Raw genomic sequence first — 115343 nt, 5'->3', positions numbered from 1 at the left:
TGACTCGCTGGCGGAAAGTAGCGAAGATGAAGACGACATGCTGGATAAAGCCTGGGGGCTGGAACCTGACAGCCGTCTGAGCTGCCAGGCGCGCGTCACCGACGAAGATCTGGTCGTTGAGATCCCGCGTTACACCATCAACCACGCACGCGAGCACTAATATGGCACTGAAATGGACCGACAGTCGCGAAATCGGCGAAGCCTTGTATGACGCTTACCCGGATCTCGACCCGAAAACCGTTCGCTTCACCGATATGCATCAGTGGATTTGCGACCTGGAAGAGTTCGATGACGACCCAAACGCATCCAATGAAAAAATTCTGGAGGCGATTCTGCTAGTCTGGTTAGACGAAGCCGAATAATTTTCGCCTCAAGCGGAAAAATTTTAACGGGCTGCCATAGGGTGGCCCGTTTGCTAATAAGGATAAAGATAATGACCGAAGCTATGAAGATTACGCTTTCTACTCTGCCTGCCGATGCGCGCTGGGGAGAAAAAGCGACCTGGAGTATCAATAACGACGGTATCGCCTTACATCTCAACGGTAAAGACGACCTGGGGTTAATCCAGCGCGCGGCGCGCAAAATTGACGGTATGGGTATCAAGCACGTCGCCCTGAGCGGCGAAGGCTGGAACACCGATCGCGCCTGGGCTTTTTGGGCCGGCTATAAAGGGCCGAAAGGTCAGCGCCAGGTCGAATGGCCAACCCTGGATGACGCGCAGCGCAGCGAGCTGGATAACCGCCTGACGATTATCGATTGGGTTCGCGACACCATCAACGCACCGGCAGAAGAGCTGGGACCAGAACAGCTGGCGCAGCGCGCCGTCGATCTGCTGTGCGGCGTGGCGGGCGAAAAGGTCAGCTATCGCATCACCAAAGGCGAAGATCTGCGTGAGCAGAACTATCTTGGCCTGCATACCGTTGGCCGCGGCTCCGAGCGCCCGCCGGTCCTGCTGGCGCTGGACTACAACCCGACCGGCGATAAAGACGCGCCGGTATACGCCTGTCTGGTCGGCAAAGGCATCACCTTCGACTCCGGCGGCTACAGCATCAAGCAAAGCGCCTTTATGGATTCGATGAAATCCGACATGGGCGGCGCGGCCACCGTGACCGGCGCGCTGGCTTTCGCCATTACCCGCGGTCTGAACAAACGTGTGAAGCTGTTCCTGTGCTGCGCGGATAACCTGATTAGCGGCAACGCCTTCAAGCTTGGCGATATCATTCATTACCGCAACGGTAAAACCGTTGAAATCATGAATACCGACGCCGAAGGTCGCCTGGTGCTGGCGGATGGCCTGATCGACGCCTCGGCGCAGAAGCCGCAGCTGATCATCGATGCCGCCACCCTGACCGGCGCGGCGAAAACCGCATTGGGTAACGATTACCACGCGCTGTTTAGCTTTGACGACGCGCTGGCGAATCGTCTGCTGGCGAGCGCGCAGGCGGAAAATGAAGCCTTCTGGCGTCTGCCGCTGGCCGAATTCCACCGCAACCAGCTACCGTCTAACTTCGCTGAGCTGAACAACACCGGTAGCGCGGCGTATCCGGCCGGTGCCAGCACCGCAGCGGGCTTCCTGTCCCACTTCGTGGAAAACTACCACCAGGGCTGGCTGCATATCGACTGCTCTGCGACTTACCGTAAAGCTGCGGTTGAACAGTGGTCGGCGGGTGCGACTGGCCTTGGCGTGCGCACTATCGCTAATCTGCTGACGGCTGAGTAATGGCCTTGCCGGGTGGCGCTACGCTTACCCGGCCTGGAAAACCGTAGGCCCGCGCGGACGGGCGATTTTTGAAGTAGCGAATCTATGTCTGATACTAAAAATGAATTAGAAACCCTGCTGGAGAAGGCAGCGACCGAGCCTGCCCATCGTCCGGCATTTTTCACCGCGCTGCTTGAGGCCACCGTCTGGGTGCCGGGTAGCGCGGCGGACGGCGAGCAGATTGTCGAAGATAGCCCCCTCGATCTACAGCATTGGGAAAAAGAAGATGGCACGTCGGTTATTCCGTTCTTCTCCTCGCTGGAGGCGCTGCAGCAGGCGGTAGAAGACGAACAGGCTTTCGTGATGATGCCCGCCCGCACGCTGATGGCGATGACGCTGGGCGAATCGCTGTTTCTCAACCCGAAGCTGCCGAGCGGCAAAGAATTCACCCCGCGGGAAATCAGCCATCTGCTGGGTGAAGAGGGCAGCCCGCTCAGTACCCAGACGGTACTGGAAGGCGGCGAAGCGCTGCTGCTGTCTGAAGTCGCCGAACCGCCGGCGCAGATGGTGGATTCGCTGACCACGCTGTTCAAAACGCTGAAGACCGTCAAGCGGGCGTTTCTGTGTTCGATTAAAGAGAGCGCCGACGCGCCGGCTAACTTGTTGATCGGGATTGAAGCGGAAGGGGATATTGAATCTATTATCCAGACCACCGGCAGCGTGGCCACCGATACCTTGCCGGGCGATGAACCTATCGATATTTGCCAGGTGGTAGAAGGCGAGAATGGCATCAGCCACTTTATGATTGCCCATATCACGCCGTTCTATGAAAAGCGCTGGGGCAGCTTCCTGCGCGATTTCAAGCAGAACCGGATTATCTGAATCGTACGGGGGGCAACCCCCGTCCTTATATTCAAAAATAATGGTTAATACAGCTTCGGCATGGCTGGACGCCCGGTGTATATTTTTTATTACATAAACCGTGATACCAAATGAAAAAAATATTTTCCCGCCACACAGAAGATGATTATTCCGTTGAATAATGCAAACTGCCCACGCCAGGCCCGGAGGTTTTTCTCGCCTATTACAAGGCGCGTTAACCAGGCCAGACCAGCAGTGGTTAAGTAAGCCAGCAGAACGCCAATCATTATTGCAACTGGGAACATCAAGCGTAATCCGATGTTGTCATATAAATCGGCAAATATTAGTGTTGCTTTAACCGGCCAGATAGACTGAAGAGCAATAATAGCAATAACGGCGGGGCGCAACTGATTTAAGGGGTAGGAAAGCGCCTGGGACTGGCGCCAGGCATCGGTTACAAGCATTCTAACTATGGTCAGTAAGGCCAGTATATATAGTATTGATTTTAGTAAGGTACTTTGTGGGAATGATATAAGGATACCCTGTATAATAAGGCTGAGCATCCAGGCGAGCAATATATAAATGATGATGTTTTTAGCTGAGGGTTTATTATGTAATATCCAAGATACAATCGGTGCTTGTGGATAGCCAGGTTGAAAAAGAACAAGTAGGAAAGTCGAGAAAAGAAGATCGACATATACCGTAATAGGCAGTAAGCTATTTCTTTCAAGGTCATTTTGATAGGCATAAGTTGCCATTTTCTCAAATGTGATTCCCGGAAGCCATGATGCCCACTCCTTCCAGAAATAGAGTATTAAAGCTCCTACTATCAGACCAGCGATACCGCCTAACCACGGGAGTTTTTGCAGGTTATTGCCATTGCCATCATCTACCATTATCATTCCTTGTTATGACGTTTACATGAAGTATTTAATATGAGATAAGTAGTTCTGAGACTTATCAGGTAAAAACTATTCAGCGGGCGACTAAATTAATGAGATATCATATTAAACAGATAACTTCCCGCTACGCATAAAATAATTATTCCATTGAATAACGCAAACTGCGGGCGCCAGGCACGTAGGTTTTTCTTACCCAGCAACAAACGTACTAAGCAGGTCAGACCTGCCGTGGCTAAAAATGCCAGCAGAGCGCCTAACATTAACGCGGTTGCGATACTCAAGCCCATGGTCATATTGTCATATGTTTGGGCGGAAAAAATTAATAAATTTACAGGCCAGATAGCTTGAAGCGCTATTGTCATTAATACTGCGAGACGCAATTGGTTTAACGTAGTGTCATTAAGTTGTGACTGTCGCCAGGCGTCGTACAGTAGCATTCCACCTGTCGCCAGCAAAGTCATTATATATAGAATATGCTTAATTGTATGGATGGCAGATAACGTTACATAGCATGAAAGGATGTACTGCAGGATACAGTTGAGTATCAGGGCACATACTATATATCGAAAACAATTTTTAGCTGAAGGTTCGTTGTGCAATATCCATCCGGCGATGGATGCTTTGGCATAGCCGGGATGTAATAACACAATAAGAAAGCTGGAAAAGATTAAGCCGATGTATATCTTCAGCTCAGGGTAAGTTCTTTGTTCCATTGCTTCGCGAGATAAGCATATTAAAATGTTCTTAAATGTTATATCAGGAAGCCAGGATCCCCATTCGTTCAAGAAATAGAGTATAAACCCCCCTACGATCAGCCCCGCAATACCGCCCGACCAAAGATGATTTCGTGTGCTATCACGATTATTTTTGTCTATCAATGACATTATCTTTCCTTGTTCTTATTTATGCCTGAAAAATTAATAAACCATGAGTTATTCTGAAAATTACAGTTGATAGGCCGGATAAACGTAGCGCAACTCGGTAAAAATACGCATGCATTAGCTTAATTGTTATACGGGTTGGAGGAGACGACGTTAACGATGACACGTCCCAATACATACGCCGTTATCATCCCTGTGAATAGCGCGAACTGGCCGCGCTATTCGGGGTGAGACCGCGAGTTAGTCAGAGCAGCCTTCGATTTTCGCGTAAAGGTCCTCGTGGATATATTCCAGCTCCAGCAAGGCGCCATCGCGTGCCTGGTTGAGGTCCTGCTGGCGTTGCCATTCGTCGTGGCTCTCCTCCTCATCGGTAAAGACCCCTTGCAGATATTCAATCAGCGACGATTCCGCCAGCCAGAGGTCATTCTCTTTACCTTCGAAGCGGACGACAGGATATTCACCCTGTTCATCACGTTCAGTGACATAAATAAATACCTGCTGATCGCCGGCATGGCTGATGCGAATCAGGGCTGGAAGACGCGGATCGTCGTTCCAGATTGGCGTCAGCTCTTCAAAGTCCAGTCCGGCCATATCAAGACCATTCATGTAATAAGCATCTTCATCCAGCGAGTCGGAAAGCAGGATGCCATGTTCATCAATAGAGTCTACAACCCATTCTAGTACCAGCTGGCCGGAGGGGCCTTTCAGCTGGCAATCGTAGGCCAACAGCGCTTTCAGACTGTCCGGAAGCGCCATGGTTTCGCTATTTTGCGGATCGCGATATTTCCGGACCCGCAGGCGCTCCACCTCATCTTCCGGCATAGGTTTCGGTGTGGGATTGCGGTTGTACTTTTTTACGACATCCATGAGGTTCTGTAATGAAACGGTCATTATTTAATTTCCTTATAAATTGGGTGGAAGTAGAGCAAATACGGCAGCTACAAGCCCTGCGGCAGGATAGAGTAACCGGTTTGGCGAGAAGCAGAATAAAAGGGCGGGGAAAATCAGAAATTATTTAGTGACCGCGGGACGGGAGGCCCGCAGTCACGCCGCGTTTACTCAGCGGCAGGAGCCGGCTCGATCGGCAAATCCGTTCTCGCGCCCCATTCGCTCCACGAACCATCGTACAGGCACACGCCGTTGACGCCGAGGGTGGTCAACGCCAGTACCACCACTGCCGCCGTTACCCCGGAGCCGCAGCTGGCGATAATCGGTCGTGAAAAATCAACGCCCTGACGCTTAAAGATATCGTTCATCTCATCGACTGTCTTCAGTTCGCCATTAATCACCAGCTCGGTCCACGGGACGTTAAGCGCGCCGGGGATATGCCCGCGGCGTAAGCCCGGACGCGGTTCATCCGCCAGTCCGTTAAAACGCGCCGCCGGACGGGCATCGACGATCTGCGCCGATCCTTCATGGCTGACCAGCAGCACATCGGTTAAGCGTTTGATCACCTCAGGATCGAAGTTCACCTCAAATTCGCCTTCTGGCAGGTCCGGTTCGCCTTTCTCCAGCGGCAATTCATCGCGGCGCCAGCCTTCGAGGCCACCGGCGACAATCGACACTCTTTCGACGCCGAAGGTACGTAACATCCACCAGGCGCGCGGCGCTGAGAACAGATTGCCTTCATCATAAACCACCAGGTGCTTATCGCTGCTGACGCCAAGCTCGCGCATCGCCACGGCGAAGGTTTCCGCCCGCGGCATCATATGCGGCAGCGGGCTGGTGTGGTCAGACAGCGCTTCGATATCAAAAAAAACCGCGCCGGGGATATGCCCGTCGCGGTATTCCGCCGCCATATCGCGCAGCGCTTCCTGACCCGCCGGCGCCATCCGCGCGTCCAGAATTTGAATCTGCGGGTCATCAATATGTTCCGCCAGCCAGTCGGCCGCAACAAAGAATGAGGTGGACATGAGTGCCTCCGTTTTATTATCGATCGATGAATTGTCGGCGTTTTATAAAGGGCTGACAAGTTAAGGTCTCGGGATTGGGGAGGTGGTCACGTAGTTTTCTGATTCATCGGTGGTTTCTATGCTGGTAGCTGTTGAGAATCGCCGTGATGGCGCATAATAGAACGTTATTGATTGCATCAGGCTCTGGGCCGAGGGGTTAGAAGGATGAAACCATTTCGTTTAGCGGCGCTTTCGTTGGCGCTCCTTACCGCACTATCATTAAGCGGCTGCGATAACAGCGGTGAGCCGCAGGCCGTGTCGGCGGCCGATAAAGGCGCTACCGATAGCGCGAAAAAGCCGGATAGCGCGCAGCTGGCGACGTTAAAAGAAAAAAGCCAGGGCAAGGCTTTGACGTTGCTCGACGCTTCTGAAGTGCAGCTAGATGGCGCAGCGACGCTGGTGCTGACCTTCTCCATTCCGCTCAAACCGGATCAGGATTTTTCCCGCAGCGTCCATCTGGTCGATAAGAAAAGCGGCAAGGTTGACGGCGCGTGGGAGCTGGCGCCGAATCTCAAAGAGCTGCGTCTGCGCCACCTCGAGCCAAAGCGTGAATTGATCGTTACCGTTGATCCAACGCTCATTGCCCTCAATGACGCCACCCTCGGCAGCCCTTTTGAAAAAACCATCGCCACTCGCGATATCGCGCCGAGCGTCGGTTTCGCCAGCCGCGGTTCGCTGCTGCCGGGGAAAGTGGTCGCCGGGCTGCCGGTGATGGCGCTGAACGTCGACAATGTCGATGTCAATTTCTTCCGTATTAAGCCGGAATCACTCTCGGCCTTCGTCAGTCAGTGGGAATACCGTAATTCGTTAAGCAATTGGGAATCTGACGAACTGCTTAAGATGGCCGATCTGGTTTATAGCGGCCGCTTCGATCTCAACCCGGCGCGGAATACCCGTGAAAAGCTGCTGCTGCCGCTTAACGACATCAAGCCGCTCCAGCAGCCAGGCGTCTATGTGGCGGTGATGAACCCGGCGGGTCATTATAGCTACAGTAATGCGGCAACGCTGTTCACCCTCAGCGATATCGGCGTCTCCGCGCATCGCTACCATAACCGGCTCGATGTCTTTACCCAGAGCCTCGAAAACGGCGCCGCGCAGTCGGGTATTGAAGTGCAGTTGCTAAACGCCAAAGGGCAGACGCTGGCGCAGGCGAAAAGCGATAGCCAGGGCCATGTTACTCTGCAAACCGATAAAGAAGCGGCGCTGCTGCTGGCGCGAAAAGACGGGCAGACTACGTTGCTTGACCTTAAACTGCCGGCGCTGGATCTGGCGGAGTTCTCAATCGCTGGCGCCCCTGGCTTCAGCAAACAGTTCTTTATGTTTGGCCCGCGCGATGTCTATCGCCCGGGGGAAACGGTTATCCTTAACGCGCTGTTGCGTGACGGCGATGGAAAACCGCTGGCGGAGCAGCCGGTGAAGCTGGAAGTGGTGCAGCCGGATGGCCAGGTGATTCGCTCTGTGATGAGCAAACCGGTCAATGGCCTGTATCAGTTTACTTATCCGCTCGACAGCGGCGCGGCCACCGGTATGTGGCACATTCGCGCCAGCACCGGCGATAATCAACCCCGCGAGTGGGATTTCCACGTCGAAGACTTTATGCCCGAGCGCATGGCGCTGAATCTGACGCCGCAGGCCGCGCCTATCGCCCCGGATGCCGACGTCGCCTTTAGCGTCAGCGGCGCTTATCTCTACGGCGCGCCGGCCAGCGGCAATCAGCTGCAGGGCAAACTATTCCTGCGCCCGCTGCGCGATGCCGTCGCTGCGCTGCCGGGCTTCCAGTTCGGCGATATCGCGGAAGAAAACCTCTCCCGTAGCCTCGATGAAGTTCAGCTGACGCTGGATGAAAAAGGCCATGGAGAAGTGACGACTTCGAGCCAGTGGCAGGATAGCCACTCGCCGCTGCAGGTGGTGTTGCAGGCCAGCCTGCTGGAGTCAGGCGGCCGTCCGGTGACCCGCACCGTACAGCAGCCGATCTGGCCTGCCGAGGCGCTGCCGGGGATCCGCCCGCAATTTACGCTGAAGGACGTTTACGACTACCGCACTGATACCACGGTGAAACAGCCGGTGGTCGATGAAAACAGTAACGCCGCGTTTGACATCGTCTATGCCGATGCCAAGGGCGAGAAAAAAGCGGTCTCCAGTCTGCAGGTGCGGCTGATCCGCGAGCGGCGCGACTACTACTGGAACTGGTCCGATAGCGAAGGCTGGCAGTCGCAGTTTGATCAAAAAGATCTGCAGGAGGGCGAAACGTCGCTGGATCTGCAGGCCGGGCAGACTGGTAAAGTGAGTTTCCCGGTGGAGTGGGGCTCGTATCGCCTGGAGGTGAAAGGGCCGGACGACGTTGTCAGCAGCGTGCGCTTTTGGGCGGGCTATAGCTGGCAGGATAACAGCGAAGGCGCCGGCGCGGCGCGTCCTGACCGCGTAACGATGAAGCTCGATAAACCAGGCTATAAACCGGGTGACACCATCAAGCTGCATATTGCCGCCCCGGCGGCGGGTAAAGGCTACGCGATGGTGGAATCCAGCGAAGGGCCGCTGTGGTGGCAGGAAATTGACGTCCCGGCGGAGGGGATGGATCTGTCTATTCCGGTTGATAAAGCCTGGAATCGCCACGATCTCTACCTCAGCACGCTGGTGGTTCGCCCCGGCGATAAATCGCGCTCGGCGACGCCGAAACGCGCGGTCGGCTTGCTGCATCTGCCGCTGGGCGATGAAAACCGCCGTCTGTCTCTGGCGCTGGAGGCTCCGGATAAAATGCGCCCGAACCAGCCGCTGACGGTGAAAGTGAAGGCCAGCGTGAAAGAGGGCGAGGTACCGAAACAGGTTAACGTTCTGCTCTCGGCGGTGGATAGCGGGGTGCTGAATATTACCGATTACGCTACGCCGGATCCATGGAACGCCTTCTTTGGCCAGAAGCGTTACGGCGCGGATATTTATGACATCTACGGCCAGGTGATCGAAGGGCAGGGACGCTTAGCTAGTCTGCGCTTCGGCGGCGATGGCGACGAGTTAAAACGTGGCGGCAAACCGCCGGTTAATCACGTGACGATCGTCGCCCAGCAGGCGCAGCCGGTAGTGTTGAATGACCAGGGCGAAGGCACGGTGACGTTGCCCATCGGCGATTTTAACGGCGAGCTGCGGGTGATGGCCCTGGCGTGGACGGCAGATGACTTCGGCAGCAGCGAAGATAAAGTGGTGGTTGCCGCCCCGGTTATCGCGGAACTGAATACCCCGCGTTTCCTTGCCAGCGGCGACGCCACGCGTCTGGCGCTGGATCTCAGCAATCTGACCGACAAACCGCAAACCCTGCAGGTGCATCTTACCGCCAGCGGGTTGGTCACGTTGACCGATGGCCAACTGCCGCCGGTACAGCTGGCCCCGGGCGCGCGCAGCACGCTGTTTATACCGGTGACCGCGTTAGCGGGATTCGGCGATGGTCAGGTCAATGCCACCATCAGCGGCCTGAACCTGCCGGGCGAAACCTTCGCACCGTTGCAAAAACAGTGGAAAATCGGCGTGCGTCCGGCGTTCCCGGCGCAGACCGTCAATAGTGGCGCGGTGCTACAACCAGGCGAAAGCTGGCTGGCGCCGGCGGCGCAGAGTCAGGGGTTCGCCCCGCAAACGCTGCAGGGCCAACTGCTGCTCAGCGGTAAACCGCCGTTGAATCTCGCCCGCTATATTCGCGAGCTGAAAGCCTATCCTTACGGCTGCCTTGAGCAGACCGCCAGCGGCCTGTTCCCTTCTTTATACACCAGCGCGGCGCAGCTAAAAGCGCTGGGCATCAGCGGCGATAGCGATGAAAAACGCCGCGCGGCGGTCGATGTAGGTATCTCGCGCCTGCTGCAGATGCAGCTGGAAAACGGCGGCTTTGCGCTATGGGATAAAGAGGGCCCGGAAGAGTACTGGTTGACCGCCTACGCCATGGACTTCCTCGTCCGTGCGGGTGAGCAGGGTTATAGCGTTCCGGTCAACGCCCTTAATAAAGGCAACGAGCGCCTGCTGCGCTATCTGCAGGAACCGGGGTTGATGACCGTGCGCTACAGCGACGATGCCCAGGCCAGCCGCTTTGCCGCTCAGGCATACGCCGCGCTGGTGCTGGCGCGTCAGCAAAAAGCGCCGCTCGGCGCCTTGCGTGAAATCTGGAGCCGTCACGAACAGGCGCGCTCCGGATTGCCGCTACTGCAACTCGGTATTGCGCTGAAAACCATGGGCGATGCGCCGCGCGGCGCTGAGGCTATGAAGCTGGCGGTTGCCACGCCGCGCCAGGATGAGAATCGTTGGCTGGGCGATTACGGCAGCCAACTTCGCGATGATGCGCTGAAGCTGGCGCTGCTGGAAGAGAACAAGCTGCTGCCGGAGGTGCAAAACCAGCTGTTGGGCAGCTTGTCGGAAGAGGCCTATGGCCAGCGCTGGCTGTCGACGCAGGAAACCAACGCGCTGTTCCTTGCCGGGCGTACGCTTGCCGACCTGCCGGGAAACTGGCAGGCGCAAACCTCGCTGCAGGCGGAGCCGCTTGCCAGCGACAAAGCGCAAACCCGCAATCTCGACGGCGATCGGCTGGCGTCGCTGCAGGTGACGAATACCGGCAATCAGCCGCTGTGGCTGCGCCTCGATAGCAGCGGTTATCCGCAAAGCGCGCCGCAGCCGGGAGGCAACGTGTTGGGGATTGAACGCGCTATTTTCGATACCCACGGACAGCAGAAATCGCTGACCTCGCTGCGCAGCGGCGAACTGGTGCTGGTCAAGCTGGAGGTGACCGCCAAACGTAACGTTCCTGACGCGCTGGTGGTCGATCTGCTGCCGGCTGGACTTGAGCTGGAAAACCAGAACCTGGCCAATAGCAGCGCCAGCCTGCAGGAGAATGGCGAAGCGGTACAAAATCTGCTTAACCAGATGCAGCAGGCGGATATTCAGCATATCGAGTTCCGCGACGACCGCTTTGTCGCCGCAGTCGCCATCAATGAAGGTCAGCCGGTGACGCTGGTCTATCTGGCGCGGGCGGTGACGCCGGGCACCTATCAGGTTCCGCAGCCGCAGGTGGAATCGATGTATGTACCGCAGTGGCGGGCAACAGGGGCGGCCAGCGGCCCGCTTACCGTTACGCCGTAAATGCGTGCATTACCTCGCATAAAACGCCGCTGGCGCTGGCTGGCGGCGTTTATTTTTCTGTCGTGGCTGGCGCTATTGGCCGCCGACCGTCTGTGGCCGCTGCCGCTGCATGAAGTCACACCCGCCCGTGTGGTGGTGGCGGAAGACGGCACGCCGCTGTGGCGCTTTGCCGATGCGCAGGGCGTCTGGCGTTACCCGGTGGCTATCGCTGACGTTTCGCCGCGCTATCTGCAGGCGCTCATTCAGTATGAAGACCGTTGGTTCTGGAAACATCCGGGGGTCAATCCCTTCGCGGTGCTGCGCGCCGCCTGGCAGGATCTCACTTCCGGGCGGGTGATATCTGGCGGCAGCACCCTCACCATGCAGGTGGCGCGTCTGCTCGACCCTCATCCACGCACCTTCGGCGGCAAGCTACGCCAGCTATGGCGGGCGCTGCAGCTGGAGTGGCATCTGTCAAAAAGCGAAATTCTTACCCTGTATCTGAACCGCGCGCCGTTTGGCGGCACCCTGCAGGGGATCGGCGCGGCTAGCTGGGCTTATCTTGGTAAACCGCCCGCTCAGCTTAGCTACGGCGAGGCGGCGCTACTGGCCGTGCTGCCGCAGGCGCCGAGCCGTTTACGCCCGGACCGCTGGCCGCAGCGGGCCCAGGCCGCTCGCGATAAGGTACTGGGGCGGATGCTCAGCCAGGGCGTCTGGCCGCAGCGAGCGGTACAGGAAGCGATGGAAGAACCTGTATGGCTATTCCCACGGCAGATGCCTCAGCTGGCGCCGCTGTTTGCGCGCCGGGCGCTGGCGACAAGCGGTGATGAAAAGGTGACGACAACGCTCGATGTCGGGCTCCAGCGGCAGCTTGAAGATCTGGCGATGAACTGGAAATCACGTCTGCCGCCGCGCAGCTCTCTGGCGATTGTTGTCGTCGATCATACTGATATGAAAGTCCGCGGCTGGGTGGGATCGGCGGATATCCGCGATGATAGCCGCTTTGGCCACATTGATATGGTCTCGGCGGTGCGCTCGCCGGGTTCGGTGCTGAAACCCTTTATCTACGCGATGGCGATGGATGACGGGCTGATTCACCCGGCATCGCTATTACAGGATGTGCCACGGCGCTTTAGCGATTATCGCCCCGGTAATTTCGACAGCGGGTTTCATGGCCCGGTGAGCGCCAGCGAGGCTCTGGTGCGTTCGTTGAATCTCCCGGCGGTGCAGGTGCTCGAAGCCTATGGACCAAAACGCTTTGCGGCTAATTTACGCAATGCCGGGCTCCCTCTGATGCTACCCGCCGGCGCCGAACCGAATCTGTCGCTGATCCTCGGCGGCGCCGGAGCGCGGCTGGAAGATATTGTCGCGGCGTACGGCGCTTTCGCCCGTCATGGCAAAGCGGCGCGGCTGCGCATGAAACCCGACGACCCGCTGGTGGAAAGAGCGCTAATGTCGCCGGGCGCGGCGTGGATCACCCGGCGGATATTGGCAGGCGAAGCCCAGCCGTTACCCGATGCGTCGCTGCCGCAAGCGGTGCCGCTGGCGTGGAAAACCGGTACCAGCTACGGCTATCGCGATGCGTGGGCGGTAGGCCTCAACGCGCGTTATTTGATTGGCATTTGGACCGGACGGCCAGATGGTACGCCGGTGGTGGGGCAGTTTGGTTTTGCCAGCGCTGTGCCGCTGTTAAACCAGGTCAATAATATGCTGCTGGCGTGTCCGTTAATGAGCCGTGGCGGGCTGCCGGTCGACCCGCGTCCACAGTCGGTCAGCCGCGGCACTATCTGCTGGCCCGGTGGGCAGGATCTGCCGGTTGGCGATAGCAACTGCCGCCGGCGCTTAGCCAGCTGGCTACTGGATGCCAGCCAGCCGCCGACGCTGCTGCTGCCGGGTCAGGAGGGCGTGCGCGGTATCCGCTTCCCGGTATGGCGCAACGCAGCAGGAGAAAGGGTCGCCGCGGATTGTCCGGGCGCGACAGAAACTTCTGTTGATGTCTGGCCGCTGCCGCTGGAACCCTGGCTGCCGGTTAGCGAGCGCCGCCGGGCGCGGCTGGGCATGGCATCGAGGACGTGTCCGCCGCTGCAAACTCAGGATGCCGCGCCGCTGGTGCTTTCCGGCATTCGCGAAGGGGCGGTGATAAAACGGCTCCCGGGCGAGGCGCGGGTGATGTTACCCGTGCAAACGAGTGGTGGAGAAGGGCGGCGCTGGTGGTTTATTAACGGCGAACCGTTAGAGGCGACAGGCGCAAGAACGACAATTACGCTAGATAAACCTGGCGAGTGGCAACTGGTGGTAATGGATGAGGCAGGGCAAACGGCAGCCGCCAGTTTTACCTTACAATAAACAGGGTAAATCTGTTGTTGGCGGTTTGTGTTGCTAATACTCATCTTATTTTAACAAAATGTTACCTTCATCCGTAGGCATCGCCGACGTTGCTCATTATAATGCGCGCCAGGCCATACGATCGTATGTGCAACAACAGAACATTTAATTAGAGGTAATCATGGCTATTGAACGTACTTTTTCCATCATCAAACCAAACGCGGTGGCAAAAAACGTTATTGGCAGCATCTTTTCTCGCTTTGAAGCTGCAGGGTTCAAAATCGTCGGCACCAAAATGCTGCATCTGACCGTTGAGCAGGCTCGCGGCTTCTACGCTGAGCACGAAGGCCGTCCGTTCTTCGACGGTCTGGTTGAGTTCATGACCTCCGGTCCGATCGTGGTTTCCGTACTGGAAGGCGAAAACGCGGTACAGCGTCACCGTGACCTGCTGGGCGCCACCAACCCGGACAACGCCCTGGCTGGTACCCTGCGCGCTGACTACGCTGACAGCTTCACCGAGAACGGCACCCACGGTTCCGACTCTGTAGAATCTGCGGCTCGCGAAATCGCGTTCTTCTTTGCTGAAGGCGAGGTTTGCCCGCGTACTCGCTAATCCTCGTCGTCTTTTCGACCGTCGCGGCGTTGGCTGCGCGCGTTCACCCCGGTCACATAGTTATCTATGCTCCCGGGGATTCACTAGCTTGCCGCCTTGCGACAATCGAAAAGCCTTAGAGGATTAAGTACGCAGCAACAGATTTTTTCATCATTGACTGCGTGTAGGCATGGCTTCTATGCGCCAGAATTTGTAGAATATAGCGCCCCCGGACGAGCAGTCGCTCTCCGGGGCGTTTCTTTTTCAACCCACCTGGGGCCATAACGTGTAATAACGAGGCCGGAAAAATTATGTCTGAACAAATTGTCACACCTGATACCGCCGCTCTGACGGTGCCGAATAAAGATGCCAAAATCAACCTGCTGGATTTAAACCGTCAGCAGATGCGCGAGTTTTTCAAAAACATGGGCGAGAAGCCTTTCCGCGCCGATCAGGTGATGAAATGGATGTATCACTACTGCTGCGATGACTTTGATGAAATGACCGACATCAACAAAGTCCTGCGCGGCAAACTGAAGGAAGTCGCCGAGATCCGCGCCCCGGAAGTCGTTGAAGAGCAGCGCTCCAGCGATGGCACCATCAAATGGGCGATTGCCGTTGGCGATCAGCGCGTTGAAACGGTCTACATCCCGGAAGAAGACCGCGCCACGCTGTGCGTCTCTTCACAGGTTGGCTGTGCGCTGGAATGTAAATTCTGCTCCACCGCTCAGCAAGGCTTCAACCGTAACCTGCGCGTTTCCGAAATTATCGGCCAGGTCTGGCGCGCGGCGAAAATCGTCGGCGCGGTGAAGACTACCGGCGTGCGTCCAATTACCAACGTGGTAATGATGGGTATGGGCGAGCCGCTGCTGAATCTCAACAACGTCGTTCCGGCGATGGAAATCATGTTGGATGATTTCGGTTTTGGTCTCTCCAAACGCCGCGTGACCTTGTCCACTTCCGGCGTGGTGCCGGCGCTGGATAAACTCGGCGATATGATCGACGTTGCGCTGGCGATTTCTCTGCACGCGCCGAACGATACCATCCGCGACGAAATTGTACCGATTAACAAAAAGTACAATATTGAGACCTTCCTGAACTCGGTGCGCGGCTATATTTCGAAGTCCAACGCCAACCAGGGCCGAGTGACCATCGAGTACGTCATGCTGGATCACGTCAACGACGGTACCGAGCACGCCCACGAACTGGCGGCGCTGTTGAAAGATACGCCGTGCAAGATCAACCTGATCCCATGGAACCCGTTCCCGGGCGCGCCGTATGGCCGTAGTTCTAACAGCCGTATCGATCGTTTCTCCAAAGTGCTGATGGAATATGGTTTCACCACCATCGTGCGTAAAACCCGCGGTGACGATATCGATGCTGCCTGCGGCCAGCTGGCGGGCGATGTTATCGACCGCACCAAACGTACGCTGCGTAAGCGTATGCAGGGCGAAGCGATCGACGTTAAAGCCGTCTGATAAGTTATGCAGCGCACAGCTTTCGCTGCGCGCTGCATAAATATGTCGAATTGCCAGGCGAAATACGCTGATTCGGTTAATAATTACGGTGCGTTTTTGTCGACTTTGAGGCAGTATGTAGCGGTACAACAACCGCTTAGCATTCAATATTGATAAGTCTCTGTGATAGTCGCCCGGACAGCCTTATACTGTCGGTTGACGTTGAGCAGTGTCTCGCGGCGCAGGCTCTTTCCCGCGCTGAACTTTAAATTTCACGTACCAGTAGTTGTAGCGAATGAATACTGAAGCCACTCAAGACCATCAAGAAGCAAACTCTACGGGCGCGCGCCTGCGTAACGCCCGCGAACAACTCGGACTCAGCCAGCAAGCGGTGGCTGAACGCTTATGCCTGAAGGTTTCCACGGTTCGTGATATTGAAGAAGATAAGGCGCCAGCCGATCTCGCTTCGACCTTCCTGCGCGGCTATATCCGTTCCTACGCTCGCCTCGTACATATCCCGGAAGAAGAACTGCTGCCGATGATGGCGAAGCAAGCGCCAATTCGCGCCGCCAAAGTGGCGCCGATGCAGAGCTTCTCGCTGGGTAAACGTCGTAAAAAACGCGACGGTTGGCTGATGAGCTTTACCTGGCTGATTTTGTTTGTGGTTATCGGCCTGAGCGGCGCATGGTGGTGGCAAGACCACAAAGCGCAGCAGGAAGAGATCACCAGCATGGCCGATCAATCCACCAGCGACCTGAACGGCAGTCAGTCAATTCCGCTGGATACCAGCTCGGCGAATAATGCGCCGGATACGACGGCAGCCAATACCAATAGCGCGCCGGTCGATACCTCCACCGCACCTGCGCCAAGCGCACCAGCGGCTACCTCCGCGCCGGTGGATAACAACGCCGTGGTCGCCCCTTCGCAGGCTAACGTCGATACCGCCGCCGCCGCGCCGGCTTCGCCAGCCCCGACCTCCGCGTTGCCGACCGATCAGGCGAATGCCGCAGCGGCGGCTTCCGCTCAGGATCTGGTAATGAATTTTAGCGCCGATTGCTGGCTGGAAGTGAGCGATGCGACCGGTAAAAAACTGTTCAGCGGCCTGCAGCGTAAAGGCGGGAACCTGAACCTGAGCGGTCAGGCGCCATATAAGCTGAAAATCGGCGCCCCGGCTGCGGTACAAATCCAGTATCTGGGCAAACCAGTCGATTTGAGTCGTTTTATCAGAACTAACCAGGTTGCGCGTCTGACCCTAAATGCCGAACAATCACCGGCGCAGTAACAGACGGGTAACGCGGGAGATTTTTCATGCATAACCAGGCTCCGATTCAACGTAGAAAGTCCAAACGCATTTACGTTGGTAATGTGCCGATTGGCGATGGGGCTCCCATCGCCGTACAGTCGATGACCAATACTCGCACCACCGATGTGGCCGCGACGGTAAATCAAATTAAAGCGCTGGAGCGCGTGGGCGCGGACATCGTCCGCGTTTCCGTCCCGACGATGGACGCGGCGGAAGCTTTCAAGCTCATCAAACAGCAGGTCAACGTGCCGCTGGTCGCCGATATCCACTTTGACTACCGTATTGCGCTGAAAGTCGCGGAATATGGCGTTGATTGCCTGCGCATCAATCCAGGCAACATCGGTAACGAAGAGCGTATCCGCATGGTCGTGGACTGCGCGCGCGACAAAAACATTCCTATCCGCATCGGCGTCAACGCCGGTTCGCTGGAAAAAGATCTGCAGGAAAAATACGGCGAGCCGACGCCGCAGGCGCTGTTAGAGTCCGCCATGCGTCACGTCGATCATCTCGATCGTTTGAACTTCGATCGGTTCAAAGTTAGCGTAAAAGCTTCTGATGTCTTCCTCGCCGTTGAATCCTATCGCCTGTTGGCGAAGCAGATCGATCAGCCGCTGCATCTCGGGATCACCGAAGCCGGCGGCGCGCGTAGCGGCGCGGTGAAATCCGCGATCGGTTTAGGTTTGCTGCTGTCTGAAGGGATCGGCGATACCCTGCGCGTGTCGCTGGCCGCCGACCCGGTGGAAGAGATCAAAGTCGGTTTCGATATCCTCAAGTCACTACGCATCCGCTCTCGCGGTATTAACTTCATCGCTTGCCCGACCTGCTCGCGTCAGGAATTTGACGTCATTGGTACGGTGAACGCGCTGGAGCAGCGTCTGGAAGATATCATCACTCCGATGGATGTTTCGATCATCGGTTGCGTGGTTAACGGCCCTGGCGAAGCGCTGGTTTCCACCCTTGGCGTCACCGGCGGCAACAAGAAAAGCGGCCTGTACGAAGACGGCGTGCGCAAAGACCGACTGGACAATAACGATATGATCGACCAGTTGGAAGCGCGTATCCGCGCGAAAGCTACCATGCTGGATGAAGCGCGTCGTATTGAAGTTCAGCAGGTTGAAGCAAAATAACGTGTTGGGAAGCAATACGCTTCCCGTGTATGATTGAACCTGCGGGCGCAAGGCGCCGGGGTTCATTTTTATATATAAAGAGAATAAACGTGGCAAAGAACATTCAAGCCATCCGTGGCATGAACGATTATCTGCCGGGCGAAACCGCTCTCTGGCAGCGCATTGAAGGCTCACTGAAGCAGGTGCTCGGTAGCTACGGTTACAGCGAAATTCGTTTGCCGATTGTAGAGCAGACCCCGTTATTCAAACGCGCGATCGGCGAAGTGACCGACGTGGTTGAAAAAGAGATGTATACCTTCGAAGACCGCAATGGCGATAGCTTGACGCTGCGTCCGGAAGGAACGGCGGGCTGCGTACGTGCCGGCATCGAACATGGTCTGCTGTACAATCAAGAACAGCGTCTGTGGTACGTGGGGCCGATGTTCCGCCACGAGCGTCCGCAGAAAGGGCGCTACCGTCAGTTCCATCAGATTGGCGCGGAAGTCTTTGGCCTGCAGGGCCCGGACATCGACGCCGAGCTTATCATGTTGACCGCGCGCTGGTGGCGCGAGCTGGGCATTTCCGATCACGTCAGCCTTGAGCTGAACTCCATCGGTTCGCTGGAGGCGCGTGCCGCCTATCGCGACGCGCTGGTGGCCTATCTGGAACAATTCAAAGATAAGCTGGATGAAGACTGCAAACGCCGCATGTATACCAACCCGCTGCGCGTGTTGGACTCCAAAAATCCGGAAGTGCAGGCGCTGCTGAACGATGCGCCGGCGCTGGGCGATTATCTGGACGACGAGTCCAAAGAACACTTCGCCGGTCTGTGCGCGCTGCTCGACGCGGCCGGAATTCGCTATACCGTCAACCAGCGTCTGGTGCGCGGGCTTGACTATTACAATCGCACCGTATTTGAGTGGGTCACCACCAGCCTCGGTTCGCAGGGCACCGTCTGCGCCGGCGGCCGTTACGACGGTCTGGTTGAGCAGCTTGGCGGTCGCGCAACGCCTGGCGTTGGCTTTGCGATGGGCCTGGAACGTCTTGTTTTACTGGTTCAGGCAGTCAATCCGGAATTTAAAGCCGATCCTGTTGTCGATATATACCTGGTAGCCTCCGGTACCGATACTCAGTCCGCAGCAATGCGTCTGGCTGAGCAGGTTCGCGATGCGCTGCCCGGCGTTAAGCTGATGACTAACCACGGCGGCGGTAACTTTAAGAAGCAGTTCGCCCGCGCTGACAAGTGGGGCGCGCGCGTCGCGCTGGTGGTCGGTGAGTCAGAAATTGCTGACGGAAACGTGGTAGTGAAGGATTTACGCTCAGGTGAGCAAACTACCGTAACGCAGGATAGCGTTGCCGCGCATTTGCGCACACTTCTGGGTTAATTTCCCGGAAACTATTAGTCAGGAGAAGGACTGCGTGGAAACTTTCAACAACGAAAACGAGCAGGTCGACGCCCTCAAGCGTTTCTTTGCCGAGAACGGTAAAGCGCTGGCCGTCGGGGTGATTTTAGGGATCGGCGCGCTGGTTGGCTGGCGCTACTGGACTTCCCATCAGCTGGATTCGGCCCGGGATTCTTCTTTGGCCTATGAGAATGCCATTTCCGCGCTGAAGTCAGGTTCGCCTGAAACGCTGACCGCGGCGGAGAAATTCGCCGCCGACAGTAAAAACACCTATGGCGCGTTCGCATCGCTGGAGCTCGCGCAGCGTCTGGTCGATAAAAACGATCTGCAGGGCGCGGAGAAGCAGCTGCAACAAGGGCTGGCTGCCGCCTCTGATGATAACCTGAAATCAGTTATCAATATGCGTCTGGCGCGCGTACAGCTGCAGCTCAAGCAGCCGGATGCGGCGCTGAAAACCCTGGAAGGCATTAAAGGCGAAGGCTGGACCGCTATCGTCGCCGATTTGCGTGGTGAAATTCTGCTGAGCAAAGGCGACAAGCAGGGCGCCCGCGCGGCCTGGGAAGCAGGCGTGAAAAGCGATGCATCGCCAGCGCTCAGCGAAATGATGCGTATGAAAATAAATAATTTGTCCATCTGAGAGGGACTCGATGCAATTGCGTAAATTACTTTTGCCAGGGCTGCTTTCCGTCACCTTACTGAGCGGTTGCTCGCTGTTTAACAGCGAAGAAGATGTGGTGAAAATGTCACCGCTGCCGACGGTGGAAAATCAGTTTACGCCGTCCACGTCCTGGAGCACTTCAGTTGGCGATGGTATCGGTGATTTCTATTCCAACCTGCACCCGGCGTTTGCCGACGGCGTTGTGTATGCGGCTGACCGTAAAGGCACCGTGAAAGCGCTGCACGCTGAAGACGGTAAAGAAGTCTGGTCAGTGAACCTGGCGGAAAAAGACGGCTGGTTCTCGCGCGCTCCGGCGCTGCTCTCCGGCGGGCTGACCGTTTCCGGCGGCCACGTTTATGTTGGTACTGAAAAGGCGCAGCTGTTCGCGCTGAATACCAGTGACGGTACCGTCGCGTGGCAGAGCCGTGTTGCGGGTGAAGCGATTTCTCGTCCGGTCGTTAGCGATGGCATGGTACTGGTGCATACCAGTAACGGTCAGCTGCAGGCGCTGAACGAAACCGACGGCGCGGTGAAATGGACCGTGAACCTGGACATGCCTGCGCTCTCCCTGCGCGGTGAATCCGCTCCGGCTACCGCCTATGGCGCGGCGATTGTCGGCGGCGACAACGGTCGCGTCAGCGCCGTGCTGATGCAACAGGGGCAGATGATTTGGCAGCAGCGTATTTCTACGGCCACCGGCCCGACTGAAATCGACCGTCTGAACGATGTTGACACCACGCCGGTTATCGTTAATGGCGTTGTTTATACGTTGGCTTATAATGGCAACCTGACCGCGCTGGATCTGCGCAGCGGCCAGATTATCTGGAAACGCGAACTGGGTTCAGTGAACGATTTCATCGTTGACGGCAACCGTATCTATCTGGTCGATCAGAATGACCGCCTGCTGGCGCTGACCACCGATGGCGGCGTAACGCTGTGGACCCAGAGCGACCTGTTGCACCGTTTGCTGACCGCTCCGGCGCTGTATAACGGCAGCCTGGTGGTAGGCGACAGCGAAGGCTATATGCACTGGATTAATCCGGAAGACGGCCACTTTGTGGCGCAGCAGAAAGTCGATAGTTCCGGCTTCCTGACCGACCCGGTTATCGCCGATGGTCGCCTGCTTATCCAGGCCAAAGACGGTACGCTGTATTCGATCACGCGTTAACTCGCGCGGTAGTATCGCTTTAATAAACGGCTCCTGGCAGACAGGGGCCGTTTTGATTTTTTAAAAAACCTCGTAAAATGAGGTTGTATTGCAATTTGTATGAGGCATTTAACATGATACCTGTGGTCGCGCTTGTCGGGCGCCCTAACGTTGGAAAATCCACGCTCTTCAACCGCTTAACGCGCACTCGTGACGCGTTGGTCGCGGATTTCCCGGGGCTGACTCGCGACCGTAAGTACGGTCGTGCTGAAGTGGAAGGCCGCGAATTCATCTGTATCGATACTGGTGGTATCGACGGTACGGAAGAAGGCGTGGAAACCCGGATGGCGGAACAGTCTCTGCTGGCGATTGAAGAGGCCGACGTGGTGCTGTTTATGGTTGATGCGCGCGCGGGCCTGATGCCGGCGGATTCCGCGATCGCCAAACATCTGCGTTCTCGCGAAAAACCGACCTTCCTGGTGGCGAACAAAACTGACGGCATCGACGTCGATCAGGCGATGGCCGACTTCTGGTCGCTGGGGCTGGGCGATATTTATCCGATTGCCGCTTCGCATGGCCGCGGCGTCACCAGCCTGCTGGAACACGTGCTGCTGCCGTGGGTAGATGAGGTTAATCCGCAGGAAGAAGTGGATGAAGACGCCGCCTACTGGGCGCAGTTTGAAGCCGAGCAAAACGGCGAAGAAGTTGAAGAGCCGGAAGACGACTTCAACCCGCAAGATCTCCCTATTAAGCTTGCGATCGTCGGTCGTCCAAATGTCGGTAAGTCAACGCTGACTAACCGTATTCTCGGCGAAGATCGCGTGGTGGTTTACGATATGCCGGGTACAACCCGCGACAGTATCTACATCCCGATGCAGCGCGATGAACGCGAATATGTGCTTATCGATACCGCCGGCGTGCGTAAGCGCGGCAAAATTACCGACGTCGTGGAGAAATTCTCGGTCATCAAGACGCTGCAGGCGATTGAAGACGCCAACGTGGTGATGCTGGTCATTGATGCCCGTGAAGGCATCTCCGATCAGGATCTGTCGCTGCTGGGCTTTATTCTTAACAGCGGTCGTTCCCTGGTTATCGTGGTTAACAAATGGGATGGCCTGAGCCAGGAAGTGAGAGAGCAGGTGAAAGAGACCCTCGACTTCCGTCTGGGCTTCATCGACTTCGCCCGCGTGCACTTTATCTCCGCTCTGCACGGCAGCGGCGTTGGCAACCTGTTCGAATCGGTGCGCGAAGCTTACGACAGCGCCACCCGTCGCGTGGGTACCGCCATGCTGACCCGCATTATGACCATGGCGGCAGAAGACCATCAGCCGCCGCTGGTACGCGGTCGCCGCGTGAAGCTGAAGTATGCGCACGCCGGTGGTTATAACCCGCCGATCGTGGTGATTCACGGCAACCAGGTGAAAGACCTGCCGGATTCCTACAAGCGTTACCTGATGAACTACTTCCGTAAATCCCTGGATGTCATGGGAACGCCGATCCGCATTCAGTTCAAGGAAGGGGAGAACCCGTTTGCCAATAAACGTAATACCCTGACGCCGAACCAGATGCGTAAGCGTAAACGCTTGATTAAGCATATCAAGAAAAGCAAATAATGCAGAAACCCGCCGCCGGCGGGTTTTTTTATCTACCCTATTCAACGCTTCGCCGGGTCAGCAACGCTGACGTATGACGTGATAAACTCATGCTATTCATTATGAGAAGGAGACGCCATGGAACTCAATTGCCCCATTTGCCATGCCCGGTTGGAAGCACAAGGCAACAGCGCGCATTGCGCGCACTGTGAGAAAGATTTTGCTTTAGAGGCGCGCTGCCCGGACTGCCATCAGCCGCTGGAAGTGCTGAAGGCGTGCGGCGCGGTGGACTATTTCTGCCAGCACGGCCACGGGCTGATCTCGAAAAAGCGCGTCGAATTTGTGCCTGTCTAATCGCTAACGCAGCCTTCACCATTACGCCAGAGTTCAACCAGCGCCTGCGGCGCGCGCTCTTCCGGGATGAGAATGATCAGGCTGTGATAGTGCTGGGCGCTGATTATCTGAATGCGAAAAAAACGCTGGTCGCCGCTACCCGGAGAATCCGGCTGCCCCGGCGGCTTGCCCAGCGGCAACGACTGCTGCAGTATCGCGGCGATGCGCTGTTTTTGTTGCTCGTTAAGCTGCGCCACGACAATCTTACGCATGCCGCTGAGCGTCGGGATCCAGGCGACGCCGCCCTCGCGCGCCAGTTCAATAATTGCGTCATCGCTGAGGTCGGCCTCGTTCATGATGTGACTCCAACGCCCTCCCAGGCCTGGCGAATCGCCTCGGCGACCGCTTTATCAAAGCGTTTTTCGCCATGTTGAATCGTCAGTCTGGCAAAGGCTGAAAAATCGGCGTCTTTGGCCAGTGACTTATCACAAACCGCGTCGTACCAGGCATATCCCGCTTTTTCCCATGCAAAACCACCCAGCGCACTGGCGGCGAGATAGAAAGCATGATTAGGAATGCCGGAGTTAATATGCACGCCGCCGTTATCCTGCTGGGTATGCACAAAATCTTTCATATGGGCGGGTTGCGGGTCTTTACCAAGAATGGGGTCATCATAGGCGGTTCCGGGATGCGACATCGATCGCAGTCCTTGGCCGTGAATACCTTTCGCGAGGAGCCCCTCGCCAATTATCCAGTCTGCTTTATCTGCCGTTTGCTGGCGTTGATATTGCTTGACCAGTGAGCCAAAAACATCGGAAAGCGATTCATTGAGCGCGCCGGATTGTTCGAAATAGATAAGCCCGGCTTCGCTCTCCGTAACGCCATGGCTTAACTCGTGCGCCACCACATCAATCGCAATAGTAAAGCGATTAAAGATTTCACCATCACCGTCGCCAAACACCATTTGCTGCCCGTTCCAGAAAGCGTTTTGATATTCGTGACCATAGTGGACGCTGCCGGTCAGCTTCAATCCGCGGTTGTCCAGCGAATCACGATGATAGCTTGTCCAGAAAAACTCATGGGTGATGCCGAGATAGTCGTAGGCCTCATCCACGGCGACATCGCCGTTGGAAGGCTGTCCTTCAAAGCGCACCTGGAATCCTGGAAGTTCCTGAGTCTGCCTGGCATCGTAAATGTCGCGCTCAAGCTGGCCTGGCGTGGCGACATGGGCGGCGGCGGGGCGGCCCGGCACGTGCGTCATCAGGGTTTGTACATGGCTCAGCGTTTGCTGCGCGCAGCGCTGCTGCTGAACGGAACCATGATCGACAATGCGGCGTAAAATGTAGGGTGGAATCACGAAACGAGGACAAGTATCTGGCATATCACGCTCCCTGGCCGGATGAACGGTTTTAAAAGGGCATGACAGCAGTATAGTTATCCCCGCATGATACGGGGGGATAATCAGACTTTTTTGCGGGCGCGCGTTTTCTTCACCGGAGTAATGGTTGTCACTTCGCTTTCGACCCAACCATCTTCCAGCCGGGTAGTCACGACATCGCCAGCCTGCACCTGTTTGATTTTTTTCAGCACTTTGCCGTCACCGGCTGAGGTGACGCTATAGCCGCGAGCCAGCGTCGCCAGCGGACTGACGGCTTCCAGATGCGTCACGGTATTGCCGAAACGCTCGCGCTGCTCGCTCAGTCGGGCGCGAATATTTTCCGCCAGACGATACTCCAGTTGCTGAATACGCGACTGCGCGCGATGGATGCGCGGCTGCGGGTTTTGCTGATTCAACCTCTGCGCGGCGCGCTGCTGACGCTGGTCGGCACGTTTGAGCTGGCTTTCCAGCGCAAAGCGCATCCGCTGTCGCAGGCGTTCCAGCTCGGTTTGCTGACGCGCTAAGCGCAGCTGAGGATGTTGCTGCTGTAAGCGGTGAAACAACTGCGTAAAGCGGCGCTGGCGGTTGGCGAGGAAATAATCCATCGCCATCTCCAGGCGCTGCTGGCCTGACTGTAGCTGACGCAGAAGCTCCTGCTGATTGCGGCTGACGATCTCTGCCGCCGCAGAGGGCGTCGGCGCCCGCAGGTCGGCGACGAAGTCGGCGATGGTGACGTCGGTTTCATGGCCAACGGCGCTTACTACCGGAATGCGGCTGGCGAATATTGCCCGCGCCACCCGTTCGTCGTTAAAGCTCCATAAATCTTCCAGCGAACCGCCGCCGCGCCCGACGATCAGCACGTCGCACTCCTGGCGCAGGTTGGCTACGGCTATCGCGCGCACGATTTGCCCCGGCGCATCATCGCCTTGCACCGCCGTTGGATAAATGATCACCGGCAGCGAGGGGTCGCGGCGTTTCAAAACATGTAAAATATCATGCAGCGCGGCGCCGGTTTTGGAGGTGATGACGCCGACGCAGTGCGCGGGAGAGGGGAGCGCCTGCTTGTGGCTTTGATCGAATAACCCTTCCGCCGTCAGGAGCGCCTTGAGCTGCTCATATTTCTGCTGCAGCAGGCCTTCACCGGCGGGTTGCATGCTTTCGACGATGATCTGGTAGTCGCCGCGCGGCTCGTAAAGGGTAATGTTGGCGCGAACCAGCACCTGCTGGCCATGCTGCGGGCGAAACGTGACGCGGCGGTTGCTGTTGCGAAACATCGCGCAGCGCACTTGTGCGTTATCGTCTTTTAAGGTGAAGTACCAGTGGCCGGAAGAGGGCTGGCTGAAGTTAGAGATTTCGCCGCTTATCCAGACCTGGCCCATTTCGCGTTCCAGCAGTAAGCGAACCGTCTGATTCAGGCGGCTGACCGTAAATATTGCAGGGGATTGAGATGGCAACATGTGAGCAAGATCAAATTCTAAATCAGCAGGTTATTCAGTCGATAGTAACGCGCTGAGAGGGGATCGCAAGTATTATTTGCAAAAAAGGGTGGATGCAATCGGTTACGCTCTGTATAATGCCACGGCAATATTTATCCACCCTGGTCGAGATATTGCCCATGCTACGTATCGCTAAAGAAGCCCTGACGTTTGACGACGTCCTCCTTGTTCCCGCTCATTCTACCGTTCTGCCGAATACCGCCGATCTCAGCACGCAGCTGACGAAAACTATTCGTCTGAATATTCCTATGCTCTCCGCGGCGATGGATACCGTAACTGAAGCGCGCCTGGCAATTGCCCTGGCCCAGGAAGGCGGCATCGGCTTTATTCATAAAAACATGTCCATCGAGCGCCAGGCGGAAGAAGTCCGTCGCGTGAAGAAACATGAATCCGGCGTGGTAAGCGATCCACAGACCGTTCTGCCGACTACCACCCTGCGCGAAGTGAAAGAACTGACCGAACGTAACGGTTTTGCCGGTTATCCTGTAGTGACCGAAGACAACGAACTGGTCGGCATTATCACCGGCCGCGACGTGCGTTTTGTTACCGACCTGAATCAGCCGGTCAGCGTTTATATGACGCCGAAAGAGCGCCTGGTCACCGTGCGTGAAGGCGAAAGCCGTGAAGTGGTCTTCGCGAAAATGCACGAAAAACGCGTAGAAAAAGCGCTGGTAGTGGATGATAGCTTCCATCTGCGCGGCATGATCACCGTAAAAGATTTCCAGAAAGCGGAACGTAAACCGAATGCGTGTAAAGACGAGCACGGTCGTCTGCGCGTTGGCGCGGCCGTTGGCGCTGGCGCCGGTAACGAAGAGCGCGTTGACGCGCTGGTTGCCGCAGGCGTTGACGTTCTGCTGATCGACTCCTCTCACGGTCACTCCGAAGGCGTTCTGCAGCGTATTCGCGAAACGCGCGCTAAATATCCTGACCTGCAAATCATCGGCGGTAACGTGGCGACCGGCGCGGGCGCTCGTGCCCTGGCGGAAGCTGGCGTCAGCGCGGTGAAAGTGGGTATCGGCCCAGGCTCCATCTGTACTACCCGTATTGTTACCGGCGTAGGCGTTCCGCAGATCACCGCCGTTTCCGACGCGGTTGAAGCGCTGGAAGGCACCGGTATTCCGGTTATCGCCGATGGCGGTATCCGTTTCTCCGGCGATATCGCAAAAGCGATTGCTGCAGGCGCCGCCGCGGTGATGGTTGGCTCCATGCTGGCCGGTACCGAAGAATCCCCGGGTGAAATCGAGCTCTATCAGGGTCGTTCTTACAAATCCTACCGCGGTATGGGTTCCCTGGGCGCGATGTCCAAAGGTTCCTCCGACCGTTACTTCCAGAGCGATAACGCCGCTGACAAACTGGTACCGGAAGGTATCGAAGGCCGCGTTGCCTATAAAGGCCGCCTGAAAGAGATCATTCACCAGCAGATGGGCGGCCTGCGCTCCTGTATGGGTCTGACCGGTTGTGGTACTATTGACGCACTGCGTACCAAAGCAGAGTTCGTGCGCATCAGCGGCGCGGGCATCCAGGAGAGCCACGTTCACGACGTGACGATCACCAAGGAATCCCCGAACTACCGCATGGGCTCCTGATTTTCATCGCCCGGCTACGCGCCGGGCGATTTTTATTCAATCATCGCTACTTCTCTGGAATTAACGTCAATGACGGATAACATTCATAAACATCGCATTCTTATCCTGGACTTCGGTTCTCAGTACACCCAGCTGGTTGCGCGTCGCGTACGTGAATTAGGGGTCTATTGCGAGCTCTGGGCTTGGGACGTGACCGAAGCTCAAATCCGCGAGTTCAACCCGAACGGCATTATTCTTTCCGGCGGCCCGGAAAGCACCACCGAAGACAACAGCCCGCGCGCGCCGCAGTACGTCTTCGAAGCCGGCGTACCGGTATTCGGCGTATGCTACGGCATGCAGACCATGGCCATGCAGCTGGGCGGCCACGTTGAAGCTTCCAACGAGCGTGAGTTCGGTTACGCGCAGGTGGAAGTGCAGACCGATAGCGCGCTGATCAAGGGCATCGAGGATGCGCTGAGCGCTGACGGTAAGCCGCTGCTGGACGTGTGGATGAGCCATGGTGATAAAGTCACCGCGATCCCTTCCGACTTTGTGACCGTCGCCAGCACTGAAAGCTGCCCGTTCGCCATCATGGCTAATGAAGAAAAACGCTTCTACGGCGTACAGTTCCACCCGGAAGTCACCCACACCCGTCAGGGGCTGCGTATGCTGGAGCGCTTCGTGCGCGATATCTGCCAGTGTGAAGCGCTGTGGACGCCGGCGAAGATCATCGACGACGCGGTTGAGCGTATTCGTCAGCAGGTGGGTGAAGATAAAGTCATCCTCGGCCTGTCCGGCGGCGTTGACTCTTCCGTTACCGCGATGCTGCTGCACCGCGCCATCGGCAAAAACCTGACCTGCGTATTCGTGGATAACGGCCTGCTGCGCCTGAACGAAGCCGAGCAGGTTATGGATATGTTCGGCGACCGTTTCGGCCTGAACATCGTGCACGTTGCGGCGGAAGACCGCTTCCTGACCGCGCTGAAGGGCGAAAACGATCCGGAAGCGAAGCGTAAAATCATTGGCCGCGTCTTCGTTGAAGTGTTCGACGAAGAAGCGCTGAAGCTGGAAGACGTGAAATGGCTGGCGCAGGGCACTATCTACCCTGACGTGATCGAATCCGCCGCTTCCGCGACCGGTAAAGCGCACGTCATCAAGTCTCACCACAACGTGGGCGGTCTGCCGAAAGAGATGAAGATGGGCCTCGTTGAACCGCTGAAAGAGCTGTTCAAAGACGAAGTGCGTAAGATTGGTCTGGAGCTGGGCCTGCCGTACGACATGCTGTTCCGTCACCCGTTCCCGGGGCCGGGCCTTGGCGTTCGCGTACTCGGCGAAGTGAAGAAAGAGTACTGCGACCTGCTGCGTCGCGCGGACGCTATCTTCATTGAAGAACTGCGCAAAGCCGACCTGTATGACAAAGTGAGCCAGGCATTTACCGTGTTCCTGCCGGTTCGCTCCGTCGGCGTGATGGGCGATGGCCGTAAATACGACTGGGTCGTCTCCCTGCGTGCGGTAGAAACCATCGACTTTATGACCGCGCACTGGGCGCACCTGCCGTATGATTTCCTCGGCCGTGTTTCCAACCGCATCATCAACGAAGTTAACGGTATTTCCCGCGTGGTGTACGACATCAGCGGTAAGCCGCCAGCGACTATTGAGTGGGAATAACCCCCTCCGCTAGCTGAACCAAACCCTCTGTTTACAGAGGGTTTTTTTATGTCCTGTAAATGACGCTGAGTGACGATTATTGAGCGTAGTCTAAATATAGTCTATATTAAAACTGAGACATGACCATTAGGCGGACCAACATGAAAGTAGAGACTATCAGCTACGTTAAAAAGAACGCCGCAACGCTTGATCTGTCAGAACCTATCCTGGTCACACAAAACGGTGTGCCTGCTTACGTTATAGAGTCCTATGATCAGCAGCAGGAACGGGAAAACGCCATTGCTTTGCTGAAATTGCTTACTCTGTCAGAGAAAGATAAAGCGGAAGGGCGCGTATTCTCGAAAGACCAGTTGCTGGATGGCCTTGCGGATTAAACGCAGCGCGCTCAACGTTAAGGGATTTCCATGGAACAGCAGGTGACCTTTGAGTATACGCTTACAGTAAAGCACTGCATCGACACAATAGCGGGTTTTCTGAAGCGTGTTGATATTGAGCCGCGTCCGGTTATCGCAGATATTCTCACACAGTTTGATAGTACCGTAGGCCAGTTCCCCTTGGGCTGCCAGATTTGCCCCGAATTGCTGAAAATTGGCTGCGCCAAATACCGGGAGTTTAATCACGCTGAAGGCTACCGGGTTTTGTATTCCGTAGACGGAACGTTAGTGACCGCGCATGCGATCCTGGCACATCGTCAGGACGTCCAGCAGCTGCTGTTTAATCGTCTGATCATGGCCTGATAGCCCTAAATGTGTGTGTTTTACAGAGGGTTTTTCATACCCTCTCTTCATTTTGTCCCTGATTTATCCGCACAACCTGCCGTCGCTGCAGCCAGCCGATTCTCAGCGCCAGCCCCAGTACGACCAGCGATAAGAGACCCGAAATAGCAAGGCTCCTTTCTATCCCCAGATGTTGATTTAGCCAGGCATAGGCAAATGGCGAGACGGCGGCCAGCAGTTGCGCTGGGATCAGCAGCCGTCCGGTACGCCGCGCGTAATCTTCCGCTGCGAATAGCTGCAACGGTAATGTTGCCTTAAATACCGTTGTCAGGCCGTTAATTGCCCCGTAGGCGAAAACAAAACCGCCAACGGTCCAGCTTAGCGAGGTGGCGTTGAGGCCCAGTAAAAAGCAGAGCGGCAATAGCGCTGTGGTCAACAGCGTTAGCCGGAGTGGGGTGAGTCGCGCTCCTGAAATCACCTCCAGAAAGCGGGCGCCGGTCTGTCCGATGCCCCATAGTACGCCTATCGTTACCGGCAGACCGTAGCTGGCGATAAACTCAGGCAGATGGGTGGATGTGCCGTTAGAAATAAAGGTGACCAAAGCGATAAGCGAGGCGTACAGCAGGCCTGTGCGCTGGTCGCGGCGGGAAAGCGGCACTTTCTCCTGATGAGCGCTCCGGTCGGGCAAGCGTTGATTAGGCATCCGCCACAGCAGAAGTGCGCTAAACAAGCCAAACAGGCTGTAGATTACCAGCGCTCCACGCCATCCCAATAGCGCGAGCAGCGCGGTGCCCAGCGGCCAGAATATCGCTGAGGCCAGTCCTCCAGCCAGGGTCACCCGTGAAATAGTCATTCTCGCGCGTTGACCATACAGGTTAACCAGCGCGGCGAACAGCGCATCGTATAGCGCCAGCCGCATACCGACACCGGCCAGTAGCCATGCGACGTACCAGAAGATCAGGCTGTCTGCCTGCGACATAGCCAGGCAGCTTGCCGCGATGGTTAATGAACCGATGAACACCACCCGCTGACCGCCAAACCAGGCCAACAGGCGGGCGATAAAAGGCGAGATCGCCGCCATCATCAGCATGGCGAAGGTCAAACCGAGATAGATCTCCGTTCCGCCCCAGCCAGTATCACTAGCAATAGCGCCGGCAAAGGTACCGGGCATATAAAAAACGATCCCCCAGTTGATGAGCTGGTTGCCGCCGGCTGCGAGAGTAAGGGAAAGAGGCGCGGTGGCAGGCAAGGTTGACGTTTTCATTGAATTCCAAAGCGTTATGCAGTTGTCGGCAGCATATCGCGCGCGCTATTGTGCAGGCAGTCCCTGGGGCTTATAGCCTGCATAAGAGAAACTTTGTGATGACGATGCTGAATTTGGTAAATCTGACGACCTTTCGGCTGGTGGCGCAGCGCGGCAGTTTTTCCGCCGCCGCTGATGTACTGGGAATATCGCAGCCGGCGGTAAGCCAGCAGGTTCGCCAGCTTGAGCAGTTCCTGAAGACGCGGTTGGTTGAGCGTACCGGCCGAGGGGTCAAAGCCACTGCCGCCGGATTGGCGCTACTGGCCCATAGTGAAATTATTGAGCAGGCGGTGAATACGGCGGTGCAGTCGGTGGCTGAGTTTAACCATGAAGTGCACGGCACGATGAGCTTCGGTACCGGGGCGACGGCCTGTATTCATTTGCTGCCGCCGCTATTGCGCCATCTACGCGAGAAGCATCCGCTGTTAACGGTTGGCGTCACGACCGGTAATACGCTTGACATTGTACGTGCGGTGGAAGAGAGCCGGCTTGATCTGGGATTGGTGACCTTACCTGCCAGCGGCCGCAGCCTGGCGGTAACGCCAGTGCTGGAGGAAGAGTTTGTATTTATTACTGCCAACGATGATGAACCGCTAGTGGGGCAAGTGACGCCTTCACTGCTACAGGCACTTTCGCTAATAGCATTTGAAGCAGGCAGCGGGACCCGTGAGCTAATCGATGGCTGGTTTCGCGCTGCCGGGGTAAACTCGGCGCCGGTGATGCAACTCGGTAGCATTGAGGCTATCAAGCGTATGGTGCGTGCCGGTCTGGGATACAGTATCGTACCGAAGATGGCGGTGGCGGATGAAGATGACCGCACCGGAATACGTATACAGTCGCTATCGCCGCGGCTCTATCGCCAACTGGGCGTGGTGATGCGTCAGGATAAAGTTATCAACAAAGGGATAGCGGAGATGCTGCGTCTGCTGCAACAACTAAAAATTTTGCCGTAGGCGTTATTCCTGGGCTGGAGTCGTTGGCGTCGCCGGAGCGTCAATGGTGATGGTCGATTGCTGCGACTCTTGTTTGTCCTGATGATGGTACCAGGCACCGATAGAGGAGTAGACAAAGCGTCCAAAGAAGAAGAGAAAACTGATAAGTAGTACGATACGGGTCATGCGACGGTTAAATCGATGTCGTTTACGCATACTGGGTGCCTGACTCACAAAAGGTTCCTTGAAGTATACCCGAAGACGGGCGATGGGGGTATTAAGTCATAGTATAGCGGTGGGGTCAATTGTCGGCGGTGTAAAAATCGTAGTGCTAAAACATTACTTAATGTTATATAAGATGAATATCGTATTTACACAGATTTTGGTTGTTGCACGAGGTCGCAAAAAAATAAGTTTTATTAATATTAGCTAAATAGTTTATTGATTTGCGTCAATTGCTTGATTCTGTTGCTCACTAAAATCGTCCATCTGTTCCGCATCGTTATTACTTTCGCGGTTAGCCTGGTCGGGTTGGATGCCTGTCTGAATATACTCCGCAGGAGTTGGGGTAATCTGTCGAGCATCTATGAGTATTATTAAACTATACAAACGATATCAGGATAAATGGTGGGCGCTACCGCTCGTCTTGCCTACGTTGCTGTTGCCATTAGCGCGCGCTGCGAATACATTTGCAAATCTTAACGGTCATACCGTCTTCCTGTATTACCTTCCGCTGGCGCTAGTATTAAGCCTGATGCTGTTTTTTGGCTGGGCGGCATTGCCTGGCATTGTTATCGGTTTACTGCTGACCATTACGCGCGGCATGACCTTTGAGCAGGCCATCGGCGTGTTATTTCATTTTTTGATCCCCGCGGTGCTGTGCTGGGGCGGATATCGTATTTTCGTTCCGCGCCGTCAGCAGATTTCCCACGGCAATGTTGCCCTGATGCCGCATCGGTTGTTCTGGCAAATGCTGCTGCCTTCGGTGATTTTTCTCATTATTTCTCAACTTGCTGAGTATCTTGGCCTGCATCCGCGTGCGGCGGAACTGGTTGGGACGACGCCATTTAGTTTACGATCGTTAATCACTTTTCAGGCGCTGATGGTCGGTTGTCTGACCGGCGTGCCGCTGTGCTATTTTTTGCTTCGCGTTATTCGTAATCCGCTACACTTACGCGGCTTTATATCCCAGGTGCGTTTACAAATCGACCAAAAAATAAAACCGCTGGAAATTATTGTCTGGGCAATAGTATTGTTAATAATACTGGCTTTATTATTCATGCCGTTAAATGCCAATAGCACGATATTTAGCACAAATTATACACTTTCATTACTTATGCCGGTCATGCTATGGGGAGCGATGCGTTTCGGTTATCGTTTTATTTCCCTGGTGTGGCCGCCGATATTAATTCTGGTTATCCATTTTCATTACAGCTATCTGCCATTTTCCCCGATCTACAATAACCAGCTGGCGATTACCTCCTCCAGCTACCTGGTTTTCTCCTTTATTATCGCTTATATGGCGATGCTGGCGACGCAGCAGCGGATGATCCACCGTCGGGTTCGTAGGATGGCCTTTCTCGACCCGGTCGTTCATATGCCAAATTTACGGGCCCTGAGCCGAGCGCTAAACCACTCGACCTGGTCGGTACTATGCTTTTTACGCATGCCGGAGCTGGAGTTGCTTGGTCGGCACTATGGCGTGATGCTACGCATTCAGTATAAGCAGCAGCTGTCGGAATACTTAAGTCACATGCTGCAGCCGAATGAAATGGTCTATCACCTTTCGGGCCATGATCTGGTGGTACGCCTGAATAGCGACGATCATCAAAAACGCATCGTGATGCTGGATGAGCGGATTAAGCAGTTCCGTTTCATCTGGGATGGTATTCCGCTGCAGCCGCCCGTCGGGATCAGCTATTGCAACGTGCGCTCTCCGGTCAAGCATCTGTATTTACTGCTCGGCGAACTGAATAATATTGCCGATATGTCGTTAACCAGCGGCCACCCGGAAAACGTGCAGCGCCGCGGCGCCGTTCACGTCCAGCAGGGATTAAAAGAACGCGTGTCCATGATGAACCAGATCCTGCAGGCGCTGGAGCAGAATCGCTTTCGGCTGATGGCGCAGCCCATTATCGGCATGCGTGGCGATAGCTATCATGAAGTCCTGTTGCGTATGGTGGGCGAGCAGGGCGAACTGGTTGCGCCGGATAATTTTTTGCCCGCGGCGCACGAATTTGGCCTGGCTTCGCGCATCGACAGCTGGGTTATCGACAATACGCTGGCTTTTATGAACGATAATCGACATACGCTGCCAGGCATGCGTCTGGCCATCAATCTGTCGCCAGTCTCGGTCAGCCGCAGCCGGTTCCCGGACGAAGTCGAGGAAATGTTGCATCATTATAATATCGAGCCGTGGCAGCTTATTTTTGAACTGACGGAAAATCACTCGCTCAGTAATCCGGAGCAGGCGCAACAAACGCTCGCGCGGTTGCAGGAGTTGGGATGCCGGGTGGCGATTGATGATTTCGGGACCGGCTATGCCAGCTATGCGCGGCTGAAAACGCTCAACGTCGACATGCTGAAAATTGATGGGAGCTTTATCCGTAATCTGGTGACCAGTAGCCTGGATTATCAGGTTGTGGCGTCGATTTGCCGGTTGGCGCAAATCAAAAATATGCAGGTAGTGGCGGAGTATGTGGAATCGCCGGAGATCCGCCAGGCGGTGATTTCTCTGGGGATTGATTATATGCAGGGCTATGACATTGGTATGCCGGTTCCGATAGAACAGTTGGCCTGTGCGGCTGAAGTCGCATAAAAAACGGCCGGGCGTATGACCCGGCCGTTTTAGTCAAAGATGTCAGCTTTACGCTTCTTCTTCAGTAATTTTCAGCAGCCATTCCGGCACGCCTTCCCAATACTGTTGCTCTTTTTCCAGATCCAGCAGTACCAACGCGTTCTGGCTAAACCAGTCGTGCGGGAAAATTAAGGTCCAGTGGTTGGCTTCCGTCTTCAATGTCAGTTTTGGCGGCGTCGTCGTCGCCTGACGCTGATTGTTCAGTAACACGCCCAGACGCAGCAGTTGGATAAGCGGCAGGAACTGTTTTTTCTTGAACAAGGTAAAACGCGGCAAATCATCCAGCTTGATAGCCTTGCGATGATAGCGCACCAGCGTGGCCATCAGCATCTGCTGCTCCTGATTAAAGCCCGGCAAGTCGCTATTTTGCAGGATATAGGCGGAGTGGCGATGCATGCCGCTGTGGTTAATGTTCAGCCCCACTTCATGTAGCATTACCGCCCACTTCAGCAGGGCAGACAGATGCGGATTCGCCAGTTTCGGGTTTTGTTCCTGCCACTGTTCCAGCATCTGAGTGGTGGTCTCCAGTACACGGCGCGCCTGTTCGCGATCGATATTGTACTGGTTCGCCAGGCTTTGGGCCGTTCGGCTGCGAATATCCTGGTGGCGGAAGCGGCCTTCCATCTCGTACAACACGCCTTCGCGCAGGGCGCCGTCGGACAGGCGCAGCTCTTTGATCGCCAGCGCGTCGAATACCCCGCACAAAATCGCCAGGCCCGGAGCGAATACCGCTTTGCGGTCTTCCGACAATCCCGGCAGGCTTAATGAATCGAAGTTTTTATTCTTCAGCAGCTCACTAACCAGCATTTCCAGGCGATCAGGCGTAATAAATCCGTCTTTTTCCCCCATGGCGATCAGCACTTCATGCGCGGCTTTGATGGAGCCAGAGGCGCCCAGCGCCACGTTCCATCCCTGAATACGGAACTGCCATGCCAGCGTTTCCAGCTTCTGCACCGCCGCCAGGCGCGCGCGCTGGAAGTTTTCTTTATTGATAACGCCGCCGGGGAAATAGGCCTGGGAGAAGCTTACGCAGCCCATACGTCGGCTTTCCACCAGGCGGGGTTCGAAATCTTCGCCGATCACGAGCTCAGTCGAGCCGCCGCCGATGTCGATAACCAGCTTACGACCGCGCTCCGGTTGCGTATGCTCAACGCCCATAAAAATCAGACGCGCTTCTTCGTTACCGGAGATTATCTCGATGGGATAAGGAATAACTTTTTCCGCTCGTTTGAGAAAGTCCGCCGCGTTGGCCGCCTGGCGCAGGGTATGCGTCCCGACGATACAAACGCTGGAAGGGGAGAACCCTTGCAGACGTTCAGCAAACAGCGACAGGCAGTTCAGTCCGCGAGTAATCGCTTCTTCGCTCAACACCGAGTTTTCATCCAGGCCATCGGCCAGGTGGACGCGTTGCTTCAGGCGACCGATGATCTGCATTGCCCCGTCGACGACACGGGCGATCACCATATGAAAACTGTTCGAACCAAGGTCGACCGCAGCGAACTCCTGCGGCCGAGGGGTTTTTTCGTTTATTGGCATAGGTTAATCGGGTTGTTCGAGTGATTTGAGATAATCGTAAATCGCCATCTGTGCGCGTACTTTGCGACGATTGCCGCGCGGCACGTAGCGATTACTCAGTTCTTTATCAAGATAGCGCGCTTTTACGGTATCGTTGAACAGGATATCGAGAATATCCAGTACGCGTTGCTTCAGACGCGGGTCCAGCAGCGGTACGGCGACTTCGATACGATAGTCGATATTGCGCGTCATCCAGTCGGCGGAGGATAACCACACCTGTTTATCACCGCCGTTTTCAAAACAATAGACCCTGTCGTGCTCAAGGAAACGGTCAACGATACTAATAACGCGAATATTTTCGCTTATTCCCTCAAGACCGGGGATCAGCGAGCACATGCCGCGGATAAGCAGGTTCACCGGCACGCCGGTGCTGGAGGCGGCGTAGAGTCTGTCCACCAGCCCTTTATCGACCAGGTTATTTAATTTAAGCGTAATTCCGGACGGTTGCCCATTCTGCGCATTGGCGATTTCGCGGTCGATCATTTCATACAGCAGACGACGCGAGTTCTGCGGCGACACCAGCAGGTAGTCGAAGCTAACTGGCCGGTAAGGGTTTTCGATAAAGTTAAATACGCGACGAACTTCATTGGTGATGCGCGCGTCGGCGGTGAGAAGTGAATAGTCGGTGTAGATACGAGCGGTTTTCTCGTTGAAGTTGCCGGTGCCGATATGCGCGTAGCGTATTACCTCATCGCCTTCTTTGCGCGAAATGAGGAATAGCTTGGCGTGGATCTTCAGCCCCGGCGCCGAGAAGATAACGTGTACGCCGGCTTCTGTCAGACGTTTGGCCCAGTGAATATTGGCCTCTTCGTCGAAGCGAGCCTGGAGTTCAACCACTACGGTCACTTTTTTACCATTGTGGGCGGCGTGGATCATCGAATCGATAATCCGTGAATCCTTAGCGACGCGGTAGATATTGATTTTGATCGCCAACACGCTCGGGTCGAACGAGGCCTGACGCAGCAGTTCAAGCACGTGCTCGAAGGTATGGTATGGGTAGTAGAGCAGTACGTCGCGTTCGCGAATGGCGTCAAAGCCGTTGCGGAATTTATCGAACCACAGATGGCGCAGGCGCGGCATCGGTTTGTTGACCAGATTGGCCTTGCCAACATTCGGGAAACCGATAAAGTCTTTAAAGTTGTGATAACGCCCGCCCGGCAGCATTGAATCGTAGTTGGAGATGGAGAGCTTATCGCGCAGCATTTCAACCATCGCGTCCGGCATATCGCGCTGGTAGACAAAACGTACCGGCTCGGCGGTTAAGCGCTGCTTCAGGCTGGAGGACATCAGCTCCATCAGGCTCGATTCCATTTCGTGTACCAGATCGTACTCGGCATCGCGGGTCATTTTCATCGAGTATGCATTCAGGGCATCGTAGTCAAAGAAGCCCTTAAAGATATCATCCAGGCAGTAACGCAGAATGTTATCCAGCAGAATCATTGGCTTGCGGCGTCGCGGCGTTTCCGGCGGCAGGTTCACAAAGCGCGGCACCTTATCGGATGGAATCTCCAGCAGCGCATAATTAATGGTGTCGCCGCGGATAATCTCCACCGCCAGATAGGTGTAATCATCTTTCAGGAATTGAACCAGGTCCGTCTCGCGGTTGATCAGAATCGGCGAAATATGCTGGCGAAGATACTGTTTGAAGTAGTTGCGCAGCCAGGACTGCTGGTTAACGGACAGCTGGCGTTCGTTAATCAGGAAGATCTGATTACGCGCCATTTCCAGCAGCAGTTCATTGTAAAGACCATCAAATTCCTGATCGGCCTTTAGCACGCGGGCCTGGATTTTACCTAACAGATGACGTGAATGGGCGGTACTACCTTGTTCTTCACTGATAAGAATGCGTCGCTTAAGTTCGGCGAAGCGCACTTTGTAAAACTCATCAAGGTTGTTGGAGTAAATTCCTAAGAAGCGCATGCGCTCGATAAGCGGGTTGCTCTTGTCCGCCGCTTCCTGAAGTACGCGCTCGTTAAAGGACAACCAGCTGAGTTCTTTTTCGATGTATAGCTTTTCCTGGCCCATTACAACTCACACTCCGGATCATTGACGTCGCTTTTTCATTATGGCGAGCTTTGCCATTGAATGTCCAACTATGTCAAAGCAATATGACAGTTTTCTTTCAATCAGATGTCAGGAAAAAGCGGACGCGTTTGTTTGCTTACGTTATGTTCAGTCAGGGGCGAAATGGAGGGCGAAACGATGTGGGAAACGCGGGCGCTAGAGCTTAACAACCAGGATATCTGGCACTGGCCGTCGGCCTGCCGGTTGATTGAATACGCACTTGAGCATGATTTTAATACCGTGGTGGTGGGGCAGGCCGAGCTATTTGGCAAGCTGGTTTCGCCACAGGGGTATATGCCTTTTGACTATAACGACCGGTTGTCGAGCCAACAACGAGCGCGCTGTATCTATCTCAATCGCCTGGCGTTACGCTGCCGTGAACAGGGGTTGCGATTTTATCTGCAGGCGAAAGAACTTAGCTTTCCAACCGAACTGTTATTAGCGCATCCGGAACTGCTGGATACCCCGCGCGGGGTGCGTTTCGATGTCGATTTCTGGAGCCGCTGGTTAACTGACAAAATCCGCGCCGTGTGCCAAAGCGTGCCGGCGCTCACCGGTTTGATTATCGCGCTCTCCAGTACCGACGGCTTATTACCAATCTCTCACCCGCAGTGGGCCAGACAACACGACGATCCCCGCCAGCCCGCGCAAAGCTTGATGCTGTATCGCCGCTGCTTTAATGCCCTGAGTCAGGCGGTAGCCGCGCAAAATAAACATCTGGTACTGCGCGTTTTCCCGGCCAGTAATGACGATCTCAGCGCCGTGCTGGATGCGATTGAACCGCTGCCGCCTGCGGTTTCGGTATCGATAAAACTCACGCCGGAACGTTTCTGGCCTGCATTCCCTAATAATCCGGCGCTGCTGGCGGTGCAGACGCGAGATGTATGGATCGATATCGATCTTGCCGGCGAGGAAGTGGGATGGGGAGTCATGCCGTTTTTACGTATTGATGAGCTACAGGGGCGACTGTTGTGGTGCCAGAGCCGCAATCCGCGCATTACCGGCGCTATCTGTAAAACCAGTTGGGAAAGTATCGATAATCACTGGATCCCTGCGACGTTAAGCGAATGTAACCTCTTCGCCTGCAGCCAATTGCTGGGCGAAGGGGCGGCAAAAAATCAGCAGCAGTTACTGGTGCAATGGCTGGCGCAGCGTTACGGCTGGTGTCCGCCAGCCGATGTCGCACAGCAGTTCCAGTCGCTGCTTGAGCAGGCGACGCAGACGCTCTATCAGTCAATATATGTGCGAGACCATGTGTTCCATCGCCATAGCCAATTGCCTGAAAGCTACGGCCAGGCGGTGTGGAGCCTTTACGGACAACTGGCGCGCAGTCACTGGTTACCCGGTTCGGCGCACGATATCCACTTCAACCGTGACGATCCGCAGAAATCGATGGCGAATCTCACGCAAATCGCGCAAGAAAAAGATGACGTCGCAGCCAGCGCGCAGCATCTGGGGAAAGCGGCGCAAGCGTTCGCTCTCACGGCGGATTTTCCCGCCGCGCTGGCGCTTCGGTGGCGTGAAGAGTGGCAGGGACTGGCGCTCTATTGCCAGACATTTACCCACGCGCAAAAGGCCTTCTTTACCCTGCACTTCGCCCGAGAGGTGGAAAACAGCTGGAGCATGCGGGAAATTTGTCATATCAACGTGCAGGCGCTGTATCGCTGCGCATCGGAAATGGAAACGCTTTGTCAGCAGACAGGAGAGGCCTCGCCGGCGTTTTACGTGATGTTCGATCCCGTACGAGCACGTCATCTGGCGGATAGCCTGAGCACCGAACTGACGGCGCTCAGATAGCCGTATTAAAGCGTGCGGTGTAGCGCTTCAACCAGGCACAGTATCGCCATTGCCTGGCCGTAGGGCATGGCGGTCAGGGGGATGTTACGATAGTGGTCGAGGTCGCGGCCCATCGCTGTGCCAAACGACACCTGCGTTAGCTCTCCTTGCGGTGAGATATGTTCGATTATACCCCGGCAGGCCCGCTCGGCGACCGGCAGAAACGCGTCGTCGAGGTAGCCGAGGCGCACCGCCTTAAAAATACCCGCGGCAAACCCCGCCGTCGCAGAGGCTTCCAGATAACTATCGGGGTCGTTGAGCAGCGTCGGCCATAGGCCGTTTTCGGCCTGGCAGCGGGCAAGGGCGCTGACCTGAATCTGCAGAGTATTTTGCAACTGGCGGTAAAAGGCATCGTGCTCGTCGAGCGCGAGCATCTCCAGTAGCTCAGGTATCGCCAGCGTTATCCAGCTATTGCCGCGAGCCCACAGCGCGCCGGCGAAATGGTGTCTGCCGTTGAAATGCCAGCCGTGAAACCACAGGCCGCTTTGGCGGTCGCTTAAATAGTGCAGGTGCTGCAAAAACTGAAATTTCGCCTCTTCTACCCAGCGCGATTTAGCAAACATTTTGCCGAGCATCGCCAGCGGCAGCACCGCCATCATTAGCGTATCGTCCCAGATTTGTTGATGATGGGGAGCCTCATAGGTGACGTGCTGCAGGCAGCCTTCATCGGTACGCGGCATCTGGCGATATATAGCGTCTCCCCAGCTTTCCAGATAGGCGCGCCAGTCGCTGCGAGGCGTCTGTTGATAGCGCAGCGCCAGGGTTAAAAACGGGCAAGCGGTATTGATGTTTTTCTCCGGCGTGCCCTCGTCGAAACGGGCGCTAAACCAGCCGTCGATAAGTTCACCAGCCCGAAGCGATCCTGTCAGGTGCTGGTAGCGAAACAGGCCAAACAGGGCGATGCCATGCGTCCACTCCCAGCCGTCCCAACCTTTGGTATCAACCACCCGGCCATCCGCCAGCCGCTGCAAATACTCGCCGCTATCATCGGTAATCGCGGTTAAGTTGCCGATTAGCGCTTCGATGAGTGACTGTAATTCAGGACGGTTGTTTTTCTGCGACATAGTGATTTCCTTGAGTAGAAACAGCGGCGTGTTGCCAGCGATCGTTGTGATGTGGATGGCCGGTCAATAGCTCGATGGTTTCGCGTGCCAGCGGGCTGGCATCCTGTGGATGACCACCGGCGCGCAGACGCTCCAGTTCGCTAATCAGGATTTGATGTCGCGGCTGGCTCAAGCGAAAACGAAAAGCGCCATACATCGCCAGTAAGGCCAGCAGGCCGGGGCCAACGAGGAATACCCACCAGATACCATTCAGCGCGGCGGTATTCTGCGTTTCGGCGCCTTTGGTGAATCCAAAGGTTTCCAGCGCCAGGCCGACGATAAACAGCGCCAGCGCCTGGGAGAATTTGCGCGTCAGCATCATCACCCCCGCGTAGATCCCTTCGCGGCGCACGCCGGTGTAGGCTTCATCGATATCGGGCAGGAAATTGTAGACATTCCATGGGATGAGATAGGTGCCGCCGCGGGCGATGCCCATCACGATTGCGCCGCCGAGCAGCAGCCAGGAAAGATGGCTGAAAGAAGCGGTTAGTTGGCTGAACCACAGTAGCGCGCAGAGGATCAGCGCGATGGCGACCTTATAGGCGTTGCCGTTGCCGACGCGGATGCAAAGCCAGGTAAATAAAGGGATCGCGAAGAATTGAAACAGCGTCATCAGACTCATGGCCTGCGAAGCCAGCGAGGTGCCGACACGTAGCACGTAGGTCATGTAGTGCATAAACAGCGAGCCGAAAATATCCAGCGCCACCGCGCCGCCGACGTACATCATGATATGGATACGGAAGGTCCGCAGACGGAAGGTAGAGGCCATTTCCCGATACAGCGAGCGCAGCGTTTTACCTAAACCTTGCTGCGTCTGCGGTGGTGGGAGATGCTCACATTCCCAGGTACCGCGCCAGACGAAGATCCACGGCAAGGCAAAAAGCAGGGCAAAGATAATGCCGATATAGAGAAACGCCTGCGATTTATCGGCGACGTGGGCCATGATTTGTCCGGGGATTAGCGCCGCGAGAAAGGCTGTCGCCTGAGCGAATAGCATTCGTGCCCCGGACATTTTCGAGCGCAAATCATAGCGCGCGGTCATCTCTGCAGGCAGGGTATCGTAAGGCACCATCAGGAGGGTGAAGACGGTGCTGAATAGTAGATAGGTACCAAGGTACCAGGCATAACCAAAACCACTTATCCACATCAGAGCGAAACAGAGCGATAGCGGCGCGCCGACAATAAAGAAGATCCGTCGCCGTCCCCAACGGGTGCGAATGTTGTCGGTAATGTAGCCCATTACCGGGTCGGTGATGCCGTCCCAAATCTTGGCGATGGCGAAAATAGAGGCCGCGGCGGCGGGCGAGAGCCCGGCGACTTCAATATAAAAGTAGAGCAGCCACAGGCCGGTGATGGTCATCGCGCCGCTGCCGAAAATATCGCCCATCCCCCAGCAGAGGATATTGCGGGTTTTGACTTCTCGTTGCGGGGTTACTGTCCTCGTCATGCGCGTATCTCTTTTATCAGGGATGAGAGGTTGCACAGTAAAAGAGGGAGATGGGGGCGAAAATCCCGATAGACGGTTTTTCGTACCGTTCTGCGAGCAGCATGCCAAATGGCGACAAAATGAAATAAACCCCGCGATGCGCCTCACGTTTTCTGTGGTTGAATCAGGCCTTAAATGTGATGCGGACCCTTTTTTCATTTTTGTCAGGGGTAAAGTTTGCGGGTGTTATCACGTTTTGCCCCTGGTCGTGACGGCGATTGTGAAAGGGTACGCAGATATTTCCGCGATATCGCTTTCGACCCTACGCTGAGGGTGAGAGAGATGGTGAGATAGCCTCCACGTTGATTTTCCAGGACATGCTATGAACATTTATCTTTCGCAGCGCCATCCCCATGCGGATGGCGTGACGCCTGATACCGAACTCTTTCAACAGGCGCTGGACGAACTGGCGCAGGCGGGCGGCGGCCGGTTGGTGGTTGATTGCGGCAGGTACGCGCTCGGCGGTTTACGGATAGGCTCGAACACCTGTCTGTGGCTATCGCCGGGCGCCGAGCTTATCGTTAGCGAAAACTATGATGACTTTGCCCAGGCGACGGCGCTGAGCCGGGCGGAATCGTCAGATCGGGCCTTTCTGTATGCTGTGGATGCGCAGAATATTACCATCTGCGGCGGCGGTGAGATTTACGGCAGCGCTGACGGCTGGTTTTCCCGTCGCGTTGATGCCATGGGTTACCGCACGCCAGCCACGGCGCGCCCGAGGATCATTTTGCTGGAAAATTGCCTTCGCGTCCGGCTGGAAAACATCACCGTACGACATGCCCCGATGTGGACAATTCATCTGGTCTCCTGCACGGGCGTGGTGGTTGACGGTGTCACCGTTGACAATGATTTGACGATGGCTAATACCGATGCGCTGGATATCGACAGCTGCCAGCAGGTACATATCGCCAATAGCTATTTCAGCGCGGCGGATGATGCCATCTGTCTGAAGACCACCGATAAACCTGAGCGCATCCAGCGACCGTTGCGTCAGGTAACCATTGTTAACTGCACGCTGCGCTCGAAAAGCTGCGCCTTTAAAATCGGTACTGAAACCTGGCAGGATATTGAGGATGTGCTGGTGAGTAACTGCACTATCTTTGACTCCAATCGCGGCATCGGCCTGATATCCCGCGACGGCGGGCGGCTACGGCGGATGATTTTTAGCAGCATTGCTTTTGATTGCGTGAGCGCGCCGGCCTGTCACTGGGGCGAGGCGGATCCTGTTTTCCTTTCCGCGCGCCGCCGCGATCCGGCGATTGAACCCGGCGAAATCTCACAGATCCAGTTCCGCGGGCTGGTTGGCGAGTGCGAAGGCGCGATAAACCTACATAGTGAAACGCCAGGCCAGATCCGGCGTATTCTGTTTGACGGCGTGCAGCTAACCCAGAAGCTGAACCTGGCAGCGGAGCAGGGGCTTTATGATATCCGCCCGCCGTGCAATCCGATGTCGCCGACCGGGATGGGGATTGATAACGCCTGGTGTTTGAATCCGCAAAGCGGCCGCGTTTGGGGTGTTGAGCCTTATCCCGGCGGTTTGCCGATACTGTATGCTAACGGCGTTGCGGGCCTGACACTGCGCGAGTTTGATTATCAGCGCCCGATACCGTTACCGGCAGCCTGGAACCCCAACGCGCTGTGTCTGGAAAACGGCGATAATTAGCGAGGAAATAAGAGAGGAAGTTGCCCCGGCGAATGCTCCGGGGCAGGTCGAACTTATTCTTCGGCGGCATAGCCCTGCGGCGGCAGCTTGCGATTATCCAGCCACGCAGAGTTAGCTTCCATACGCAGGCGGCCATCAACAAACCAGCTCACCACCAGCGGGTAGATGTCGTGCTCCTGCGCCTGAACGCGGGCGGTAACGTCATCTTCGCTGTCTTCCGGAAATACCGGCACCCGAGCCTGTAAGATCACCGGCCCGCCGTCGAGTTCGTCGGTGACGAAATGCACCGAGGTGCCATGTTCCTCATCACCATTTTCCAGCGCCTGGCGATGAGTATGCAGCCCTGGATATTTCGGCAGCAGAGAAGGATGGATATTCAGCAAGCGCCCCTGATAGTGGCCAACAAACGCTGGGCTAAGGATACGCATGTAGCCCGCCAGCACCACCAGATCGGGTTGGAAGACATCGATTTGCTGCATCAGCTCGCGGTCGAAGGCTTCGCGGCTATCAAACGCTTTCGGCGAGAGCGCAAAGGCCGGAATACCGGCCTCACGGGCGCGCTCAAGGCCGAATGCTTCGGCCTTATTGCTGAATACCGCACGCAGGGTGCCGTTGATTTGCTTCCGGGCGCAGGCATCAATAATCGCCTGTAAATTACTGCCGTTACCGGAAATCAGCACCACAATGTTTTTCATTCAATGACCACGCGTTGTTCGGCATCGGATGCCTTGATGTAACCGATTTTCCAGGCGTTTTCACCCTGCTCGTTCAGCAGGGCGATGGCTTTATCCGCCTCGGCTGCCGGCAGCGCGACCAGCATGCCGACGCCGCAGTTAAAGGTGCGGTACATTTCGTGGCTGCTGACATTACCGGCGGTTTGCAGCCAGTTGAAAACTTCCGGCCACTGCCAGGAGGACTCGTCGATTACCGCCTGGGTGTTGTCCGGCAGTACGCGCGGAATATTTTCCCAGAAGCCGCCGCCGGTCAGGTGGGCGATGGCGTGAACGTCGACGTTGGCAATCAGATTCAGAATCGATTTGACATAGATGCGGGTCGGCGCCAGCAGGTGGTCGGCCAGCGGTTTGCCGTTGAGGTCGGTGGTCTGCGGATCAACGCCGCTGACTTCGATAATCTTACGCACCAGCGAGTAGCCGTTAGAGTGCGGGCCGCTGGAGGCAAGCGCGACCAGGACGTCGCCGTCAGCCACTTTGCTGCCGTCGATGATTTCTGATTTTTCTACCACGCCGACGCAGAAACCGGCCACGTCATAATCTTCACCATGGTACATACCCGGCATCTCTGCCGTTTCGCCGCCAACCAGCGCGCAGCCGGACTGTAAGCAGCCTTCGGCGATGCCGTTGATGACGCTTGCCGCGGTGTCTACGTCCAGTTTACCGGTCGCGTAGTAGTCGAGGAAAAACAGCGGCTCTGCGCCCTGAACTACGAGGTCATTGACGCACATGGCGACCAGATCGATACCGATGGTGTCGTGACGTTTAAGGTCCATCGCCAGACGCAGCTTGGTGCCGACGCCGTCGGTACCGGAGACCAGTACCGGTTCGCGGTATTTCTGCGGCAGAGCGCACAGCGCGCCGAATCCGCCCAGTCCGCCCATCACTTCCGGGCGACGGGTTTTCTTCACCACGCCCTTAATACGGTCGACGAGAGCGTTGCCTGCATCAATATCCACGCCGGCATCTTTATAGCTGAGAGAGGTTTTATCGGTCACTGCGAAGTCTCCACGCGTTTGCGGTAGCAAGAAAAATCGGCGCAATTCTAACAGGGAAAGCAAACGTTTGCGAGTCTGCTTTACACTCGATTTAAAACGGCTAACAGATGAGCAAATTTGATACTGTTCACGAAAATGAAACCGGGTACAGTCTTCTGCTTGCCTCGCCTTTAATGAATGATCATTATGCCAATGAAACCGGTTTCTGTTTGGTGAAAAGCGCATAACGATCGTCTATAGGGAGAGTATATGTCCGGATTCAAAGAAGGTTTTCTGTGGGGCGGCGCGGTTGCGGCGCATCAGCTTGAGGGCGGCTGGCAAGAAGGAGGGAAGGGGATTAGCGTCGCTGACGTGATGACCGCAGGCGCCCATGGGGTGCCGCGAACGATCACCGACGGCGTACTGCCCGGCCATAACTATCCCAACCATGAGGCGATTGATTTTTATCATCGTTATAAAGAAGACGTGGCGCTGTTTGCCGAACTGGGATTTAAGTGTTTCCGTACTTCAATTGCCTGGACGCGCATTTTTCCGCTGGGCGATGAGCTGGAGCCCAATGAGGCGGGCCTGCAATTCTATGACGATCTGTTCGACGAGTGCCTGAAATATGGTATTGAACCGGTGATCACGCTCTCCCATTTTGAGATGCCTTACCACCTGGTGACTGAATATGGCGGCTGGCGCAACCGTAAACTCATTGATTTCTTCGTCCGCTTTGCGAAGGTGGTGTTTACCCATTATCAGCACAAAGTGAAGTACTGGATGACCTTTAACGAGATCAACAACCAGGCCAACTTCCATGAAGATTTCGCCCCCTTTACCAACTCCGGCCTGAAGTATCAGCCCGGAGAAGACCGTGAGCCGGTGATGTTTCAGGCCGCCCATTATGAACTGGTGGCCAGCGCGCTGGCGGTGAAGGCGGCACGCGAGATTAATTCGGACCTGCAGATTGGCTGTATGATCGCGATGTGTCCTATCTATCCGCTCACCTGCGCGCCGGACGACATCATGATGGCGATGAACGCTATGCATCGTCGTTACTGGTTTACCGATGTGCACGTGCGTGGCCGCTATCCGCAGCATCTGCTCAACTACTTCGCGCGCCGTGGTTTTACGCTGGATATCACCGATGCCGATCGCCTGGCGTTAAAAGAGGGCTGCGTCGACTATATTGGCTTTAGCTACTATATGTCCTTCGCCACCAAAGCGACTGACGATAATCCGCATCTGGATTACGACGAAAGCACCAGCCTGGTCTCCAATCCCTACGTCAAGAAATCGGATTGGGGCTGGCAGATTGACCCGGTTGGCCTGCGCTACTCGCTCAACTGGTTCTGGGATCACTATCAGCTGCCGCTATTTATCGTTGAAAACGGCTTTGGCGCCATTGACGTGCGTGAAGCTGACGGCAGCGTGGATGACCAGTATCGTATCGAGTATCTCAGTGCCCATATTGCCGAAATGAAAAAAGCGGTGGTGGAAGATGGCGTCGATCTGATGGGGTATACCCCGTGGGGCTGTATCGATCTGGTCTCCGCCGGTACCGGCGAGATGAAAAAACGCTATGGATTTATCTTTGTCGATAAAGATAACGACGGTCGCGGCACGTTGGCCCGTAGCCGTAAAAAATCCTTTGCCTGGTATCAGCAGGTTATTGCCAGTAACGGCGAAAACCTGTAATCGCCAACAAGCATAGCCTTGTCAGAGATAAAAGCCGAAGGGGAACCTCCGGCTTTTTTTGTTTGTTTTATAATGTGTAACAATCCATAAATCACTTTGTTTGATATACGTCAAGCAAGATGGGTATGGCGCAATCCGCAAAAAGCGGTATAATCCCGCGATTTTTTTTGTGGCTGCCCCTCAGAGGAGAAAGAGAATGAAGATCGTGGAAGTGAAACATCCACTCGTCAAACACAAGCTGGGCCTGATGCGTGAGCATGACATCAGTACTAAACGCTTCCGTGAACTCGCCTCAGAGGTTGGTAGCTTACTGACCTACGAAGCAACCGCCGATCTCGCTACCGAGCGTGTCACTATCGAAGGCTGGAACGGTCCGGTCGAAGTTGAGCAGATCAAAGGTAAGAAAATTACCGTGGTGCCTATCCTGCGTGCCGGTCTGGGTATGATGGAAGGCGTGCTGGAGCACGTGCCGAGCGCGCGTATCAGCGTTGTTGGTATCTACCGTGATGAAGAAACGCTGGAGCCGGTTCCTTACTTCCAGAAGCTGGTTTCAAACATTGATGAGCGTATGGCGCTGGTGGTTGACCCGATGCTGGCAACCGGTGGTTCGATGATCGCGACCATCGACCTGCTGAAAAAAGCGGGCTGCTCGAGCATTAAGGTGCTGGTGCTGGTGGCGGCGCCGGAAGGCATTGCCGCGCTGGAGAAAGCGCATCCTGACGTCGAACTGTACACCGCCTCCGTCGACCAGGGCCTCAACGAGCACGGATACATTATTCCGGGCCTCGGCGATGCCGGCGATAAGATTTTCGGTACCAAATAAATGATGAAGTGATAAAAAGCCGACTTTGAGAGTCGGCTTTTTTTTGAATAAATCACGCCCACAACAAATAACAAACGACTCTCAGAGGATAATATTATGACGCGCCGTGCAATCGGGGTGAGTGAAAGACCGCCGCTTTTACAGACAATCCCGCTTAGTTTGCAACATCTGTTCGCCATGTTTGGCGCAACGGTTCTGGTGCCTATCCTGTTCCACATTAACCCGGCTACCGTACTGCTGTTTAACGGCATCGGTACGCTGTTGTACCTCTTTATCTGTAAAGGCAAAATTCCGGCCTATCTGGGGTCGAGCTTCGCCTTTATCTCCCCGGTGCTGCTGTTGTTGCCGCTGGGTTATGAAGTGGCGCTCGGCGGTTTCATTATGTGCGGTGTCCTGTTTTGCATCGTCTCCTTTATTGTCAAAAAAGCCGGTACCGGCTGGCTGGATGTGATGTTCCCGCCGGCGGCAATGGGCGCCATCGTGGCGGTTATCGGCCTGGAACTGGCGGGCGTGGCGGCGAACATGGCCGGGCTGCTGCCGGCTGACGGTCAATCGCCTGACAGCAAAACTATTATTATTTCGATGGTGACGCTGGCGGTGACGGTTTTTGGTTCCGTACTGTTCCGCGGCTTCCTGGCGATTATACCGATTCTTATCGGCGTGCTGGTGGGCTATGCGCTCTCCTTTGTGATGGGGGTGGTCGATACGACGCCTATCGCCGAAGCGCACTGGTTTGCACTGCCGACCTTCTACACCCCGCGCTTTGAGTGGTTTGCCATTTTCACCATTTTGCCTGCCGCGCTGGTGGTGATCGCCGAGCACGTGGGGCACCTGGTGGTGACCGCCAATATCGTTAAGCGCGACCTGATCCGCGATCCGGGTCTGCACCGCTCGATGTTCGCCAACGGGCTGTCGACGATTGTCTCCGGTTTCTTTGGCTCAACGCCAAACACCACCTACGGGGAAAATATCGGCGTGATGGCGATTACCCGCGTATACAGTACCTGGGTTATTGGCGGCGCGGCGATTATCGCGATTCTGCTCTCCTGCGTCGGCAAGCTGGCTGCGGCGATCCAGATTATCCCGGTACCGGTGATGGGCGGCGTTTCTCTGCTGCTGTACGGGGTGATCGGCGCATCCGGTATCCGCGTGCTGATCGAATCAAAAGTCGATTACAGCAAAGCGCAGAACCTGATTCTGACCTCAGTCATTCTGATCATCGGCGTGAGCGGCGCGAAGGTGCATATTGGCGCGGCGGAGCTGAAAGGCATGGCGCTGGCGACGATCGTCGGTATTTGCCTGAGCCTGATCTTTAAACTGATCAGCGTTCTGCGTCCGGAAGAAGTGGTGCTGGACGCCGCGGATAGCGAAGAAGCGAAATAACGATCCTCATACCGGGCAGCGATCCTGCCCGGTTCTCTCCTGACCTAAAACTGTGTTAAACTCTTCGCGTTTTTCTGTAAGCCTATGTTGAGGTCCATCTGAACGCTCCGGCACAGCTCTCTTTGCCACTGTATCTTCCTGACGACGAAACGTTCGCGAGTTTCTGGCCGGGTGATAATCCTTCCCTACTTGCCGCTCTGCAGAACGTGTTGCGGCAGGAACACAGCGGATACATCTATATCTGGTCACGCGAAGGCGCGGGGCGTAGCCATCTTTTGCATGCCGCCTGCGCTGAGCTATCCCAGCGTGGTGATGCCGTCGGCTACGTGCCGTTGGATAAGCGCACGTGGTTCGTGCCGGAAGTGCTGGACGGCATGGAGCAACTGGCGCTGGTGTGCATCGATAACATCGAGTGCGTGGCCGGGGATGAGCCCTGGGAAATGGCTATTTTCAACCTCTATAACCGTATTCTCGAATCAGGTAAAACTCGCCTGCTGATCACCGGCGATTGCCCGCCGCGACAGCTGCATCTTGGCTTGCCGGATCTCGCCTCGCGCCTTGACTGGGGGCAAATCTATAAGCTACAGCCGCTGTCGGATGAAGATAAGCTGCAGGCGCTGCAGCTACGCGCCAGACTGCGCGGTTTCGAGATGCCGGAAGATGTCTGCCGTTTCCTGCTCAAGCGTCTGGATAGAGAAATGCGCTCGCTGTTTATGACGCTCGATCAGCTCGATCACGCGTCAATTACCGCCCAACGAAAACTGACGATCCCATTTGTTAAAGAGATCCTGAAGCTTTAGGCCGAAAGCGACGCCAGTTCCTGCTCTGTCAGCCCGGTTAGTTGCGCCACCAGCGCGGGGGCGAGACCGCTACGTAACATCGCGGCGGCGATACGCTGTGCTTCTTCTTTCCGGCCTTCTTGCCGGCCTTCTTGCCGGCCCTCTTGCCGTCCCTGAAGCAAACCGCGCTCCAGCCCTTGCTGCTCGAGATATTCTGCAATAGTCATCAGCGTCTCCTTATGTTGCGGCGTCCGGCGCGCCAGCTCACGAATAAACTTTATCGGTTCGCGGCTATTTCCCGCGAGCACCAGGTAGTGCATTAGCGCCTGCACCTGTGTTTGCGTGGCTAATCCAGTCAATAATAATTCGCCCAGCTTGTCGAGTAACTGCGCCAGATCGCGTTGTCGAATATGTTTTTGCAGTAATTCCAGCGTTGCCATACGTTGATGAGTGGCGATTTCATCATCCGGTATGACGGTGATATCCGCCAGTGGAAATTCGCCGTGGTAGAGTGTGGTCGCCAGCTCCGGCGCGGCAAACTCATCCAGCCAGCGCATTGAAAACGGATAGGGCGTCACCAGGCCGTGATAGAAAAGCACCGGGATCACCAGAGGGAGTTTTTCGTGTCCGGCATCAAGGTGGCGCTGCATGACGGCGACGGCATAGCGCATCAGGCGAAAGGCCATATGTCGGTCGGGGCTACTTTGATGTTCGATCAGCGCGTAAATATAGCCGTCGCCCGCGGTGGTTTGCAGCGAGTAGAGAATATCGGAATAGTAAGCTCTGAGATCTTCTTCGACAAAATTACCCGATTCTAAATGTAGCGTACGCAGATCGCAGATCTTCTTAAGCGCTTCAGGAAGATACAACTGGAGAAAATCGCGCGCGGTATCCGAATGGGAAAGGTAGGTTTTAAATACTGCGTCATGCGGCGTGGAAATAGCTTTTTTCATTGGCAATCCGTCCAGTGGATTCAGGTGATGGACGGACAGTAGCACTACTGCGCGAGGCGAGGGGATTGGCCTGTTTTTTCTGGAAGCGGCCACGAAAAAAATCGCGCCGCGGGCAAGACCGGCGGCGCGTAGGGGTTAGCTGACGATTTCCAGTACCTGTTCCGGCGGGCGGCCGATACGCGCCTGGCCGTGGCTGACCACGATGGGCCGTTCGATGAGTTTCGGGTTCTCGACCATGGCCTTAATCAACGCCTCTTCGCTGAGCTGTGGATCGGCGAGATTGAGCGACTTATACAGATCTTCTTTCTGGCGCATCAGTTCGCGGGCGCTGCTCATATTCAGCATTTTCAACAGCTGGCGCAGCGTCGCGGCATCCGGCGGCGTCTCCAGATACAGCACCACTTCAGGGTCGATGCCGTTGGCTTTCAGCAGGCTGAGCGTGTCGCGGCTCTTCGAGCAGCGCGGGTTGTGGTAAATTTTTACCGCGTCAGACATGTGGTCTCCTTACATTTTCTGATAGGGGCGGAATCTTTCCTGCAGCTGGCGCAGCTGGTCGATGCGAGCGTCGTAGCGCGCCTGCTGCAAACTGCCCAATTTCACTTGCGAACTGGCGCTGCTTAGCAGCGAGATGGCCTGGTCAAGCCTACCGGCCAGCGCCATGCCTTCGGCCCGCGCCGCCAGCTCCTGGTCGCGATGACCCAATGCGCCTTCCGCCTGCGCCAACAGGTCCCAACCGTTGCCGTCATCCTTGTTATTAAAGGTGTAGCGGTTGAGAATGGTCGCGGCTTCCGCCGGTTGTCCGCCCTGCAGATAGGCATTGGCCAGGTTCAGCTGCAGGACCGGATCGGTGCGGATCTCTTTGGCGTTTTTCAGACGGTTAATCGCGTCGGTAGTCTTTTTCTGCCCAAGATCGATATCGGTGGCGAGATCCAGATACCAGGGATTTTGTGGGTCGGCGCCGAGCAGCGGCTGGAGCGCTTTGCGCGCCTGATCGTAGTTATTGCTCTCCATAGCCAGTAGCGCGCGGCCATACTGCGCGGCGTGCTGTTCGCGGATATTCCCTTTTGACCAGGCGTCAAGCAGATCGCTGCCGAGCTTATTTTCCCCGGAGTTGTACATACCGAGGGTACGGGCCTTAGCGAGATAGAAATCCGCCGAGGATTGGACTACTACCGGGCGCATCTGATTGGCGCGGTTACGGGCATCGGCCAGACGGCTTTCCGGCAGTGGGTGAGTGAGCAGCATTTCCGGCGGGCGGCTGGAATAGCGGGATTCGTCGAGTAATTTACCCATAAAAGCCGGCATCGCCTGCGGATCGAACCCGGAGCGCTGCAGTACCTGAATACCGATGCGGTCGGCTTCTTCTTCATTCTGACGGGTGAAACTAATCATTCCCTGCTGGGTGCCGGCCAGGGTGCCGGTTAATGCCGCCATCCCCGCCTGCGGGCTGGCCATCGCCAGCAGAATAGAGCCCAGCGCGCCGACCCAGGTTAGCGGCGCGCTACGTTTTTGATCTTCCATCGCGCGCGCCAGATGGCGCTGGGTGACGTGGGAGATTTCGTGCGCCATTACCGAGGCAAGCTGGCTTTCGTTATCCGCGTAGCGGAACAGCGCCGAGTGCAGCACTACGTTGCCGCCGAAGAAAGCAAAGGCGTTAATCTGATCGTTATTAATCAGATAAAAGTGGAACGGCGTACGCACGGAGTTAGCGTGGGCGACCAGGCGCATGCCCAGCCCGTTAATGTATTGCACCAGTAGCGGGTCGTTTATCAGCGGCGCGCTACCGCGCAGCTGGCGCACGTAGTAATCGCCCATCTGCATTTCCTGCCCGATGGAAAGCGTGCTTCCTGCCGAGGTGCCCATATCCGGCAGCGTATCCGCCGAGTCAGCGGCGGCAGGTAATATCGTCCCCAGCGTCAACGACGCGACGGCGGCGGCCACCAGCGTTTTCTTTAACTGCCTGAACATAACCTCTGTCCTGTAATGTGGGTGTGCCAGTTTGACCGGTTGCGCGGCCCAATGTTCCCGTGCCGCAGATTCTGCGAGTTTAGCTGTGGTTGATGGCGTTGAAAATATGATATTCGCACAGTTGTGCAGGTTTGTGTCATAGCCAATAAAAAGCGAAGTCTTTTTTGTGACACTTAGATACAATTCCCCGGATTGTGGCGATTTGCGCTTCAGGGAAGGGTTTATGCTTGAGATGTTAATGCAGTGGTATCGTCGTCGTTTCAGCGATCCGGAAGCGATAGCGCTGCTGGTTATTCTGCTGGCCGGCTTCGGCATTATGTTCTTTTTCAGCGGGCTGCTGGCGCCGCTGCTGGTCGCCATCGTGCTGGCCTATCTGCTGGAATGGCCGACCGTTCGCCTGGAGCGTATCGGTTTGTCGCGAACCTGGGCCACGTCGTTGGTGCTGGTGCTTTTTGTCGGTATCTTGCTGTTGATGGCCTTTGTGGTGATGCCGGTGGCCTGGCAACAGGGTATTTATCTCATCCGCGATATGCCAGGCATGCTGAATAAGCTTTCCGATTTCGCCGCCACGCTGCCGCGGCGTTATCCGGCATTGGTGGATGCCGGCATCATCGATGCGATGGCGGAAAATGTGCGCACTCGCATGTTGACCGTAGGGGATTCGGTGGTGAAGTATTCGCTCGCCTCGCTGGTGGGCCTGCTGACGCTGGCGGTTTATCTGGTCCTGGTTCCGCTGATGGTCTTCTTCCTGCTGAAAGACAAACAGCAGATGCTGAATGCCGTACGCCGCGTATTGCCGCGTAATCGCGGCCTGGCGGGGCAGGTGTGGAAGGAGATGAACCAGCAGATTACCAACTATATCCGCGGCAAGGTGCTGGAGATGATTGTCGTCGGCGTCGCCACCTGGATAGGCTTTATTCTCTTTGGTCTCAACTACTCGCTGCTGCTGGCCGTACTGGTAGGATTCTCGGTGTTAATCCCGTATATCGGCGCTTTTGTGGTCACCATTCCGGTGATCGGCGTGGCGTTGTTCCAGTTCGGCGCGGGCACTGAGTTCTGGAGCCTGTTTGCCGTATACCTGATTATTCAGGGGCTGGATGGCAACCTGCTGGTGCCGGTGCTGTTCTCGGAGGCGGTGAATTTACATCCGCTGGTGATTATTCTGTCGGTAGTGATTTTCGGCGGGCTGTGGGGTTTCTGGGGGGTATTCTTCGCGATTCCGCTGGCGACGTTAATCAAAGCGGTGGTTCACGCCTGGCCTGATGGAATGGTTATTGAAGACGAGTGACGCGCTGATTGACGCAAAAAAACGCCGGGCGATTTATTATCCCCGGCGTTTTCATTTAGACGTTATGCGTTTTCTTTCAGCCAGTTCAGCACGACATCGTGGTGATTGCTGGTTTTGAAGTTATCAAACACATGTTCAATCTTGCCGTCAGCATCAATGAGGAAGCTAATACGGTGAATACCGTCGTAGGTTTTCCCCATAAATGATTTTTCGCCCCAGACGCCGAACTGTTCGCAGACCTGATGATCTTCATCAGACAGCAGCGTAAAGTTCAGCAGCTCTTTTTCGGCAAAACGGGACAGCTTTTCTGGTTTATCAGTGCTGATACCCAGAACTTCGACGCCCGCTTTTTTCAGGTCGTCCATGTTATCGCGTAAACCGCACGCTTGTACGGTGCAGCCCGGGGTCATGGCTTTCGGGTAAAAATAAACCAGAACACGCTGTCCCTGGAAGTCGGTTAAATTTACTTCCTCGCCGTCCTGGTCCGGTAAGCTAAATTTCGGTGCGATATCACCGGCTTTCAGTGGGGTCATTGGTTAAACTCCATCCTGTTCATCATGCTGTGAATAATTAACGATGTTAATACTGCCTTGTGCGCTCAGTTCTGTACATAGGGCTTTGAACGCTTGCTCGATATTTGTCGTGTTTTGCGAGGCAGGACTGTGTGCGGTGATTTGAATAAATAGCTGAGCGGCGTCTTTATCTTCGCCCGGTTGAGTACGGGAGACCAGTTCGGCGATATTCATATTCCACGTGTCGCACAGCGCGGTAAAGCGCTCAATGATATGCGGCGAGTCCGGCACCTCTACCTGGATCCAAACCGTATTCGGCATCGCCTGCGGCGGCCGGGCGGAGGTGCGCTTCATTACGATCAGCAAATCCAGCTCGGCTCCTTTTAACGGCAGCGTTGATTCGATCAGGTTAATCGCGTTCCACGAGCCGGAAAGCAGCATTATAAACGTGAACTCGTCGCCGAGCATGGCCAACCGGCTGTCTTCAATGTTGCAGCCGCAGCTGCTGACGTGGCGAGTGATTGTGTTTACGATGCCGGGGCGGTCTGCGCCCAGAGCGGTAATCACCAGATAGTGTTGTAATGAGGCTGTCAAACCTGTTCTTCCTTTAAAAAGGTGAGGTAACATTAGGAAAGCATAAAAAAAACCGGCGTACAACATCCCAGATGGCGTTGGGTCTCTTGCTTTTATTGCGGCACCAAACGTAACATTGAGAATCTTGTCCCACTTCTGCTCTGAGGATGGCCCATGTTCACGGGAAGTATTGTAGCGCTTGTCACGCCGATGGATGATAACGGTAATGTCTGCCGGTCAAGCCTGAAAAAACTGATTGATTACCATGTCGCCAACGGAACCTCGGCGATTGTTTCGGTAGGGACTACCGGCGAATCCGCAACGTTAAGCCATGAAGAGCATGGCGACGTCGTGATGATGACCCTTGAACTGGCCGATGGCCGCATCCCGGTCATTGCTGGTACCGGTGCAAATGCAACCGCAGAGGCGATTAGCCTGACCAAACGTTTCAACGATAGCGGCGTTGTCGGCTGCCTGACGGTCACTCCTTATTATAACCGTCCGACTCAGGAAGGCCTGTTCCAACACTTTAAAGCTATCGCTGAGCATACTGACCTGCCGCAAATTCTGTATAATGTGCCGTCCCGTACCGGTTGCGATATGCTGCCGGAAACCGTTGGTCGCCTGGCGGAAATTAAAAATATTGTCGGTATTAAGGAAGCAACAGGGAACTTAAGTCGCGTTCACCAGATCAAAGAGCTGGTTTCAGACGACTTTATTCTGCTGAGCGGCGATGACGCGACCGGCATGGACTTTATCCAGCTCGGCGGCGTCGGCGTCATTTCCGTCACGGCGAACGTCGCCGCCCGTGAAATGGCGGACATGTGCCGACTGGCGATGGCGGGTCAATTCGCGGAAGCTCGCGCGATTAACCAGCGTCTGATGCCGCTGCATACAAAATTATTTGTCGAACCCAACCCGATCCCAGTCAAATGGGCTTGTAAGGCGTTGGGACTTGTAGCGACCGACACGCTGCGCCTGCCGATGACGCCGATTACCGAAGCGGGTACGAAAGCGGTTACCGCAGCGCTGAAGCATGCCGGTTTGCTGTAGAGTTTAGGGAGATTTGATGGCTTACTCAGTACAGAAGTCGCGCCTGGCGAAGGTTGCGGGTGTTTCGCTGGTTTTACTCCTCGCGGCCTGTAGTTCTGACTCGCGCTATAAGCGTCAGGTTAGCGGCGACGAGGCTTATTTAGATGCCGCGCCGCTCAGTGAACTTCACGCCCCGGCGGGGATGATCCTGCCGCTGCAGACTGGCGACTACAACATTCCGGTTGCCGCCAGCACCGGTGCGGTAGGTAAAGCGCTGGACATTCGTCCTCCGGCTCAGGCGTTAGCCCTGGTCAGCGGCGCGCGTACCCAGTTTAACGGCGACACTTCCACCCTGATGGTTGAAAATAGCCGTAGCGGTTCTTTATGGGCGCAGGTTGTCAGCATCGTACAGGCGAAAAACTACACCATCACCAAGCGTGACGATGCAGGCCAGACGCTGAGTACCGATTGGGTAGAGTGGAACCGCCTTGATGAAGACCAGCAGTACCGTGGCCGTTATCAAATCTCCGTTAAGCCGCAGGGCTATCAGCAGGCGGTGGTGGTGAAGCTCGTGAACCTGGAGCAGGCGGGCAAGCCCGTGTCTGACCCGGCTTCTCTGCAGCGCTACAGCACCTCGATGCTGAACGTTATCTCCTCCGGTCTTGATTCCAACGCCACCAATGCGCAGAATGCGGCGCAGAGAAGCGCTGGCGCGACCTTTGACGTGCAGAGCGCGGCGGATGACACCGGCTTGCCGATGCTGGTGGTGCGCGCGCCATTCAACATGGTATGGCAGAAACTGCCGGCCACGCTTGAAAAAGTGGGCATGAAGGTGACCGACAGCACTCGCTCCCAGGGCAGCATGGCGGTAACTTACAAGCCGCTGTCTGACAGCAGCTGGCAGGAACTGGGCGCAAGCGATCCGCAGTTGGTCTCTGGCGACTATAAACTGCAGGTCGGCGATCTCGATAACCGCAGTAGTCTGCAGTTCATCGACCCGAAAGGCCATACCCTGACGCAGTCGCAAAATGACGCCCTGGTAGCCGTATTCCAGGCCGCATTTAACAAGTAATAAAAAGGGCTGGAGCAATCCGGCCCTTTTTAATGTATAGTGACGCAAACGTGTGCGTAGCCGCAAAGTCCGGTAATTTGCCTGATTTTGCCTACGGGCGGAAAGGTAATTTTTTGGCTTAATATCACTGGAGTGGTGAAAGATGAAAAAGCAAGCTGAGTTGTATCGTGGCAAAGCGAAAACGGTATACAGCACCGAAAACCCGGATCTGCTGGTACTTGAATTCCGTAACGATACGTCAGCAGGGGATGGCGCCCGCATCGAGCAGTTCGATCGTAAAGGCATGGTGAATAACAAATTCAACCATTTCATTATGAGCAAGCTGGAAGAAGCCGGTATCCCGACCCAAATGGAAGCGCTGCTTTCCGATACTGAATGCCTGGTGAAAAAGCTGGATATGGTGCCGGTTGAATGCGTGATTCGTAACCGCGCGGCGGGTTCGCTGGTGAAACGCCTGGGTATTGAAGAAGGTATCGAACTGACTCCGCCGTTGTTCGATTTGTTCCTGAAAAACGACGCCATGCACGACCCGATGGTCAACGAATCCTACTGTGAGACGTTCGGCTGGGTGAATAAAGAAAACCTGGCGCGCATGAAGGAGCTCAGCTACAAAGCGAACGACGTACTCAGCAAGCTGTTTGATGATGCCGGTCTGATTCTGGTCGACTTCAAGCTGGAGTTTGGTCTGTTCAAAGGTGAAGTGGTGCTTGGCGATGAATTCTCTCCTGACGGCAGCCGTCTGTGGGATAAAAACACCCTCGATAAAATGGACAAAGACCGCTTCCGCCAGAGCCTCGGTGGCCTGATCGAAGCTTACGAAGAAGTGGCCCACCGTCTGGGCGTCAAGCTCGACTAATCCCCTCCGCGCCGGAAGAAATCATTCTTCTGGCGCTCTTATTCGTTGTTTCCTGTGGTAATCCTCCGCTGAACCGCCTACGATCTCTCATATTCGTAACATGATGGAATAGAGGTGCTTATGCGCTGGCAAGGGCGTCGTGAAAGCGACAATGTGGAAGACAGACGTAGTGATTCAGGTTCGCCGCTGGGCGGCGGCGGTGGCGGTTTCCGCATCCCAAGCGGTAAAGGCGGCATCGTCCTGCTGATTATCGTTCTGGTGGCGGGTTATTATGGCGTGGATTTAACCGGCATGCTGACCGGCGAACCGATGCCGCAGCAGCAAACCTCAACCCAGCGTTCCATCAGCCCGAAGGATGACGAAGCGGCGAAGTTCACCTCCGTTATTCTGGCCACCACCGAAGACACCTGGGGGCCTATTTTCGAAAAGATGGGGCGGCAATATGTTCAGCCGAAGCTGGTGATGTATCGCGGCGCGACCCGTACCGGTTGCGGCACCGGCCAATCGGTGATGGGGCCGTTCTACTGCCCGGCGGACAGCACGGTCTATATCGACCTGTCATTCTATGACGAGATGAAAAACAAACTCGGCGCTGACGGCGACTTCGCGCAGGGCTACGTGATTGCGCACGAAGTCGGCCACCATGTGCAGAAGCTGCTCGGCATTGAACCTAAGGTCCGTCAGATGCAGCAGCAGGCTTCGCAGACCGAAGTGAACCGCCTGTCGGTGAAAATGGAGCTGCAGGCAGACTGCTTTGCGGGCGTCTGGGGCAATAACATGCAGAAACAGGATGTGATGGAAACCGGCGATCTGCAGGAGGCGCTCAATGCCGCTGAGGCCATCGGCGACGATCGTCTGCAGGAGCAGAGCCAGGGCCGTGTGGTGCCGGATAGCTTCACCCATGGGACTTCCCAGCAGCGCTATACGTGGTTCAAACGCGGTTTCGATAGCGGCGACCCTGCGCAGTGTAATACCTTCGGCAGCGCGCTTCGCTAACGTTTGCCGATGGAAACGCTGCTTGACCTGACCGCGCAGATGGCGCGCGAGGGTATTCGTCGCCTGCTGGTGCTCAGCGGTGACGAACATTGGTGTCTGGCGCAGGCCGTTGAGCTGCGAGAGCGGCTGGGCGGCGATAGTCTATGGGTAGTCGCGTTGCCGCAGCAGGAACCCTGCGTGGCGCCGGGCGCGCTGAAAACGCTGCTCGGGCGCGAATTTCAGCATGCCTTTTTCGACGCTCGCCACGGTTTTGACGTGGCGGCTTTTGCCGCGCTTGCCGGCACGCTGCGCGCCGGCAGCTGGTTAGTGCTCCTGGCGCCGGATTTTGCCCGCTGGCCTGAGCAGGCGGATGGCGATTCGCTGCGCTGGAGCGATACGTCTGAACCGATCGCCACCCCTAACTTTGTCCACCGTTGTCTTCAACTCTTTAACGCGGATCCTGAGGTCGCCCTGTGGCGACAGGGCTACGGCTTACGGTTGCCGGAGGCGGTGCCGCGCAGGTACTGGCATGCTGCCGATGGTTACCCGCAGGCCGAACAGGCCGCTATTCTCACTTCGCTGACGTCGTCGCCCCCACACATTGCCGCCGTCACCGCCGGGCGCGGGCGCGGTAAATCTGCGCTGGCGGGAATGTTGATTCATCAGCTAGCTGGTTCCGCCATCGTCACCGCGCCGACGCGCGACGCGACAGAGGTCATCGCCGCTTTTGCGGGACAGAAGATGCGCTTTATGGCGCCTGATGCGCTGCTGGCAAGCGACGCAAAAGCCGACTGGCTGGTGGTCGATGAGGCCGCCGCTATCCCGGCGCCGACGCTACGCCAGCTGACGGCGCGTTTTCCCCATACGCTGTTGACGACGACGGTTCAGGGCTATGAGGGGACCGGTCGTGGCTTCTTGTTGAAGTTCTGCGCCAGTTTCCCAACGCTACGGCGGTATCATCTGTCGTCGCCGATTCGCTGGGCGCCGGGTTGCCCGCTGGAGTCGGTTATCGATCGGCTATTGTTGTTTAACGATGAGGCGTTTCTCCAGGCGCCGCACGGGGAACCGCAGCTGGAGACGTTAAGCCAGCGTGCCTGGCGCGAACAGCCCTCGCGCCCATCAGAGGCTTATCAACTGCTTTCCGGCGCGCATTACCGCACTTCGCCGCTGGATTTGCGCAGGATGATGGATGCGCCGGGCCAGCACTTTACCGTGGCTCGCTGCGAGGATGGGGTCGCTGGCGCGGTGTGGCTGGTGGAAGAGGGCGGTCTCGAACCTGAGCTTAGCCGCGCCGTCTGGGCCGGATATCGCCGCCCGCGCGGCAATCTTGTGGCCCAGTCATTGGCCGCTCACGGCGGTAGCCCGTTGGCGGCGACGCTGACCGGCAGACGCGTCAGCCGTATTGCCGTACATCCAGCGCGCCAGCGCGAAGGACAGGGGCAGCGTTTAATCGCCCATGCCGTCAAGCAGACGCATGGGTGTGACTATCTCTCCGTCAGCTTTGGTTTTACCCCTGAACTATGGCGCTTCTGGCAGCGCTGCGGGTTTCTGCTGGTGCGCATGGGAACGCATCGCGAGGCGAGCAGCGGCTGTTATACGGCGATGGCGCTTTATCCGCTCAGCGAAGAGGGGCGGCAGCTGGCCAGGCGTGAACATCAACGGCTGGCGCGGGATGAGCGCTGGCTAAGTCAGTGGCGTGATGAACGCGCTCCGGTGACGGCGGATGAAACAACTATGCTTACTGAGGAGGACTGGCTGGAGGTCGCCGGTTTCGCCTTTGCGCATCGTCCGCTGTTGACGGCGGTCGGGAGTCTGAACCGGCTCTTACAGGCGACGCCGCTGCCGTTAGTGGCGCTTCGTGCGCGATTAGCGCAGCAGGATGAGGCAACGCTGTGCGCAAACCTTGGTTTATCCGGCCGAAAGGCGCTACTGGCGCGACTGCGGGAAGAGGCGGCGGCGGCCATGGCGGGACTCGATCCTGCCCGCGCGCAACAGCTGGAAGAGTGGGTCAGGAAGCTGCAATTTTTTTAACTAACTCATTCAGTTAAATGGCATGGTCATATTCCCTGCGCGGCGTAAACTGCCTTGCATCAACCAGGAGCCAGATTCCTGTTTATCTGAGACATCAGGAGACAACCATGAAACACGATCACTTTATTGTTCAGAGCCCGGCGACGCCTGCGCAACAGTTGCTGCTGCTGTTTCATGGCGTGGGCGATAATCCGGTTTCGATGGGGCAAATTGGTAGCTGGTTTGCGCCGCAATTTCCCAATGCGCTCATTGTCAGTATCGGTGGCGCAGAACCCTGCGGCCCGGCGCCGGCGCGGCAGTGGTTTTCGGTGCAAGGCGTGACGGAAGAGAATCGTCAGCAACGCATTGATGCCATTATGCCGACCTTTATTGAAACGGTGCGCTACTGGCAAAAACAGAGCGGTTTAGGCCCGCAGGCAACGGCGCTGATCGGTTTTTCGCAGGGTGCGATTATGTCGCTTGAGAGTATTAAAGCCGAGCCAGGGCTGGCGTCACGGGTGATTGCCTTTAACGGGCGTTACGCGACGTTGCCGCAAACGGCGACTACGCAAACCACCGTGCATCTGATCCACGGCGGCGAGGATCGGGTGATCGATCTGGCGTGGGCGGTTTCCGCGCAGGAGCGGCTGCAGGAGCTGGGGGGAGATGTTACGCTGGATATCGTTGAAGATCTCGGACATGCCATTGATGATCGCAGCATGCAGTTTGCCCTCGACCGTCTGCGGTATACCGTACCGAAGCACTATTTTGATGAAGCGTTAAGCGGCGGTACGCCGAAAGATGACGATATAATCGAAATGCTGTAATGGCCCCGCGGTACAACGTCGGCTGGTTTAGGTAGCCCGGGTAAGGCGTCAGCCGCTACCCGGGAATGCATCCAGCCTGCGCGATGACGGGGAGCGCAGGTTTACTTCTTCGGCTGGTCTTTGTTCGGCCAGTCGTCGTCGTCATCCCACTTGCTATTGAAGTCGCGATGCGGCGGCAGATCCGGTTTGTTGTCGAGATACTTTTTCGGGTCGACGCGATTAAGATCTTTAATCACGTTGATCATTACCCCGACTAAAAATACTAACACCAGAATCCACCAGTGGTTGATAAGCCATTCCATGCTGTGTCCTCTTTTTACCCCGCAGCGGCGCTGCGGGGTAATCGTTATTGTCGTCAGGCGACCAGTTGTTCCATGATGCGTTGATACATCCGCGCCAGCAGCTGCAGGTCGGCGGCGTTGACACATTCATTAATTTTATGAATGGTCGCATTCACCGGGCCCAGTTCAACTACCTGCGCGCCCATGCGGGCGATAAAGCGTCCGTCAGAGGTACCGCCGGTGGTTAGCAACTGCGGTTTTACTTCATTATAGTGCTCAATGGCGTTCACGACCGCATCGACAAGATTGCCGCGACCGGTCAGGAATGGCTGGCCGGAAAGCCACCATTCGACGGTATAGCGCAGCTGATATTTTTCCAGCAGCGCGATGATGCGCGCCTTGATCATCTCGTCGGTCAGCTCGGTGCTGAAACGGAAGTTGAACTGAACGAACATATCGCCAGGGATGACGTTGTTACTGCCGGTGCCGGACTGCACGTTGGCGATTTGCATGCTGGTTGGCGGGAAGTATTCGTTGCCTTTATCCCATTCGATAGCCACCAGCTCCGCCAGCATCGGCGCCGCGCGGTGTACCGGGTTATCGGCGAGATGCGGATAAGCGACGTGGCCCTGGACGCCATGAATCGTCAGGTTACAGGTGAGTGAACCGCGACGGCCGTTTTTCACGACATCGCCAACCACTTCGGTACTCGAGGGTTCGCCGACCAGGCAGTAATCAAGACGCTCGTTACGCGCCATCAGCGCTTCGACCACTTTTACCGTGCCGTGGGTGGCGCTGGCCTCTTCATCAGAGGTGATGAGAAACGCCAGGCGGCCTTTGTGATTCGGGTACTGCGCGACAAAACGCTCGGCGGCGACAACCATCGCCGCCAGCGACCCTTTCATATCCGCCGCGCCGCGGCCAAACAGCATGCCATCGCGGATAGTCGGTTCAAACGGCGGATTGATCCAGCGGTCGGCGTCGCCTGCCGGCACCACATCGGTATGGCCGGCAAAGGCCAGCGTTTCACCCTGTCCACGCCAGGCCCAGAAATTTTGCGTATCGCCGAAGTCCATCGCTTCAACGGTAAAGCCGATCACCCGCAGGCGTTCAATCATTAACGCCTGGCATCCCGCATCATTGGGGCTAAGGGAAGGGCGGCGAATAAGCTGCTGAGCCAGCTCAATGACCGGGCAAGACATAGACTACACCTCGTTAATAAATTTTTCGTAGTTTGCTTCGCTAAAGCCCAGCAGCATAGGCTGACCGGGCGCGCAGAGCAATGGGCGTTTGATAATTGCCGGCATTTCCAGCATCAACGCCGCCGCCGCATCGGCATTATCGATCCCAGTGCGGACCGATTCATCGAGTTTGCGCCAGGTGGTGCCGCGGGTGTTAAGCAGCGCTTCCCAGCCTAATTCGGCAATAAAGGTATTCAGCAATTCGCGGTCCAGTCCGTCAACACGATAATCGTGGAAGCGATAGTCTATCTGATGGGCTTCCAGCCAGCGGCGGGCCTTTTTAATGGTGTCGCAGTTTTTGATGCCGTACATGGTCAACATAATTAAACCTTCACGTTAAAAGAATATGTTTCTCAGTTTTTTCCGAATATATAAGCTTTGTTAAATAATACGTGAATCGGCTGGATAAATATAACTTTTCAGCCTTGTCTGATTAAAATTTGTTCTTTTTCTCGGCAGACTAAGATAATGAATTACAGGAATTCTGATATTAACAAAATGTTGCGTAATGTTGCTCCATGTCACATTAAATTTACATGAACCGGCTTATGGTAGCCGCAAGCCAGAGTATTCAAGGCTTGTGGCGACAAGAAAAGCGATTAGAGCGATAGATCGGACGAACTTCTCCTGAGCGGGGAAATTATCTAAAATCGCCATAATAATAAGAGAGGCTATTATGATTGAACATGAACTGGGGAACTGGAAAGATTTTATCGAAGATATGCTGCGTAAATAAAATCTGGCTTTGTCGGTACTGAAGACAATGTTTGACCCATGAAAAAGGCGACTGTGACAGTCGCCTTTTCTGTTATTTGCAGGTTTATTCCGGCCTCTCTTTCAGCGGGAAGCGGCGGCGTACCAACACGAAGAACAGCGGTACAAAGAAGATGGCCAGCACGGTGGCGGAGATCATGCCGCCCATGACGCCGGTACCAACAGCGTGCTGGCTGCCGGAGCCCGCGCCGGTACTGGTGGCCATTGGTAGCACGCCAAAGATAAACGCCAGTGAGGTCATCAGTATCGGGCGTAGACGCTGGCGGCAGGCCGATAGCGTGGCGGTCAGCAGATCTTCACCTTTCTGGTTGAGTTCGTTGGCGAACTCAACAATCAGGATGGCGTTCTTGGCCGACAGGCCGATGACCGTCAACAGACCTACCTGGAAGTAGACATCGTTTTCCAGGCCGCGCATCCAGGTCGCCAGCAGCGCGCCGATAACCCCCAGCGGCACCACCAGCATCACCGAGAACGGTACCGACCAGCTTTCATATAGCGCCGCCAGACACAGGAAGACCACCAGCAGAGAAATGGCATACAGGGCAGGCGCCTGAGCGCCAGACAAACGCTCCTGATAGGACATCGCTGTCCATTCCAGGCCGAAACCGTTCGGGAGCTGTTTGGCTAACTCTTCCATAATGGTCATGGCGGTTCCGGTGCTGACGCCAGGCGCGGCTTCGCCGACGATCTCGACCGCTGAGTAGCCATTGTAACGTTCGAGGCGCGGCGAACCTGTTTCCCAACGCGAGGTGGCGAAGGCGGAGAACGGTACCATGGTGCCGCTGTTGTTACGCACATACCACAAATTGATATCGTCCGGCAGCATGCGATATTTCGCCGCCGCCTGGACGTAGACCTTCTTCACGCGTCCGCGATCCATAAAGTCGTTTACGTAGCTCGAACCCCAGGCGGTCTGTAGCGTATCGTTAATATCATCAATGGAGACTCCCAGCGCCTGGGCTTTACGCTGGTCGATATCAACCTGTAGCTGCGGGCTGTCGTCCAGGCCGTTGTGGCGCACGCGGGTGAGCTGGTCGTTGTTCGCCGCCAGCTCCAGCAGCTTATCGCGCGCTGACATCAACGCCTCGTGGCCGTTACCAGCGTGGTCTTCAAGCTCCATATCGAAGCCGGCGGAGCTGCCGAGACCGCTGATGGCCGGCGGGCTACTGGCAAAGACGCGCGCTTCTTTAATTTTGTTGAAAGCCTTGGTCGCGCGCTCAATGATAGCGAATGAGGAGCCAGTGGTTGGGTCGCGTTGGTCCCAGTCTTTCAGGCGCACAAACATACGAGCAACGTTCTGGCCGTTTCCGCCGGGGCCGGAGCCGACGGTTGCAAATACCGACTCGACGTTACTCTTCTCGTTATTGAGGAAATAATCTTCCGCTTTCTGCACCACCTTCAGCGTCTGCTGTTGGGTGGAACCGCTCGGAAGCTGTATCGAGGTGGTGAACATACCGCGGTCTTCCAGAGGCAGGAATGAGGTCGGCAGATGCAGGAACAGCAGCACCATGCCGCCGAGCAGCAGGACATAAATCAAAATCCAGCGCAGCGAGCGGTGGAGAATTTTGCCCACGAAAGTTTCATAGCGGCTGGCGCTGCGGTTGAAGGTGCGGTTAAACCAGCCGAAGAACCCTTTTTGACCATGCACCTCGCCTTTATGAATCGGTTTTAACAGCGTGGCGCACAGCGCCGGGGTGAGGATCATCGCTACCAGCACCGACAGCACCATTGCTGAAACGATGGTAATGGAGAACTGGCGGTAAATGGCGCCGGTGGTGCCGCCGAAGAAGGCCATGGGGACGAATACCGCCGATAGCACCATAGCGATACCGACCAGCGCCCCCTGGATCTGTTTCATCGATTTTCGCGTCGCTTCACGCGGCGAAAGACCTTCTTCGCTCATAATGCGCTCGACGTTTTCAACCACGACGATGGCATCATCGACCAGCAGTCCGATAGCCAGCACCGTCGCGAACATCGTCAGGGTGTTAATACTGTAACCGCAGGCGTAGAGCACCGCGAAGGTGCCCATCAATACTACCGGCACGGCGATGGTCGGGATCAGGGTCGCGCGGAAGTTCTGCAAGAACAAATACATGACCAGGAACACCAGCAGAATCGCCTCCAGCAGCGTTTTCACTACATCGGTAATCGAGGCTTTTACAAAAGAGGTGGTCTCGTAGGCGACTTTATACTGCAGCCCGTGCGGAAAATATTGCGACAGTTCATCAAGACGGGCGATAACGCGCTCGGCGGTGGCCATTTCGTTGGCGCCGGAGGCGAGCTTAATCCCCAGCCCCGAAGCGGCCTGACGATTATAGCGGCTCAGATAATCATATTTTTCTGCGCCCATTTCGACGCTGGCGACGTCGCCCAGCGTGACTTCCGAACCATCCTGATTAACGCGCAGGGTAATATCGCGGAACTGCTGCGGCGTTTGCAGCAGCGATTGCGAGTTGATGGTGGCGTTCAGCGCCTGCTTATCAACCGACGGCGTACCGCCCAACTGGCCGACGGCAATCTGCGCGTTCTGCGATTCGATGGCGTCAGTCACATCTTTCGCCGTCATCTGATAGCTGTTGAGTTTCGCCGGATCGAGCCAGATACGCATTGAGTACTGCGAACCGTAGGCGTCGATATCGCCGACGCCGTTGACGCGGCTTAGAGGATCCTGCACGTTACTGGCGACGTAGTCAGCAATATCCTGCTTATCCATGCTGCCGTCGGTAGAGACAAACGCAAGAGTCAGAATGTTGGTGTCGCCGGTTTTGCGCACCGTGACCCCCTGATTCTGTACCGCCTGCGGCAGTTTTCGCATTGCCGATTGCAGCTGGTTTTGTACCTGCTGCACGGCTTCATCCGGATCGGTACCGGCGGTAAAGCTCAGGGTAACCGTTGCCTGACCGGTGGCGCTACTCTGCGATGACATATACATGAGGTTATCAAGGCCGGTCATGTTTTGTTCGATAACCTGGGTGACGGTATTCTCCAGCGTTTGCGCCGAGGCGCCGGGATAATTCGCCGTGACTCGGACGTTAGGCGGCGCCAAATCCGGATATTGTTCTACGGGGAGCGACAAAATTGCCAGCGTGCCGGTCAGGACTAATAAAATAGCCAAAACCCAGGCAAAGATGGGGCGATCGATAAAGAAATTCGCCATCGGAATCAGGACCTCATTGTGTACATTTTTTGTTATTGCGCAGCCTGTGATACTTTATAGATAACCCCGCAGGCAATCGTGGAGAAATTAAGGAGATAGTGTAATTTATCATGTGTCTTTTATGAGAGCGTAAAGAAACGTCTGTCGCTCCTCTCTGAATTTATATGCGCTTATCACGTCTTTTCTGTCATTCCGTCAAAGCCGCTTATTATTGCTCAGCTAAATGAAACAAAATTTCATTCAGGTCAATATTTTTGATCTAAACCGGATTCTGGTGAGAAAAGCCGATTTCTGGGCAAACGACCATTGTCCCACGGTCATGATGTCAGGTAATAAACAGTCATACTAAATGAGGGGTTATTAGCGATAAGCCGGAAGGATGTATGAACCACTTTATTATGAGCGATAGTCGCAAATGCATCGGATGCAGGGGCTGCGAAGTGGCCTGCGTGCTGGCGCATAATGGCGAACAACATGTCTTGACCCCACAGCGCTTTTTGCCGCGCATTAGCGTTATTAAAAACCAGAGCCAGCGTAACGCGGTAACCTGTCGTCACTGTGAAGGCGCGCCCTGCGTGCGTAGCTGCCCTAACGGCGCCATTAGCCAGCAGGATGACAGCGTATTAGTACATGGAGAAAAATGTATTGGCTGTAAATCCTGCGTGGTGGCTTGCCCCTTTGGCGTGATGCAAATCGTCGTCACGTCAGACGGCAGAGCAACCGCGCATAAATGCGACTTATGCCATGAGCGCGACGCCGGGCCAGCCTGCGTGCAAAATTGTCCGGCGCAGGCGTTACAGCTGGCGAACGATTCCGCGTTAAGCGAGATGGCGAAAGCGCGGCGGCTGCGGGCGGCGCGTGCGGATGCGGCGTCATGGCAACATCGGACTTTGACCGCCTTAGCGCCGACTACCGGCGATAAAGCCAGCCAGATGGCGGCCACGCCCGCCCGCGGCGAGGCGGATAAACTGGCGGCTGACGCGCGTAAACAGCACTTTGGCGAAATCTATTTGCCGTTCAGCGCCGCGCAGGCGCAGCGGGAAACGCAACGCTGTCTGAAATGCGGCGATCGCAGCATCTGCGAGTGGACCTGTCCGCTACATAACCATATTCCGCAGTGGATCGAGCGGGTAAAAGCCGGCGACATCGCCAGCGCCGTTGAGCTTTCCCATCAAACCAACTGCCTGCCGGAAATTACCGGCCGCGTCTGCCCGCAGGATCGCCTGTGCGAAGGCGCCTGCACGCTGCGCGACGAGAGCGGCTCGGTGACTATCGGCAACATCGAACGCTATATCTCCGACCAGGCGCTGGCCGGCGGCTGGCGCCCAGACCTTTCGGCAGTAAAAGCCAGCGGCAAGAAGGTTGCCATCATCGGCGCCGGGCCTGCGGGCCTGGCCTGCGCCGACCTTCTGGCGCGTAGCGGCGTGGCGGCGGTGGTGTTCGATCGCCACCCGGAAATCGGCGGCCTGCTGACTTTCGGCATTCCGCCTTTCAAACTGGATAAATCATTGCTGGCGCGTCGGCGCGAGATTTTCAGCCAGATGGGCATCCGCTTTGAACTGAACTGCGAGGTGGGAAAAGACATCAAACTCGCTCAACTGCTTGCAGATTATGACGCGGTTTTCGTCGGCGCCGGTACCTATCGCTCGATGAAAGCCGATCTGCCCAACGAGGAGGCGCCGGGCGTGTATGAGGCGCTGCCGTTCCTTATTGCCAACACCAAACAGGTGATGGGGCTGGAGGCGCTGGCCGATGAGCCTTATATCGATACCGCCGGGCTGAAGGTTGTCGTGCTGGGGGGCGGCGATACGGCGATGGACTGCGTGCGTACCGCGCTGCGCCACGGCGCGCAACAGGTCACCTGCGCCTATCGTCGTGATGAAGCCAATATGCCGGGGTCGAAAAAAGAGGTCAAAAATGCCCGGGAAGAGGGGGCGAGCTTTGAATTCAATGTTCAGCCGATCACCCTTGAGCTCGGCGAGGACGGCCGAGTCTGCGGCGTGCGTTTTCTGCGCACCCAGCTTGGCGAACCTGACGCACAGGGCCGCCGCAGCCCGTCGCCTGTCCCCGGCAGCGAATTTGTCATGCCTGCCGACGCGGTCATTATGGCGTTTGGTTTCCACCCGCATTCGATGCCGTGGCTGGAAGCCGCAGGGGTACAGCTGGATAGCCGCGGGCGGATCAAGGCGAGCGTGGAGAGCCGCTATCGTTATCAGACCAGTAATCAGAAGGTCTTCGCCGGCGGCGACGCGGTACGCGGCGCGGATTTGGTGGTGACGGCGATGGCGGAAGGGCGGCATGCCGCGCAGGGGATCATGGACTACCTGGGCGTCGCTTCCGCACTGACGCACTAACGACAAAGCAGGCTCCGCGGCGTAGTATGACCGGGTTATTTCACGCTGCGGAGTTTGCATGTCACTTAATATCCACGTCATTAAAGATAGAATTCTCTCCGAAAACTATTTTCTGCTGCGCAACATGACCTATGAGTTGACGCGCCGCGACGGCAGCGTCGTGCGTCACAAACGCGAAGTGTACGATCGCGGCAACGGCGCCACGGTTCTGCTTTACAACCCCAGCAAGCAAAGCGTGGTACTGGTGCGCCAGTTCCGCGTCGCCACCTGGGTTAACGGCAACCCGGATGGCATGCTGATTGAAACCTGCGCCGGACTGCTGGATAACGACGCGCCAGAGGTATGTATCCGCAAGGAGGCGATCGAGGAGACCGGCTATCAGGTCGGCGAGGCGCGCAAGGTCTTCGAACTTTATATGTCCCCCGGCGGCGTGACCGAGCTGATTCACTTTTTTATCGCCGAATACAGCGAAGCGCAGCGCGCTAACCGGGGCGGCGGCGTGGATGATGAAGATATTGAGGTACTGGAACTGCCGTTCGTCCGGGCGCTGGAGATGGTCGCCAGCGGTGAAATCCAGGATGGCAAAGCGGTGATCCTGCTGCAATACCTACAAAATTCCGGCCTGATGTCGCGGGATCTCTGATAAATCTGATTGAGCAAAACCCCGCCAGTGCTGATGATAATGATGAATTAGAAATCACTCTGTCAGTCATACTTCGGGATTGTGCCGCTCATGCTTTATCGGGTTTTAATACTGCTTTTTTTCGGTTTTCTGCCGACATCGTTGGCGTGGGCGGCGCCAGCCCAGCAGCTGTTTGGAGACTGGCTTGTCACCTGCAACAATCAAAATTATTGCGTCACGCGTAATGTCGGGCTGCATCATGGATTGGTGATGACGCTAAGCCGCAGCGCGGGAGCGGCCACTGATGCCGCTTTGCGCATCGAACTTGGCGGCGTTGGTAATCCGGTTGCCGCGCTGGCGGCCATCGGCCCGCGGCTGCAGCTAGATGAAAAACCGCTGCATTTTGACGGTAAACATTGGCAGATTGCCGATAAGCTAATTAAAACCAGCGATAGCGTCAGCATCGACGCTTTCCTGCAGCAGGCCCAGGAGGGGAAAGAAATTACCCTGCAAAACGGTCTGCAAAGTATTTCATTAAAGGGCCTCAAGGCCGCGCTGCTATTTATTGATAATCGGCAAAAGCGGGTCGGCAGCGAAACCGCGTGGGTCGGCAAAGGTGAAGAACCACCGCTCAGCGTACCGCCAGCGCCGGCATTGCGAACCGTCGGCCAGGCGGAAGTGGCGCAATCGCCGCTTAGCCGCGACGAACTTAATGAGCTTATCGATTATGGCAATGAGCGGATGAATGCCAGTCCCTGTTCGCTGGATCCTTTCCGCCGGGAAATCCGCGTCACCGCGCTGACCGATGAGAAAGTTCTGCTGATGACTAGTTGCGAAGCGGGCGCCTACAACACCGTCTGGCTGGCGTGGCTGGTGTCGCGCAAAACGCCGCATCTCTCCCGCCAGGTGCGCCTGGCGCTGCCTTTCCAGCCTCCGGGGAATGCGCCGCGGGATATAGAGCTGATTAACGCCAGCTTCGATGAGCAGCGTCGTGAACTGGTGACCTTCGATAAAGGCCGCGCGCCGGGCGATTGCGGAATCCAAACCCGCTGGCGTTATGACGGCCAGCGGTTTAATTTGACCCGCTACGCTCAGCAACCGCAGTGCGATAACTGGCAGGGGCCAGATGCCTGGCCCACACTATGGATCACCCGTTAAGCACTTTGCGGCTGACTTCGACAATATGTTCAGCGGTAAAGCCGAAGAACGGGAACAGCTTGTCGGCAGGCGCCGATTCCCCGTAGCGGGTCATACCAACAATTGCGCCTTTCAGGCCGACATATTTATACCAGTAGTCGGCAATACCGGCTTCGATAGCGACGCGGGCGCTAACATCGGAAGGCAGCACCGACTCGCGCCAGGCCTCATCCTGAGCATCGAAAACGTCGGTGGAAGGCAGCGACACCACCCGCACGTTTACGCCGCTGGCCAGCAGCGTCTCCGCCGCCTGAACGGTAATCTCGACTTCCGAACCGGTGGCGATAAGGATGAGATCCGGCTTGCCGCCCGCATCTTTCAGAACGTAACCGCCGCGCGCAATTTCCTGCACCTGTTCTGGCGTACGGGCCATTTGCGCCAGATTCTGTCGCGAAAGGATTAACGCGGTAGGGCCGTCATTGCGCTCGATGGCCGCCTGCCAGGCGACGGCGGTTTCCACCTGATCGCACGGCCGCCAGGTACTAAAATTGGGCGTCAGGCGCAGGCTTGCCAGTTGCTCCACCGCCTGATGCGTTGGGCCGTCTTCGCCAAGGCCGATTGAATCATGGGTGTAGACCATAATCTGGTGCGCTTTCATCAGCGCCGCCATGCGCGCGGCGTTGCGCGCGTATTCGACGAACATCAGGAAAGTCGAGGTATAGGGAATAAAACCGCCGTGCAGGGCGATGCCGTTAGCTACCGCGGTCATACCGAATTCGCGTACGCCGTAGTGGATATAATTACCCGCCTGATCCTCTTTGATCGACTTAGAGCCGGACCAGATCGTCAGGTTACTGGGCGCCAGGTCGGCGGAACCACCGAGCAGCTCAGGCAAATCCGGGCCGTAGGCGTTAAGCGCATTTTGCGAAGCCTTACGGCTGGCGATTTTCGCCGGTTCCGACTGTAGCTTCGCCACATAATCGTGGGCCGTTTTTTGCCAGTCAGCCGGGAGCTCACCTTCCATGCGGCGTTTCAGTTCAGCCGCCAGTTCTGGATACTGCTGCTGGTAAGCGGCGAATTTTTCATTCCACGCATGTTCTGCTTTCTCGCCGCGCGGCCGCGCATCCCAGCCCTGATAAATTTCTTTCGGGATTTCAAACGGCGGGTATTTCCAGCCCAGCTGTTCGCGGGCCAGCGCGACCTCCTTTTCCCCCAAGGCCGCGCCGTGCGACTCTTCGGAACCGGCTTTATTTGGTGAACCAAAGCCGATTATGGTGCGGCAAATAATCAGCGAGGGTTTGTCTGTTACCGCCTGCGCCTCCTGGATTGCCTGCTTCACCGCCTGCGGATCGTGACCGTCGATATCGCCAATCACGTGCCAGTGGTAGGCGCGAAAGCGCTCGGCGGTATCGTCGGTGAACCAGCCTTCAACGTGGCCGTCAATAGAGATACCGTTGTGATCGTAGAACCCGATCAGCTTGCCTAATCCCAGGGTGCCCGCCAGCGAACTGGCCTCGTGAGAAATCCCCTCCATCAGACAGCCATCGCCCATAAACACCCAGGTGTAGTGATCGACGATGTCGTGGCCGGGACGGTTAAACTGCGCCGCCAGCGTGCGTTCGGCGATAGCCATCCCGACGGCGTTAGCCAGCCCCTGGCCGAGCGGCCCGGTGGTGGTTTCCACGCCGGGGGTATAGCCATGTTCCGGATGGCCCGGCGTTTTCGAAAGCAGCTGGCGGAAGTTTTTCAGCTCATTCATCGGCAGATCGTAGCCGGTCAAATGCAGCAGGCTATACAGCAGCATCGAAGCATGGCCGTTAGACAAAATGAAACGATCGCGATCGTACCAGTGCGGATTTGTCGGGTTGTGCTTGAGAAAATCGTTCCACAGCACTTCGGCGATATCCGCCATCCCCATCGGAGCGCCGGGGTGGCCGGAATTGGCTTTCTGGACGGCGTCCATGCTCAGGGCGCGAATGGCGTTAGCAAGCTCTCTTCGGGACATAGTCGTTTACTCCGTGACAAAGGATGACAGTTTTGCTGCTAGCAGATCTTCCAGTTTGCGTTGATCGACGGCGAACTGGCGAATACCTTCCGCCAACTTTTCTACCGCCATCGGATCCTGGTTATGCTCCCAGCGGAATTCCGCTTCGCTTAGCGGAACCGGGCGCGGAAGTATCTGATGAGCGGGGATGAGTTTGCGTATTACCGGCGCGTCGCTGGCCTGCAGCTCTTGTAACAAGGCCGGGGAGATGGTCAGGCGGTCGCAGCCGACCAGCGCGAGGATTTGTTCGGTGCGGCGGAAGCTGGCGCCCATCACGATGGTGTTGTACTTATGGAGTTTGAAATAGTCGTAAATATTACGCACTGATTTCACCCCAGGGTCTTCATCAACCACGTAGGGATCTAACGGCTGACGTGCCTGATACCAATCGTAAATACGCCCGACGAAGGGCGAAATCAGAAACACGCCGGCTTCAGCGCAAGCGCGAGCCTGGGCGAAAGAGAACAGCAGCGTCAGGTTGCAGTGAATCCCTTCTTTTTCCAACACCTCCGCGGCGCGGATCCCTTCCCAGGTGGAGGCTAGTTTGATCAGGATCCGCGACTTATCGATCCCCATTTCCTGATAGAGAGCGACCAGATGGCGCGCTTTCTCGATACTTTTTTCACGATTGAAGGAGAGACGGGCATCGACTTCGGTGGAGACGCGCCCTGGGATGCTTTTGAGTATTTCCGCACCAAAATTGACCGCCAGTTTATCGCAGGCATTGGCGACCTGCGTCTCGCGGTTGCCGCCCTGTTTTGCGGCCCAGGCCAGGGCATCATCGATAAGCCCGGCGTAGTTTTCCAGTCCGGCAGCCTTTAAGAGCAGCGAAGGATTGGTGGTGGCATCTTCCGGCTGATAGTGGCGGATAGATTCAATGTCGCCGCTGTCGGCGACCACGGTGGTGAACTGTTTGATACTGTCTAGCTGATTCATTAAAAAGTACTCCTGGAACAATAAGTTGCATGAGTTCTTGTCGTTATGCGGTAGAGAGGGTGATGAGGTACATAACTAAAAAGCATAGCAGACGGGGCTATCATTGACCGTGAAACTAGGTTACATAAATATTATAAATTGATAACAACCAGACCTTTGTGATGGCAAGAGTATGGCGGCCTTCAAAGTTTAAACCGCCGTCAGGCGCGATACTAAGCCTCGCCTTAAGGCGGGCCGACGGCTCGCCATCACGCTTCACCCCCTACGATTCGATACGTGAAAGGAACCATAAAATGGATGAGCAGTTGAAACAAAGCGCCCTCGATTTCCACGAGTTCCCGGTGCCCGGGAAAATTCAGGTGTCGCCGACTAAACCTCTGGCGACCCAACGCGATCTGGCGCTGGCATATTCGCCGGGCGTTGCCGCGCCGTGCCTGGAAATTGAGAAGGATCCTTTGGCCGCTTACAAATATACCGCTCGCGGCAACCTCGTGGCGGTGGTCTCTAACGGTACCGCCGTCCTCGGTTTAGGCAATATCGGCGCGCTGGCCGGAAAACCGGTAATGGAAGGAAAGGGCGTTCTGTTTAAGAAATTCGCCGGCATTGATGTGTTTGATATTGAAGTCGATGAGCTGGATCCTGACAAATTCATTAATGTCGTTGCCGCCCTGGAGCCGACATTTGGCGGCATCAACCTCGAAGATATTAAAGCGCCGGAATGTTTCTATATTGAGCAGAAACTGCGTGAGCGCATGAATATTCCGGTGTTCCACGACGATCAGCACGGCACGGCGATTATCAGTACCGCGGCAATTCTCAACGGTCTGCGGGTGGTTGAGAAGAATCTCTCTGATGTGCGGATGGTGGTCTCCGGCGCGGGAGCGGCGGCTATCGCCTGTATGAACCTGCTGGTGGCGCTGGGAATGCAGAAACACAATATCGTGGTCTGCGACTCGAAAGGCGTTATCTATAAAGACCGCGAAGCCAACATGGCGGAAACCAAAGCGGCCTACGCGGTGGAAGACGACGGGAAACGTACCCTCGACGATGTCATCGATGGCGCGGACATTTTCCTTGGCTGCTCCGGGCCGAAAGTTCTGACTCCGGAGATGGTCAAGAAGATGGCGCGCTCACCGCTGATCCTCGCGCTGGCGAATCCGGAGCCGGAAATCCTGCCGCCGCTGGCGAAGGAAGTGCGCGACGACGTGATTATTTGTACCGGCCGTTCCGACTATCCAAACCAGGTCAACAACGTGCTGTGCTTCCCGTTCATCTTCCGCGGCGCGCTGGATGTCGGCGCGACGGCGATAAACGAAGAGATGAAGCTGGCGGCGGTTCATGCTATCGCCGAGCTGGCGCATGCCGAACAGAGCGAAGTCGTGGCTTCCGCCTATGGCGACCAGGACCTCAGCTTTGGCCCGGAGTACATTATTCCGAAACCGTTCGATCCGCGTCTGATCGTCAAGATCGCCCCAGCGGTCGCTAAAGCGGCGATGGAATCCGGCGTGGCGACGCGGCCGATTGCCGACTTCGATGCCTACATCGAGAAGCTGAGCGAGTTCGTTTATAAAACCAACCTGTTTATGAAGCCGATCTTTTCCCAGGCGCGCAAAGAGCCGAAGCGCGTGGTGCTGGCGGAAGGTGAGGAGACCCGCGTGCTGCACGCTACGCAGGAGCTGGTATCTCTGGGGCTGGCGAAGCCAATCCTCATCGGTCGTCCGAGCGTGATTGAAATGCGCATCCAGAAACTGGGTCTGCAGATCAAACCGGGCGTGGACTTTGAAATCGTCAATAATGAATCCGATCCGCGCTTTAAAGAGTACTGGAGCGAGTACTATCAGCTGATGAAGCGCCGCGGCATTACCCAGGAGCAGGCGCAGCGGGCGGTCATTAGCAACACTTCGGTCATTGGCGCGATTATGGTTCATCGCGGTGAGGCGGATGCGATGATCTGCGGAACCATCGGCGATTATCATGAGCACTATCGCGTGGTTCAGCCGCTGTTTGGCTTCCGCGACGGCGTCAGCACCGCCGGGGCGATGAACGCGCTGCTGCTGCCAAGCGGCAACACCTTTATCGCCGACACCTACGTCAATCACGATCCATCGCCGGAAGAGCTGGCGGAGATCACCCTGATGGCGGCGGAAAGCGTGCGTCGTTTTGGTATCGAACCGCGCGTGGCGCTGCTGTCGCACTCTAACTTCGGTTCAGCTGATTGCCCGTCCGCCAGCAAAATGCGCAAAACGCTGGAATTGGTGAAAGCGAGCGCGCCGGATCTGATGATTGACGGCGAAATGCACGGCGACGCCGCGCTGGTGGAGAGCATCCGCAACGATCGTATGCCGGATAGCCCGCTGAAAGGGGCGGCTAATATTCTGGTGATGCCGAATATGGAAGCCGCGCGTATCAGCTACAACCTGCTGCGCGTCTCCAGTTCGGAAGGGGTCACCGTCGGACCGGTACTGATGGGTATCGCTAAGCCGGTGCATATTCTGACGCCTATTGCCTCCGTGCGCCGTATCGTCAATATGGTGGCGCTGGCGGTCGTGGAAGCGCAGACTCAGCCGCTATAAGCACAATAAAAAAGTAAGCCCCGGTATGCCGGGGCTTTTTTGTCTCAGAAGACCTAAATTAGATCCACTCTTTGACTTTAATAAACTCGCTCAATGCGGCTTCCGGGCTGCCTTCTTGCGGGTGGTAGTCATACTCCCAGCGCACCAGCGGCGGCATCGACATCAGAATAGACTCCGTACGCCCGCCGGTCTGCAGGCCGAACAGCGTGCCGCGATCCCACACCAGATTGAATTCCACATAACGCCCGCGGCGATAAAGCTGGAAATCGCGTTCGCGTTCGCCATAAGGCGTGGTTTTTCGGCGCTCAACGATCGGCAGGTAAGCGTCGGTAAAGCCGTTGCCCACCGCCTGCATAAAGGCGAAGCAGTGGTCGAAATCCGGCGTATTTAAATCATCAAAGAACAGGCCGCCAATGCCGCGCTGCTCATTGCGGTGCTTAAGGAAGAAGTAATCATCGCACCACTTTTTATAGCGCGGATAGACCTCGTCGCCGTACGGCAGGCACAAATCGCGGGCGGTACGATGCCAGTGGATGGCGTCTTCTTCAAATCCGTAATAAGGCGTTAAATCAAAACCGCCGCCGAACCACCACACCGGATCGGCGCCGGGCTTCTCGGCAATAAAAAAGCGAACGTTAGCGTGGCTGGTCGGCACATAGGGGTTGCGCGGATGCACCACCAGCGAAACACCCATTGCTTCAAAGCTGCGCCCGGCCAGTTCCGGGCGGTGGGCGGTGGCAGAGGCGGGCATCGCATCGCCGTGGACGTGAGAAAAATTAACTCCGGCCTGCTCAAAGATGCCGCCGTCACGTAAAACCCGGCTGCGTCCGCCGCCGCCGCCTTCACGCTGCCAGCTATCTTCAACAAAATCCTTGCCGTCAACGGCGGAGAGTTTGGCGCAAATGGCATCCTGCAGCTGAAGAAGGAAGGCTTTGACCTGCTGTACATCGGGTTTCATTAACGTCTCTTCGAATGCGCTTTCTGGTTATCGAACCAGTGGAAATAACTAATAATGCCGGAAGCAATAGCGTTAGCAATCTTCTGGCGAAACGCGGTTGTGCCAAGTAGCTTCTCTTCATTTGGGTTGGTAATGAACGACGTTTCGACCAGCACCGAGGGAATAGAAGGGGACTTCAGCACCACAAAGGCCGCCTGCTCTGTATTGCGGCTGTGCAGCTTATGCACCGGCTTAATCTTTTTCAGAATATGCGAGCCAAGCGTCAGGCTGTTCTTAATGGTGTCGGTTTGCACCAAATCGAACAATACCTGCTGCAGCAGATGGTCCTTATCCGTCGCTTTTTTACCGGCAACCTCGTCGGCGCGGTTTTCGCGCTCGGAGAGATATTTCGCCATGGCGCTACTGGCGCCGCGGTTGGAGAGCGCAAAGACGGAGGCGCCGGCCGCACTCGGGTTGGTAAAGCCGTCGGCGTGAATCGACATAAACAGATCGGCGCCGTGCTGGTGGGCAATCTCAACGCGATCGTACAGCGGAATAAAGGTATCGCCGCTACGCGTCAGACGGGCATCGATGCCGTTGCTGCGTAAAATGCTGCGCACATTTTTGGCAATGGCCAGCACGACGTGTTTTTCTTTCGAACCGTTGTGGCCAATTGCCCCCGTATCGATGCCGCCATGACCGGGGTCAAGCATCACCAGGCGCTTGCTGCCTGCTTTCTTTGCGACGGGTTTGCTGTGTCCATTGGAAGTTTTTAGCGGCTGTTCTTTGGCTTTGGCTTGGGAAGCAACGCCGGTTAGCGTCATCGCAGCCAGTCCTGCCTTCAGCACCTGACGGCGCGAAGCAAGTATTTTTAATGGTTTAAAAGTGCTCATTCGGCCTGAATTGTAAACAAGTGATGTCCAATGTTATATCGTATCGCGTTTCCCGTTACGACCACTCAAAATAAGAATTGTTTTACTTTTCATTTCAATACATGACAAAGCCATATTATGCCATTTTTTGCCGATGATTTCGCCTGATATTGGCTATCAGTCATATTCGCGCCATAATCACTGTTTTTAACCGTAAATGGTGGGGAATACCATGGAGATTCGCGTTTTTCGCCAGCAGGATTTCGAAGAAGTGATCACCCTTTGGGAGCGCTGCGATCTTCTGCGCCCATGGAACGATCCGGAAATGGATATCGAGCGTAAGCTCAACCACGACGTGAGCTTGTTTCTGGTCGCTGAAGTGAACGGTGAAGTGGTAGGGACGGTAATGGGCGGTTACGACGGACACCGCGGTTCCGCTTACTATCTTGGCGTACATCCGGAATACCGCGGCCGCGGTATCGCTAATGCGCTGCTCAATCGGCTAGAAAAGAAGCTGATCGCCCGCGGCTGCCCGAAAATTTCAATTATGGTGCGTGACGATAACGAAGTGGTGCAGGGGATGTATGAGCGTCTCGGTTACGAGCACTCGGATGTACTCACCCTCGGTAAACGCCTGATTGAAGATGAAGAATACTGAATTTATTCCTGCCGATTATGATACCCAGGGCCGTTTACGGCTGCCGCTGTTGTTTTGGGGCGTTCTGTTGCTGCAGGCGCGCACCTGGGTACTGTTCGTTATGGCCGGCGCCTCCCGCCAGCAGGGAGATGCGCTGCTGAGCCTGTTCTATCCCGATCACGATAACTTCTGGCTGGGGTTACTGCCCGGCGTACCGGCGGTAGCGGCATTTTTGTTGAGCGGTCAGCGTCAGCGTTTCCCGCGGCTCTGGCCGCTGATGCGTTGGCTGCTGATTGCCTCGCAGGCGCTATTGCTGGCCTGGCAGCCGTGGCTGTGGCTAACCGGCGAGGCGCCTTCCGCGCTGACCATCGCCCTGCTGGCGGCCGATATTTATGCGCTATGGTGGCTGATAACCAGCCGCAGGTTGCATGCCTGTTTTCGCCTTGAAGCGCTTTAATGGCACTTTTTGCCGATCGCGTACTCCAACATGCGTTGAATTAATCAGAAAGGATTGAGTTATGAAATCGCTACGTCTAATGCTCTGCGCGCTTCCGCTAGCGCTAACCGGCTGCTCAACGATGAGCGCGGTGAACTGGTCGGCTGCCTATCCGTGGAACTGGTTTGGTTCCTCTAACGAGGTCACCGAGCAGGGCGTGGGTAAACTGACGGCGTCGACGCCGTTGAATGAACAGGCGATTAGCGACGCCCTCGGCGGCAGCTACCGTCTGCGCAGCGGAATGAAAACCACGGATGGCAAAATCGTTCACTATTTTGAAGCGCTAAAGGATGACAAGCTAGCGCTGACCATCAACGGCGATGGCGGTACGGTGAGCCGCATTGACGTGCGCGATAGCGCAATTCCCGCCGCCAGCGGCGTGAAAATCGGTACCCCGTTTAGCGAACTGTACAGCAAAGCGTTTGGCAACTGCGAGAAAGGCGTTCCCGACAACGGCGCGGTGGTGGAATGTAAAGCCGCAGGGAGCCAGCACATCAGCTATGCCTTTACCGGCCACTGGAGCGGTCCGGACGAGCTGATGCCGTCCGACGATACCCTGAAGAACTGGAAAGTCAGCAAAATTATCTGGCGTCGCTAATTTGATCTGAAGAGACACGTGGGCGGATAAAAACGGTTACAATGGCGCGTTAGCAACGCGATAGCGTTGTGGTTGCATCATTTCAGGAGGAGCGATGTCTCAGGTTCAGAGCGGCATTTTGCCGGAACATTGCCGCGCGGCGATTTGGATTGAAGCCAATGTCAAAGGGGACGTTAACGCCCTGCGCGAAGCGAGCAAAATTTTTGTCGATAACGTGGCCACCTTCCAGGCTAAATTCCCTGACGCCAAACTCGGCGCGGTGGTCGCTTTCGGCAATACCGTCTGGCGTCAGCTGAGCGGCGGTGAAGGCGCGGAAGAGTTAAAAGATTTTCCGGTTTACGGTAAAGGGCTGGCGCCATCCACGCAGTATGACGTGTTGATTCATATTTTATCCGCCCGTCATGAAGTGAACTTTTCCGTCGCCCAGGCGGCGGTGGCCGCTTTCGGCGACGCCATTGAAGTGAAAGAAGAAATTCACGGTTTCCGCTGGGTGGAAGAACGCGATCTGAGCGGCTTTGTCGACGGCACCGAAAACCCGGCAGGCGAAGAAACCCGCCGTGAAGTCGCGGTGATTAAAGACGGCGTTGACGCGGGCGGCAGCTACGTATTCGTGCAGCGCTGGGAGCACAATCTTAAGCAACTGAACCGCATGAGCGTGCCGGATCAGGAGATGATGATTGGCCGTACCAAAGACGCCAACGAAGAGATCGACGGCGACGAGCGCCCGATTACTTCGCACCTGAGCCGCGTGGACTTAAAAGAAGATGGCAAAGGCCTGAAAATCGTCCGCCAGAGCCTGCCGTACGGTACCGCCAGCGGCACTAACGGCCTGTACTTCTGCGCCTACTGCGCGCGCCTGTATAACATTGAGCAACAGCTGCTGAGCATGTTCGGCGATACCGACGGTAAGCGTGATGCGATGCTGCGCTTTACAAAACCGGTGACCGGCGGTTATTACTTCGCGCCGTCGCTGGAGCGTATCCAGGCGCTGTAATTTTTCCCCCGAACCCTAACCCTCTCCCCAATGGGGAGAGGGGACGGCACGGTGGACTCTCTTTCTCCCTCTCCCTCAGGGAGAGGGGCGGGGTGAGGGCATCGGCGACTCAAGCGCTTCAAGTATTCTCTCCATCACCGCATCTTCATACTCTTCAAACTCATTATTCCAGAAGCGTAAAACCCGCCATCCCTGGCTCTGTAGCCAGCGGGTGCGGCGAACATCGTAGACGCGCCTCTCATCGTGCTGACCGCCGTCCAGTTCGATCGCCAGCCGTGTTGCGCAGCAGGCAAAATCGAGAATGTAGGGACCAACGGGATGCTGGCGGCGAAACTTATAGCAAGCAAAACGGCGGTTGCGCAGTAAGTACCATAGTCGACGTTCTGTTGGCGTTAAGCTACGTCTGAGCTGACGAGCAAATATCTGTGTATTTTTCATATAAACACAGTGCACGCCTGGCTGCCGTTTGTCACAATGACACGTCGAATCTGCGAGCCGCTTTCAGCAAAGCTTTGCCAGTTGCTTATTCTCTTTTCTACTTCCAAATCGCCAAACGGTATATAAAACCGTTACTCCTTTCGTACTCGTTATAAATATGATGATCATCAGTAAATGATCATTTTTGATAAGGGTGCGCAATGGCCGTTAAATCACTGAAAAAAGGATATCTGGCGCTGGCGGCTTCCATGCTGCTGGTGGCGCAGGCGCAGGCGACTGAACTGCTGAACAGTTCCTATGATGTTTCCCGCGAGCTGTTCGCCGCCCTTAATCCGCCTTTTGAGCAGCAGTGGGCAAAAGAAAACGGCGGGGATAAGCTGACCATCAAGCAGTCCCATGCGGGCTCTTCCAAGCAGGCGTTGGCGATTCTGCAAGGTCTGAAGGCTGACGTCGTGACCTATAACCAGGTGACGGACGTCCAGATTCTGCATGATAAAGGCAACCTGATCCCGGCAGACTGGCAGAGCCGTCTGCCGAATAACAGCTCACCGTTCTATTCGACCATGGCTTTCCTGGTGCGTAAGGGCAACCCCAAAAATATTCATGACTGGAACGATCTGGTGCGTTCTGACGTGAAGCTGATCTTCCCGAATCCTAAAACTTCAGGCAACGCGCGTTATACCTATCTTGCGGCCTGGGGAGCGGCGGACAAAGCCGATGGCGGCGATAAAGCCAAAACCGAACAGTTCATGACCCAGTTCCTGAAGAACGTCGAGGTATTCGATACCGGCGGTCGCGGCGCGACCACCACCTTCGTCGAGCGCGGGCTAGGCGATGTGCTGATTACTTTTGAATCGGAAGTTAACAACATCCGTAAACAGTATGAAGCGCAGGGGTTCGAAGTCGTTGTGCCGAAGGTCAATATCCTCGCCGAATTCCCGGTAGCGTGGGTAGACAAAAACGTTAAGGCCAACGGTACTGAAAAAGCGGCGAAAGCCTACCTGAACTATCTCTATAGTCCGCAGGCGCAGACCATCATCACCGATTACTACTATCGCGTGAACGACCCGAAAGTGATGGCGTCGCTGAAAGATAAATTCCCGCAGACCGAACTGTTCCGCGTGGAAGACCAGTTCGGCAGCTGGCCTGAAGTGATGAAAACCCACTTCGTCAGCGGCGGTGAGCTGGACAAACTGCTGGCAGCGGGGCGTCAGTAATGTTGGCTGTGTCGTCCAAGCGCGTGCTGCCGGGCTTTACCCTGAGCCTTGGCACCAGCCTGCTGTTTGTGTGCCTGATTTTACTGTTGCCGCTCAGCGCGCTGGTGATGCAGCTGGCGCAGATGAGCTGGGCGCAGTATTGGGAGGTGATTACCAACCCGCAGGTGGTCGCCGCCTATAAAGTCACGCTGCTGTCTGCTTTTGTGGCGTCGATTTTTAACGGCGTGTTCGGCCTGCTGATGGCGTGGATCCTTACCCGCTATCGTTTCCCGGGCCGTACGCTGCTCGATGCCCTAATGGACCTGCCGTTCGCGCTGCCAACGGCAGTGGCGGGCCTGACGCTGGCCTCGCTGTTTTCGGTTAATGGCTTGTACGGCGAGTGGCTGGCGAAGTTTGATATCAAAGTGACCTATACCTGGCTTGGCATCGCGGTGGCGATGGCCTTTACCAGTATTCCGTTTGTGGTGCGTACCGTGCAGCCGGTGCTGGAAGAATTAGGGCCGGAATATGAAGAAGCGGCGGAAACCCTCGGCGCGACGCGCTTACAGAGTTTCCGCAAAGTGGTGCTGCCTGAACTGTCGCCAGCTCTGCTGGCGGGGATTGCGCTGTCGTTTACCCGCAGCCTTGGCGAGTTCGGCGCGGTGATCTTTATCGCCGGCAACATCGCATGGAAAACGGAAGTGACTTCGCTGATGATTTTCATTCGTTTGCAGGAGTTTGATTACCCGGCGGCGAGCGCGATTGCCTCGGTGATCCTCGCGGCTTCGCTGCTGCTGCTGTTCTCTATCAACACCCTGCAGAGTCGCTTTGGTCGACGCGTGGTAGGTCACTAATGGCGGAAGTTACTCAATTGAAGCGCTATGACGCGCCCCGGATCAACTGGGGAAAATGGTTTCTGATCGGCGTCGGGATGCTGGTATCCGCCTTCATCCTCGTGGTGCCGATGATTTATATTTTTGTCCAGGCTTTCAGTAAAGGGTTAATGCCGGTGCTGGAAAACCTGGCCAATCCGGACATGCTGCATGCCATCTGGCTGACGGTGATGATCGCGTTGATTACCGTGCCGGTGAATCTGGTGTTCGGTACGCTGCTGGCCTGGCTGGTGACGCGCTTTACCTTCCCTGGCCGCCAGCTGCTGCTGACGATGCTAGATATCCCGTTCGCCGTCTCGCCGGTGGTGGCAGGTCTGGTTTATTTACTGTTTTACGGCTCCAACGGCCCACTCGGCGGCTGGCTTGATGAGCACAACCTGCAGATCATGTTCGCCTGGCCGGGCATGGTGCTGGCGACTATCTTCGTCACCTGTCCGTTTGTGGTCCGCGAGCTGGTACCGGTGATGATGAGTCAGGGGAGCAACGAAGATGAAGCGGCGATCCTGCTTGGCGCTTCCGGTTGGCAGATGTTCCGCCGGGTGACGCTACCCAATATTCGCTGGGCGCTGCTGTACGGCGTGGTGTTGACCAATGCCCGCGCGATTGGCGAATTTGGCGCGGTGTCGGTCGTTTCCGGCTCGATCCGCGGCGAAACGTTGTCGCTGCCGCTGCAAATTGAATTACTGCAGCAGGACTATAACACCGTCGGTTCGTTTACCGCCGCGGCCCTGCTGACGTTAATGGCTATTTTGACCCTGTTTTTAAAGAGTATGTTGCAATGGCGTCTGGCCAATCAGGAAAAACGCGCGCAACAGGAGGGAAATCATGAGCATTGAGATTGCCAATATTAAGAAATCGTTTGGTCGCACCCAGGTGCTGAATGATATCTCGCTGGATATCCCTTCCGGGCAAATGGTTGCGCTGTTGGGGCCGTCCGGCTCCGGTAAAACCACCTTATTGCGGATTATCGCCGGGCTGGAGCATCAATCCAGCGGCCATATCCGTTTTCACGGTACCGACGTGAGCCGGATGCACGCCCGCGATCGTAAAGTGGGCTTTGTTTTCCAGCACTATGCGCTGTTTCGGCATATGACGGTATTCGATAATATCGCCTTTGGCCTGACCGTGCTGCCGCGCCGTGAGCGTCCCAATGCGGCGGCGATTAAAGCCAAAGTGACCAAACTGCTGGAGATGGTGCAACTGGCCCATCTTGCCGACCGTTATCCGGCGCAGCTTTCCGGCGGCCAGAAGCAACGCGTGGCGTTAGCGCGCGCGCTGGCGGTCGAGCCGCAAATTCTGCTGCTGGATGAACCCTTTGGCGCGCTGGATGCGCAGGTGCGTAAAGAACTGCGCCGCTGGCTGCGCCAGCTACATGAAGAATTAAAATTCACCAGCGTGTTTGTTACCCACGACCAGGAAGAGGCGATGGAAGTCGCCGATCGGGTAGTGGTAATGAGCCAGGGCAACATCGAACAGGCCGATGCGCCTGAACGCGTCTGGCGCGAACCTTCGACCCGTTTTGTGCTCGAGTTTATGGGCGAAGTTAACCGCCTGCAGGGCACCATTCGCGGCGGCCAGTTCCACGTCGGCGCCCACCGCTGGCCTTTAGGCTATACCCCTGCATATCAGGGGCCGGTCGATCTGTTCCTGCGACCGTGGGAAGTAGATATCAGCCGCCGTACCAGCCTGGATTCGCCGTTGCCGGTGCAGGTGCTGGAAGCCAGTCCGAAGGGGCACTACACCCAATTAGTTGTCCAGCCTCTGGGGTGGTATGACGAACCGCTGAGCGTGGTGCTGGCGGGCGATGAGGCCCCGTCCCGCGGCGAACGCCTGTTTGTCGGCTTGCAGAATGCGCGCCTGTATAACGGAACCGAGCGCATCGAACCGCGCGGCGAACTTGCTCTGGCAGAGTCGGCCTGATAGCTTAAATCCACGTGCTTTTGCCGGGCGGCGCAGCGCTGCCCCGGCTGACAGCCCGGAGCGCATGACGCGGCCGGGCTTTTTATTGGACAGCTGAAGTGAACACATTAGAACAAACAATCGGCAACACGCCGCTGGTGAAATTACAACGTCTGGGGCCGGACAACGGCAGCGAAATTTGGCTTAAGCTTGAGGGCAACAACCCGGCGGGCTCGGTAAAAGATCGCGCTGCGCTATCGATGATTGTCGAAGCGGAAAAGCGCGGTGAAATTAAACCCGGCGATGTATTGATCGAGGCGACCAGCGGTAATACCGGTATCGCGCTGGCGATGATTGCGGCGTTAAAAGGCTATCAGATGAAACTGCTGATGCCGGACAACATGAGCCAGGAGCGCCGTGCCGCGATGCGCGCCTACGGCGCTGAACTCATCCTGGTCACCAAAGAGCAGGGGATGGAGGGCGCTCGCGATCTGGCCGCCGCGATGGCCGAGCGTGGCGAGGGTAAGCTATTGGATCAGTTCAATAATCCGGATAACCCTTACGCCCATTACACCACCACCGGCCCGGAGATCTGGCGCCAGACGGACGGGCGTATCACCCACTTTGTTTCCAGCATGGGCACCACCGGTACCATTACCGGCGTATCGCGTTTTCTGCGCGAACAGGCGAAGCCGGTAAGCATCATTGGGCTGCAGCCGGAAGAGGGCAGCAGCATTCCGGGGATCCGCCGCTGGCCGCAGGAATATATGCCGGGCATTTTTAATGCCTCGTTGGTGGATGAGGTGCTGGATATCCACCAGCAGGATGCGGAAAACACGATGCGCCAGTTGGCCGTACAGGAAGGGATCTTCTGTGGCGTCAGTTCCGGCGGCGCGGTTGCCGGGGCGCTGCGTATTGCTCGCGCCAATCCGGGCGCGGTGGTGGTGGCGATCATCTGCGATCGCGGCGATCGCTATCTCTCAACCGGCGTGTTCGGCGAAGAACACTTCAGCCAGGGAGCGGGTATCTAAACGCGCTACCACGGCCCCGATGCCAGGCATGGGGGCCGGTTAACTAAAGTGCGTGTTTCGCTACCAGCTTATCCAGAAACGCCCATAGCTTTTGATTCATCTCGCGATAATCCCATTGCCTCATTTCATCTTCGCTGCGAATAAAGCGCCTGCCTTTTGCGGCGGCAAGTTCATGTTGCGAGTGGGTAATTAATAACTCGATGACCTCCGCGTCAAACTCCATATGGCACTGAAAACCGTAGACCCGATCGCTATATTTGACGATTTGCCGCGGGCACCCTTCGCTGGAAGCCAGGACTTCCGCCGCAGGCGTCAGGCCCGGCATATCGTTGTGCCAGTGACCGACTACCACCGATGGTCCGAAATGGGCGATGTTGTCATCTTGCAGTCCGGCGGTGGTCATGATGATAGGATAGTGGCCGATCTCTTTTTCCGGACTTTGCATTACCGGCGCCCCCAGCGCTTCGCCGATGAGCTGCGATCCGAGACAAATCCCGACCACGATGTGCCCGGCGGCAATCGCCTGGGCAATCAGGTTTTTCTCGGCATGGGCATCAAACCATGGGCACTCGGCAAGCGTGGTGCGTGGTGATTGCGGGCCGCCAAGTACCACCAGCATATCAAAACCTTCAGCATTCGCCGGCAGCGGATCCCCTGCATAAACCCGCGACCAGCTGGCCTGATAGCCGCGCGCGTTAACCCAGCGCAGATAGGCGCCAGGCGCTTCAAAAACTTCATGAACGATAAAGTGGATCCGCATAACAACTCCCGTGTTTAACAAGGTAAGACCAGCGATAAATCGTGTGCAAGTTGTTCAATTTGCGCCTCGGTTAAGGCGCCCAGCGACAGGCGCAGACCGTGCGACGGTGTTTTCACGCCAAAGGCCTCACCTTCACGCACCAGCCAACCGGCCCGCGCCAGACGCAGCGCCAACGGCTGGCTGGCGGTTGATAGCGGCAGCCAGAAATTAAGACCATCGCCAGGCGGATAATCACCAACGCCGTGGTGGGCCAACGCGACGGTGAGCCGCTGATTTTGCTGCTGATAATGGCGCTGGCTCGCAGTCAGAGAAGCGGCAAAAGCGCTATCATTCAGGCAGGCGAACGCCAGCTCTTGCAGTAAATGGCTGACCCACTGGCTACCGGCGTTCAGGCGCAGGCGCAGCGCCGCCGAGGTTGTCGGGTCGCTGGCGACTATCGCCAGCCGCAAATCCGGGCCCAGGGTTTTAGACATTGAGCGCACCAGCGCCCAACGCTGAATGCCTTCGGGTAGCGGATTGTGCCAGCGTGTCGCTGAGAGCAGGGCGAAGTGATCGTCAACAATCGCCAGCGTCTGCGGATAGCGGGCGAGCACGGTGCGAATCGCTTCTGCGCGCTCCGGCGTCAAACTGCAGCCAGTCGGGTTGTGAGCGCGTGGAGTCAGTATTACCGCGCGTGCGCCGTTGCGCAGGGCTTCTTCAAGCCGCTCAGGACTCATGCCTTCACCGTCCACGGCGACAGGGCTGGGCTGGAAACCGGCGTAACGCAGCATATTGATGCTGCTCAGAAAGCAGGGGTCTTCTACCGCGACGCTGTCGCCGGGTAGCAGCAGCGCGCAGAGCAGGCGTTCCAGGGCGTCAATCGCGCCGCTGGTCAAGTTGATGTCAAATTCGTGGCCGATATCGCGACTGACCCACTCCCGGGCCCAGACAGCCAGCCGTGGCTCAACGGCGGCATCGCCATATAAGTGCGGGGTCTGCGCCAGCTGCGGAAGAAAACGGCCAATATCCGGCAGACATCGTGGATCCGGATTGCCGCCGGAAATATCAATCAGCGATGTCGTTGGATCGCCGCCCTCGACCGCATTAAGCGTATTGCGCGCCTTAATGGCCGTGCCGTTGCGCCCCTGACTGACGGCGAGCCCTGAAGTCACCAGCCGCTTGTAGGCCGCCGCCACCGTATTGCGGTTGACTGCCAGTTCGCCTGCCAGTTCGCGCACCGGCGGCAGCGCCTCGCCGGGTTGCAACGCGCCGCTCTGCACCAGATGTCGGATGTTATCGAAAATCTCGCTTGCGGTTTTTCCGGTGAACATTATTGACCTATGACAAAATGAATTTTAGCATAGGACGAATGATAATCAGAGTATGACCCGCTGTCCAGCGGGGGGAGAAAGGATGAGTCAGCAAGACGAAATACAGTCCGTGCTCTTTAACGACCACAGCCGGGCGCTGGAGGTTGATATTGTGGCGGTGCAATCGCAGGTGGTATACGGCAGCGTTGGCAACAGTATCGCGGTACCGGCAATCAAGCAGCATGAATTACGGGTGATGGCGGTGCCGACGGTGTTATTCAGCAATACTCCACATTACGATACTTTCTACGGTGGAGTGATCCCGGAAGAGTGGTTTAGCGGCTATCTGCGGGCGCTGGAGGAGCGTGATGCGCTTCGCGAACTGCGGGCGGTAACCACCGGCTATATGGGCAGCGCCGGGCAAATTGCGCTGCTGGCGCAGTGGCTGCAGCGGATCCGCGTGCACCATCCCGACCTCTGTATTCTGGTTGACCCGGTGATTGGCGATGTGGATAGCGGCATCTACGTAAAAGCAGAGATCCCCGAGGCTTATCGCCGCCACCTGTTGCCGCTGGCGCGTGGTATCACGCCAAATCTGTTCGAGCTCGAAACCCTCAGCGGCATGCCGTGCCACAACCAGCAGGAAGCGGTGGTCGCCGCGCGAAGTCTGCTTTCCGATACGCTAAAGTGGGTGGTGATTACCAGCGCGCCTGGACCGGATACTTCGACTATTAACGTGCTGGTGGTCACCGACGACGCAGTCGAAGTGGTCGTCCATCCTCGCGTCGAAACTGACCTCAAAGGCACCGGTGATCTGTTCTGCGCCGAGCTCATCAGCAACCTGGTGCGCGACATGCCGTTGGGCGACGCTACGCGCGCCGCCGCTCAGCGCGTGCTGGCGGTAATGACCTGGACCGAGAGTCAGGGCTGCGATGAACTCATTTTACCGCCGTCTGGAGCGCAATAACGATGCATAACTATTGGTTAGTGGTACGCAGGGAGGGAAGAACCGTCGGCCATTATGAGACGACGGGAATGAACGCGCTGGAAGATGCCTGTAGGGCGAGGTCGTTGTTTGAAAGCGATCCTGGCTACCAGTGCGAGCTATGGGTCGCGGATAGCGAACGGCGTATTCTGGAAAGTAGCCCGCAGGGGATGAAGATCCTGGCGAGTGAAAAGTGCTACCGGCCGGCATAAAAAAATGGCGCCTTCAGGCGCCATTTTCTCGGCAAGCAAGAATTACTTCTTGATGCGGATAACCGGAGTTTCACCAACGGTGACGCTACCGGACAGTTTGATCAGCTCTTTGATCTCGTCCATGTTGGAGATAACAACCGGAGTCAGGGTAGACTTGGCTTTTTCTTCCAGCAGCGGCAGATCGAATTCGATAACCGGGTCGCCGACTTTCACGCGCTGACCTTCTTCAGCGATGCGCTTGAAGCCTTCGCCTTTCAGTTCAACGGTATCGATACCGAAGTGAACAAACAGCTCAATGCCGCTATCGGATTCAATAGAGAAAGCATGGTTGGTTTCAAAAATTTTACCGATGGTACCTTCTACCGGCGCAACCATTTTGTTGCCAGTAGGTTTGATGGCAATGCCATCACCCACAATTTTCTCCGCAAAAACCACATCCGGCACGTCTTCGATGTTGACGATCTCGCCAGAGAGCGGAGCAACAATCTCAATAGTTCCGGTGTCTTTTTTGTCATCAGAAACCAGAGATTTCAGTTTATCGAACAAACCCATGATCTTCTCCTAAGCAGTAATTTGGGCCGCGCATCTCGTGGATTAGCAGATTGTTTTTTCTTCAATGAACTTGTTAACCAGCGTCATTAACTCGTCCGTCGTCGGTTGAGCAAGAGCCTGCTCTGCTAATACTTTCGCATCTTCGAAGTTCGTGTTACGAATAATCTTCTTGATGCGCGGGATGGAAATGGCGCTCATAGAGAATTCGTCCAGCCCCATACCCAGCAACAGAAGTGTAGCACGTTCATCGCCCGCAAGCTCACCACACATACCAGTCCATTTGCCTTCTGCATGAGAAGCATCAATAACTTGCTTGATCAGAGTCAGCACAGACGGTGACATCGGCTGGTAAAGATGCGAGATCATATCATTACCACGGTCAACTGCCAGAGTATATTGCGTTAAATCATTGGTTCCGATACTAAAGAAATCAACTTCTTTGGCTAAATGACGAGCAATGGTCGCGGCCGCCGGGGTTTCCACCATCACGCCGATCTCAATTGATTCGTCAAAAGCTTTACCTTCGTCACGCAGTTCCTGTTTGTAGATCTCAATCTCTTTCTTCAGTGCGCGCACTTCTTCAACAGAGATGATCATCGGGAACATGATGCGCAGTTTACCGAAAGCGGAGGCACGCAGGATAGCGCGAACCTGGTCGCGGAGGATCTCTTTACGATCCATCGCGATACGCACGGCGCGCCAACCGAGGAACGGGTTCTCTTCTTTCGGGAAGTTCATGTACGGCAGCTCTTTATCGCCGCCGATGTCCATGGTGCGAACGATAACGGCCTGTGAGCCGCACGCTTCAGCCACCGCTTTATAGGCTGCGAACTGTTCTTCTTCAGTCGGCAGAGAATCGCGGTCCATGAACAGGAATTCAGTACGGTACAGGCCTACGCCTTCCGCGCCGTTGCGCTCAGCGCCGTCTACGTCGCGAACGGTACCGATGTTAGCGCAAACTTCAACCTGATGACCGTCGAGAGTGATGGCCGGCAGATCTTTCAGTTTCGCCAGTTCTGCTTTTTCTTCAGCAACCTGCGCCTGCAGCGCACGCAGCTCTTCGATTTTTTCGTTGCTTGGGTTAACCAGAACCTGGTTGTTAACCGCATCAAGAATCAGATAGTCGCCGTTTTTCACCTGAGAGGTGACGCTTCCGGTACCGACGATTGCCGGCAGCTCAAGGGAGCGCGCCATGATAGAGGTGTGGGAAGTACGGCCGCCCGCGTCGGTGATGAAACCCAGCACCTTATTCAGGTTCAGCTGTGCGGTTTCCGACGGGGTCAGATCGGCGGCAACGAGGATGACTTCATCCGCGATAGCGCTCAGATCGATGATTGCCAGGCCCAGAATGTTGCGCAGCAGACGTTTACCGATGTCGCGTACGTCAGCGGCACGCTCTTTCAGGTATTCATCATCCAGCTCTTCCAGTGCAGTTGCCTGACCTTCGATAACTTCATTGGCTGCCGCATCGGCAGTCATGTGCTTATCTTTAATCAGGGCTATGATTTCCTGCTCAAGCTCCTCATCTTCCAGCAGCATAATATGCCCTTCGAAGATGGCTTCTTTTTCTTCACCGAAAGTTTCACCAGCTTTGGTTTTGATGACCTCCAGCTGGGCGGAGGCCTTGGTGCGGCCGTTCAGGAAACGTTCAACTTCCTGATCAACCTTATCGGCAGAAATTTTCTTCCGGTCGATGACAATTTCATCTTCTTTCAGCAGGAGAGCCTTGCCGAAAGCGATACCCGGGGATGCTAAAATGCCTGAAATCATAACCCTACCTTACTTGTGACTGATATTAAAAAGAACCCGTGAACTTACTCGAGTTCAGCCATCAGTTTAACCAGATGCTCAACTGCTTTTTGCTCATCTTCGCCTTCAGCGGAGATGGTCACAACGGTACCCTGAGTCAGGCCCAGAGTTTGCAGTTTGAACAGGCTTTTTGCGCTGGCGCTTTTGCCGTTGGAGGTTACAGTGATCTCAGAAGTGAAGCCTTTCGCTTCTTTAACAAACTGAGCAGCAGGGCGGGTGTGCAGACCGTTCGGAGCGGTAATGGTAACTTCTTGCTGGAACATTATATTTCCCCAACTTATAGGTTTAGTGTTGTGGACCTAAAGTCTAGCCTAACGACCAAACTTTAGCCTGTATTGTTAGCGCCGGCGTTACGTGTGTGGCTAAGGCGTCAGCAGCGAAACCGCTGAGAGGACCTTAAGTCCGTTGACGTCTAGCACTTCATTAAACATTATGCCGCGAAAGGAAGACTTGAACCAAATCATAAAATCGATTCAGCGTGCGGAAATCCAAATCTGAATAATTTCGCGCTTCAAAATAAATGTGCTGGTTAAATACCAGACCCTACGAGGTGAATCAATGCCAGGAGGGGTAAAACTTTGACGTATGCCACAAAAAAGCACCCGAAAAGGTGCTTTTTTACACGGTTTTTACAAACTGGCACTACTGTTGCAATTCTTTCTCGGTGAAGAGATCTGCGAACAGCGCCGTGCTTAAATAACGCTCACCGGAAGACGGTAGGATAACCACAATATTCTTATTGGTAAAGGCTTCATCTTCCTGCAGCTTTAACGCCGCGGCGACAGCCGCGCCGGAAGAGATACCGGCCAGAATGCCTTCTTCTTCCATCAGGCGACGGGCGGTGGAGATAGCCTCTTCATTGGTAATAGCGACCACTTTATCGACCAGTTTCAGGTCGAGGTTGCCCGGGATAAAGCCGGCGCCGATGCCCTGAATTTTGTGCGGGCCAGGTTTCAGCTCTTCGCCAGCCAGCGCCTGAGTGATAACCGGCGAGTCGGTCGGCTCAACGGCGACGGTAATCAGATCTTTTTTGCCTTTCGTGCCTTTAATATAACGAGAAACACCGGTCAGAGTACCGCCGGTACCGACGCCGGAAATAAAGACGTCAACCTGGCCATCGGTGTCTTCCCAGATTTCCGGGCCGGTGGTTTTTTCGTGAATTTCCGGGTTCGCCGGGTTACTGAACTGCTGCAGCAGCAGATACTTTTCCGGGTCGCTGGCGACAATCTCTTCCGCCTTCTGGATGGCGCCTTTCATGCCTTTCGCGCCTTCGGTCAGCACCAGGTTAGCGCCCAGCGCTTTCAGCAGCTTGCGGCGTTCCACGCTCATGGTTTCCGGCATGGTCAGCGTCAGTTTGTAGCCGCGAGCGGCGGCGACGTAGGCAAGGGCAATACCGGTGTTGCCGCTGGTTGGTTCAACCAGTTCCACACCCGGTTTCAGTACGCCGCGCTTTTCAGCATCCCAAATCATATTGGCGCCGATACGGCATTTAACGCTAAAGCTCGGGTTACGAGATTCTACCTTGGCCAGGATTCGGCCATTACCGATGCGGTTCAGTCGTACCAGCGGCGTATGACCGATAGTCAGGGAGTTGTCTTCAAAAATCTTACTCATGGCCCGTCCTTAACTGTATGAAATTTGGGGGTACGGCTTCAGCATACCCGCTTAAACAATATCCGGAAGTAAGGATTTAGCATATCTATATGCTGAAGGGAAATAATGATGAGCAAGAAGGAATAAGACGGAAATAAGGGGCGGCGTGAACCGCCCCGAAAGAGACAGCTAAGCGCGCTATTTCCACATCGCGTGCTTATCGCGGTAGCAATCCACCCACATCGCCGTCGCGCCGCAGATAGCGACTGGCAAAATCACCAGGTTGAGAACCGGGATCATGGTGAACAGGCTGGTCAGCGCGCCAAACTGCATGTTAATGACCTTCCGCGAGCGCAGCGCCTCGCGCATGGTTTTAAACGGCACTTTATGGTTATCGAACGGATAGTCGCAGTACTGAATGGCCAGCATCCAGGCGCTAAACAGGAACCACAGTACCGGCGCGACGGTTTGACCAATGCCGGGGATAAAGTACAGCAGCAACAGAACGATGGCGCGCGGCAGGTACCAGGCAAACTTTTGCCATTCGCGTTTCATAATGCGCGGGACATCTTTCATAATGCCGAATACGCCAACGTCCGGCGGCGTCGCGCCGGTCAGCCGCGCTTCGAGCTGTTCCGCCAGCAGGCCGCTAAACGGCGCGGCAATCCAGTTGGCGATGGTCGAAAAGAAGTAACCAAATACCAACAAAATAGAGATAACCGCCACCGGCCACAGCAGGTAGTTTAACCACTGAAGCCATTCAGGCACATGGCTCATTAATGAAGGGATCCAGCTATCGAGACGGGTAAACAGCCACCAGAACGCGCCGCCCATCAGAATCACGTTAACTAATAAAGGCAGGAACACGAAACGTCGGATCCCTGGCAGCCTGATGAGTTTCCAGCCTTGTGAAAAATAGTAGACGCCGCTACGTGGGGTAGTTGCGGATGATGAAACCATAGTCAGGCGATGCTCCTTTTTTAACATTCAGTGTGAATGCCCGCTTATTTTATCGGGTTGCCAGACAATAACCAGTTAGGAAATGTTCGAAAAAACAGCAAAAAGCACGATTTAGTTCATCTTTATGGGGTGAAAGGGGCAGACGCACTTGCACTTGATGTAATCGGCAAATACTCTTAGTGAGTAAATGTTTGCCGTGGTGGCAAGGTGTTAGAACAACAGAGAATATAATGATGCAGGATTTGCGTCTGATATTAATCATTGTTGGCGCGATCGCCATAATCGCTTTACTGGTACATGGTTTCTGGACCAGCCGTAAAGAGCGTTCCTCGATGTTCCGCGATCGCCCACTGAAACGTATGAAGTCTCGCGACGATGAAACATCGGAAGGCGATGACTTTGATGACGATGTTGAAGGCGTAGGTGAAGTTCGCGTTCACCGGGTTAATCACGCCCCGAACGGCGCATATGGGGAGCAAGAAGCACCTCGTCAGGCGCCGCAACACCAGTATCAGCCTCCGTACGAGCGTCAGGTGCAGCAACCTGTGCGTCAGGACGAGCCGGTGCATCAGGCGCCGCCGCACGCGCCGCGCCCGCAGCAGCCTGTTGCTCCGCAGCCGCAGGCCCAGCCGCCGCATCATGTTGCCCCTGCTCAGCCGGTACATCCAGCGCAGCCGGTTCATCAGCCGCAGCCGGTACCGCCGCAATATCAGCAGCCGGTGCAGCCTGCGCCGCAGCAGCCTGTAGCGCAACAGCCGGCGCCAGTCCAACAACCTGTTGCTCAACAACCTGCGCCGGTTCAACAGCCAGCCGCGCCACAGCCGCAACAGGCGCCTGTTGCGCCAGCCGCTGAACCTCAGCAGCCCGCCGCCGCGCCGCAGCCAAAAGAGCGCAAAGAGACGGTCATCGTGATGAACGTCGCCGCGCATCACGGTTCGCAGCTTAATGGTGAATTGCTGATCAACAGCATCCAGCAGGCCGGCTTTAAGTTTGGCGATATGAATATTTTCCATCGTCATTTAAGCCCGGACGGTAGCGGACAGGTATTGTTCAGCCTGGCGAACATGGTTAAACCTGGCACCTTTAATCCGGATGCGATGGTGGATATGACCACGCCGGGCGTGACTATCTTTATGCAGGTGCCGTCGTTTGGCGACGAGCTGCAAAACTTTAAACTGATGCTGCAGTCGGCGCAGTACATCGCCGATGAAGTTGGCGGCGTGGTGCTTGACGACCAGCGTCGGATGATGACGCCGCAGAAACTGCGTGAGTACCAGGATCGTATTCGCGAAGTAAAAGAGGCTAACGCCTGATTTCTACGCGCTAGCGTGTCGTCTGCTTAATCTGAACCCCCGCCCGTCGGGGGTTTTTTATCATTGATGGTGCGATATGGAACCAATCGAACAAAAACTGACTGAACTGCGAACCACCCTTCGCCATCATGAATATCTGTATCATGTTATGGACACCCCGGAGATTCCCGATGCGGAATATGACCGGCTGATGCGCGAACTGCGCGAACTCGAAGCGCAACATCCTGAACTGATTACCCCTGACTCGCCAACCCAGCGCGTTGGCGCGGCGCCATTGGCCTCTTTTAGCCAGATTCGCCATGAAGTGCCAATGCTATCGCTGGATAACGTCTTTGATGAAGAGAGTTTCCTCGCCTTTAACAAACGCGTGCAGGACCGTTTAAGCGATACGACGGATCTGACCTGGTGCTGCGAGCTCAAGCTCGATGGCCTGGCGGTCAGCATCCTCTATGAAAACGGCGTGCTGATGCAGGCGGCGACCCGTGGCGATGGCACCACCGGCGAGGATATTACCTCCAACGTGCGCACCATTCGCGCTATTCCGTTGAAGCTACGCGGCGACAATATCCCGGCGCGTCTGGAAGTGCGCGGAGAAGTGTTCCTGCCGCAGGCTGGATTTGAAAAAATTAATGAAGAAGCCCGCCGCACCGGCGGTAAAGTGTTTGCTAACCCGCGCAATGCCGCTGCGGGCTCGTTGCGCCAGTTGGACCCGCGTATTACCGCGAAGCGACCGCTTACTTTCTTCTGCTACGGCGTTGGCGTGCTGGAAGGCGGCGAACTGCCGGCCAGCCACTCTGCCCGTTTACAGCAGTTTAAGCAGTGGGGGCTACCGGTGAGCGACCGCGTGATGCTGTGTCATTCTCCAGAGGAAGTGCTCACTTACTATCGCCAGGTTGAAGAAGATCGTCCGAAACTTGGTTTTGATATTGACGGCGTGGTAATTAAAGTCGATTCGCTGGCGCTGCAGGAGCAGCTTGGTTTCGTCGCCCGTGCCCCGCGCTGGGCGGTAGCCTTTAAATTCCCGGCCCAAGAGCAGATGACTTTTGTCAACGATGTGGAATTCCAGGTTGGCCGTACCGGGGCGATTACGCCGGTAGCGCGCCTTGAACCGGTGCACGTGGCCGGGGTACTGGTCAGTAACGCCACGCTGCATAACGCCGACGAAATCGAACGTTTAGGTCTGCGTATTGGCGACAAAGTGGTGATTCGCCGCGCGGGGGACGTGATCCCGCAGGTCGTCAACGTAGTGCTTTCTGAACGCCCGGAACATACGCGTGAAATCATCTTCCCAACCCATTGCCCGGTATGTCATTCCGATGTTGAACGCGTGGAAGGGGAAGCGGTGGCGCGCTGTACCGGTGGGCTTATCTGCGGCGCACAGCGTAAAGAAGCGCTGAAGCACTTTGTCTCCCGACGGGCGCTGGATGTCGACGGTATGGGCGATAAAATCATCGATCAGTTGGTTGAGAAAGAGTACGTCCATACGCCAGCCGATCTGTTCCGTCTCAGCGCGGGCAAACTAACCGGGCTGGATCGCATGGGGCCTAAATCGGCGCAAAATGTGGTCAACGCGCTGGAGAAAGCGAAAGAGACGACTTTTGCCCGCTTCCTTTACGCGCTCGGTATCCGGGAAGTTGGCGAAGCGACAGCAGCGGGACTGGCGGCGCATTTTGGCACAATTGAAGCGCTGGAACAGGCTTCAATTGAGGAACTGCAGAAGGTGCCTGACGTCGGGATTGTCGTCGCCACGCATACTTTTAACTTCTTCGCCGAAGAGAGCAACCGCGAGGTCATCGCGCAACTGCGCGCTGAAGGCGTCCGCTGGCCGGCGCCGGTGGTGGTGAAGGCGGAAGAAATTGACAGTCCGTTTGCTGGTAAAACCGTGGTATTAACCGGTAGCCTGAGCCAGCTGTCGCGCGATGAAGCCAAAGCGCGGCTGGTCGCGATGGGGGCGAAAGTCGCCGGCAGCGTGTCGAAGAAAACCGATCTGGTGATTGCCGGCGAAGCGGCGGGCTCTAAGCTTGCGAAGGCGCAGGAGTTAGGCATTGAGGTTATCGACGAAGCCGAAATGATGCGCCTGCTGGGAGAATAACGTGGATAAAGCGCAGCTCATCGAGATTGCTAATACCGAGATGCCATTTGGCAAATATAAGGGGCGCCGTTTGATCGACGTCCCGGAAGAGTATTTGCTGTGGTTTGCCCGTAAGGATCAATTCCCTGCCGGGCATCTCGGCGAGCTGATGGCGTTGACCTTACTAATCAAGACCGAGGGGCTGACGCAACTGGTGCAGCCCCTGAAGCAACCGCGTTAACCTGCCGTAGCGCGGGATTTCTCCTGCGCCTGTTGGGCGTCTGTTTGCGCTTTATAGCGACGAGCCAGCACGGCGCAGACCATCAGTTGGATCTGATGGAATATCATTAGCGGCAGCACCATTATCCCCAGAATCGATGCCGGGAACAGGATATTCGCCATCGGTATCCCGTTCGCCAGGCTCTTTTTCGAGCCGCAGAAGACGATGGTAATTTCATCCGGCTTGCTAAAGCCGCAGCGGCGGGCAACAAAAACGTTGATCGCGATGACAATGGCCAATAGCACCAGGCTGACAACGACGATAAACAACAGCGACCCTACGCCCACTTTATGCCAGATTCCATTGACGACGGCTTCGCTAAAGGCGGAGTAGACCACCAGCAGGATTGAGGTCTGGTCGGTTTTGCCAATCCATTTTTTATGTTTCGCCACCCAGCTACCGATCCACGGGCGCGACAAGTGTCCAAGAACAAACGGCAGCAGCAACTGCAGCATGATCTTACCGACCTGTTCCAGATCGCCGCCAGCGCCATGCAAATGCATCAACAGTCCTACCAGCAATGGCGAGACAAAAATACCGAGCAGACTTGACGCTGAAGCGGAACAGACCGCCGCGGCGACGTTACCGCCGGCGAGCGAAGTAAAAGCAATAGCTGACTGTACGGTCGCCGGTAAGATACAAAGGTAAATAAAACCGCTATAGAGCATCGGGTCGACCTTAATCGGCGCCCACCACGCAAACAGAACCCCCAGAACCGGAAAAACAATAAAGGTGCTGCACATCACCCACAGGTGTAAACGCCAGTGGCTGCCGCCGGCGATAATGGCTTCACGCGACAGCTTGGCGCCGTGCATAAAGAATAACAGCGCGATGGCGGCGGTGGTGAGATGCTCGACGAAAGGGACGAATTCGCCGCGCGCCGGGAAGAACGAGGCCAGCAGAACCACGGTGATCAATGTCAGTGTAAATGGATCAAGAATGCGGAAAAGTTTCATAAACGCTCCTGAAATTCGATGCCGCTATTGTGCTTTCTTTGTTTTGAGAAATAAAATTGATTTATTGCATCTATTCATGAATAAAACAGATGAATTATTCGTTACGTCAGTTAAAGGTCTTTGTCACCGTCGCCAGGGCGCGCAGTTTTAGCCGTGCCGGGGAAATTATTGGTCTTAGCCAGTCGGCAGTGAGCCATAGCGTTAAGGAACTGGAGCACCAGACCGGCGTACGTTTGCTCGACAGAACGACGCGTGAAGTGGTGCTCACCGAAGCAGGCCATCAGCTGGCGGGCAAGCTTGAGCGTTTGCTTGATGAACTCCATGTGACCCTGCGCGAAGCGGGGCGGGTAGGGCAGCAGCTGACGGGGACCGTGCGCGTCGCCGCCAGCCAGACCATCTCGGCGCATCTGATCCCGCAATGCATCGCTCATAGCAATCGCCGCTATCCGGATATTGATTTCGTACTGCATGACAGGCCGCAGCAGTGGGTGCTGGAAAGTATCCGTCAGGGAGAGGTTGATTTTGGTATCGTTATCGATCCGGGGACGGCGGCAGACTTGCAGTGCGAGTCCGTATTGGCGGAACCTTTTCTGTTGTTATGTCGTGAGGATCACCGCTTTTCCCTGCAGTCATCGGTCAACTGGCAGGAGTTGCAAGGGGAGAGGCTGGTATTGCAGGACTATGCTTCCGGCAGTCGGCCGCTGATTGATGCCGCGCTGGCGCGTTTCGCCATCAAAGCCGATATCGTGCAGGAGATTGGTCATCCGGCGACGCTATTCCCGATGGTGGAATCGGGGATTGGTATTAGCGTACTGCCGGCGCTGGCTTTACCCTTGCCGCAGGGCAGCCGTTTGCAGGTAAAAAGATTAACCCCGGTTGTGGAACGCCAATTGATGCTGGCGCAGCGAAAAAACCGTTCGCTGTCGACCGCGGCGCAGGCGCTGTGGGAAATCGTGCGAGAAGAGGGCGCAAACCTGACATCAGCCAGAATTGAGGACCCGCTGTATCAGCGCTGAAGTTTTTTGCCTGGGCGCTGAGCTCTGCGCATAGCAAAAAGGCGCCTTTAGGGCGCCTTTTTACATTGGTGGGTCGTGCAGGATGACTCGGCTTCGCCTCGCCCTACGGGCCATCGCCGCAAGCGGCGCCGTTGTCTCACTGCGTTCGACCCGAACCTGCTGCAGGTTCGAATCTTAAAGTTCTGCGCATAGCAAAAAGGCGCCTTTAGGGCGCCTTTTTACATTGGTGGGTCGTGCAGGATTCGAACCTGCGACCAATTGATTAAAAGTCAACTGCTCTACCAACTGAGCTAACGACCCGAAGTGGTGGGTGATGACGGGATCGAACCGCCGACCCCCTCCTTGTAAGGGAGGTGCTCTCCCAGCTGAGCTAATCACCCACTTCGGTACTTCACATTTTGACAGAAAATCCAGCTGGCGAGAAAGTGGTGGGTGATGACGGGATCGAACCGCCGACCCCCTCCTTGTAAGGGAGGTGCTCTCCCAGCTGAGCTAATCACCCACTTCTCAATTTTCTGTTCTACACGGCGGAGACTACTTTAAGTAGTTGGTGGGTGATGACGGGATCGAACCGCCGACCCCCTCCTTGTAAGGGAGGTGCTCTCCCAGCTGAGCTAATCACCCCCGCTGTGTGGAGTCGCATTATAGGGAGAGTTGAAATTGAGTCAACGCCTTTTCTAAATAATTTGTTTGTTCGTCGTAAAATTAAACAAAGCGATCGCAAAATCAGCTTCTGTGTATGATTTATAAACAAAAATGGTAAAGCGTGATGTTGAGGCGGGATCTACATTGAGGAATCAGCCTGTGGTGTTAGAATATTCCCCTATCAATTCCAAGAACACTGCCGGCTATCGGCATCTTTATTAAACGTAAGGCCAATTCATGAAAATCAAAACTCGCTTCGCGCCAAGCCCAACAGGCTATCTGCACGTTGGCGGTGCGCGTACTGCTCTCTATTCCTGGCTTTTTGCACGTAACCACGGCGGTGAGTTTGTGCTGCGTATTGAAGACACCGATCTCGAACGCTCCACCCCGGAAGCAATTGAAGCCATCATGGATGGGATGAACTGGCTGAATCTGGAATGGGACGAAGGCCCGTATTTCCAGACTAAACGTTTCGATCGCTATAACGCGGTTATTGATGAAATGCTGGAAGCAGGCACAGCATATAAATGCTACTGCTCGAAAGAACGTCTCGACGCGCTGCGTGAAGAACAGATGGCTAACGGTGAAAAGCCGCGCTACGACGGTCGCTGCCGCCATGATCATCAGCATCACGCCGCCGACGAGCCGTGCGTCGTGCGTTTTGCCAACCCGCAGGAAGGTTCGGTTATCTTTGACGACCAGATCCGCGGGCCGATCGAATTCAGCAACCAGGAGCTGGACGATCTGATCATTCGCCGTACCGACGGCTCCCCGACCTACAACTTCTGCGTCGTGGTGGATGACTGGGATATGGCGATCACCCACGTGATCCGCGGCGAAGACCACATCAACAATACCCCGCGCCAGATCAACATTCTTAAAGCGCTGAATGCGCCGGTGCCGGTGTATGCGCACGTATCGATGATCAACGGCGATGACGGTAAAAAACTTTCCAAGCGCCACGGCGCGGTGAGCGTGATGCAGTACCGTGACGACGGCTACCTGCCGGAAGCGCTGCTGAACTATCTGGTGCGCCTGGGCTGGTCTCATGGCGATCAGGAGATCTTCACTCGCGAAGAGATGATCGAGTTCTTCTCGCTGGGCGCGGTGAGCAAGTCTGCCAGTGCGTTCAACACCGATAAACTGCTGTGGTTAAACCATCACTATATCAACACGCTGCCGGCGGAATATGTGGCGACGCATCTGCAGTGGCACATTGAGCAGGAAAATATCGATACCCGTAACGGCCCGCAGTTGTCCGAGCTGGTTAAGCTGCTGGGCGAGCGTTGCAAAACGCTGAAAGAGATTGCCCAGAGCTGCCGCTACTTCTATGAAGAGTTCGCCGAGTTCGACGCCGATGCGGCGAAGAAACACCTGCGCCCGGTGGCGCGTCAGCCGCTGGAAGTGGTTCGCGATAAGCTGGCGGCCATTAGCGACTGGTCGGCGGAAAATGTCCACCATGCGATTCAGGCGACCGCCGATGAGCTGGAAGTGGGGATGGGGAAAGTGGGCATGCCGCTGCGTGTGGCCGTGACCGGCGCGGGTCAGTCTCCGGCGCTGGACGTCACCGTTCACGCGATCGGTAAATCCCGTAGCGTTGAACGTATCAACAAAGCGCTGGCGTTTATCGCCGAGCGCGAAAGCCAGCAGTCCTGAGGCCGAGCGTAAGCTAAAGCAAGCGGCAGGTTAATCCTGCCGTTTTTTTTCGCCGCTATTTTATCGCGGGGCTAATACCTAACCGCGCCAGGAAGCCACTAATGCCATCGCGGGCAAGTAGATCCCGAAGGTGAGTTTGTTCTGCGGCGGTCATTAACTGCAGCGTATCGGCGATTTGCCGCCATACCGCATCCGCTTCATTGATAAAGTAGCCGCCGGGCTGTTCGGCGAGCTGATACTCTTCATTCAGATGACGAAATGCCGGAATATTGGTCAGAAAATCAATCACTGGCCGGTCGATGACAATCAAACGCGCACGCCCGCCTTTGACGCCGGGAATCGCCTCGGTTCGCCACTTTTGTTCTCGCGCCCAACGGTTGACCGTTTGTCTGGCCAGACCCAGAACTTCGGCAAGCTCCGCAGGCGTCATTTTTTCTTTTAGTTTCATCATTCTTATTTTACTGGCCGCGTATTCCAAGACGGTTTAACAACCCGGTAATGCCTTCGCGTAGCAGCAGCGACATTAGCTGCTTCTGTTCGCGATGAGTCATCTCTTTGCAGAGCGTAAGCAATAAGGGTTCGAGATCGGTCTCAGCGACCGAATAGGGCGAGGGCGTTTCCGCTACGCGCTGGGCATTGCGGATAAACTCCCGTACCTGCTCGTTAACGTGTACGAGACGCGCTTTGCCTCCCTGTACGCCAGGCCGCGGAGAAGTTTGCCACCCCTCTTTACGAACCCATTTATTAATCGTCTGTCGGCTAAAGCCAGTTAGATGCGCAATTTCTTCCGGAGTCATTCGTTCCTTGAGCATACTATTTCCTGAGTAAATATGTGGGAATTAGTGCTTCATGTTATAGCATCCTTTTACAGGAAATAGTGACATGTTTAACGCCTGCCTGCGATAAGGCTCGCATTGTCAGCTATTTGTCTGCTTTTTCAGCGATTGAATCAGGAGGGGTAATTTTGCCGTTGACACCTGGCGAAGGAATTCATATTATGCCGCCCGTCAACACGACACGCTTTACGTTACGGGGCTATAGCTCAGCTGGGAGAGCGCTTGCATGGCATGCAAGAGGTCAGCGGTTCGATCCCGCTTAGCTCCACCAAATTCTGCACCCAGCGGATTTGGTTCGTAAAGAGGTCCTGTGGGGCTATAGCTCAGCTGGGAGAGCGCTTGCATGGCATGCAAGAGGTCAGCGGTTCGATCCCGCTTAGCTCCACCAAAATTCGAACCCTCGCTACGGCGGGGGTTTTTGCTTTTGGCGCCGTCAATGTAAATGACGTTAAGCTTACGTCAGCGTGTATCGAGCAAATAAAAACCAACGTAATTTAGGAATTTTTCTCGGTTTATTTTCTTGCCTGCCATTATTAACCAACATACTATTTTCTGATTGCTTATAATTTTTTAGCCGCAGAGGTGTTGATTAACAATAATGACTGACATATTTAACATCAAAGTTAAAAAAACTCTGCTGGCGTTAATTGTTTGTTTGATTTTTATTCCGCTTTCTCGATTAATTTCTCCGCAAACCCTTATCGACGGAAAACAAATTTATCTGGCATGGCTACCATTAAGCGTCATGTACGCAACCATTTGTATTTTCGGTCGTTACGCCGTTGCTCCTTTGATTGTTGCGTTTGCAATTACTAATACATTTATAATAGATCTAACTTATACGCAGGCCGCTATCCTGTTATTCTGTCAGTTATTTTCCGTCTTTTTCACCTTCGCAATCATGCGCTCGTTGTCGGGGAAAAAATGGCGTAGCGGAAGGCCGGCCAAGCGCCATATTGGTCGCCGTATCTTCTGGGGCGGCTTCTTTGCCCCCATCCTGCTTAAGCTGACGATGTATCTGGCGGGGCGCTTCTTCGCTTTCCCGCTTGCCGTTTCCAGCTACTTTAGTACCGCCTCGATCATCTATTCCGTTATTGATATCCAGGCGTTGATATGTGCCGCCTTAATCTTTACGACCGCTTTCTATTATCCGATGAGAATGATAGTTAGCCCACGTTATCGGCGGGTGTTTTGGGCCCGTCATTGTCAACCGTGGCTGGTGAAAGAAAAAAGAACCTTTACCGTGTATTGGTTTATAGCATTAATCGCAATCATGCTGGTGCTTTGCGCGCCTTTTGATTCCGATTTAATTGCCGGATATCTGGTGCCAATTATTTTCATTCTCTACTTCGTTGGTATTGGGCGGCTGGGGCATGAGTTAATTCGCATTACGTGGGCTATTTCGGCATTCTTTTTAGTGGCCTATAACAAAAACTTTCTGCAGGGTGTTCAATCGGGGTACTCCTTGTCATTTGTCCTGTCGGTGCTAATTTCATTCACGATTTGTTTGTTTTACATGACGGATATTTATTCGCGTAGCGACAGAATTAAACAACGCTGGCGCGATCGGGCTGAAGAGGATCCGTTAACCGGGTTACCCAATCTGCGGGCTCTGGAGGGACATTTGCGCCAGTCGCCGCGGGTGGTTATTAGCAGTCTGCGCATCGAAAACCTGGACTTCCTTAGCCGCCATTACGGCATGATGATGCGCGTAGAGTGCAAACGGCAAATAGCCCGCCGTCTGCAGCCGCTCCTGGATCACCGCGATAAAATTTATCAGCTCCCGGGTAGCGAGTTATTGTTGGTGATAGAAGGGCCGGATCCGGCTGCGCGGCTAAATCACATTGTCGCGATGCTTAACCACGCAAAATTTAACTGGCATAACCACGCTCTCGATTTAGAGTTTGGCGCGGCGTGGGGCAGCTACAGCGGCATTGAGACGGAATTACATCCCATGCTCGGCCAGCTTAGTTGGTTATCGGAGCAGGCTGGCGCCGTGCAACGGGTGCTGGCGTTAGATACCGCGCAGGAAGAGGTTTCCGATCAAACGACCGAACAGGTGCGGATGCTGACGAAAATTAAACAAGCGCTGAACGAGCGTAATCTTCTGTTATATGCGCAGCCGATTCAGAATGCAGAAGGGGAAGGCTATTACGAAATCCTCACCCGTATGCGCTGCGGCGAGACGATTATCACCCCCGATCGTTTTATTCCGCTTATTGCACAGTTCAACCTCAGTCAGCGCTTCGATATGCTGGTGCTGGAAACGCTGTTCAGCCAGCTTGATCACCATCCTGGCCGACGTTTCTCCGTTAATTTGCTGCCGTATACGCTGATGCAAAAAGATAGCGCCGCACAGATTATCGCGCTGTTTAAGCGTTATCGCGTTTCGCCTGCTTATATCACGATTGAGATAACCGAAGAACAGGCGTTCTCGAATGCGGATACCAGCATGCATAATATTCAGCTGCTGAGCGAGTTCGGTTGCGCTATCGCTATTGATGACTTCGGTACCGGTTACGCTAACTATGAGCGTCTGAAAAGCCTGCAGGCGGATATCGTAAAAATTGACGGCTGCTTCGTGCACGAAATCGAGAGCGACCAGCTTGATGCGATTATCGTGAAATCCATTATCGAAATCGCGAGGGCGAAACAGTTAACGGTCGTCGCAGAGTACGTAGAGACCCAGGCGCAGAAGGCGATGTTACTGGCGCTGGGCGTCGATTATTTGCAGGGCTACTTGATTGGCAAACCACAGCCGTTAAGCGAATTGAAGGCGTAAAAAAGCCGGGCGATGCTACAGCCCGGCTTGTTATTTTATTAACGTCTGTTTGAGATTACAGTACCAGCGCAGCGATAGAGGCTGACAACACGCTGACCAGCGTGGAACCGTAAACCAGTTTCAGACCAAAGCGAGAAACCACGTTACCTTGCTCTTCATTCAGGCCTTTAATCGCCCCGGCGATGATGCCGATAGAAGAGAAGTTGGCGAAGGAGACCAGGAAGATGGAGATGATACCTTCCGCACGCGGGGAGAGCGTCGCTGCCACTTTCTGCAGATCCATCATCGCCACGAATTCGTTAGATACCAGTTTGGTCGCCATAATACTGCCGACCTGCAGCGCTTCGCTCGCCGGCACGCCCATTACCCACGCAACCGGGTAGAAGATGTAGCCAAGGATCCCCTGGAAGGAGATGCTGTAACCAAACCAGCCGGTAACGGTGGCGAACAGGGCGTTAAGTGCGGAGATCAGCGCGATAAAGCCGATCAGCATCGCCGCAACGATAATCGCTACTTTAAAGCCTGCCAGAATGTATTCGCCCAACATTTCGAAGAAGCTCTGACCTTCGTGCAGATTGGACATCTGCAGGTTTTCTTCGCTCTGCTCAACGCGATACGGGTTAATCAGCGACAGGACGATAAAGGTGCTGAACATGTTAAGCACCAGCGCGGCAACCACATACTTCGGCTGCAGCATAGTCATATAGGCGCCGACGATGGACATCGAAACGGTAGACATCGCGGTTGCCGCCATGGTGTACATACGGTTGCGCGACATTTTGCCGAGAATATCTTTATAGGCGATGAAGTTTTCCGACTGGCCGAGGATCAGCGAGCTGACGGCGTTGAAGGATTCCAGTTTGCCCATGCCGTTAACTTTCGACAGCACGGTACCGATAGCGCGGATGACAATCGGCAGAATGCGAATATGCTGTAAAATACCAATCAGCGCGGAAATAAAGACGATTGGGCACAAAACCTTCAGGAAGAAGAAGGCCAGACCTTTATCGTTCATGTTACCGAATACGAAGTTGGTGCCTTCGTTGGCGAAACCGAGAAGTTTCTCGAACATCTCAGAAAAGCCTTTCACGAAACCCAGACCGACATCGGAGTTCAGGAAGAACCAGGCCAGCAAAACTTCAATAACAAGTAATTGAATAACATAACGAATGCGGATCTGCTTACGGTTGTGACTGACCAGCAAGGCCAGTATAGCCACCACAACGATCGCGAGGACAAAATGCAAGACGCGGTCCATATTTGCTCCAAATATGAGGCAGGTTAAATTTCCGTGCACATTCTATGCAACAAGCCTAAATAAAACGAGATCGAATCCACACTATTACAAGGATATGTGACCAATAACAAAAATAGTGATCAATCGTACATTTTTGTTATGTTATGCAAAGGTATTAAAAGTTGCATTAATGTACTAATCTGATGAAAGGCGCGTTGTCCACATCTTCACGCCCGTTTTGTTGTTTGGCCTACTATCGTTCCCTCCTATCAAAGCAATCATTATCACCTTTCTAAATGAACTTGATAATCATTCGCATTTTGATAGCATTAAACATAGCAAAGGCTATATTTCCAGGGGCAGAAAATGACTAGCAGTCGCGTTGAGAATAGCAGCGGTCGCGCAGCGCGCAAGATGAGGCTCGCACTGATGGGGCCCGCATTCATTGCTGCCATCGGCTACATCGATCCGGGTAACTTCGCCACGAATATCCAGGCTGGCGCCAGCTTTGGCTATCAATTGTTATGGGTAGTGGTATGGGCGAACCTGATGGCGATGCTGATTCAGGTGTTATCGGCCAAGCTCGGTATCGCCACCGGTAAAAACCTCGCGGAACAGATCCGCGACCATTACCCGCGCCCGGTGGTGTGGTTTTACTGGGTACAGGCGGAAATTATCGCCATGGCGACCGATCTGGCTGAATTTATCGGTGCGGCCATCGGCTTTAAGCTGCTGCTCGGCGTTTCCTTATTACAGGGGGCGGTGCTGACCGGCGTCGCCACCTTCCTGATCCTGATGTTGCAGCGTCGTGGGCAGAAACCGCTGGAAAAAGTCATCGGCGGGCTGCTGCTGTTTGTGGCGGTGGCCTATGTGGTCGAGCTTATCTTCTCGCAGCCGGCGATAGCGCCGCTGGCCAAAGGTATGATTATTCCGAGCCTGCCGAATGGCGAAGCGGTATTCCTTGCCGCCGGGGTTCTCGGGGCGACGATTATGCCGCACGTTATTTATCTGCACTCGTCGCTGACGCAAAACCTGCACGACGGCTCGCGCAAAGAACGCTATAACGCCACGCGTTGGGACGTGGCGATTGCGATGACCATTGCCGGCTTCGTTAACCTGGCGATGATGGCGACCGCTGCCGCTGCGTTTCACTTCAACGGTCACACCGGAGTGGCCGATCTCGACCAGGCTTATTTAACTCTCGAGCCGCTGCTTAGCCATGCCGCCGCGACGATTTTTGGTCTCAGTCTGGTTGCCGCCGGTCTCTCGTCGACTGTAGTCGGAACGCTTGCCGGGCAGGTCGTGATGCAGGGGTTTATCCGCTTCCATATTCCGCTGTGGTTTCGCCGGACAATTACCATGCTGCCATCGTTTATCGTGATTTTGATGGGGCTGGACCCGACGCGTATCCTGGTAATGAGTCAGGTGTTGCTGAGCTTCGGGATTGCGCTGGCGCTGGTGCCGCTGCTGATTTTTACCAGCGATGCGCGGTTAATGGGCGATCTGGTAAACAGTCGGTGGGTAAAACGCATCGGTTGGCTGATTGTGGTGATTGTGGTGGCGCTGAACGGCTGGCTGATTATTGGTTCCGCATTAGATTAAGGCGGACAACAAAAAAGGGAGCTTTCGCTCCCTTTATCAATTAGTGGTGCCCGTGGCCATGTCCTCGACCACCGCCCCAGCCACCGTGACGACCGCCCCAATCGCCACGGCGATCGTTCCAGCCTTCGCGATAACCGCGCTCGTAAGCACGACCGCGATCCCAGCCGCGTTTATCCCAACCGCGATGCCAGCCGTTATCATGGCGATGCCAGCGGTGATCGCGCCATTCATAATGACGACGCCAGTAGTCACGGTCGCGCCAGCCGCCACCGTCCCAGTAGTTACCGTAACCGTCACGATCGCCAATTTGTAATTTTACCGATGGCAGCAGGGTGATTTCACCAGCATTGGCGATAACCGGCGCGCACGCCAGCAGTACCGCAGCCAGAATCAGTGACCTGAACATACTCTTCTCCTCACGATCGGGTCTTAAATGACCTGTTAACCAGATATTACGAGCCGGTAAAGAGACGTAGCATCAGGGAACTCTTAAATCGCAAGAAATAGCATTTTTTGCCAAAGTAAAAATGAGTTTACACCGCAAGGATCGCGTCAATGGCGGCGCACTCTTCAGCGCTGAACTGGCGGTTGCTTAACATGCCCACGGCATCGTCCAGTTGCGCTGTCTTACTGGCGCCGATCAGCACTGACGTCACCTTATCTTCACGCAGTACCCAGGCTAACGCCATCTGTGAAAGCTTCTGTCCGCGGCGCCCGGCAAGGGCGTCAAGCTGGCGGATTTTTTCCAGCCGCTCGGCGGTGAGCTGTTCCGGCTGTAAAAAACGGCTATTGCTGGCTGCGCGCGAGTCTGGCGGAATACCGTTGAGGTAGCGGTTGGTCAGCTGGCCGCCAGCCAGCGGTGAAAACGCTATACTTCCCACGCCTTCGGCCTGCAGCATCGCTAATAATCCTTCTTCCACCCAGCGTTCAAACATCGAATATTTGGGTTGGTGAATCAGGCAAGGCGTGCCGAGATCGTTGAGGATAGCGATAGCCTGACGCGCCAGCTCGAGCGGGTAGTTCGATAAACCAACGTAGAGCGCTTTTCCCTGGCGAACCAGATGATCCAGCGCGCGCATGGTCTCTTGCAGCGGCGTCTCCGGGTCCGGGCGGTGGTGATAAAAGATATCGACGTACTCAAGACCCATCCGCTTCAGGCTCTGGTCGAGACTGGCGACCAGATACTTGCGCGATCCCCAGTCGCCATAAGGACCATCCCACATGGTATAGCCGGCTTTACTGGAGATGATAAGTTCGTCGCGGTAGGGCAGAAAATCTTCTTTCAGGATCCGCCCAAAGTTGCTCTCTGCCGATCCGGGCGGTGGACCGTAATTGTTCGCCAGGTCGAAGTGGGTAATACCAAGGTCGAAGGCGTGACGCAGCAACTGGCGGCTGACCTCTACCTGTGTTTCATCGCCAAAGTTATGCCACAGGCCGAGAGATATCGCCGGTAGCTTCAGGCCGCTGCGCCCGCATCGGCGGTACTCCATGGTCTGATAACGCGTGTCGCTTGCCTGGTAAACCATACTTCCTCCGCATCAAAACAGGGTGTGTATACGTTTACACTAATCAATGTTGTACGCGGAGTATATGGGGAAAACGCGTAAATTTTGCTTTCCACCCTCTTTATTGCTCACAATCTGGACAGGTAAAGCGCATATCTAATACTCAGATTACCTGCACAATAACAAGGATTATGGATATGCAACCGACTTACACCATTGGCGATTATCTGCTGGATCGTCTCGTAGATTGTGGTATCGATCGCCTGTTCGGCGTGCCTGGTGATTACAACTTACAGTTTCTCGATCACGTGATAGCCCATCAAAATTTGGGATGGGTCGGCTGTGCTAACGAACTGAACGCGGCCTACGCCGCTGACGGCTATGCGCGCATAAAAGGCGCCGGCGCGCTGCTAACCACCTACGGCGTAGGGGAGTTAAGCGCGTTGAATGGGGTGGCCGGTAGTTATGCAGAACATATCCCTGTACTGCATATTGTGGGCGCGCCTTCTACCGGCGCGCAGCAGCGCGGCGAACTCCTGCACCATACGCTCGGCGATGGCGATTTCACCCATTTCTCGCGGATGAGCGAACACATTACCTGTACTCAGGCGACGCTAACGGCTGGCAACGCCTGTCACGAAATTGACAGGGTATTAAGCGACATGCTGACCCACCACCGCCCTGGGTATCTGATGCTGCCTGCCGACGTGGCGAAAGCCCGCGCGGTGCCGCCGGCCCGCGCGCTGGTGATTAAGGGCCCGGCGGCCGATGAAAACCAGCTTGCCGGCTTCCGTGAGCACGCGGCCAAACTGTTACGCAGCAGTCGCCGCGTGTCGCTGCTGGCGGATTTTCTCGCCCAGCGTTACGGCCTGCAAAACACACTACAGCAATGGGTTAAGTCCGCGCCGATTACCCACGCCACCATGCTGATGGGAAAAGGGCTGTTTGACGAACAAGGCTCAGGTTTTGCCGGGACCTATAGCGGGATCGCCAGCGCGCCGCAGACTCGCGAGGCGATGGAAAGCGCCGATGCCATCATCTGCGTGGGTACGCGCTTTACCGATACGATTACCGCCGGCTTTACCCATCATTTGCCAACGGAGAAAACCATCGAAATCCAGCCGTTTGCCGCACGGGTTGGCGATCATTGGTTCAGCCGGATCCCGATGGATCAGGCGCTGGCGGCCCTCATTGATGTTTCTGGCAAGCTGTCCGCGGAATGGAGCGCGCCAGATATCATCGCGCCCGACGCTTCCGGCGCGCCGCAGGGCAATCTGACGCAGAAAAGCTTCTGGAGTACGGTCGAGAAACAGCTGCGGCCGGGCGATATTATTCTTGCCGATCAGGGAACCTCGGCATTCGGCATCGCCTCATTAAAACTTCCCTCGCAGGCGACGCTGCTGGTGCAGCCGCTATGGGGCTCTATCGGTTTTACGCTACCTGCCGCTTACGGCGCGCAGACAGCCGCCGCGGACAGAAGGGTGGTATTAATCATTGGCGATGGCGCCGCGCAGCTCACTATCCAGGAGATGAGCTCGATGCTGCGCGATAAGCAAAAACTGTTAATTTTGCTGTTGAATAATGAGGGCTACACCGTCGAGCGCGCGATTCACGGGCCGGAACAGCGCTACAACGATATCGCGTTGTGGGACTGGAGCCGCTTCCCTGATGCTTTTGCGCCGGATACGCCTTCCCGCTGTTGGCGGGTATCGCAAACCGGCGAGCTGGCGGAGGCGATGGCCGATAGCGTTAACTCCGATAAGCTAACGATGGTCGAAGTCATGCTGCCAAAAATGGATATTCCTGATTTCTTACGCGCTGTCACTCAGGCGCTGGAAAATCGCAACAACCGCAGCTAATCGCCGCGGCGCCTGGCAATCATCAACGGCTTCCCGGCCAGCAGTAGCCAGGCCGGAAGCATCACGATACACAGCAGCGGCAGCAAGGTGGTGTCCGGTACCACCACTGCCGCCATAAACAGGCTCAGCCAGCCATCGCGGGTGACGACCAGCACCAGACCGAGGATCGCGCAGGAGATGGTAATGGCGGCCGGTACCGCTTCAACGTGCGCATGCAGCATTAGCCCCAGCGAGACGCCGACAAACACCGCCGGGAAAATACGCCCGCCGCGAAAGCCACAGGCGGCCGCCAGCACCAGCGCCGCCAATTTCACCACGGCAATGAGCAGAAAATCACCGGCGCCAAGCGTCTGGCTGGAAGCCAGTTGCTGCATTTCGTCCAGGCCTTTAAACAGCGTAATATGGCCGCCAATAACGCCCAGGATCCCCAGTAAAAAACCCCCGATGCCGAGCATTAACACCGGATTTTTCAAGCGGTGGACGAGCGCGTGCAGACGCGGCAGACACCACACGGCGACCATGCCGACGGCGATGGCGATAAGCGTGACGATCGCGCCGCTGATGATATCGACGATGCGCAGGTGCGGATAGTGCGGGATCGGCAGGGTGAAATTGGGATGGAAAAAAATACCGGTCGTCAATGCGCCTGCCGCCGCCGCCAGCAACGGCGCGAACAGCCGGTCCCATAACGGAACGTCGCTGCTGCTATTGAGCGTTTGCGAAAAAATAAGCGCCGCGGCAACCGGTGTACCGAACAGCGCGCCGATGGTTCCCGACGCGGCAAGAATTGTCCAGTCCAGCGAACTTACCCGCGGAAACAGACGCGAGCCAAGGGCGACGGCAAGCGCGATATTGACGACCATGATCGGATGTTCCGGCCCGAGGCTAACGCCGCCGGCGAGGCCGAGAAT

General features: G+C 55.7%; 100 protein-coding genes, 6 tRNA genes, 1 other RNA gene and 1 pseudogene (2 of these 108 cut by a window edge). 60 read left to right on the top strand and 48 right to left on the bottom strand.

Annotation, left to right across the window (positions count from 1 at the left end):
* From fdx to sseB, 4 genes are all read left to right on the top strand, one after another.
* Positions 1-160: the 3' portion of an ISC system 2Fe-2S type ferredoxin gene (gene fdx, locus PGR10_RS09630; RefSeq protein WP_012540871.1), read on the top strand. It extends 176 nt beyond the left edge of the window; the window shows 160 of its 336 coding nt (coding positions 177-336); its start codon lies off the left edge, out of view; the stop codon is at positions 158-160.
* Between the two features lies 1 nt (position 161).
* The gene (gene iscX, locus PGR10_RS09625) at positions 162-362 is read left to right on the top strand and encodes a Fe-S cluster assembly protein IscX (protein WP_002913954.1); all 201 of its coding nucleotides are present in this window, start codon (positions 162-164) and stop codon (positions 360-362) included.
* 71 nt (positions 363-433) lie between these two features.
* Positions 434-1720: an aminopeptidase PepB gene (gene pepB, locus PGR10_RS09620; RefSeq protein WP_015370317.1), complete on the top strand. Its 1287-nt coding sequence runs from the start codon at positions 434-436 to the stop codon at positions 1718-1720.
* An 84-nt stretch (positions 1721-1804) separates the two neighbouring features.
* A complete protein-coding gene (gene sseB, locus PGR10_RS09615; RefSeq protein ID WP_430923406.1) occupies positions 1805-2581 on the top strand; it encodes an enhanced serine sensitivity protein SseB in 777 nt (258 codons plus the stop codon).
* An 89-nt stretch (positions 2582-2670) separates the two neighbouring features.
* Here the strand turns inward: sseB and PGR10_RS09610 are convergent, their stop codons facing one another.
* The 4 genes from PGR10_RS09610 to sseA form a co-directional block, all read right to left on the bottom strand.
* Positions 2671-3456, bottom strand: a complete 786-nt coding sequence (locus tag PGR10_RS09610) for a hypothetical protein (RefSeq protein ID WP_430923405.1) — start codon at positions 3454-3456, stop codon at positions 2671-2673.
* Between the two features lie 95 nt (positions 3457-3551).
* Positions 3552-4346, bottom strand: coding sequence for a hypothetical protein (locus tag PGR10_RS09605; protein ID WP_430923404.1), 795 nt, complete (start codon positions 4344-4346; stop codon positions 3552-3554).
* A 237-nt stretch (positions 4347-4583) separates the two neighbouring features.
* Positions 4584-5234 (bottom strand): DUF5066 family protein, encoded by a 651-nt coding sequence (locus PGR10_RS09600; RefSeq protein ID WP_430923403.1) that lies wholly within the window; start codon positions 5232-5234, stop codon positions 4584-4586.
* Positions 5235-5398: 164 nt separating this feature from the next.
* On the bottom strand, positions 5399-6256 hold the full coding sequence (gene sseA, locus PGR10_RS09595; RefSeq protein ID WP_087858404.1) for a 3-mercaptopyruvate sulfurtransferase: 858 nt from the start codon (positions 6254-6256) through the stop codon (positions 5399-5401).
* A 204-nt stretch (positions 6257-6460) separates the two neighbouring features.
* On the opposite strand from sseA, the gene PGR10_RS09590 reads away from it, so the two are divergent.
* The 11 genes from PGR10_RS09590 to PGR10_RS09540 all read left to right on the top strand — a co-directional run bounded on the left by PGR10_RS09590 (position 6461) and on the right by PGR10_RS09540 (position 23320).
* On the top strand, positions 6461-11404 hold the full coding sequence (locus tag PGR10_RS09590) for an alpha-2-macroglobulin (RefSeq protein ID WP_430923402.1): 4944 nt from the start codon (positions 6461-6463) through the stop codon (positions 11402-11404).
* Positions 11405-13729, top strand: a complete 2325-nt coding sequence (pbpC, locus tag PGR10_RS09585) for a peptidoglycan glycosyltransferase PbpC (RefSeq protein ID WP_430923401.1) — start codon at positions 11405-11407, stop codon at positions 13727-13729.
* Positions 13730-13889: 160 nt separating this feature from the next.
* On the top strand, positions 13890-14321 hold the full coding sequence (gene ndk, locus PGR10_RS09580; RefSeq protein ID WP_004866348.1) for a nucleoside-diphosphate kinase: 432 nt from the start codon (positions 13890-13892) through the stop codon (positions 14319-14321).
* Positions 14322-14611: 290 nt separating this feature from the next.
* Complete coding sequence (locus tag PGR10_RS09575; protein ID WP_015370322.1) at positions 14612-15778, top strand: bifunctional tRNA (adenosine(37)-C2)-methyltransferase TrmG/ribosomal RNA large subunit methyltransferase RlmN; 1167 nt, start codon at positions 14612-14614, stop codon at positions 15776-15778.
* A gap of 274 nt (positions 15779-16052) precedes the next feature.
* Complete coding sequence (gene rodZ, locus PGR10_RS09570; RefSeq protein ID WP_087858407.1) at positions 16053-17039, top strand: cytoskeleton protein RodZ; 987 nt, start codon at positions 16053-16055, stop codon at positions 17037-17039.
* Between the two features lie 26 nt (positions 17040-17065).
* Positions 17066-18187 carry a flavodoxin-dependent (E)-4-hydroxy-3-methylbut-2-enyl-diphosphate synthase gene (ispG, locus tag PGR10_RS09565; RefSeq protein ID WP_087858408.1) on the top strand — a complete coding sequence of 374 codons (1122 nt, stop codon included), beginning with the start codon at positions 17066-17068 and terminating at the stop codon, positions 18185-18187.
* Positions 18188-18276: 89 nt separating this feature from the next.
* The gene (gene hisS, locus PGR10_RS09560; protein ID WP_015703166.1) at positions 18277-19551 is read left to right on the top strand and encodes a histidine--tRNA ligase; all 1275 of its coding nucleotides are present in this window, start codon (positions 18277-18279) and stop codon (positions 19549-19551) included.
* 34 nt (positions 19552-19585) lie between these two features.
* A complete protein-coding gene (locus PGR10_RS09555) occupies positions 19586-20206 on the top strand; it encodes a YfgM family protein (protein ID WP_045377550.1) in 621 nt (206 codons plus the stop codon).
* 10 nt (positions 20207-20216) lie between these two features.
* Complete coding sequence (gene bamB / locus PGR10_RS09550; protein ID WP_045392712.1) at positions 20217-21395, top strand: outer membrane protein assembly factor BamB; 1179 nt, start codon at positions 20217-20219, stop codon at positions 21393-21395.
* Positions 21396-21508: 113 nt separating this feature from the next.
* Positions 21509-22987 carry a ribosome biogenesis GTPase Der gene (gene der / locus PGR10_RS09545; protein ID WP_015370328.1) on the top strand — a complete coding sequence of 493 codons (1479 nt, stop codon included), beginning with the start codon at positions 21509-21511 and terminating at the stop codon, positions 22985-22987.
* 117 nt (positions 22988-23104) lie between these two features.
* Positions 23105-23320 (top strand): zinc ribbon domain-containing protein, encoded by a 216-nt coding sequence (locus tag PGR10_RS09540; RefSeq protein WP_087858409.1) that lies wholly within the window; start codon positions 23105-23107, stop codon positions 23318-23320.
* On the opposite strand, the gene PGR10_RS09535 is transcribed toward PGR10_RS09540, so the two are convergent.
* From PGR10_RS09535 to xseA, 3 genes are all read right to left on the bottom strand, one after another.
* A complete protein-coding gene (locus PGR10_RS09535; RefSeq protein WP_045386960.1) occupies positions 23317-23655 on the bottom strand; it encodes a protealysin inhibitor emfourin in 339 nt (112 codons plus the stop codon). The genes PGR10_RS09540 and PGR10_RS09535 overlap by 4 nt on opposite strands.
* Positions 23652-24680 carry a M4 family metallopeptidase gene (locus tag PGR10_RS09530; RefSeq protein WP_087858410.1) on the bottom strand — a complete coding sequence of 343 codons (1029 nt, stop codon included), beginning with the start codon at positions 24678-24680 and terminating at the stop codon, positions 23652-23654. Before PGR10_RS09530 ends, PGR10_RS09535 begins: the two co-directional genes overlap by 4 nt.
* Positions 24681-24760: 80 nt before the next feature.
* Complete coding sequence (gene xseA / locus PGR10_RS09525) at positions 24761-26134, bottom strand: exodeoxyribonuclease VII large subunit (RefSeq protein WP_087858411.1); 1374 nt, start codon at positions 26132-26134, stop codon at positions 24761-24763.
* A gap of 158 nt (positions 26135-26292) precedes the next feature.
* Between xseA and guaB the strand changes: the two genes are divergently transcribed.
* The 4 genes from guaB to PGR10_RS09505 all read left to right on the top strand — a co-directional run bounded on the left by guaB (position 26293) and on the right by PGR10_RS09505 (position 30143).
* Entirely contained in the window at positions 26293-27759 is a 1467-nt protein-coding gene (guaB, locus tag PGR10_RS09520; RefSeq protein ID WP_015370334.1) for an IMP dehydrogenase, read from the top strand.
* 69 nt (positions 27760-27828) lie between these two features.
* Positions 27829-29406, top strand: coding sequence for a glutamine-hydrolyzing GMP synthase (gene guaA, locus PGR10_RS09515; RefSeq protein WP_015703162.1), 1578 nt, complete (start codon positions 27829-27831; stop codon positions 29404-29406).
* Positions 29407-29546: 140 nt separating this feature from the next.
* Entirely contained in the window at positions 29547-29780 is a 234-nt protein-coding gene (locus tag PGR10_RS09510) for a type II toxin-antitoxin system Phd/YefM family antitoxin (RefSeq protein ID WP_004853132.1), read from the top strand.
* Between the two features lie 30 nt (positions 29781-29810).
* Positions 29811-30143 (top strand): type II toxin-antitoxin system RelE/ParE family toxin, encoded by a 333-nt coding sequence (locus tag PGR10_RS09505; protein ID WP_430923400.1) that lies wholly within the window; start codon positions 29811-29813, stop codon positions 30141-30143.
* A gap of 34 nt (positions 30144-30177) precedes the next feature.
* On the opposite strand, the gene PGR10_RS09500 is transcribed toward PGR10_RS09505, so the two are convergent.
* Positions 30178-31386 carry an MFS transporter gene (locus PGR10_RS09500; protein WP_430923399.1) on the bottom strand — a complete coding sequence of 403 codons (1209 nt, stop codon included), beginning with the start codon at positions 31384-31386 and terminating at the stop codon, positions 30178-30180.
* A 98-nt stretch (positions 31387-31484) separates the two neighbouring features.
* Between PGR10_RS09500 and PGR10_RS09495 the strand changes: the two genes are divergently transcribed.
* Positions 31485-32378: a LysR family transcriptional regulator gene (locus tag PGR10_RS09495; protein ID WP_430923398.1), complete on the top strand. Its 894-nt coding sequence runs from the start codon at positions 31485-31487 to the stop codon at positions 32376-32378.
* A gap of 3 nt (positions 32379-32381) precedes the next feature.
* On the opposite strand, the gene PGR10_RS09490 is transcribed toward PGR10_RS09495, so the two are convergent.
* Positions 32382-32573: a YfgG family protein gene (locus PGR10_RS09490; RefSeq protein ID WP_015370389.1), complete on the bottom strand. Its 192-nt coding sequence runs from the start codon at positions 32571-32573 to the stop codon at positions 32382-32384.
* 370 nt (positions 32574-32943) lie between these two features.
* Here PGR10_RS09490 and PGR10_RS09485 point away from each other — a divergent pair, with 370 nt between their 5' ends.
* Positions 32944-35175, top strand: a complete 2232-nt coding sequence (locus tag PGR10_RS09485) for an EAL domain-containing protein (RefSeq protein WP_430923396.1) — start codon at positions 32944-32946, stop codon at positions 35173-35175.
* 48 nt (positions 35176-35223) lie between these two features.
* Here PGR10_RS09485 and ppx read toward each other — a convergent pair whose 3' ends face one another.
* A complete protein-coding gene (ppx, locus tag PGR10_RS09480) occupies positions 35224-36750 on the bottom strand; it encodes an exopolyphosphatase (protein ID WP_087858415.1) in 1527 nt (508 codons plus the stop codon).
* Positions 36751-36753: 3 nt separating this feature from the next.
* The gene (ppk1, locus tag PGR10_RS09475) at positions 36754-38814 is read right to left on the bottom strand and encodes a polyphosphate kinase 1 (protein WP_087858416.1); all 2061 of its coding nucleotides are present in this window, start codon (positions 38812-38814) and stop codon (positions 36754-36756) included.
* Positions 38815-38991: 177 nt separating this feature from the next.
* On the opposite strand from ppk1, the gene PGR10_RS09470 reads away from it, so the two are divergent.
* Positions 38992-40650 carry a hypothetical protein gene (locus tag PGR10_RS09470; RefSeq protein WP_430923425.1) on the top strand — a complete coding sequence of 553 codons (1659 nt, stop codon included), beginning with the start codon at positions 38992-38994 and terminating at the stop codon, positions 40648-40650.
* A gap of 5 nt (positions 40651-40655) precedes the next feature.
* On the opposite strand, the gene PGR10_RS09465 is transcribed toward PGR10_RS09470, so the two are convergent.
* Both PGR10_RS09465 and PGR10_RS09460 read right to left on the bottom strand, forming a co-directional pair.
* Entirely contained in the window at positions 40656-41753 is a 1098-nt protein-coding gene (locus PGR10_RS09465) for a glycoside hydrolase family 88/105 protein (RefSeq protein WP_430923395.1), read from the bottom strand.
* The gene (locus PGR10_RS09460; protein WP_430923424.1) at positions 41728-43179 is read right to left on the bottom strand and encodes an MFS transporter; all 1452 of its coding nucleotides are present in this window, start codon (positions 43177-43179) and stop codon (positions 41728-41730) included. The genes PGR10_RS09465 and PGR10_RS09460 overlap by 26 nt, the downstream gene beginning before the upstream one ends.
* Positions 43180-43600: 421 nt before the next feature.
* Between PGR10_RS09460 and PGR10_RS09455 the strand changes: the two genes are divergently transcribed.
* Entirely contained in the window at positions 43601-44941 is a 1341-nt protein-coding gene (locus tag PGR10_RS09455; RefSeq protein ID WP_430923393.1) for a glycoside hydrolase family 28 protein, read from the top strand.
* A 53-nt stretch (positions 44942-44994) separates the two neighbouring features.
* Here PGR10_RS09455 and purN read toward each other — a convergent pair whose 3' ends face one another.
* Together purN and purM are read right to left on the bottom strand one after the other, a co-directional pair.
* Positions 44995-45636 carry a phosphoribosylglycinamide formyltransferase gene (purN, locus tag PGR10_RS09450; protein ID WP_015370398.1) on the bottom strand — a complete coding sequence of 214 codons (642 nt, stop codon included), beginning with the start codon at positions 45634-45636 and terminating at the stop codon, positions 44995-44997.
* Complete coding sequence (gene purM, locus PGR10_RS09445; RefSeq protein WP_045392672.1) at positions 45633-46670, bottom strand: phosphoribosylformylglycinamidine cyclo-ligase; 1038 nt, start codon at positions 46668-46670, stop codon at positions 45633-45635. Before purM ends, purN begins: the two co-directional genes overlap by 4 nt.
* A gap of 249 nt (positions 46671-46919) precedes the next feature.
* Between purM and PGR10_RS09440 the strand changes: the two genes are divergently transcribed.
* The 4 genes from PGR10_RS09440 to PGR10_RS09425 all read left to right on the top strand — a co-directional run bounded on the left by PGR10_RS09440 (position 46920) and on the right by PGR10_RS09425 (position 51356).
* Positions 46920-48350 carry a 6-phospho-beta-glucosidase gene (locus PGR10_RS09440; protein ID WP_348854291.1) on the top strand — a complete coding sequence of 477 codons (1431 nt, stop codon included), beginning with the start codon at positions 46920-46922 and terminating at the stop codon, positions 48348-48350.
* A gap of 196 nt (positions 48351-48546) precedes the next feature.
* Positions 48547-49173, top strand: a complete 627-nt coding sequence (gene upp, locus PGR10_RS09435; protein WP_015370402.1) for a uracil phosphoribosyltransferase — start codon at positions 48547-48549, stop codon at positions 49171-49173.
* Between the two features lie 96 nt (positions 49174-49269).
* Positions 49270-50556, top strand: coding sequence for a uracil permease (uraA, locus tag PGR10_RS09430; protein ID WP_015370403.1), 1287 nt, complete (start codon positions 49270-49272; stop codon positions 50554-50556).
* A 98-nt stretch (positions 50557-50654) separates the two neighbouring features.
* Positions 50655-51356, top strand: coding sequence for a DnaA inactivator Hda (locus PGR10_RS09425; protein WP_026612247.1), 702 nt, complete (start codon positions 50655-50657; stop codon positions 51354-51356).
* Here the strand turns inward: PGR10_RS09425 and PGR10_RS09420 are convergent.
* From PGR10_RS09420 to bepA, 3 genes are all read right to left on the bottom strand, one after another.
* Positions 51353-52288 (bottom strand): Rpn family recombination-promoting nuclease/putative transposase, encoded by a 936-nt coding sequence (locus PGR10_RS09420; protein WP_430923392.1) that lies wholly within the window; start codon positions 52286-52288, stop codon positions 51353-51355. The two genes, PGR10_RS09425 and PGR10_RS09420, sit on opposite strands and share 4 nt — an antisense overlap.
* A gap of 135 nt (positions 52289-52423) precedes the next feature.
* Entirely contained in the window at positions 52424-52783 is a 360-nt protein-coding gene (gene arsC / locus PGR10_RS09415) for an arsenate reductase (glutaredoxin) (protein ID WP_047043470.1), read from the bottom strand.
* A 9-nt stretch (positions 52784-52792) separates the two neighbouring features.
* On the bottom strand, positions 52793-54256 hold the full coding sequence (gene bepA / locus PGR10_RS09410; RefSeq protein WP_015703149.1) for a beta-barrel assembly-enhancing protease: 1464 nt from the start codon (positions 54254-54256) through the stop codon (positions 52793-52795).
* Between the two features lie 223 nt (positions 54257-54479).
* Here bepA and PGR10_RS09405 point away from each other — a divergent pair, with 223 nt between their 5' ends.
* The gene (locus PGR10_RS09405) at positions 54480-55544 is read left to right on the top strand and encodes an AI-2E family transporter (protein ID WP_087858424.1); all 1065 of its coding nucleotides are present in this window, start codon (positions 54480-54482) and stop codon (positions 55542-55544) included.
* 62 nt (positions 55545-55606) lie between these two features.
* On the opposite strand, the gene bcp is transcribed toward PGR10_RS09405, so the two are convergent.
* Both bcp and PGR10_RS09395 read right to left on the bottom strand, forming a co-directional pair.
* Complete coding sequence (gene bcp, locus PGR10_RS09400; protein WP_015365462.1) at positions 55607-56077, bottom strand: thioredoxin-dependent thiol peroxidase; 471 nt, start codon at positions 56075-56077, stop codon at positions 55607-55609.
* A gap of 3 nt (positions 56078-56080) precedes the next feature.
* Positions 56081-56650 (bottom strand): glycine cleavage system transcriptional repressor, encoded by a 570-nt coding sequence (locus PGR10_RS09395; protein ID WP_015365463.1) that lies wholly within the window; start codon positions 56648-56650, stop codon positions 56081-56083.
* A 153-nt stretch (positions 56651-56803) separates the two neighbouring features.
* Here PGR10_RS09395 and dapA point away from each other — a divergent pair, with 153 nt between their 5' ends.
* From dapA to ypfH, 6 genes are all read left to right on the top strand, one after another.
* Complete coding sequence (gene dapA / locus PGR10_RS09390; RefSeq protein WP_015365464.1) at positions 56804-57682, top strand: 4-hydroxy-tetrahydrodipicolinate synthase; 879 nt, start codon at positions 56804-56806, stop codon at positions 57680-57682.
* A 16-nt stretch (positions 57683-57698) separates the two neighbouring features.
* Complete coding sequence (bamC, locus tag PGR10_RS09385; RefSeq protein WP_430923391.1) at positions 57699-58733, top strand: outer membrane protein assembly factor BamC; 1035 nt, start codon at positions 57699-57701, stop codon at positions 58731-58733.
* Between the two features lie 142 nt (positions 58734-58875).
* A complete protein-coding gene (purC, locus tag PGR10_RS09380; protein WP_015703148.1) occupies positions 58876-59589 on the top strand; it encodes a phosphoribosylaminoimidazolesuccinocarboxamide synthase in 714 nt (237 codons plus the stop codon).
* 120 nt (positions 59590-59709) lie between these two features.
* Complete coding sequence (gene ypfJ / locus PGR10_RS09375) at positions 59710-60585, top strand: KPN_02809 family neutral zinc metallopeptidase (RefSeq protein ID WP_045392648.1); 876 nt, start codon at positions 59710-59712, stop codon at positions 60583-60585.
* A gap of 9 nt (positions 60586-60594) precedes the next feature.
* Complete coding sequence (locus PGR10_RS09370; protein WP_087858427.1) at positions 60595-62595, top strand: tRNA(Met) cytidine acetyltransferase TmcA; 2001 nt, start codon at positions 60595-60597, stop codon at positions 62593-62595.
* Positions 62596-62702: 107 nt separating this feature from the next.
* Positions 62703-63401, top strand: a complete 699-nt coding sequence (ypfH, locus tag PGR10_RS09365; RefSeq protein ID WP_020078198.1) for an esterase — start codon at positions 62703-62705, stop codon at positions 63399-63401.
* A 101-nt stretch (positions 63402-63502) separates the two neighbouring features.
* On the opposite strand, the gene PGR10_RS09360 is transcribed toward ypfH, so the two are convergent.
* From PGR10_RS09360 to PGR10_RS09350, 3 genes are read right to left on the bottom strand one after another with little or no spacing between them, the layout of a single operon-like run.
* Complete coding sequence (locus PGR10_RS09360) at positions 63503-63703, bottom strand: YpfN family protein (protein WP_015365470.1); 201 nt, start codon at positions 63701-63703, stop codon at positions 63503-63505.
* Between the two features lie 53 nt (positions 63704-63756).
* The gene (dapE, locus tag PGR10_RS09355; RefSeq protein ID WP_430923389.1) at positions 63757-64884 is read right to left on the bottom strand and encodes a succinyl-diaminopimelate desuccinylase; all 1128 of its coding nucleotides are present in this window, start codon (positions 64882-64884) and stop codon (positions 63757-63759) included.
* 3 nt (positions 64885-64887) lie between these two features.
* Complete coding sequence (locus PGR10_RS09350) at positions 64888-65244, bottom strand: ArsC family reductase (RefSeq protein ID WP_015703145.1); 357 nt, start codon at positions 65242-65244, stop codon at positions 64888-64890.
* A gap of 355 nt (positions 65245-65599) precedes the next feature.
* On the opposite strand from PGR10_RS09350, the gene ypfM reads away from it, so the two are divergent.
* On the top strand, positions 65600-65659 hold the full coding sequence (ypfM, locus tag PGR10_RS09345) for a protein YpfM (RefSeq protein WP_087867655.1): 60 nt from the start codon (positions 65600-65602) through the stop codon (positions 65657-65659).
* A gap of 84 nt (positions 65660-65743) precedes the next feature.
* Here the strand turns inward: ypfM and acrD are convergent, their stop codons facing one another.
* Positions 65744-68857 (bottom strand): multidrug efflux RND transporter permease AcrD, encoded by a 3114-nt coding sequence (gene acrD, locus PGR10_RS09340; protein ID WP_308958894.1) that lies wholly within the window; start codon positions 68855-68857, stop codon positions 65744-65746.
* A 383-nt stretch (positions 68858-69240) separates the two neighbouring features.
* On the opposite strand from acrD, the gene aegA reads away from it, so the two are divergent.
* From aegA to PGR10_RS09325, 3 genes and pseudogenes are all read left to right on the top strand, one after another.
* Positions 69241-71211 carry a formate-dependent uric acid utilization protein AegA gene (gene aegA / locus PGR10_RS09335; RefSeq protein WP_430923388.1) on the top strand — a complete coding sequence of 657 codons (1971 nt, stop codon included), beginning with the start codon at positions 69241-69243 and terminating at the stop codon, positions 71209-71211.
* 58 nt (positions 71212-71269) lie between these two features.
* Positions 71270-71867: pseudogene (nudK, locus tag PGR10_RS09330) on the top strand (GDP-mannose pyrophosphatase NudK).
* A 77-nt stretch (positions 71868-71944) separates the two neighbouring features.
* On the top strand, positions 71945-72991 hold the full coding sequence (locus PGR10_RS09325; RefSeq protein ID WP_430923387.1) for a DUF1176 domain-containing protein: 1047 nt from the start codon (positions 71945-71947) through the stop codon (positions 72989-72991).
* Here the strand turns inward: PGR10_RS09325 and tkt are convergent.
* Together tkt and tal are read right to left on the bottom strand one after the other, a co-directional pair.
* Entirely contained in the window at positions 72981-74975 is a 1995-nt protein-coding gene (gene tkt, locus PGR10_RS09320) for a transketolase (protein WP_430923386.1), read from the bottom strand. The two genes, PGR10_RS09325 and tkt, sit on opposite strands and share 11 nt — an antisense overlap.
* 6 nt (positions 74976-74981) lie before the next feature.
* Positions 74982-75950 (bottom strand): transaldolase, encoded by a 969-nt coding sequence (gene tal / locus PGR10_RS09315; protein WP_087858434.1) that lies wholly within the window; start codon positions 75948-75950, stop codon positions 74982-74984.
* 293 nt (positions 75951-76243) lie between these two features.
* Between tal and maeB the strand changes: the two genes are divergently transcribed.
* Positions 76244-78523: an NADP-dependent oxaloacetate-decarboxylating malate dehydrogenase gene (gene maeB, locus PGR10_RS09310; RefSeq protein ID WP_015365481.1), complete on the top strand. Its 2280-nt coding sequence runs from the start codon at positions 76244-76246 to the stop codon at positions 78521-78523.
* Between the two features lie 58 nt (positions 78524-78581).
* On the opposite strand, the gene hemF is transcribed toward maeB, so the two are convergent.
* Both hemF and amiA read right to left on the bottom strand, forming a co-directional pair.
* On the bottom strand, positions 78582-79481 hold the full coding sequence (gene hemF, locus PGR10_RS09305) for an oxygen-dependent coproporphyrinogen oxidase (protein WP_015365482.1): 900 nt from the start codon (positions 79479-79481) through the stop codon (positions 78582-78584).
* Entirely contained in the window at positions 79481-80353 is an 873-nt protein-coding gene (amiA, locus tag PGR10_RS09300; protein ID WP_087858435.1) for an N-acetylmuramoyl-L-alanine amidase AmiA, read from the bottom strand. The genes hemF and amiA overlap by 1 nt, the downstream gene beginning before the upstream one ends.
* A 211-nt stretch (positions 80354-80564) precedes the next feature.
* Here amiA and PGR10_RS09295 point away from each other — a divergent pair, with 211 nt between their 5' ends.
* The 4 genes from PGR10_RS09295 (at position 80565) to PGR10_RS09280 (ending at position 83057) form a co-directional block, all read left to right on the top strand.
* On the top strand, positions 80565-80990 hold the full coding sequence (locus PGR10_RS09295; protein WP_045392622.1) for a GNAT family acetyltransferase: 426 nt from the start codon (positions 80565-80567) through the stop codon (positions 80988-80990).
* Positions 80977-81426 (top strand): DUF2919 domain-containing protein, encoded by a 450-nt coding sequence (locus PGR10_RS09290; RefSeq protein WP_087858436.1) that lies wholly within the window; start codon positions 80977-80979, stop codon positions 81424-81426. The genes PGR10_RS09295 and PGR10_RS09290 overlap by 14 nt, the downstream gene beginning before the upstream one ends.
* Before the next feature lie 61 nt (positions 81427-81487).
* The gene (locus tag PGR10_RS09285; protein ID WP_430923385.1) at positions 81488-82063 is read left to right on the top strand and encodes an RpoE-regulated lipoprotein; all 576 of its coding nucleotides are present in this window, start codon (positions 81488-81490) and stop codon (positions 82061-82063) included.
* A 94-nt stretch (positions 82064-82157) separates the two neighbouring features.
* On the top strand, positions 82158-83057 hold the full coding sequence (locus PGR10_RS09280) for a Dyp-type peroxidase (RefSeq protein WP_015365487.1): 900 nt from the start codon (positions 82158-82160) through the stop codon (positions 83055-83057).
* Positions 83058-83132: 75 nt separating this feature from the next.
* On the opposite strand, the gene PGR10_RS09275 is transcribed toward PGR10_RS09280, so the two are convergent.
* Entirely contained in the window at positions 83133-83495 is a 363-nt protein-coding gene (locus PGR10_RS09275) for an endonuclease domain-containing protein (RefSeq protein ID WP_072059378.1), read from the bottom strand.
* 200 nt (positions 83496-83695) lie between these two features.
* Here PGR10_RS09275 and PGR10_RS09270 point away from each other — a divergent pair, with 200 nt between their 5' ends.
* The 5 genes from PGR10_RS09270 (at position 83696) to cysM (ending at position 88514) form a co-directional block, all read left to right on the top strand.
* Positions 83696-84712 carry a sulfate ABC transporter substrate-binding protein gene (locus PGR10_RS09270; RefSeq protein WP_015365488.1) on the top strand — a complete coding sequence of 339 codons (1017 nt, stop codon included), beginning with the start codon at positions 83696-83698 and terminating at the stop codon, positions 84710-84712.
* Positions 84712-85545, top strand: a complete 834-nt coding sequence (gene cysT / locus PGR10_RS09265; RefSeq protein ID WP_015365489.1) for a sulfate/thiosulfate ABC transporter permease CysT — start codon at positions 84712-84714, stop codon at positions 85543-85545. Before PGR10_RS09270 ends, cysT begins: the two co-directional genes overlap by 1 nt.
* Positions 85545-86420, top strand: a complete 876-nt coding sequence (gene cysW / locus PGR10_RS09260; protein WP_015365490.1) for a sulfate/thiosulfate ABC transporter permease CysW — start codon at positions 85545-85547, stop codon at positions 86418-86420. Before cysT ends, cysW begins: the two co-directional genes overlap by 1 nt.
* Positions 86410-87504, top strand: coding sequence for a sulfate/thiosulfate ABC transporter ATP-binding protein CysA (cysA, locus tag PGR10_RS09255; protein WP_015365491.1), 1095 nt, complete (start codon positions 86410-86412; stop codon positions 87502-87504). The genes cysW and cysA overlap by 11 nt, the downstream gene beginning before the upstream one ends.
* Positions 87505-87602: 98 nt before the next feature.
* Positions 87603-88514, top strand: a complete 912-nt coding sequence (gene cysM, locus PGR10_RS09250) for a cysteine synthase CysM (RefSeq protein WP_015365492.1) — start codon at positions 87603-87605, stop codon at positions 88512-88514.
* A 43-nt stretch (positions 88515-88557) separates the two neighbouring features.
* Here cysM and PGR10_RS09245 read toward each other — a convergent pair whose 3' ends face one another.
* The gene (locus PGR10_RS09245) at positions 88558-89274 is read right to left on the bottom strand and encodes a type 1 glutamine amidotransferase (protein WP_430923384.1); all 717 of its coding nucleotides are present in this window, start codon (positions 89272-89274) and stop codon (positions 88558-88560) included.
* A 14-nt stretch (positions 89275-89288) separates the two neighbouring features.
* Positions 89289-90584 (bottom strand): transcriptional regulator PtsJ, encoded by a 1296-nt coding sequence (gene ptsJ / locus PGR10_RS09240; protein ID WP_430923383.1) that lies wholly within the window; start codon positions 90582-90584, stop codon positions 89289-89291.
* A gap of 82 nt (positions 90585-90666) precedes the next feature.
* Here ptsJ and pdxK point away from each other — a divergent pair, with 82 nt between their 5' ends.
* Both pdxK and PGR10_RS09230 read left to right on the top strand, forming a co-directional pair.
* Positions 90667-91530 carry a pyridoxine/pyridoxal/pyridoxamine kinase gene (gene pdxK / locus PGR10_RS09235; RefSeq protein ID WP_047056008.1) on the top strand — a complete coding sequence of 288 codons (864 nt, stop codon included), beginning with the start codon at positions 90667-90669 and terminating at the stop codon, positions 91528-91530.
* 2 nt (positions 91531-91532) lie between these two features.
* Positions 91533-91760 (top strand): cytoplasmic protein, encoded by a 228-nt coding sequence (locus tag PGR10_RS09230; RefSeq protein WP_430923382.1) that lies wholly within the window; start codon positions 91533-91535, stop codon positions 91758-91760.
* Between the two features lie 42 nt (positions 91761-91802).
* On the opposite strand, the gene crr is transcribed toward PGR10_RS09230, so the two are convergent.
* The 5 genes from crr to cysZ form a co-directional block, all read right to left on the bottom strand.
* A complete protein-coding gene (gene crr / locus PGR10_RS09225) occupies positions 91803-92312 on the bottom strand; it encodes a PTS glucose transporter subunit IIA (protein ID WP_015365497.1) in 510 nt (169 codons plus the stop codon).
* 42 nt (positions 92313-92354) lie between these two features.
* Positions 92355-94082 (bottom strand): phosphoenolpyruvate-protein phosphotransferase PtsI, encoded by a 1728-nt coding sequence (ptsI, locus tag PGR10_RS09220; protein WP_015365498.1) that lies wholly within the window; start codon positions 94080-94082, stop codon positions 92355-92357.
* Between the two features lie 44 nt (positions 94083-94126).
* Positions 94127-94384 carry a phosphocarrier protein Hpr gene (ptsH, locus tag PGR10_RS09215; RefSeq protein WP_000487600.1) on the bottom strand — a complete coding sequence of 86 codons (258 nt, stop codon included), beginning with the start codon at positions 94382-94384 and terminating at the stop codon, positions 94127-94129.
* A gap of 379 nt (positions 94385-94763) precedes the next feature.
* Positions 94764-95735 (bottom strand): cysteine synthase A, encoded by a 972-nt coding sequence (gene cysK / locus PGR10_RS09210; RefSeq protein WP_045362238.1) that lies wholly within the window; start codon positions 95733-95735, stop codon positions 94764-94766.
* A 177-nt stretch (positions 95736-95912) separates the two neighbouring features.
* Positions 95913-96674: a sulfate transporter CysZ gene (gene cysZ / locus PGR10_RS09205; RefSeq protein ID WP_049060291.1), complete on the bottom strand. Its 762-nt coding sequence runs from the start codon at positions 96672-96674 to the stop codon at positions 95913-95915.
* 230 nt (positions 96675-96904) lie between these two features.
* On the opposite strand from cysZ, the gene zipA reads away from it, so the two are divergent.
* From zipA to PGR10_RS09190, 3 genes are all read left to right on the top strand, one after another.
* A complete protein-coding gene (gene zipA / locus PGR10_RS09200; RefSeq protein WP_213317530.1) occupies positions 96905-97987 on the top strand; it encodes a cell division protein ZipA in 1083 nt (360 codons plus the stop codon).
* Positions 97988-98063: 76 nt separating this feature from the next.
* Positions 98064-100079: an NAD-dependent DNA ligase LigA gene (gene ligA, locus PGR10_RS09195; RefSeq protein WP_430923381.1), complete on the top strand. Its 2016-nt coding sequence runs from the start codon at positions 98064-98066 to the stop codon at positions 100077-100079.
* A 1-nt stretch (position 100080) separates the two neighbouring features.
* The gene (locus PGR10_RS09190; protein ID WP_013878164.1) at positions 100081-100299 is read left to right on the top strand and encodes a DUF3820 family protein; all 219 of its coding nucleotides are present in this window, start codon (positions 100081-100083) and stop codon (positions 100297-100299) included.
* On the opposite strand, the gene PGR10_RS09185 is transcribed toward PGR10_RS09190, so the two are convergent.
* A complete protein-coding gene (locus tag PGR10_RS09185) occupies positions 100296-101294 on the bottom strand; it encodes a bile acid:sodium symporter family protein (RefSeq protein ID WP_013878163.1) in 999 nt (332 codons plus the stop codon). The two genes, PGR10_RS09190 and PGR10_RS09185, sit on opposite strands and share 4 nt — an antisense overlap.
* Before the next feature lie 89 nt (positions 101295-101383).
* On the opposite strand from PGR10_RS09185, the gene PGR10_RS09180 reads away from it, so the two are divergent.
* On the top strand, positions 101384-102310 hold the full coding sequence (locus tag PGR10_RS09180) for a LysR family transcriptional regulator (protein WP_430923380.1): 927 nt from the start codon (positions 101384-101386) through the stop codon (positions 102308-102310).
* 66 nt (positions 102311-102376) lie between these two features.
* Here PGR10_RS09180 and PGR10_RS09175 read toward each other — a convergent pair.
* The 5 genes from PGR10_RS09175 to PGR10_RS09155 all read right to left on the bottom strand — a co-directional run bounded on the left by PGR10_RS09175 (position 102377) and on the right by PGR10_RS09155 (position 102934).
* Positions 102377-102512, bottom strand: a non-coding RNA gene (locus PGR10_RS09175) — RtT sRNA.
* Positions 102513-102534: 22 nt separating this feature from the next.
* Positions 102535-102610, bottom strand: a tRNA-Lys gene (locus PGR10_RS09170).
* 4 nt (positions 102611-102614) lie between these two features.
* A tRNA-Val gene (locus PGR10_RS09165) sits at positions 102615-102690 on the bottom strand.
* Positions 102691-102736: 46 nt separating this feature from the next.
* Positions 102737-102812: transfer RNA gene (locus PGR10_RS09160), tRNA-Val, on the bottom strand.
* A gap of 46 nt (positions 102813-102858) precedes the next feature.
* A tRNA-Val gene (locus PGR10_RS09155) sits at positions 102859-102934 on the bottom strand.
* A gap of 258 nt (positions 102935-103192) precedes the next feature.
* Between PGR10_RS09155 and gltX the strand changes: the two genes are divergently transcribed.
* Complete coding sequence (gltX, locus tag PGR10_RS09150) at positions 103193-104611, top strand: glutamate--tRNA ligase (protein ID WP_271031781.1); 1419 nt, start codon at positions 103193-103195, stop codon at positions 104609-104611.
* Between the two features lie 55 nt (positions 104612-104666).
* Here the strand turns inward: gltX and PGR10_RS09145 are convergent, their stop codons facing one another.
* Together PGR10_RS09145 and PGR10_RS09140 are read right to left on the bottom strand one after the other, a co-directional pair.
* The gene (locus PGR10_RS09145) at positions 104667-105062 is read right to left on the bottom strand and encodes a YfeC-like transcriptional regulator (protein WP_430919864.1); all 396 of its coding nucleotides are present in this window, start codon (positions 105060-105062) and stop codon (positions 104667-104669) included.
* A 7-nt stretch (positions 105063-105069) separates the two neighbouring features.
* Complete coding sequence (locus PGR10_RS09140) at positions 105070-105423, bottom strand: YfeC-like transcriptional regulator (protein WP_013878158.1); 354 nt, start codon at positions 105421-105423, stop codon at positions 105070-105072.
* Positions 105424-105642: 219 nt separating this feature from the next.
* On the opposite strand from PGR10_RS09140, the gene PGR10_RS09135 reads away from it, so the two are divergent.
* From PGR10_RS09135 to PGR10_RS09125, 3 genes are all read left to right on the top strand, one after another.
* A tRNA-Ala gene (locus PGR10_RS09135) sits at positions 105643-105718 on the top strand.
* Between the two features lie 41 nt (positions 105719-105759).
* Positions 105760-105835 (top strand) — tRNA-Ala (locus PGR10_RS09130).
* Between the two features lie 210 nt (positions 105836-106045).
* Positions 106046-108229 carry an EAL domain-containing protein gene (locus PGR10_RS09125; RefSeq protein WP_430923379.1) on the top strand — a complete coding sequence of 728 codons (2184 nt, stop codon included), beginning with the start codon at positions 106046-106048 and terminating at the stop codon, positions 108227-108229.
* 55 nt (positions 108230-108284) lie between these two features.
* Here PGR10_RS09125 and nupC read toward each other — a convergent pair whose 3' ends face one another.
* The gene (gene nupC, locus PGR10_RS09120) at positions 108285-109487 is read right to left on the bottom strand and encodes a nucleoside permease NupC (protein ID WP_013878156.1); all 1203 of its coding nucleotides are present in this window, start codon (positions 109485-109487) and stop codon (positions 108285-108287) included.
* Positions 109488-109832: 345 nt separating this feature from the next.
* Here nupC and PGR10_RS09115 point away from each other — a divergent pair, with 345 nt between their 5' ends.
* The gene (locus tag PGR10_RS09115) at positions 109833-111068 is read left to right on the top strand and encodes an Nramp family divalent metal transporter (protein ID WP_087860073.1); all 1236 of its coding nucleotides are present in this window, start codon (positions 109833-109835) and stop codon (positions 111066-111068) included.
* Positions 111069-111108: 40 nt separating this feature from the next.
* On the opposite strand, the gene PGR10_RS09110 is transcribed toward PGR10_RS09115, so the two are convergent.
* Both PGR10_RS09110 and mgrA read right to left on the bottom strand, forming a co-directional pair.
* Positions 111109-111474 carry a DUF2502 domain-containing protein gene (locus tag PGR10_RS09110; protein ID WP_087860074.1) on the bottom strand — a complete coding sequence of 122 codons (366 nt, stop codon included), beginning with the start codon at positions 111472-111474 and terminating at the stop codon, positions 111109-111111.
* 127 nt (positions 111475-111601) lie between these two features.
* A complete protein-coding gene (gene mgrA, locus PGR10_RS09105) occupies positions 111602-112594 on the bottom strand; it encodes an L-glyceraldehyde 3-phosphate reductase (RefSeq protein WP_430923378.1) in 993 nt (330 codons plus the stop codon).
* Between the two features lie 176 nt (positions 112595-112770).
* Between mgrA and PGR10_RS09100 the strand changes: the two genes are divergently transcribed.
* Positions 112771-114432 carry an alpha-keto acid decarboxylase family protein gene (locus tag PGR10_RS09100; RefSeq protein ID WP_316424295.1) on the top strand — a complete coding sequence of 554 codons (1662 nt, stop codon included), beginning with the start codon at positions 112771-112773 and terminating at the stop codon, positions 114430-114432.
* On the opposite strand, the gene PGR10_RS09095 is transcribed toward PGR10_RS09100, so the two are convergent.
* Positions 114429-115343 carry the 3' portion of an ion channel protein gene (locus PGR10_RS09095; protein ID WP_430923377.1) on the bottom strand. The gene runs 321 nt beyond the window's last position, so 915 of the gene's 1236 nt are visible here — the last part of the coding sequence; the start codon falls outside the window, past its right edge — the gene reads right to left on this strand; its stop codon occupies positions 114429-114431. The genes PGR10_RS09100 and PGR10_RS09095 overlap by 4 nt on opposite strands.

Origin of the sequence: Klebsiella sp. 141198 (genome assembly GCF_050600785.1) — a bacterium.
Taxonomy (GTDB): domain Bacteria; phylum Pseudomonadota; class Gammaproteobacteria; order Enterobacterales; family Enterobacteriaceae; genus Klebsiella; species Klebsiella aerogenes.
Note: the sequence above shows the minus strand (reverse complement) of the source record. Positions and strands in the feature narration are given on the sequence as shown.

Bases quoted from the DNA above. Each gene is read 5' to 3' on its own strand.
- bamB (WP_045392712.1), top strand. From the start codon at position 20,217: ATGCAATTGCGTAAATTACTTTTGCCAGGGCTGCTTTCCGTCACCTTA.
- dapA (WP_015365464.1), top strand. From the start codon at position 56,804: ATGTTCACGGGAAGTATTGTAGCGCTTGTCACGCCGATGGATGATAAC.
- sseB (WP_430923406.1), top strand. From the start codon at position 1,805: ATGTCTGATACTAAAAATGAATTAGAAACCCTGCTGGAGAAGGCAGCG.
- ptsJ (WP_430923383.1), bottom strand. From the start codon at position 90,584: ATGTTCACCGGAAAAACCGCAAGCGAGATTTTCGATAACATCCGACAT.
- PGR10_RS09405 (WP_087858424.1), top strand. From the start codon at position 54,480: ATGCTTGAGATGTTAATGCAGTGGTATCGTCGTCGTTTCAGCGATCCG.
- PGR10_RS09590 (WP_430923402.1), top strand. From the start codon at position 6,461: ATGAAACCATTTCGTTTAGCGGCGCTTTCGTTGGCGCTCCTTACCGCA.
- PGR10_RS09465 (WP_430923395.1), bottom strand. From the start codon at position 41,753: ATGTCGCAGAAAAACAACCGTCCTGAATTACAGTCACTCATCGAAGCG.
- ypfH (WP_020078198.1), top strand. From the start codon at position 62,703: ATGAAACACGATCACTTTATTGTTCAGAGCCCGGCGACGCCTGCGCAA.
- PGR10_RS09540 (WP_087858409.1), top strand. From the start codon at position 23,105: ATGGAACTCAATTGCCCCATTTGCCATGCCCGGTTGGAAGCACAAGGC.
- pbpC (WP_430923401.1), top strand. From the start codon at position 11,405: ATGCGTGCATTACCTCGCATAAAACGCCGCTGGCGCTGGCTGGCGGCG.
- PGR10_RS09125 (WP_430923379.1), top strand. From the start codon at position 106,046: ATGACTGACATATTTAACATCAAAGTTAAAAAAACTCTGCTGGCGTTA.
- PGR10_RS09500 (WP_430923399.1), bottom strand. From the start codon at position 31,386: ATGAAAACGTCAACCTTGCCTGCCACCGCGCCTCTTTCCCTTACTCTC.
- PGR10_RS09290 (WP_087858436.1), top strand. From the start codon at position 80,977: ATGAAGAATACTGAATTTATTCCTGCCGATTATGATACCCAGGGCCGT.
- cysA (WP_015365491.1), top strand. From the start codon at position 86,410: ATGAGCATTGAGATTGCCAATATTAAGAAATCGTTTGGTCGCACCCAG.
- PGR10_RS09275 (WP_072059378.1), bottom strand. From the start codon at position 83,495: ATGAAAAATACACAGATATTTGCTCGTCAGCTCAGACGTAGCTTAACG.
- PGR10_RS09180 (WP_430923380.1), top strand. From the start codon at position 101,384: ATGAATTATTCGTTACGTCAGTTAAAGGTCTTTGTCACCGTCGCCAGG.
- xseA (WP_087858411.1), bottom strand. From the start codon at position 26,134: ATGTTGCCATCTCAATCCCCTGCAATATTTACGGTCAGCCGCCTGAAT.
- maeB (WP_015365481.1), top strand. From the start codon at position 76,244: ATGGATGAGCAGTTGAAACAAAGCGCCCTCGATTTCCACGAGTTCCCG.
- ispG (WP_087858408.1), top strand. From the start codon at position 17,066: ATGCATAACCAGGCTCCGATTCAACGTAGAAAGTCCAAACGCATTTAC.
- PGR10_RS09505 (WP_430923400.1), top strand. From the start codon at position 29,811: ATGGAACAGCAGGTGACCTTTGAGTATACGCTTACAGTAAAGCACTGC.
- PGR10_RS09490 (WP_015370389.1), bottom strand. From the start codon at position 32,573: ATGCGTAAACGACATCGATTTAACCGTCGCATGACCCGTATCGTACTA.
- dapE (WP_430923389.1), bottom strand. From the start codon at position 64,884: ATGTCTTGCCCGGTCATTGAGCTGGCTCAGCAGCTTATTCGCCGCCCT.
- PGR10_RS09530 (WP_087858410.1), bottom strand. From the start codon at position 24,680: ATGCCAGATACTTGTCCTCGTTTCGTGATTCCACCCTACATTTTACGC.
- zipA (WP_213317530.1), top strand. From the start codon at position 96,905: ATGATGCAGGATTTGCGTCTGATATTAATCATTGTTGGCGCGATCGCC.
- PGR10_RS09350 (WP_015703145.1), bottom strand. From the start codon at position 65,244: ATGTTGACCATGTACGGCATCAAAAACTGCGACACCATTAAAAAGGCC.
- pepB (WP_015370317.1), top strand. From the start codon at position 434: ATGACCGAAGCTATGAAGATTACGCTTTCTACTCTGCCTGCCGATGCG.
- iscX (WP_002913954.1), top strand. From the start codon at position 162: ATGGCACTGAAATGGACCGACAGTCGCGAAATCGGCGAAGCCTTGTAT.
- PGR10_RS09485 (WP_430923396.1), top strand. From the start codon at position 32,944: ATGAGTATTATTAAACTATACAAACGATATCAGGATAAATGGTGGGCG.
- PGR10_RS09420 (WP_430923392.1), bottom strand. From the start codon at position 52,288: ATGAAAAAAGCTATTTCCACGCCGCATGACGCAGTATTTAAAACCTAC.
- ligA (WP_430923381.1), top strand. From the start codon at position 98,064: ATGGAACCAATCGAACAAAAACTGACTGAACTGCGAACCACCCTTCGC.
- gltX (WP_271031781.1), top strand. From the start codon at position 103,193: ATGAAAATCAAAACTCGCTTCGCGCCAAGCCCAACAGGCTATCTGCAC.
- PGR10_RS09295 (WP_045392622.1), top strand. From the start codon at position 80,565: ATGGAGATTCGCGTTTTTCGCCAGCAGGATTTCGAAGAAGTGATCACC.
- tal (WP_087858434.1), bottom strand. From the start codon at position 75,950: ATGAATCAGCTAGACAGTATCAAACAGTTCACCACCGTGGTCGCCGAC.
- der (WP_015370328.1), top strand. From the start codon at position 21,509: ATGATACCTGTGGTCGCGCTTGTCGGGCGCCCTAACGTTGGAAAATCC.
- purC (WP_015703148.1), top strand. From the start codon at position 58,876: ATGAAAAAGCAAGCTGAGTTGTATCGTGGCAAAGCGAAAACGGTATAC.
- PGR10_RS09245 (WP_430923384.1), bottom strand. From the start codon at position 89,274: ATGCGGATCCACTTTATCGTTCATGAAGTTTTTGAAGCGCCTGGCGCC.
- PGR10_RS09115 (WP_087860073.1), top strand. From the start codon at position 109,833: ATGACTAGCAGTCGCGTTGAGAATAGCAGCGGTCGCGCAGCGCGCAAG.
- pdxK (WP_047056008.1), top strand. From the start codon at position 90,667: ATGAGTCAGCAAGACGAAATACAGTCCGTGCTCTTTAACGACCACAGC.
- aegA (WP_430923388.1), top strand. From the start codon at position 69,241: ATGAACCACTTTATTATGAGCGATAGTCGCAAATGCATCGGATGCAGG.
- ypfJ (WP_045392648.1), top strand. From the start codon at position 59,710: ATGCGCTGGCAAGGGCGTCGTGAAAGCGACAATGTGGAAGACAGACGT.
- PGR10_RS09280 (WP_015365487.1), top strand. From the start codon at position 82,158: ATGTCTCAGGTTCAGAGCGGCATTTTGCCGGAACATTGCCGCGCGGCG.
- PGR10_RS09440 (WP_348854291.1), top strand. From the start codon at position 46,920: ATGTCCGGATTCAAAGAAGGTTTTCTGTGGGGCGGCGCGGTTGCGGCG.
- tkt (WP_430923386.1), bottom strand. From the start codon at position 74,975: ATGTCCCGAAGAGAGCTTGCTAACGCCATTCGCGCCCTGAGCATGGAC.
- cysT (WP_015365489.1), top strand. From the start codon at position 84,712: ATGTTGGCTGTGTCGTCCAAGCGCGTGCTGCCGGGCTTTACCCTGAGC.
- PGR10_RS09610 (WP_430923405.1), bottom strand. From the start codon at position 3,456: ATGGTAGATGATGGCAATGGCAATAACCTGCAAAAACTCCCGTGGTTA.
- PGR10_RS09185 (WP_013878163.1), bottom strand. From the start codon at position 101,294: ATGAAACTTTTCCGCATTCTTGATCCATTTACACTGACATTGATCACC.
- PGR10_RS09470 (WP_430923425.1), top strand. From the start codon at position 38,992: ATGTGGGAAACGCGGGCGCTAGAGCTTAACAACCAGGATATCTGGCAC.
- PGR10_RS09325 (WP_430923387.1), top strand. From the start codon at position 71,945: ATGCTTTATCGGGTTTTAATACTGCTTTTTTTCGGTTTTCTGCCGACA.
- PGR10_RS09575 (WP_015370322.1), top strand. From the start codon at position 14,612: ATGTCTGAACAAATTGTCACACCTGATACCGCCGCTCTGACGGTGCCG.
- PGR10_RS09140 (WP_013878158.1), bottom strand. From the start codon at position 105,423: ATGCTCAAGGAACGAATGACTCCGGAAGAAATTGCGCATCTAACTGGC.
- PGR10_RS09285 (WP_430923385.1), top strand. From the start codon at position 81,488: ATGAAATCGCTACGTCTAATGCTCTGCGCGCTTCCGCTAGCGCTAACC.
- sseA (WP_087858404.1), bottom strand. From the start codon at position 6,256: ATGTCCACCTCATTCTTTGTTGCGGCCGACTGGCTGGCGGAACATATT.
- amiA (WP_087858435.1), bottom strand. From the start codon at position 80,353: ATGAGCACTTTTAAACCATTAAAAATACTTGCTTCGCGCCGTCAGGTG.
- cysK (WP_045362238.1), bottom strand. From the start codon at position 95,735: ATGAGTAAGATTTTTGAAGACAACTCCCTGACTATCGGTCATACGCCG.
- rodZ (WP_087858407.1), top strand. From the start codon at position 16,053: ATGAATACTGAAGCCACTCAAGACCATCAAGAAGCAAACTCTACGGGC.
- guaA (WP_015703162.1), top strand. From the start codon at position 27,829: ATGACGGATAACATTCATAAACATCGCATTCTTATCCTGGACTTCGGT.
- PGR10_RS09370 (WP_087858427.1), top strand. From the start codon at position 60,595: ATGGAAACGCTGCTTGACCTGACCGCGCAGATGGCGCGCGAGGGTATT.
- ptsH (WP_000487600.1), bottom strand. From the start codon at position 94,384: ATGTTCCAGCAAGAAGTTACCATTACCGCTCCGAACGGTCTGCACACC.
- ndk (WP_004866348.1), top strand. From the start codon at position 13,890: ATGGCTATTGAACGTACTTTTTCCATCATCAAACCAAACGCGGTGGCA.
- PGR10_RS09110 (WP_087860074.1), bottom strand. From the start codon at position 111,474: ATGTTCAGGTCACTGATTCTGGCTGCGGTACTGCTGGCGTGCGCGCCG.
- cysZ (WP_049060291.1), bottom strand. From the start codon at position 96,674: ATGGTTTCATCATCCGCAACTACCCCACGTAGCGGCGTCTACTATTTT.
- cysW (WP_015365490.1), top strand. From the start codon at position 85,545: ATGGCGGAAGTTACTCAATTGAAGCGCTATGACGCGCCCCGGATCAAC.
- purN (WP_015370398.1), bottom strand. From the start codon at position 45,636: ATGAAAAACATTGTGGTGCTGATTTCCGGTAACGGCAGTAATTTACAG.
- acrD (WP_308958894.1), bottom strand. From the start codon at position 68,857: ATGGCGAATTTCTTTATCGATCGCCCCATCTTTGCCTGGGTTTTGGCT.
- crr (WP_015365497.1), bottom strand. From the start codon at position 92,312: ATGGGTTTGTTCGATAAACTGAAATCTCTGGTTTCTGATGACAAAAAA.
- PGR10_RS09230 (WP_430923382.1), top strand. From the start codon at position 91,533: ATGCATAACTATTGGTTAGTGGTACGCAGGGAGGGAAGAACCGTCGGC.
- PGR10_RS09535 (WP_045386960.1), bottom strand. From the start codon at position 23,655: ATGAACGAGGCCGACCTCAGCGATGACGCAATTATTGAACTGGCGCGC.
- PGR10_RS09460 (WP_430923424.1), bottom strand. From the start codon at position 43,179: ATGGGCGATATTTTCGGCAGCGGCGCGATGACCATCACCGGCCTGTGG.
- guaB (WP_015370334.1), top strand. From the start codon at position 26,293: ATGCTACGTATCGCTAAAGAAGCCCTGACGTTTGACGACGTCCTCCTT.
- PGR10_RS09510 (WP_004853132.1), top strand. From the start codon at position 29,547: ATGAAAGTAGAGACTATCAGCTACGTTAAAAAGAACGCCGCAACGCTT.
- PGR10_RS09605 (WP_430923404.1), bottom strand. From the start codon at position 4,346: ATGTCATTGATAGACAAAAATAATCGTGATAGCACACGAAATCATCTT.
- PGR10_RS09360 (WP_015365470.1), bottom strand. From the start codon at position 63,703: ATGGAATGGCTTATCAACCACTGGTGGATTCTGGTGTTAGTATTTTTA.
- PGR10_RS09455 (WP_430923393.1), top strand. From the start codon at position 43,601: ATGAACATTTATCTTTCGCAGCGCCATCCCCATGCGGATGGCGTGACG.
- PGR10_RS09145 (WP_430919864.1), bottom strand. From the start codon at position 105,062: ATGATGAAACTAAAAGAAAAAATGACGCCTGCGGAGCTTGCCGAAGTT.
- ptsI (WP_015365498.1), bottom strand. From the start codon at position 94,082: ATGATTTCAGGCATTTTAGCATCCCCGGGTATCGCTTTCGGCAAGGCT.
- PGR10_RS09495 (WP_430923398.1), top strand. From the start codon at position 31,485: ATGACGATGCTGAATTTGGTAAATCTGACGACCTTTCGGCTGGTGGCG.
- uraA (WP_015370403.1), top strand. From the start codon at position 49,270: ATGACGCGCCGTGCAATCGGGGTGAGTGAAAGACCGCCGCTTTTACAG.
- PGR10_RS09270 (WP_015365488.1), top strand. From the start codon at position 83,696: ATGGCCGTTAAATCACTGAAAAAAGGATATCTGGCGCTGGCGGCTTCC.
- bcp (WP_015365462.1), bottom strand. From the start codon at position 56,077: ATGACCCCACTGAAAGCCGGTGATATCGCACCGAAATTTAGCTTACCG.
- bamC (WP_430923391.1), top strand. From the start codon at position 57,699: ATGGCTTACTCAGTACAGAAGTCGCGCCTGGCGAAGGTTGCGGGTGTT.
- bepA (WP_015703149.1), bottom strand. From the start codon at position 54,256: ATGTTCAGGCAGTTAAAGAAAACGCTGGTGGCCGCCGCCGTCGCGTCG.
- mgrA (WP_430923378.1), bottom strand. From the start codon at position 112,594: ATGGTTTACCAGGCAAGCGACACGCGTTATCAGACCATGGAGTACCGC.
- PGR10_RS09100 (WP_316424295.1), top strand. From the start codon at position 112,771: ATGCAACCGACTTACACCATTGGCGATTATCTGCTGGATCGTCTCGTA.
- nupC (WP_013878156.1), bottom strand. From the start codon at position 109,487: ATGGACCGCGTCTTGCATTTTGTCCTCGCGATCGTTGTGGTGGCTATA.
- ppk1 (WP_087858416.1), bottom strand. From the start codon at position 38,814: ATGGGCCAGGAAAAGCTATACATCGAAAAAGAACTCAGCTGGTTGTCC.
- ppx (WP_087858415.1), bottom strand. From the start codon at position 36,750: ATGCCAATAAACGAAAAAACCCCTCGGCCGCAGGAGTTCGCTGCGGTC.
- PGR10_RS09600 (WP_430923403.1), bottom strand. From the start codon at position 5,234: ATGACCGTTTCATTACAGAACCTCATGGATGTCGTAAAAAAGTACAAC.
- hemF (WP_015365482.1), bottom strand. From the start codon at position 79,481: ATGAAACCCGATGTACAGCAGGTCAAAGCCTTCCTTCTTCAGCTGCAG.
- arsC (WP_047043470.1), bottom strand. From the start codon at position 52,783: ATGTCTGACGCGGTAAAAATTTACCACAACCCGCGCTGCTCGAAGAGC.
- upp (WP_015370402.1), top strand. From the start codon at position 48,547: ATGAAGATCGTGGAAGTGAAACATCCACTCGTCAAACACAAGCTGGGC.